The following is a 110,694-nucleotide window of genomic DNA, read 5'->3' on the forward strand; positions in this document are numbered from 1 at the left end:
CCAAGGCACGAAGCCAGTCAGAGCAAGAGTCACGTCCGCTGCCGCCGACCATCAGCCCATCATCTGCGGACCGACCCGGCCAGCCTCACAGTCAGATCAGGCGGAGCTGGCGGTCCTTCGGCCGGCGGGGCTCGGTCTCGCCGAACCGCTCGAACAGGCCCGGGTCGATCACGTCGAGGAACGGCGAGGGGGCGCAGTCACGTTCCGCCCCCTGCCGGGTGCGGCGGGCCGCGTGGCTGACGTAGAGCCGGTCCTGGGCGCGCGTCAGCCCGACGAAGAAGAGCCGTCGCTCCTCCGCGACCGCGTCCTCGTCCGGGGTCGAGCCCGGCCAGCGCAGCGGCAGCAACCCGTCCTCGGCGCCGACCAGGAAGACCACCGGGAACTCCAGCCCCTTGGCGGCGTGCAGGGTGAGCAGCGTGACCGCCTCGGCGCGCGGGTCCAACGCGTCCACCTCGGCGCCGGTGGCCAGTTGGGAGAGGAAGAGCGGCAGGTCGTCGCCGCAGCGCCGGGCCAGCGGGGTGAGCAGGTCGACCGCCGCCCGGACCTCCTCGGGCCGTACCACGCCCGAGCCGTCCAGGGTGGGTGCAGCGAACCGCTCGGCCAGCACCTGGCCGGCGAGCCGGACCCGCGCCGGCAGGCCGCCGCCGAGCCCGTCGGCGTGCCGCAGCTCCCGAGCGATCGCGGTCACCCCGGGGCGGTCGCGCAGCCGGTCGTGTGAGCGCTTCTGCACCGGGATGTTGGCCCGGGCGAGCGCGTCCACGATCGGCGCGGCCTGCGAGTCGGTGCGGTAGAGCACCGCGATGTCGGAGAAGGAGAGCGAGGTGGACCGACCGTCGATCCGGCCGGAGTCCAGCGACCGGTGCGACAGACCGCCGACCAGCTCGTCGATGGTGCGTACCAGGAAATCGGCCTCGTCGGCGACGGAGGCCGCGGGATAGCGGCCGACCAGCGGGGCCTCCGGGTCCAGCCGGGCCGGGTCCAGCCGGCGGCCCCGGACCAGCGACGACGGCGCGATGGCCTGCACCGCGGCGGCCAGGATCGGCGCCGAGGATCGGTAGTTGCGGTTCAGCCGGACCAACCGGGCATCGGTGAAGTCCTGCGAGAAGCGCAGGAAGTAGCCCACGTCCGCGCCGCGGAACGAGTAGATGGCCTGGTCCGGGTCGCCGATCGCGCAGAGGTTGCCGTCCGCGGGGCTGAGCAGCCGCAGCAGCTCGTACTGCACGGCGTCGACGTCCTGGTATTCGTCGACGAAGATCCAACGCCAGCGGCTCCGGTAGCGCTCGACAAGCGTCCGGTCCTCGCGCAGCAGCGCCACCGGCAGGGTGAGCAGCTCGTCCAGGTCGACCAGGTCCTGCTTGCGCAGCAGCGCGGTGTACACCGCCGGGTCGTCGCCGGCCTCGCTCCGGGCGGCCGCCCGGTCGGCGTCGTCGGCGATCCGGAAGTCCGCGGGCAGGCCGGCGGCGTCGGCGTTCTCGCGGAGGATGGCCAACCCGAGCGAGTGGAAGGTGCCGACCGTGACGTCCTCGGCGACCGGGCCGAGCAGGCCGTCGAGGCGGTGCCGCAGCTCCTCCGCCGCCCGCCGGGTGAAGGTGATCGCCAGGCACTGCTCGGGAAAGACGTTCAGCTCGGCGCAGAGGTACGCGATCCGGTGGGTCAGCGTCCGGGTCTTGCCGGTGCCCGGGCCGGCCACGATGAGCAGCGGGCCACCCGGCGCGGAGGCCGCCACCCGCTGCATCGCGTCGAGTCGGTCCAGCAGGCCGGTGCCGACCTCCTCCATGCCGGCGAGCATCGGCTCGAACGGCTCGTGCGGCGAGGGCGGCGGGGCGATCGGAGGCGGCGGCGCCGCCGGCTTCCGCTTCGGTTCGGCCCTGGCCGCCGTCGGGCGCTTGGCCCGCGGCTTCGACGCCGGCTCCGTCGGCTTCCGCTGCGCCGGCACGGGTACGTCGAAGAGCGTCTCCGCCTGCGCGCTGCCCGACTGCCCGCGCAGCTCGGCCGGGTCGAAGAGGGTGATCACGCCGTACTCGCCGTCGTAGCCGGGCACCCGGCGGACCTCGCCCCGGCGCAACCGACCGATCCCCTCGCCGAGCAGCTCGCCACCGACCCGGGCGAGATCGTCGAGCGGGGTGCGGGTCAGGATCTCCAGCTCCGGGCCGAGCGCGGCGAGCAGCTCGTTGAGCTTGCCCTCCACCTTCTTGGACCGGGCCCCGACGCCGTTGATCTCGCCGAGGATCTCGGCCAGCGGAACCAGGTGGGTCACCTCGCGGGCGTGCGCCGGGCGGTGCCCCACCGGCCGGTCGGCCAGCTCCTCGACCCGGCTCAGTACGCCCACGGTCAGCGGCTTCCCGCACTCCGGGCAGCGCCCGCCGGCGGCCCGGGTCCGCTCCGGGGACCAGCTGACTCCGCAGAGCCGGTGGCCGTCCGCGTGGTACTTGCCCTCCTCGGGGAAGAACTCGACGGTGCCGGCGAGCCCGTCGCCGGTGCGCAGCGCGTCCCGGACCGCGAAGTAGTCGCGGGCGGTGGCGAAGACGGTCGCCTCCCGGGCCAGCGCCGGCGGGGAGTGCGCGTCCGAGTTGGACACCAGCCGGTACGCGTCCAGGCTGCCGACCCGCCAGTTCATCTCCGGGTCCGACGACAGGCCCGTCTCCACCGCGAAGATGTGCTCGGCGAGGTCGGCGTAGCAGTCGGCGATCGCGTCGAAGCCGGACTTCGAACCGAGCGCGGAGAACCAGGGCGTCCAGATGTGCGCCGGCACCAGGTAGCCGTCCGGGCTCGCCTCCAGCGTGATCTCCAGCAGGTCGCGGGAGTCCAGGCCGAGGATCGGGCGGCCGTCCGAGCCGAGATTGCCGATCCGGCCGAGCGCGGTGTTGAACCGCTCGACCGCGTCCAGATCGGGCAGGTAGATCAGGTGGTGCACCTTGCGGGTCCGGTCGTCCCGCTTGTAGATCGTGGAGATCTCCACGCTGAGCATGAACCGGACGGGGTCGCTCTCGGCCTCGCTCGCCAACCGGGGCGGCAGCCGCCGGGCGATGTCCCGCTCCGCCTCCGGGCTGAGCCGGTAGAGGCCGGGCTCGGCCGGGTGCAGCGTCTCGCGCAGGTGGTCGTACCAGGCGGGATGGGTGAAGTCACCCGTGCCGAGCAGGCCGATGCCCTTGCGCCGGGCCCACCAGCCGAGGTTCGGCAGGGTGAGGTCGCGGCTGCACGCGCGGGAGTACTTCGAGTGGATGTGCAGGTCCGCGACGAACGGCGGGAGGCCACCGGGGGGTGCGGCGCTGAACGGAGGCACGCCGCATCCTGTCACGCCCGCCCAGGCTGCCGCCCGCCGCCACGCACACACGTGACCCGCGCAATCCTCACTTCTGACCGGCGGGTGCCGCGACCGGTCAGGGGGCGCGGAGCTCGACGAGGGTGATCTGGGGGTTGGCGCCGACCCGCACCGGTGGACCCCAGAAACCGGCGCCGTTGGTGACGTAGACCTTGGTGCCGTCCACCTCACCCAGCCCGGAGACCACCGGCTGCTCCAGCTTGACCGCGAGGTTGAACGGCACCATCTGACCGCCGTGGGTGTGCCCGGAGAGTTGCAGGTCGACGCCGAACTTCGCCGCCTCGACCGCGGCGATCGGCTGGTGGGCGAGGAGCACCACCGGGCGGGCCGGGTCGCGGTCACCGAGCGCCGCGGCGTAGTCCGGCCCGGCGGCGGCGCTCAGCTGCGCCCCGGACACGTCGTTCACGCCGGCCAGGTCCAGCACGCCGCCGCGCGCGGGGATCTCCACCCGCTGGTTCTGGAGCACCCGCAGGCCGAGCCGGTCCACCTCCCGCACCCACTCCTCCACCCCGGAGTAGTACTCGTGGTTGCCGGTGACGAAGAAGTTGCCGTAGCGGGAGCGCAGGTCGCGTAGCGGGGCGGCCGCCTCGCCGAGCTCCGCGACCGTACCGTCGACCAGGTCGCCGACCACCGCGACCAGGTCCGCGTCGAGCCGGTTGATGGCGGCGACGATCCGCTCGGTGTGCCCCCGACCGAGCAGCGGCCCGAGGTGGATGTCGGAGACGGTGGCGATGCGCAGGCCGTCCATGCTCCTGGGCAGCTTGGCCAGCGGGATGCGTACCCGGTCCAGTTCCGGCGGGCCGAAGGCGTTGCGCACGCCGTACCCGGTGACGCCGACGGCGGTGAGGCCGGCGAAGATGGCGGCCCCCCGGGCGAGCAGCAACCGGCGGGACGGGTCGTGGTCGGGCTGCGCGACCGCGTCGGCGGCGGGCGGGTCGGCCGGCCCGGCGGCGCCGACGAGCACCGGCTCGGGCGCGGCGGCGGTCGACTCGGCGGCGGTCACCCGGCGGCGCAGCACCAGCCGGGCCACCAGCATCGGCACCTCCAGCACCACGAGCAGCACCAGCAGGTAGAACATCAGCGCGAGCCAGAGGTAGCCCGGCCAGGCCAGCCAGTGCAGCTTGGCCCGGGTGCCCACCAGCGCGGCGGGTACCAGCAGGGCGAGCACCACAGCCGTGACGCCACCGATCCGGCGCCAGCGGCCCGGCCTGGTGGTGTCGCGAACCAGCCGCTTCCACAGGTAGAGGTGGATCAGGCCGGTGATCAGGGCGATGGTGCCCACGAACGCCAGGACCGACAGCACGTACGCCTCCTTCAGCCGCCCGCGAAGGGGGGCAGGACGTCGATCGTGGCCCCGGCCGGCAACGGCGTCTGACGATCATGACAGGTGACGCCGTCGACGAGAAAACTCGCCACCCGCAGCACGGCGGCGAGCCGGTCACCGTGCCGTTCGGCCAACTCGGTCGTGAGATCGTCGAGCGACCTTCCGCCGGGTACGGCCTCCTCGGTGCGGCCAGCCGCCGCCCGGGCACCGGCGAAGTAGCGGACGGTGAACTGCGCGGCCCCGACCGGCCGCGTCGGGTCGGTCACCGTCACCCTCCGATGGCCGACATCGGTCGGGCCGGTTGCAGGAAGCTCGGATCGTCGATGCCGTGCCCGGCCCGCTTGCCCCACATCGCGCGCCGCCAGCGGTCGGCCAGGCCGTCGTCGTCGGCCCCGCCGCGCAGCGCGCCGCGCAGGTCGGACTCCTCGGTGGCGAAGAGGCATGCGCGGACCTGGCCGTCCGCGGTCACCCGGGTCCGGTCGCAGTCACCGCAGAACGGACGGGTGACGCTGGCGATCACGCCGACCCGGGCCGGGCCGCCGTCGACCAACCACGTCTCGGCCGGCGCCGCCCCCCGCTCCGCGGGATCGGTACGCAGGTCGAACTCCCGGCGCAGCGACGCGAGGATCTCGTCGGCGGTGACCATGGCGGCGCGGTCCCAGCCGTGCTGCGCGTCCAGTGGCATCTGCTCGATGAACCGCAGCTCGTAGCCGTGGTCGAGGGCGAACCGGAGCAGCGCCGGGGCCTCGTCGTCGTTGACGCCGCGCATCAGCACGCTGTTGATTTTGACCGGGTTCAGGCCGGCCGCCACCGCGCCGGTCAGGCCGGCCAGGACGGCGTCGAGCCGGGGCCGGCGGGTGAGGTCGGCGAACCGGGCCGGGTCCAGAGTGTCCAGGGAGACATTCACCCGGTCCAGCCCGGCGGCGCGCAGCGCCGGTGCGAGCCGGTCCAGACCGATGCCGTTGGTGGTCAGCGAGATCGTGGGGCGCGGTTCGAGAGCGGCCACGGCGGTGACGATGTCGACCAGCCCGGGGCGGATCAGCGGCTCACCGCCGGTGAACCGCACCTCGGTCACGCCGAGCTGCTCGACGGCGACCCGGACCAGCCGGACGATCTCGTCGTCGGTCAGCAGCTCCGGGCCGGCCAGCCAGGGCAGCCCCTCGGCCGGCATGCAGTAGGTGCAGCGCAGATTGCACTTGTCGGTCAGCGACACGCGCAGGTCCCGGGCGACGCGGCCGAACCGGTCGACGAGGACGCCGTCGGTCGGTATGGCGACGCTCACGTGTCGACCGTAGCGCGCCCGACCCCGTTCAGGGCGGCTCGGGCGGCGCGGGTGACCGCATCGCGGTATCCGGCGCCGAAGAGCGCGGTGTGCACCAGCAGCAGGTGCAGCTGGTGCAGCGGCACCCGTTCCCGCCATCCCTCGGCCAGCGGCCACGTCTCCTGATAGGCGGCGAGGATCCGGTCCAGGTGCGGCGCGCCGCCGAAGAGCGCCAGCTGGGCCAGGTCGGTCTCCCGGTGCCCGCCGTGTGCGGCCGGGTCGACCAGCCAGGCCCGGTCGTCGGCGCCCCAGAGCACGTTGCCCGGCCACAGGTCACCGTGAATCCGCGCCGGTGGCTCGTCCCCGCCGAACTCGCCGACCCGGTCGATCACCGCCTCGACCAGGGCCGCGTCGGCCACGGTCAGCGCCCCACCGGCCACCGACTGGCGCAGGTACGGCGTCAGCCGCCGCCGGGCGAACCAGGCCGCCCAGGTGCCGCCCTCCGGCGTGTTGTCCTGGGGCAGCGCCCCGATGAACCCGGTCCACTTCGCCCCGAAGGTCGGCGCGCCGGCCCGGTGCAGCGCGGCCAGCTCCCTGCCGAACCGCTCGGCCGCCTCCGGGCTCGGCTCACCGGGCTGCACCCATTGCAGGGCGAGCAGCTCCGGCAGCACCACGATCACCTCGGGCACCGGCACCACGTCCGCAGCTGCTGCGTTGCCGGCCGCGGCCAGCCAGCGCAGCCCGGCCGCTTCCGCGGCGAAGAAGCCCTCCGGCACCGGTCGCCCGGCGCGCTCCGGCCAGGTCTTGGTGAAGACCGAGTGGCCGTCGTCCAGGGTTAGTCGGGACGCGGTGCAGATGTCCCCGCCGGCGACCGGCGTCTCCCGGATCCGTTGGTGGGTCAGGAACGTCGGCAGGTGGGCCGGATGCGCGCGCAGGTACGCGAGGTCCATCAGCGCACCGTAGCCCCTCCCGCCGAGCGCCGTGGCATACGCGGCTGAGCAGGCGAAATACTCTCCGTGTCTGTGGATGGACGGCGTGTCGTCCACAAGGGCTGCGCGGCGTCCGCGTCGGGTCGCAGGCTGCCTCCATGTCCTCGACCGACCGCCCCCGGCTCGCCGTCCGCTCGCCCGCCGACCTCATCGCCGCCGTGCCCTACCTGCTCGGCTTCCACCCCGCCGAGAGCGTGGTCGTGGTGGCGCTGCGCGGTCGGCAGATCGTCTTCGCCGCCCGGGCCGACCTGCCCGAGCCCACCGCCGACCCGGCCGGCCCGGCCCAGCATCTGGCCGGCGTCATCCACCGTCAGCGCGCGGACGCCGCCACCGTCGTCGGCTACGGGCCGGCGGGGCAGGTGACCCCGACCGTCGACGCGGTCCGCGCCGCGCTGACCGAGGCCGGCCTGGTGCTGCTCGACGCGCTGCGGGTCACCGATGGCCGGTGGTGGTCCTACCTGTGCACCGAGGCGGGTTGCTGCCCGCCGGAAGGCCGGCCGTACGACCCGGGCGCCAGTCAGGTCACCGCGTCCGCGGTCTTCGCCGGGCAGGTGGCCCTGCCCGACCGGGCCGCCCTGGCGGCGCAGGTGTCGCCGGTGCAGGGCCCGGCCCGGCTGGCCATGCGGCGGGCCACCGACGACGCCGAGCGGCGGCTGGTGGGCCTGATCGAGCAGGCCCCCGGCAGTGACCTGCTGGGCGGACGTGCACTGCGCGCCGCCGGGGTGGCGGCGATACGCGACGCGCTGCGCCGGCAGCGCCGGGGCGAGCGCCTCGACGACGCCGAGGTGGCCTGGCTGACCCTGCTCCTGACCCACCTGCCGGTACGCGACCACGCCTGGGAACGCACCGACGGGCGGGACCGCGACATCGCCCTCTGGACGGACGTGCTGCGCCGGGCCGAGCCGGAGCTGATCGCCGCCCCGGCGAGCCTGCTGACCTTCGCCGCCTGGCGGGCCGGCCAGGGCGCGCTGGCGGCGGTCGCGCTGGAGCGGGCGCTCGCCGTGCACCCGGACTACTCCCTCGCGCTGCTCCTGGACGACCTGCTCCGCCGGGGCATGCCGCCCTCCGAGCTGGACGGCTGGCCGGCGGTCGGGCTGCCCGGCGTGGTGCGCCGACGCAAGCGGAGCCGCCGCGCCGGGCGCTGACCGGCCGGGACCGCCGTCCATCGAACGATGTACGCCAGGTTCGTTCCCCTGGTCGACTCGGCGCGGCCCGCGCGACCGGAGGATGGTCAGGTGCCCGTACCCCCCTTGGTGACCAGATGAGCGTCGGACTCCTGCTCTCACTCGCCGGGCTGGCGTTGATCGACAGCACCAGCATCGGCACCCTCTTCATCCCGATCTGGCTGTTGCTCGCGCCGGGCCGGGTCAGCGTGCCGCGGATCCTGGCCTACCTCGGCACGATCGCCGCCTTCTACCTCGCGGTCGGGCTGCTGCTGGTCTGGGGTGGCACCCGGCTGGCCGACGCGCTCGGCGGGGCGCTGGACCAGCGACCGGTGCTCTGGGCGCAGTTGGCGCTCGGGATCGCGCTCTTCGCGCTCAGCTTCCGCTACGACGGCAAGCGACGGCGACGCTCCGGCGGGGTGCTGCGCTGGCGCGACCGGGCCACCAGTGGGGACTCCTCGGCCCGCTGGCTGGTCGGGTTGGCGCTGCTCGCCGCGTTGGCCGAGGTGGCCACCATGCTGCCGTACCTCGGCGCGGTGAGCCTGCTGGCGTCCGCCGATCTGGGCGCGCCGACGGTGGCGGCGCTGCTGACCGGCTACTGCCTGGTGATGGTGGTGCCGGCGGTGCTGCTGCTCGCCGCCCGGGTGGCCGTACCGAGGCTGGTCGAGCCGGTGCTGGCCCGGCTGAACGCCTGGATCACCGAGAAGGCCGGCAGCGCGCTCGGCTGGGTCCTCGGCATCGCCGGCTTCCTGGTCGCCCGCGACGCCGCCCTCCGGCTGGACCTGTTCGACCTGCTCAACCGGTGAGGATCCGGCTCGGGCCGGCGTAGACGTTCATCGTCCGGCCGCGCAGGAAGCCGACCAGGGTCATCCCGGCCTCCTCGGCCAGGTCGGCGGCGAGGGTGCTCGGCGCGGAGACCGCCGCGAGCAGCGGCAGCCCCGCCATCCACGCCTTCTGGGTCAGCTCGAAGCTCGCCCGCCCGGACACCAGCAGCAGATGCCCGGCCAGCGGCAGCCGGCGTTCCCGCACCGCCCAGCCGACCACCTTGTCGACGGCGTTGTGCCGCCCCACGTCCTCGCGCAGCACGAGCAGCTGCCCGTCCGCGGTGAACAGGCCCGCGGCGTGCAGGCCGCCGGTCCGGTCGAAGCCGCGTTGCGCCGCGCGCAGCCGGTCGGGCAGCTCGGCGAGGAGGGCGGCCGGCACGGTGAGCGGATCGTCGGCGACGGGGAAGAGTGAGCGGGTCCGGACGGCGTCGATGCTGGCCTTGCCGCACACCCCGCACGAGCTGGTGGTGTAGAAGTTCCGGGCCGGGTCGGTGGCCGGCTCCGGCACGCCGGGGCTGAGCACCACGTCCACCACGTTGTACGTGTTCGGGGTCTCCGCCCCCGCGCAGAGCTGCGCGGTGTGCACGTCGTCGGTCGACCGGATCAGCCCCTCGGTCAGCAGGAAACCGATCGCCAGGTCGAGGTCGTCGCCGGGGGTGCGCATGGTCACCGCGAGTGGTTTACGCCGGCCCGGCCCGGCCGCACCCACCCGGATCTCCAGCGGCTCCTCCACGGCCAGGTTGTCCGGCCGACGGACCGACGGGCCGGCCACGCCGTCGAGGTCGATCCGGAGTACGCCGCGTCGGTCAGTCGCCCGTCCCATCCCGCCATCCTGCACCCCGCGTCCGGGCGTCCGCACGGCTACCGTGACCGGATGGGAACGTACGCGGCGGTGGTGCTCGCGGGCGGCGCGGCCCGGCGGATGGGCGGGGTGGACAAACCCGCGCTCGCGGTCGGCGGCCGGCCGATGCGCGACCGGGTGCTCGCCGCGGTCGCCGACGCCGAGCCCCGGATCCTGGTCGGGTGGGCCGATCCGGTCCCGCCCGACGTACGGGTCACCCGGGAGGAGCCGTCCGGCGGTGGGCCGGTGGCCGCCGCGGCGGCCGGGCTCGCCCTGCTCGATGCGGGCACCACGACGGTCGCCCTGCTCGCGGCTGACCTGCCGTTGCTCACCCGGGACGCGGTCGGCGTGCTGCGGCGCGCGCTGGACGAGCCGGTCGGCAACGACGCCCGCTTCGCCGACGGCGCCCGCTTCGCCGACGGCGCCTGCTTCGTTGACGACGACGGCCGGCGCCAGTCCCTCTGCGGGGTGTGGCGGGTGTCCCCGCTGCGGGCCGCCGTGGACCGGCTCACCGCCGCGCGGGGCGGCACGCTCGCGGGCGCCTCGGTGCGCGCCCTGCTGGACGGGTTGACCGTGCGGGAGGTGGCCTGGGCCGGCGAGGGCCCGCCGCCCTGGTTCGACTGCGACACTGACCAGGACGTACACCGGGCGGAGGAGTGGGCGCGATGACGGTGATGGACGACTGGGTCACGGCGGCCTGCGCCGAGCTGGGGCTCGACCCGGCCGAGGTGCCGGTGTCGGCCGTGCTCGACCTGGCGAAGGACGTCGCCCACCAGGTGATCCGCCCCGGTGCGCCGGTCTCCGCGTACCTGCTGGGGGTGGCGGTGGGGCGCGGCGCCGACCCCGCCGGCGCCGCCGCGCGGCTCAGCGCGCTGGCCGGGAGCTGGCCGGTCGAGCTCGGCGCCGACCGGGCCGACCCCACCGCCTCCTGACCGCCCGGGAGGCCCGACGGGAGGCGTCCGCTTCGCGCCGCCCGGTGTCACACCGGCCTCAGCAGGGCTTTCCTGGCCCGGATCGGCCGATCTGACCGGTCCGCCGGTAGCTGCTGTCCGATCACGGTCGGGGCTGATTCGGCTTCCCGGTCCCGTGGGTAGGGTGACCTTGACGGACGGAGGCGATCATGACGGCAGACCACCCCTCGGTGCCGACCGGTGAGCCGTCCGGCGGCGCGCCGACGCAGCCGGAACAGCACGAGTCGATCCTGCTCGACGAGCCGAGCACGGCCGACCTGCGGGCCAAGGTGACGCAGGCCTGGCAGGAGTTCGCCCGTGCGCTGGCGGCGCTGCTCCCAGCGCTGCCCACCGGCGCGCACGTCGAGCTGACCCTCGATCCGACCGCCTCCGGCACCGGCGACGCCGTCTACTCGATCAGCGTGGACGTGGGCGCCGACGGCCGGCTCGCCGCCCGGGCGGTCGGCAACGCCAGCCTGCCGCAGGGCTACCGGCTGGACCGCAGCGCGGTGGCGGACATGATCGCGCTGGGCTGGTCGCCGCCGGGGGTCGTCGAGGGCTCCGGCGAGTCCTTCGGCCTGGACGGCACGACGGCGGCGTCGACCCGGATCGCCGCCCTGCTCTCCCGGACCCTGCGCGACGTCTACGGTGCGCCGCACCCGGCCTTCCTGGTCTACCTGATCCACGACGCCGAGGGGGAGCCGCTGCCCGGCGAGCCGCTCGGCACCGCGCGTAGTGAGTTCGGCCCGGACCACGACGTCGAGGCCGACCTGGACGAGGCGCTGGCTGAGGCGGCCGCCGCCCAGCCGGAGCAGGCCGGCGTGCTGGCGCTGGAGGAGCGGGTACGCACCGTCGTCTCGACCATGCTCAAGTCCGACTCCGACCGCCTGCAGGTGGATTCCGACGGGGACATCAACATCCGTTCCGGCTCGGCGATGGTCTTCGTCCGGGTCCGCGACAATCCGCCGCTGGTCGACGTCTTCTCCCCGGTGCTCACCGAGGTCGAACCGACCGAGCGGCTCTACGTTCGGCTATCCGAACTCACCAACCGGATGCCGATCGGCCGCCTCTACTGCGCCGACGACACCGTCTGGGCGTCCATCCCGGTCTTCGGCCGCAACTTCCAGGCCACCCACCTCATGCTGGCGGTGCAGGTGATGACCGGGCTCGCCGACGAGCTGGACGACCGGTTGCACGGCGAGTTCGGCGGCAAGCGGTTCTTCGGCGAGAGCGACAAGCCGGTCCGCCGCGACCAGGGCGAGCACCGCACCGGCATGTACCTCTGAAGAGGCGGCGCGCCACTGGTCAGTGGAGGTCGAGCAGGGTCTTGCCCACGGTCGCTCGGGACTCGATCGCGGCGTGCGCGTCGGCCGCCCGCTCCAGCGGGAACCGCTGGCCGATCACCGGCCGCAGCCGTCCGGCCGCCGCCTCCGCCAGGGCCTGTTCGGTGTACGCGCGCAGCCGCGCCGGCGGTACGTCCGGCCGGAGCAGCGCCACCTTCCGGGCGATGGCGTCCTCCGGCGGCACCCCGGCCCACTCGCCGCTGGCCAGGCCGAAACTCACCATCCGGCCGCCCGGGTCGAGCAGCTTGAACGCGGCCCGGCCCAACTCGCCACCGACGCCGTCGAAGACCACGTCGACCCCGTCGGTGGCGGCGCGGACCTGGTCGGTCCAGTCCGGCTCGCGGTAGTCCACCGCGACCGCCGCGCCGAGCTCGGGCAGCAGCGACACCTTGCGCGGCCCACCGGCGAGCGCGACCACCCGGGCGCCGGCGGCTGCGGCGAGCTGCACCAGCAGGCTGCCCACCCCTCCCGCGGCCGCCTCCACCAGCACCCGCTCGCCGGGCCGGAGGTCGACCGCGTCGATCAGCATGGTCGCGGTGCGCCCGTCGGCGAGCAGCGCCACCGCCGCGTCGAGCGCCAGCGGATCGGGCACCTCGATCGGCGCGGTCGCGTCCACCGTGACCCGCTCGGCGTAGCCGCCGGAGCCGCCGGTGGAGCTGACCACCCGGCGTCCGACCAGCGCCGGGTCGACGCCCGTGCCGACGTCGGTGATCGTGCCCCCGACGCCGTTGCCGGGGATCAGCGGTGGGCTGCCGCCGAACGGCCCGGTCCGGCCGGCCCGGAACTGGGTCTCCACGAAGGTGATGTTGGCGTGTGCCACGTCGATGAGCACCTGGCCCGGCCCGGGCACCGGGTCGGGAGCCGGGCCGGGCACCAGCACCTCGGGTCCGCCGAACCCGCGCAACCAGATCGCTCGCATGACTCCCCCTCGGGTCTCCGGTGTCGAGTCGACACCCTCAACCCGCCTTGAGGTCAAGCCCGGTGGTGGCGGGTGAGGCCCGGAAACCCCGAGAACCGGACCTCACCCGCCGGGGGAGGGAGGATCAGGTCGAGGGGAGCCGACCACCGCCGGCGAGCGGGCCGAACGCAGCCGGCGTGCCGACGACGGCGATGAGGGCTACCCGTGTCATGGCCGGTTCGACGGGCTGCGCCCGGCAGCGGTTCCACGGTGGGCCACTGGTTTTCCGTCACGGCCCGGCCGGGTGCGTGCGCCGGCCGGTCAGCCGGCGGAGGGGCCGACGCCCGGTGACTCGACCAGCCGGGAGAGCACGATGGTGCTCCGGGTGGAGGTGACGAACGATTCGGCGCGCAGCCGCTCCAGGGCCGCCTCGAGGTGGGCGATGTCGGCGGCGCGCAGGTGCACGAGCGCGTCGGCCTCGCCGGAGACGGTGTAAGCGCCGACCACCTCGGGGTGCCGGCGGGCCGCCACGCCGATCTGTGCGGGGGTGGTCCGCCCGGCGCAGAAGAGCTCGACGAACGCCTCGGTGGTCCAACCGACGGCGGCCGGGTCGACGACCGCGGTGAATCCCCGGATCACCCCGGTGGCGCGCAGCCGGTCGACCCGTCGCTTGACTGCGGGGGCGGAGAGTGACACCCGGGTGCCGATGTCGGCGTACGACGCCCGGGCGTCGGCGACGAGCAACGCAATGATCCGCTGGTCAACGGCATCTATCTGCAACGTTCCGCCTCTTGGAAGCAATGGTTGTGGCTGTTACCAAAGTTCTACGGTACCTACTCTTGGTCACCGTGAACCAGCAGCGAGTGCCGCGAAAGCGGACATATCTCATGTGCTCCCCTGAGCACTTCGCGGTCGAGTACGCGATCAACCCGTGGATGGACGTGACCACCCCGGTCGACTCGGCGTTGGCCGTGAAGCAGTGGGACCGGCTGCGGGAGACCCTGGTCGGTCTCGGCCACGAGGTGCACCTGCTGACCCCCGAGCGCGGTCTGCCGGACATGGTCTACGCCGCCAACGGCGCCTTCGTGGTGGACGGCACCGCCTACGGGGCCCGGTTCAAGCACGAGCAGCGGGCCGGCGAGGCCGCGGCGCACCGGGCGTTCTACGAGGAACAGGGCTGGCGGTTCATCGCCCCGAGCGAGACCAACGAGGGCGAGGGTGACTTCGCGTACGTGCCGGAGGCGCACGGTGGGCTGATCCTCGCCGGGCACGGCTTCCGCACCGAGCTGCCGGCGCACGCCGAGGCGCAGGAGGCGCTCGCCCGGCCGGTGGTCTCGCTGCACCTGATCGACCCGCGCTTCTACCACCTCGACGTGGCGCTCGCCGCCATCGACGACACCAACGTCGTCTACTTCCCCGGCGCGTTCTCGGCGGCCAGCCAGCGGGTGCTCACCCAGCTCTTCCCGGACGCGGTGATCGCGGACGACGAGGACGCCATGGCCTTCGGGCTCAACCTGGTCAGCGACGGACTGAATGTGGTGCTCAACAGCGAGGCGACCCGGCTCGCCGGCAAGCTCAAGGCCGCCGGCTACCACCCGGTGCTGGTGGACCTGGCCGAGCTGAAGAAGGGCGGCGGCAGCGTGAAGTGCTGCATCGCCGAGCTGCGCCACTGACCGCCCGTACGACCGGCGTACCAGCAGGGGCCGGCCTCCCGTCGTGGAGGCCGGCCCCTGGCGTGCGGGTGGCGGGGCTCAGCCCAGGGTGGCCAGCTCGGTGATGACGACGTTCGAGATCAGCTGACCCTCGCGCTGCGCCTGGCGCAGGTACCACTTCTGCTGCGGCGTACGCGGCTGGTTGAACTGCCAGATGCCGCGCGGGCTGTCGATCTGCCCGAGCTTGCCCAGCGCCAGGTTGACCTGCTGCGGGTTCGGGGCGTCGCCGGCCAGGTCGATCGCCTGGTGGAGCACCTGCGCCGCGTCGTACGACGCCATCGCGTAGGTGGTGGGCGACGAGTTGTGCTTCTTGCGGTAGGCGGAGGCGAAGTCCCGGTTGGCCGCGTTGTTCAGGTCGGCCGAGTAGTTCAACGCGGTCTGGATGTTGAGCCCGTCGTTCTTGAGGGTCTCCAGCGCGGTGCCCTCGGTGAGGAAGCCGGGGGCGTAGACGGGCCCCTTGTAGCCCTCCTTGCGCAGCTGCCGGATGAACTCGACACCGGCGTCGCCGGCGAAGAAGCAGAAGATCCCGGACGGCCTGCGGCCGATCGCCTTGCGGATGTCCTGGACGTACGCGGTGGCGCTGGGCTTCGTGGTGGGGTTGGTCCAGATGACGGAGCCCGAGATGCGCGGGTCGCTGGCGCCGAACTCCTGCCGGAAGCCGCGGACCACGTCCGGGCCGCCGACGTTCTCCGGGATGATCATCGTGATCCGGCTGCTCGCCGGGAGCTTCTCCTTGAGGTAACGGCCGAGCGCCCGTCCCGCCTCGTCCAGCACGTACGAGGTACGCCAGATGTAGACCACGCTCTGGAGGCTGCTGGGGGAGGCGTTGGAGCCGATCAGCGGCACCCGAGCCTGCTCGACCGTGTCCCGGATGCCGAGCATGACGGCGGAGTTGACCACGCCGGTCAGCGCGAGCACGCCCTGCTTGAGCAGATCGTCGACGGCAGCCTTGCCGGACTTGGCGGTCTCCCCCTCGTCCGCGGTGATCAACGTCACCGGGTGCCCGCCGAGTTGCTGCTGATGCAGATCGAGGAAGAGCTGGAACCCGTTGGTGATCTCCTCGCCGATCGCCTTGAAGCCGCCGGCCTGCGGTGCGATGAGACCGATCTTGATCGGGCTCTTCGGCCCGGCCGCCGGAGCGCCGTCGGTGTCGTCGCCGCACGCCGCGACGAGTCCGGTCGTACCGAGCGCGGCCAGCAGTTGGAGCGCCCGCCTGCGGTTCATCTGGGACACCGAGTTCCTTCCGAGGAGCGTTGCAGGGCCTGAACGCCCCTTCGGCGTTCTACCTGGTCGGCGACGCTGCGTCAATCGGCTGCTGATCATCGTGTAGGGACTGCAATACATCGACGATCACCGGCCAGGCCGCAGACTCCGGATCGATAAGCCCGAAATGCTCGCATTCCGGGAGTTCGAGAAGGGTGATATCGGTACCAACCGCGCGGGCCTCGGCGACGAAGCTTCGGCTCATCGCGACCGGCACCTGCCGGTCCAGGGCACCATGGACAACTACTGAGCGTGCCTGCATCGGTACCAACGACCGTGGATCGGCGGTCGCGTACCGCTCGGGAAACTCAGCCGGCCCCCCGCCGAGCAGCGCGGCCACCGCCCCGGAGTCCAGGTCCCGCCGGTACGCCTCGCCCAAATCGGCGACCGGGGCCAGCGCCAGCACCCCACCGACCGTCGCCGGCGCGGTCGCGGCGACGTAGAGCGCCAGGTGCCCGCCGGCCGAATGACCGACGAGGATCGGCGCGGCGGCCGACACCCGGCCCGGCATCGCCGCGGCGGCCAGCCGGGGCAGCTCCGCCACGCCGGTCAGCACGTCGGTGAACGTGTTCGGCCAGCCGCCGTCGGGCTGCCCGGTGCGCCGGTACTCCAGCTGCGCCACCGGATGACCCAGCGCGGCCAGGGCCGCCGCCATCGGGCCGGTGTGTCGCCGGTCGTACTCGGCCCGCCAGAAGCCGCCGTGCACCACCACGACCAGCGGTCGCGCCGGGCCGGACCCGGCCGGCAGCCGCAGATCGGCGATCTGGTCCGGATGGTGGCCGTACGCGACGGTGCGGTCCGGTTCCGGAGCGGGCCGGGTGAGGACGGCGCGCGGGTCGGCGGGCATGGCGCGACGGTAGCGCGCCCCGCCCGGGTGGTTGCCGGGTGGGAGTCGGTCCCGGCGAGCGTGGACGGGCGCCACTGGGTAAAGATGGATCCCATGACCGAAGCGCGCTCCGCTGGACAGAACAACGAGCCGGACCACGAGGACACCGGCCACTCCGGCACGGTGGTGGTGGTCGGCCCGGACGGCCAGCCGGTCGGCACCATGCAGGCCGACGAGGGCCAGGGGGAGGACCCGACCCGCCTGGTCGAACAGCCCGCCAAGGTGATGCGGATCGGCAGCATGATCAAGCAGCTGCTGGAGGAGGTCAAGGCCGCCCCGCTCGACGACGCCAGCCGGCACCGGCTGCGGGAGATCCACGCCCGGTCGATCGTCGAGCTGAAGGAGGGCCTCGCCCCCGAGCTGCGCGAGGAGCTCGAGCGGATCTCGCTGCCCTTCACCGAGGAGAGCGCGCCCAGCGAGGGCGAGCTGCGGATCGCCCACGCCCAGTTGGTCGGCTGGCTGGAGGGGCTGTTCCACGGCATCCAGGCGGCGCTGGTCGCCCAGCAGATGGCCGCCCGGGTGCAGTTGGAGCAGATGCGCTCGGGGCGCCAGGCGCTGCCGAGCGGGCCCGGCGGGATGGCGCCCGGGATGCCCGGGATCGGGCAGCCCGCCGGTGGCGAAGGCCACAGCACCGGGCAGTACCTCTGAGCCGACCGCCGCGCCGCCGGCGCGGCGGGCCCGCTCACCCCACGTCGAAGATCTTCTCCAGGTACGCCGCCACGCCGTCCTCGGAGTTCGCCACGGTCACCTCGTGCGCGACCTTCAGGACGGCGGGGTGCGCGTTCGCCACCGCCACCGCCCGACCGGCCCAGGCCAGCATCGGCACGTCGTTGGGCATGTCGCCGAAGGCCAGCACGTCCCCGGCGTCGACGCCGAGCCGGGCGCAGTACCAGGCCAGCCCCGCCGCCTTGGTCACCCCGGCCGCGGAGATCTCGACCAGGCCGGAGTAGGACGAGTGGGTGGCTTCGGCCAGGCCCTGCAGGGCCGTGGCGACCAACTCGACGAAGGCGTCCGGGTCCTGCTCCCCGGCCCGGGCGAGCAGCTTCACCGCCGGCGCCGCCAGCAGCTCCTCGGGCGTCTCGACGGCCCGGATCGCGTCGGCGTCGGCATCCCAGCGCAGCGGGTAGTGCGCCTCGTGTCGCATCTGCCGGCTGTCGATGATCTCCACCGCGAAGCTGATTCCGGGTACCTCCGCGCGCAGCCGCCGGGCCACCTCGGCGAGCAGCTCCGGGGCGAGCGGATCAGCCCGCAGCACCTCGTCGTTCACCGGGTCGTAGACCACGGCACCGTTCGCGCAGATCGCCGGCAGCGGCCCGTTCAGCTGGTCGTACACCATCTTCAGCCAGCGGATCGGGCGGCCGGTGACCAGCACGACCGGCGTGCCCTGGGCGGCGATCCGGGCCAGCGCCTGCGCGGTACGCGGGCTGAGCGTCCGGTCGTCCCGCAGCAGCGTGCCGTCGATGTCGGTGGCGACCAGGCGTGGCGTCTCTCCCATCACCGGGAGAGTAGTCGGTCCAGGTAGACCGCCACCCCGTCGTCGTCGTTGCGCAGCGTCACCTCGTCGGCTGCGGCGCGCACCGTCGGGTGGGCGTTGGAGACCGCCACCCGGGACCAACCGGCCCAGTCGAACATCGGCAGGTCGTTGGGCATGTCGCCGAAGACCAGCACGTCACCCGGGTCGACGCCGAGGGCCTGCGCCACCACGGCCAGCCCGGTCGCCTTGTCCACCCCGGGCGGGCAGATCTCCACGAAGCCGAGCCCGGCCTGGGTGAGCGTGGCCACCTGGGCCGGAATGATCCGGCGAGCCACCGCGAGCAGCTCGTCCACGTGGTGGTCCGCGGTACGAGCGAACGCCTTGATCACGTCGGTGGCAAGGCACTCGGCGCGGGTGCGCGCCTCGAACCGGTCCTGGTAGGGCCAGCTCGGGTGGTAGTCGCCCCAGAGCGGGGCGTCGTGCTCGTCCGACGCCTCCACCATTACGGTCAGCGGGCCCACCTCGGCCTCCAGGTCGGCCAGCAGCCGGGCGAGCACCTCCCCGGGAAGCCGCTCGTCGCGGAGCACGATCGGGCCGGCCGGGTCGCTCTGGTCGACCACCCGGCCGCCGCCGGCCATCACCAGGAAGTCGGCCGCGCGGATGTCGTTGCGGGTCAGTTCGGTCAGCCGGGGCCCGCGGCCGGTCGCGCCGACCACCGGAATCCCGGCGGCCCGCACCCGGTCGAGCACCCCGTGGGTGTACGCGGAGACGGTGTCGTCGCTACGGACGAGCGTTCCGTCAAGATCGGTGGCGATCAGCTTGGGCAGTCCCGGGCGGGTCATGGTTCCTCCTTCGCCCGCCGCCGTCGCAGCCAGCCGTTTCAGTGGTCGATCATCGACCCGGAGTGACGGCGGGCAGCAACCGTACCTCGGTCAACTCGTCGCAACCATGGCTTCCAGGCGAATCAGACGCCAACCCCGGGCGCACACCGATCTCCGACCGCCCGTCCGGCTGCTTCCTACCCGGCGGCACCCCTTCGGTCGTACGGTGGACGGATGGCGGTGCGCGACTGGCCGGCGGTGGAGCCGATCGAGACCGAGCGGTTGGTGCTGGAACCGCTCCGGGTCGAGCACGCCGCGGAGATGGCCCCGCTGCTGCGCGACGAGCGGCTGCACGAATACATCGGCGGCGAGCCGGCCAGCCTGGAGCAGCTACGCGCCCGGTACGCCCGTCAGGTCACCGGGCAGTCGCCGGACGGCAGCCAGGGCTGGCTTAACTGGATCGTCCGGCACCGGGAGAGCGGGCAGGCGGTCGGCACCGTGCAGGCCACCGTCCGGCTCGACGGTGAACGGACGGTGGCCGAGCTGGCCTGGGTCGTCGTCGCCCCGCAGCAGGGCCGCGGCTACGCCGGAGAGGCCGCCGCGGGCATGGTCGGCTGGCTCGACGGGCACGGCATCCGGGCGTTGATCGCCCACGTGCACCCCGACCACCGGGCCTCGGCCCGGGTCGCCGAACGACTCGGCCTGCGGGCCACCGAGACGGTGGTCGACGGCGAACTGCGTTGGGCCACCACCTGACGGCCGGCCCACCCGGAGCTGCTGCGAGCGCCGCCATTCCGCCGGCCGCCGGGCGGCGGGCGCCGGCCCGGGGCCGGGCGACTCAGTGGGAGGACTCCGGGCGGGCGAACGGGACGGTCGGTTGCACGGTGAGGTCGGCCGGCTCGGCCGGCCCGTCATCCGGTAGGTCGCCGGCCGGCCGGCGACGCCGCCGGAAGACCGGCTGGGCCGAGGCGTCGGCGTCGAACGGGCCGAGGTTCGGGGCCAGCCACAGCGCCCCGCCGAGCAGCACGCAGGCGACGAAGGCCATCACCAGGCCCCGGCCGTACTCGACCTGGAAACCGTCCTCCACCGCGTAGAAGAAGGTGCGCTGCCCCGCCTTGTCCAGCGTGAAGGCCGACGCGGTGAGCAGCGCCAGCAGCGCCCCGGCCAGGGCGAGCCCGGCCAGCCGGGTGTTCGCCCGGACCGCCGGGGTGCCCCACAGTACGACCGCCACCGCGCAGGCCAGCGCGAGCAGCCCGACCAGGTAGGCGACGCCGAAGCCGGCGACGTCGGAGACCCCGGCGGGCACCCGGACCGACTCGCCCCTGGGGCCGGCGTTGGGCAGGGTCATCACCGACCACTCGCCGATCAGCGAGGCGACCGCGGCCACCGCGCCGAGCCCGGCGAGCAGCGGCGGCAGGCGGCGGTCCCGGCCCAGGTCGGCGAGGACGCGCCCGCGCCGCGCAGCCGGTGCCGGCTCGGTGGCGCCCCACTCGACGACGGCCGTGCCGTCGGACCGGTCGTCCTGCCGGGGGATAGGCAGTTCTCGGGACATCGGCCATCCTCTCGCCGGTCACGCGCCTGCCCCGAATCATGGCACAGCGGACGTCGGGTGACGGGGATCGCAGGAGGGGCGTCGACCGAGGCCGTCGCAGGCTGGTCGGCTTTCCGCTAGCGTCGGTGCATGCCTATCCGTACCGCTTCCGCACGTTGGCAGGGCAACCTCACCGAGGGGTCCGGCACGATCCGCACCGGCAAGGGCGGGATCGAGGGGAACTACTCGTTCAAGTCGCGCTTCGAGGAGGGCGAGGGCACCAACCCGGAGGAGCTGATCGGCGCGGCGCACGCCGGCTGCTTCTCGATGGCCTTCTCCAAGGCGCTCGCCGACGCCGGTGCCACGGCGACCTCCGTCGAAACCACCGCCAAGGTGCACCTGGACAAGACCGACGCCGGGATGACCGTGACCCGGATCGAGCTGGAGACCGTCGGCCAGGTCCCGGGCATCGACGAGAGCGAGTTCCAGAAGCTCGCCGAGGCCGCCAAGGCGAACTGCCCGATCTCCCGTCTGCTCTCCCCGGGCGCCGCGATCACCCTCACCGCCCGCCTCGCCTCCTGACCCACCGACCGCCGCACCTCCACGGAGTGCCGATCCTCCGTGGAGGTGCGGCGGATCTTGGCCGGCCCGGCGACCGGGCGGCGTGGGGCAGAATGACAGGGTGCCGATGGAGATGAGCCGCGAGCGCTTCGAGGAGCTGGTCGCCGACGCCCTCGACGAGGTGCCCGAGGAGCTGCTCGGCCTGATGAGCAACGTGGTCATCCTGGTCGAGGACGACCCGCCCCCCGGCGAGGATCTGCTCGGCCTCTACGAGGGGCATGCCCTCACCGACCGCGGCTGGGACTACTCCGGCGTCCTGCCCGACCGCATCTTCATCTACCGCCGCCCCATCCTGGGGATCTGCGACAGCGACGAGGATGTCGTCGACGAGGTGGCGGTCACCGTGGTGCACGAGATCGCCCACCACTTCGGCATCGACGACGAGCGGCTGCACGCCCTGGGCTGGGCCTGACCCGGCTGGTCGTCGCGTCGGGCGCGACGACGGGGGTCGCCGCCACGCCGCTCGACTGATGGCCCGCCATTGCGACGGTCACCTACGGTCGTGAGAGGCATCGCGACCTCAGGAGGCACTTCCATGCGCAGCGCGCTGTTCTCCGCGGAGAACCTGGAGAAGGAGTCCGCCCAGCCCGGCATGCGGCTGCAGAACTCCAAGATGTTGAAGATCGAGCTGAACGGCGAGGCGATGGCCCGGGTCGGGTCGATGGTCGCCTATCAGGGGCAGGTGCAGTTCCAGGCGCTCGGCTCCGGTGGGCTGGGCAAGTTCCTCAAGCAGAAGCTCACCGGCGAGGGCGTACCGCTGATGAGGGTCAGCGGGCAGGGTGACGTCTTCCTGGCCGAGCTGGCCAAGGACGTGCACATCATCGACCTTGAGCAGGGCGACGCGCTCTCCATCAACGGCTCCAGCGTGCTGGCCTTCGACTCCACCCTCCAGTACGATATCAAGATGGTCGGCGGCGCCGGCATGGCCTCGTCCTCCGGCCTGTTCAACTGCGTCTTCACCGGCCACGGCCGGATCGCCATCACCACCAGGGGCACCCCGGTGGTGCTCAACGTCGACCAGCCGACCTACGTCGACCCGCAGGCCGCGGTCTGCTGGTCGGCCAACCTGCAGACCGGCTACCACCGGGCCGAGCAGTTGGGCCTCGGCACGCTGTTGGGCCGGCGCACCGGTGAGTCGTTCACGATGAGCTTCGCCGGCCAGGGCTTCGTGGTCGTGCAGCCGTCCGAGGAGCCGCCGGTGCTCGGCAGCGGCGCTCAGGAGCAGCAGGGCGGCCTGCTCGGCGGCCTGCTCAGTTGACGTCGCGCTCAGGCCGCCCCTGCGCCGGGTGCCTCCCGGTCGGGGCGGCCGGGCTGCCTCCCGGTCGGGGCGGCCGGGCGCTGAGACCGCCGAGCGGGCGGCCCTGCCTGGCCCGTCGGCGGTGCGTCGATCAGCTCAGTTCGCCGGTGCGCAGCCGGGCCAGCCAGGCCGCGGCATCGGCGTAGTCGACGTCGGAAAGGCCCGGCGGCGCCGGAACCGGCCGCTCACCCGCCGCCTCCGCCCAGCGGTGCCGAGGGTACGAGCCGAGGAAGCGCACATCCGCGCAGACCCGACGCAGCCCCTGCAAGGCCTCGCCGAGTCGGACGTCGGCCACGTGGCCCGTGCAGTCGAGAAAGAAGACGTACCGGCCGAGCGCCTCGCCGGTGGGCCGGGACTCGATCCGGGTCAGGTTGACCCCCCGCACGGCCAGCTCCATGAGCACCGAGAGCAGCGCGCCCACCCGATCGTGGGCGATGTAGACGGCCAGCGAGGTGAGGTCGTCCCCGGTCGGCGGCGGAGGCGGGCCGGGGCGGGAGACCAGCGCGAACCGGGTCACCGCGTCCGGGTGGTCGGCGATCTTGTCCGCCAGCACGGCCAGCCGGTGCCGACCGGCCCCGATCGGTGCGCAGATCGCCGCGTCGTACTCGCCGGCGGCGGCGCCCGCCGCGGCAGCGCCGTTGGAGAGCACGTCGACCACCACCGCGTCCGGCAGGTGGGCGCGCAACCAGTTCCGGCACTGGGTGGACGCCTGCGGGTGCGCCGCCACGGTGCGGACCGTGGCCAGCTCGGTGCCGGTCCGGGCGCCGAGCACGAACTCCACCGGCAGGATCACCTCGCGGGTGATCACCAGCGGTTCCCCCTCGGCCAGCTCGTCCAGGGTCACCCCCACCGCGCCGCCGATCGAGTTCTCCAGTGGCACCAGCGCCGCGTCGGCGTCGCCGGCCCGTACGCTCTCCAGCGCCTCCCCGACGCTGCGGGCGGGCGTCCGGTTGCCGCGTTCGGCGGCGGAGACGGTACGCAGCGCCTGCTCGGCGAAGGTGCCCTCGGGCCCGAGGTAGACGAAGCGCGTCGGCGGTGTTCCCGGCATGGCGACCAGCCTACGCACCCGGTACGCCCACCGTGCCGCCGTCGCAGGCCAGCGTCCGGATCCCGAGCGGCCCGGTCGCCCGTACCTCGACGGTGCAGACGTCGGTGCCGGCGGTCACCAACTCCGGCGTGCCGGGCCCGCCGCGGGTGACCACCTGGAGTTCCTCGTGCCCGGTCACCGCGAGCACCGTGTACTGCCAGTCCGCGGCACAGAGCGGCCCGGTGCGCACCTGGACCCGGATGTCGTCGGGGAGCACCCCGGACCGGCCGCGCAGCAACTGGATGACCCGCTGCCCGCTCGGGCCGCTGCGGCACGGGGCGGCCACCAGCCCGGCATCGGTCGTCGGGGTTGCCGGCGCGGTCGGGACGGCGGACGGCAGACCGGTGGCCGGCGGCAGCGCCGGAGTGGGCGCCGTGGTCGGGGCACTCGGCGTGCCGGTTGGCGTACCGGTCGGCACCGGTTGCCGCAGCTCCGGCGGGGCGCCGCAGCCGGCCAGCGCGAGCGTGGCCAGCATCGTGGTCGCCGCGCCCAGCCGCCGGAAGCGGCGGCGGGCCCCGGTCGACCCGGTGCGGTGGTCGAGCGCGCCGGAGCGCGCCGCAGGCGGGGTCGCCGGTCGGCGGGTGCGGGGCATCGTGGTGCGGGGCGGTGGAGTGGGCGGCACGGGCCGATCCTGAGGGGCTGCGGAAGGGGGTGGCCGGGGGTGGCCGAGCCCATCGTAGGAGCAACCGCGGCGGCGGTGAAGGTCAGCCGAGCACGCGATGCCCCGCGCGTTCCAACGCGGCGGTCGCCGCGCCGAGGCGTACCGCGGGGACCAGCAGGTAGTCGGTGTCGAAGGTGGAGAACGCGACCACGTTCACCCGGGCCCCGGCGAGCGGATCGACGAGCGCGGCGAGGGTGCCGGTGACGGCCACGCCCACCGGGCCGGACACCCGCAGGCAGCGCCAGGCGGTCTCCACCACTGCCTGCTCGGGTGCCCGGTCCATCGGGCAGATCACCGAGATCCCGTCAGCGGTCCAGCTCACCGTCACCACGTCGGCGGCGGCCAACCCGCTCGACAGCGCGGGCGGCAGGGCGGAGCCGGCGGCCATCCGGCACACGGCGTACTCCCCCGGCAGCAGGGCGATATCGAGCATGAGGGCACCTTACGGCCTCGGCGTGCACCCGCCCGGATTCGCCGCGTGCGGCGAGCGCCACACTCCGCCGCAGGTCAGACCACGGAAAAGAAGGTGAGCGAGCCGGCGACCGAACCGTCGGTGAGCACCGGGGTGGAGATGGCGTCCACCGTGGCGTCGGAGCTGCCCTCGGGCGCGGCCTGCACCCGGAGCAGGCCACGGGCCAGCCGACCGGAGGAGAGCGCCAGCAGCGGCGGGATCTTGTCGATCTCCTGGTCGGTCAGTTCGCCGCGGTTGGCGGTGAAGTCGACCAGGCGCAGACCGCCGTCGAGCAGGGGCAGACCGATCAGCTCCTCGGGCTTGCCGAGGCAGAGCAGTTCGCAGCCGGCGGCGGAGATCGCCACCACCTTGGTGTCGGCGTCGATCAGCAGGCACGGCTCGTCGGCGTGGGAGACCGTCGAGGACCACTGGCCGAAGTTGTCGGACTCCGGCTCTGTCGAAGCCCGCGCAGTCGGCACGAACACTTCCGAGAGCGAGAGTTCGACGTGGGCCACCGCGCCTCCTATGTACACCGAGGGACTGTCCACGCTAGCCGGTCGCCCGGGCGATCGCCGATCACACCGCGCTCGCCGGGCCGCCGGTGCGCGGGGCAATGCCCGGACCAGGCGGCCGGCGAGGGCGCGGACCTGCGGTGCCGGCGACGGCCGGCGCACGTGACGTCCCGGATGACGTTACCGGCGGTTGGCCGGCTTGTCAGCGGCCATTCGGCCGTCCTCGTACCACCGGTAGTCGGCTGCTGGACGGTAAGTGCCGTTCAGCCAGGTGCTCGGGTGCTGGGCGACCCGGGACAGCTTCTCGGCGGTGGCCGGGCTGATCCGGCTGCCGCCCGCGACGAGTAGGCGGTCCAGCTCGCGGTGGGTCGCCATCAGGCAGTCCTTGGGTAGGCCGTAGACGCTGATGACGCCGGAGCCGACGAAGGTCAGCACCGGCGTGACCGGGATCGGCAGCCCGACCGCGGCGGAGAGCGCCTTGCTCGCCCGCTTGGCGTCGCGGCGGGCCTCGGCCACGTAGGGCGGCCGCTTGCCGTTGATCTGCACCACGTCGCCGGCGACCAGCACCCGGGCGCGGCCGTGGTCGGCGATGGTGACCGCGAACAGGCCGCTCGGCCCGATGGCGAGGAAACCGGCGCGTTCCTCGTGCGGCCGGTCGAGCAGCACGTCGGTCACGTCGGTGCGGGGCCACTCGATGACGTGCCAGGCTGGCCCGAGGTGATCGAGCTGGCCGAGCGCCCGGGCCCCCGCAGCCTCGAGCCGCCGTGCGCCCCGCTCGGCCCGCCGACGGCGGGCCCACTCCAGCGGGGTCGGACGGACGGGCTCGAGAACCCCCGGTGCCTCCACCCGAGGGTGTGGCACCGTGGCGGGCGGCAGTGCCCGAGCGGTGGGTACGGCTCGACGAGCGGGAAAGACAGTCATCGCGACCTCCGGCAAAAGGTCCCTCGAAGTTATGTCTCCACTACCCTACGTTGCCAGTCCGGGGGGTCGGCAAGGTGGAGCGCCGGAGTGACTGTGGATGAATGCCATATTCATCCACACTTCTTTTCCCGGATGCCGCCAAACCCTGCCCTACGCTGCCATGGTGACCCACTATGTGGACAGCGAAGTCGCCCGGCTCGGCACCGTGCTGCTGCACCGTCCGGGCCGGGAACTCGCCCGCCTCACCCCCCGGAACAACGACACCCTTCTCTTCGACGCGATCCCGTGGGTCGGCCGGGCGCAGGAGGAGCACGACGCCTTCGCCGCGGCGCTGCGCGAGCGCGGGGTGGAGGTGCTCTACCTCGCCAACCTGCTCGCCGAGACGCTCGCCGTCGCCGACGCCCGGGCCGAACTCACCGAGCAGGTGCTCCGCTCGCCCCGGCTCGGCGACACGCTGCGGGCCCGGGTCGCGGACCACCTGGCGTACCTGGACCCGGCGGCGCTCGCCGACGTGCTCATCGCCGGCCTCGCCCACGAGGAGCTGCGGATCAGTTCGGAGCGACCGGGTGGCCTGGTCTACACGCTGATGGACCGGCACGACTTCGTCATCGCCCCGCTGCCGAACCTGCTCTTCACCCGGGACTCGTCGGTCTGGATCCGGGACCGGGTCGGGGTGACCAGCCTGGCCATGCTGGCCCGGCGGCGGGAGACCACGCTGACCAACGCCATCTACCGCCACCACCCCCGCTTCGCCGGCACCCAGCTCGTCTACCAACCGGAGCTGGAGCACCTGGAGGGCGGCGACGTGCTGCTGCTCGCGCCCGGCGTGCTCGCCGTCGGGGTGGGCGAGCGGACCACTCCGGCCGGGGCGGAACGACTCGGCCGGCAGGTCTTCGCCGCCGGCCTGGCGCACACCATCCTGGTGGTGCCGATCGCCCAGGAACGGGCCACCATGCACCTGGACACGGTCTGCACGATGGTCGACGTCGACGCGGTGCTGATGTACCCCAACATCGCCGACACGCTCTCCGCGTACACGGTGATCGCCGGCGCGGACGGCGAGGATCCCCGGGTGGACGGCCCGGCGCCCTTCCTGCGGGCCGCCGCCGACGCGATGGACCTGGACCAGCTCCGGGTGATCGACACCGGTCTGGACCCGATCACCGCCGAGCGGGAGCAGTGGGACGACGGGAACAACACCCTCGCCCTCGCGCCTCGGCTCTGCGTCGGCTACGAGCGCAACGTGGAGACCAACGCGCAGCTGGAGCGGGCGGGCATCGAGGTGATCCCGATCGCGGGCTCGGAGCTGGGCTCGGGCCGGGGCGGTCCCCGCTGCATGTCCTGCCCGCTGGTCCGGGAACCGCTGCACGGCTGACGCCGCGCCCCGGTTGCCGCCGCCGCACCACCAGGGCGCGGCGGCGGTCAGCCCGCGGCGGCGGGTCAGCGCAGGGTGAGCTGCCGGCCGAGCAGGCCCTGCCGGGCCCGACGCCCGGCGGCGTCCAGCGGGCCGGTCTCGGTCAGCGCCTCGGCGTAGCGCTTGCCGAACTGCGCCACCGGCTCCTCCCACTCGGCGGCGGGCGTCTGCTCCGGCAGGTCCCAGACCGGCACCAGGCGCCCGTGCGCACGGAACATGCCGGCGAACCGGGTGTCGTCGCCGAGCGGCAGCGCACCGGCCGCGCCGAGGCGGGCCAGCGCGTCGAGCGCGGCGTCCTCGCCCTCCGGCAGGACCCAGCGCACGTGCGACTTCTCCGGCACCTGGCACCAGTACGCGGCCTTCGCCGCGGCCATCCGCACGGTGGGGTAGACGGCGGCGTTCGCCCGCTCCAGCGACGCCTGCACGTTGGGGTCGTCCGCCGCGCCCGGGTCGAGCCAGAAGTCGAACCCGTCGTGCATGCTGATCTCCAGCGGGCCGTCGACCAGCACGTCCTGCAAGCGCGGGCCGGGGCCGGGCAGCGGCGGGACCGACACCGGGCCGCCCGGCTCGGCGCGCAGCGCGCAGAGCAGCGCCTCGGCCAGGTCCCGGGAGACGTCTCCGGACTGAATGTGGCGCTGGAGCCCGATCAGCACCCGGCCGTCCGGCTTGGTCATCGCCGGGGCGGCCATCGGCAGCACGGTGGCCAGCGTGACCGGCCGGTCGCCGAACTCCTCCACCAGGGCGGGTGCGAGCCGCAGCGGCGCGGACGCGGCCGGCACGAGTTCTCGCAACGCGATCCATTCGGGCTCGTCGACCAGCCCCTCGAACGGACGCGGCACGAAGACGTCGCGCACCTTTTCCCGCTTCGGGGTGGTCTCGGCGGACCGCTGGCTCTTTCGACGCTTGCTCACGGCGAGACAGCCTAGAGCCCGGACCGGCCGAGCGTGGGGAGGACCCGCCCCGAGGCGTCGTTCAGCCGGCGGCGACCAGGTCCGGCCGGCTCGACCCGGCCGGCTCGAACTCGGCCCAGACGCTCTGCCCGAGCCCGTCCCGCTCGACGCCCCACCGACTCGCCAGACCCGCGACGATGTGCAGCCCGCGACCGTCGGCAGCGTCGGGAGCGGCGATCCGCATCCGGGGGCCGTCGCCGGCCCCGCCGTCGGTGACCCGGAGCTGGATCCGCGGACCGTCGACCGCCCCGCACAGCCGCCAGGCCACCCGCACCACGCCGCCGGGCAGCGGGCGGGCGTGCCGGACCGCGTTGCCGACCAGCTCGGCCAGGACGGCGACCAGATCCGCCAGGAGCGTCGGGGTGACCAGCTCGGCCAACTCGTCGGCGAGCCGGTGCCGGGCCAGCCGCGCGCCGCTGGCGTGGTGGGGGACCACCACGCACCAGGCCCGCTCGCCTACTCCCGTCGCCACCCTCGCCCCTTCACGCCCGTGCCGTCGCCGGTCATCCGCGCGGCAGCCGCACCTCTGCGACGGTACCGCCACCGGCCCTCGGTCGTAGGGATACCCATCCATTCTGCTGTTCAACGATCCGGCGGACGAGATAGAGGCCGAGACCCGCCCCCGGATAGCCCCGGCGGTCGCCGGACTCGCCCTGCCAGAACCGGTCGAAGGCCCGCTCGACGTGCTCCGGACGGATGCCGATGCCCCGGTCGCTGACCCGGAACGACACCATCTGGCTGTCCGCGCTGGCGCTGATCTCGATCCGGCTGCCCGGTGGGGAGTACTTCCCGGCGTTGGTGCTCAGCTCGGTCAGCACGGTGGCCAGACTCGGCCGGTGCCCGAGCGCCTTGGGCAGGTCGGTCGGCACGTCGAGGACGAGCCGGTGGCGCAGCTCGGCGGGGAGGTCGGTGACCGCGGCGTGCAGGGCGTCGCCAAGGTCGAAGGGAGCGGGTGGCTCGTCGCCGGGCCCCGACTCGGCGGCCGAGGAGAGGAGCCGGTCGACCAGCCGGGCCAGCTCGTTCGCCCGCTGGCCGATCACCCGCGCGGCCTGTCGCCGGTCGGTGTCGGTCAGCGACTCCCAGTGATCGGTCAACGTGTCCGCGTACCCCTTGATGACGGTGACCGGGGTGCGCAGCTCGTGGCTGGTCACCGCGACGAAGAGATCCCGCTCGTGGTCGCGGCGCTGCTGGTCGGTGATGTCGCGGAAGGTGACCACCCGCAGCGCGCCGGGGCCGGGCAGCTCCCCGGAGGTGATCCGCAGCCAGCGTCCGTCCGGCAGCCGGTGGTCGAGCACCTGCCCGGACGGGGGGATCGGAAAGGTCAGGGGCCGGCTGAGCGCCTGGCCGGCGTCCCGGCCGGTCACCTGCGCCGCGGCCGGGTTCCAGAGCCGGACGTGCCCGTCCCGGTCGACCACCGCCAGCCCGTCGGCGAGCGCCGCGACGACCGGCCCGTCGCCGTGCACGGGCAGGCCGGTCTGGTCGCCGTACATGTGCGCGATGCAGGAGGCGAGGTACGCCACCACGCCGTGCTGCTCGTCGTCCGGCTCCTCGTCCTCGGCGTAGAGGGCGTGCAGGCTGCCGACGGTGTGCCCGCCGATCTCGGCCCGGGAGACCACCATCTGCCGCAGGCCCCGCGCGGCCAACTCACCCGGCAGCCGGCCGGTGAGGTGATCCATCCTGACCTGCTGCACCCGGGGGCCGGTGAGCAGGCACACGGTGGCCGGGTCGTCGCCCGCCAGCGGCCGGCCGACGGTCCACTCGGCGGCTCCGGTCGCGGCGATCACCCGGCCGCCGGTCGGGCCGAACTCGACGAACGCCATGGCCGCCGCGCCGAGCGCCGGCTGCGCGACCCGGAGCAGCTGGGTGAGGACGGGCAGGCCGGCGTCGCCGGAATTGATCATCTCGATCACCACGGTGTGGCCGTCGATGAGAGCGGCGAAGTCGATGCGCTCCGGCATGCCCCGAGTGTGCCCCGCCGGCCCGCTTTTGGGCACCCCCGCCCGGGTCGCCGCCGCCCGGCACACGGACGCGCCGGCAAGCCGCCCGGACCCACCCGCCGGTCTCCGCCGTCGACGGTCAGCGGCCGAGCCGGGACAGGGTGTGCGCCGGACGGTCGGTGATGATCCCGTCCACCCCGGCGGTCAGGACGAGGTCCAGGTCGGCGGGTTCGTTGACCGTCCAGACGTAGACCTGGTTGCCGGCGGCCCGCAGGGCCGGCAGCAGGTGCGGCCGGGCCCGGACCAGGCCCACGCCTGGGCCGGCGATCCGGGTGCCGAAGGGCAGCCGACCCAGCCGGAGCCAAGGGGGCAGCACCTCCAGCAGCAGCACGGTGGGAAGTGTCGGGGCGAGTTCGCGGACGCGGCGGACGGCGAGCGGTGAGAAGGACATCACCGTCACCTGGACGGGGTCGTCCGGCTTCGGCTCGGCCAACCCGTAGCGGCGCAGCAGCGCGACCAGCCGACGCTCGACGTCACGGCCGTAGCGCGACGGATGCTTGGTTTCCACCAGCAACCGGACCGGCCGGCCGGCGGCGAGCACCGCGTCGAGCAGCCGCTCCAGGGTGAGCAGCCGGGTGTGCGACTCGTCCGGTGGCTCGTCGGTGTCCCCCGGTACGTAGCCGGGGTGCCAGGAGCCGAAGTCGAGCGCGTCCAACTCGGCGAGGGTGCGGGCGCTGACCAGGCCACGGCCGTTGCTGGTGCGGTCCAGCCGGCGGTCGTGCACGCAGACCAGGTGGCCGTCGCGAGTCAGCCGGACGTCGCACTCCAGCCCGTCGGCACCCTCGGCGATGGCGCGCAGGTACGCCGCGAGGGTGTGCTCGGGGAGGTCGTACGAGGCGCCGCGGTGCGCGAACACCAGGGGTTGCTCGCCCATGACGTGGTCCTAGAGAACCCGGCCCGGCTGCCCGTTCTCGGCGACCACCGGTCGCCCGGCGGCGGCCCAGTCGCCCATTCCGCCCGCCACGTTGCGCACCTGCTCCCAGCCGTTGCGCATGAGGTAGGTGACGACCTGGGCGGAGCGCCCGCCGGAGCGGCAGATGACGGCCACCTCCTGGTCGGTGGGCACCTCGGCCAGCCGGCTCGGCAGCTCCATCATCGGCAGGTGATGGGCGCCGGGCGCGTGACCGGCCGCCCACTCGTCGTCCTCGCGGACGTCGAGCAGGTAGCTGTCATCGGCGAGGTCGTTCACGGTCACGGTGGGAACCTGGGGTCCGAACACGGGTACCAAGCCTAGAGCCTTCCCCGGCGGATCGCCGCCGCCCGGGCCGTCGGCGCGGTCACAGCTTGACCACCCAGCGCGGATTGGCTCCCGCCCAGTCCGGCATCCGGCTGCCGCGGACCGCGTCGAAGAGCCCGTTGCTCCCGTTCTCCAGCACCACGTACGACACCTCGTCGATCACTTGCGGGTACGAGGGCACCTGTACCCCGCGCAGCGCGTCGGCGGGCAGGCCGCGCAGCGCGAAGAGCAGGTCCTCCAGCGCCACGCCGTTGGTGTCCACGGTCAACGCGCCGCCGACCGCGCGGATGACCTGGTCGAGCTTGACCGGGTTGGAGCGAAGGTGGGTCTCACCGGCCCGGTCCAGCAGGGCCCGCAGCAGCTGCTGCTGGTGACGCTGCCGGTCGTAGTCGCCGCCCGGCAGGTCGTAGCGCTGGCGGACGTAGTCCAGTGCCTCCGCGCCGTTCATCTGCCGGCAGCCGGGGGTGAACACCCGCTTGGTGTGGATCGAGCGGACCTCGCTGTCCACGCACATCCGCACGCCGCCGAGCAGGTCGATCACCTGCTTGATGCCGGAGAAGTCGATCAGGGCGGCGCCGTCGAACCGGAGCCCGGTGAGCCGGGCCAGGGTGGCCGACAGCAGTTGGGCGCCGGACTCCCCGCCGCCGCCGTGCTCGTACGCCGCGTTGATCTTGTCTTGACCGCCCGGGTAACTGCCGCCGGCCGGGATGGCGACGAGCAGGTCACGAGGGATGGAGACCAGGTACGCCTGACGTAGCCCGGCCGGCACGTGCACGATCAGGATGGTGTCCGCGCGCTGCTCGGGGTTGGTGTCGCCGGGGCGCCGGTCGGTGCCGATGAGCAGGTAGTTCAGCGGCCCGTCGAGGTTCGTCCGCTCCGTGCGGGTGTCCGGGTCGAGCAGTTGCTCCTTGAGCACCGTGCGGTCGTACCGGTCGGTGAGCGCCTGGAGCCCGACCACGGCGAGGCCGGCCAGCACGACCAGGGTGAGACCGAGGACGAGCAGGATCCGGGGCCAGCGGGCGCGACGCGGCCGGGCGGCCCGAGGGCTCGGCCCGGTCCGCGCTCCGCCGTCTCGGCCCGACCTGGACGTGGCGCCTCCCCGCAGCCAGTACGTGAGTCCTGCTCACGTCAGGCTACGAGGAGAGCGCCGTCGACCGGTCCGTTTTGCCGACTTTCCGGGGCCGCCGGCCTCCCCGGGCGGTCACTTCCGGGAGGAGATGACCTCGGGGTGGTTGAAGACGAACTCGGCGAGCTTGTCCTGCTTGACCGCCTGGAACATCTCCAACGTCTCGGCGCTCAGCACTTCCTTGCCGTTCCCGTCGCCGTTGAAGGTGCCGTTGTTGGTCTTCAGCATGGTGAGCTCGTTCGCGGTGACGCCACGCATGGTGAAGACGAAGTCCTCGATCGGCACGCCGCCGGTGTCCAGGATGAAGGCCTTGCCGGCCGCCTTGATCAACTGCTGGAGCTTGACCGGGTTGGTCAGCATGCCCTTGTCGGTGGCCTTCTTGGCCATCGCCTTGATCAGCTGCTGCTGGTTCTGCTGCCGGTCGTAGTCGCTGTTCGTGAGGCCGTAGCGTTGCCGGGCGTAGTCGAGCGCCGCCCAGCCCTCCATCTGCTGGCAGCCCTTCTTGTGCACCACCGGGGTCATCGTCTTGCCGGTCTTCTTGGCGTCCGCGTTCCACATCGGCTTGCCGTTCACGTACGACATGTGGTGCGACTTGACCTCCTGCTTCACGCAGAGGCGCACCGAGCCGAGGGTGTCGATGACGTTCTTGAAGCCGCCGAAGTTGATGATCGCGGCGCCGTCGAAGCTCACCCCGGTCATCCGCTTGATCGTCTGCGCCATCAGCTGGGCGCCACCCTCCCAGCCGCCGCCGTTGCGGGCCCCGGCCTGGAACGCGGCATTGATCTTGTCGGTGCCGCCCCCGAAGCCGCTCTTCTTGAACGCCGGGATCTGCGCCTCGGTGTCCCGCGGGATGGAGATCAGGTACGCCTGGTCGTGCGTCGCCGGAATGTGCAGGATGATGATGCTGTCCGACCGGACGTCGTCGGCGGCCCACCGCTCGCGGGCGTCCACGCCGAGCAGCAGCATGTCGATCGGGCCATCCAGGCTCGCGCCGCCCTCGGCGTCGGACTTGCCGGCCTCGCCGAGCAGGTTCCGCTGGGCGATGTCACCGGTCGCCTGGCTGATCAGAGCCTTGCTGCCGACGATGGCGACGCCGCTGGTCATCATCAGCACGGCGCCGAAGACCACGGTGAGCCGAGCCCAGAGCGGATCCTTGCGGCGCGGTCGTTTGGCCGGCGAGCTGCCACCACCTCGACCCCCACGGCTCTGGGGCGGGATGGCCGCGGCGCCGCCGACGGGGGGGTGGGTGGCATCCGCCGACGGGCGGCGGCTGGTCTGAACCGGCATGCGTGCTCCAGCTCACGTGATCAGGGGGGCGGGACCACTGTACGGACACTTCCCGGCCGTGGCGAGTTCGCTCGGACGCAATGTTCCGTTGGTCAGAGGGCCACCCAGGCATATTGACCGATCGGCTACTTCGATACGACCGGTCGGCGGTTGGCTTTCAGCAAATGCAAAGTCGGCCGTCGATCACGTTCGCCGATGCCAGCGCCCTCGGTGCGCGCTCAGCCCCCGTCGGTGCCGCCTTTCTGGTTGGCCTTGACCCAGTCGGCCATGGTGTCGGCCGACATCGCCCGGTACATGGCCAGCGCCTTCTCCCGGTCGGAGACGACCACGGACTCTCCGTTGATCGTGTCGCTCCCGGAGTTCGGGCTGGTCACGAAGGTGAGGTTCTCGCCTCGCAGGTTGCGGAACTGCACCGCCATGTCCATCAACGAGAAACCCTGGTCCACGGTTGCCGCGTCGGTCACCGACTGGAGGAACGCGTTCAACTTCTTCGGGTTGCTCAGCGTGCCGGTGCTGGCCGCCTTGTCCATCAGCGCCCGGAGGAACTCCTGCTGGTGGCGCATCCGGGCGAAGTCCCCGTCCGGGAACTGCTTGCGCTGCCGGATCCAGTCCAGCGCCTCGGCTCCGTCCATGTGGTTGGTGCCCTTGGTGAACGTCCGGTACGGCTTGTGGATCGAGGTGATGGTCCGTTCGACCTTCAGGTCGACCCCGCCGAGTGCGTCGGTGACCTGCTTGAAGCCGGCGAAGTCGATGGCCATCACGTGGTCCAGCCGGACGTCGGTGAAGCACTCGACGGTTCGTACCGCCAGCGGCAGGCCGCCGAAGGCGAAGGCCGCGTTGATCTTCGCGCGCCGCCCCGAGTCGCAGTCGGCGCCGGCGCTCTCCGGAACCGGCACGTAGAGGTCGCGCGGGATGGAGACCAGGTAGGCCTGCTGGTGGTTGGCCGGAATGTGCATCACGATGATCGTGTCGGCCCGCCACTTGCCGGCCTGGTCGACCGGTGCGTCCGGATCCCGGGAGTCGGTGCCGACCAGCAGGATGTTGAGCGCGCCCTCGACCGGCTTCGCCGGACGTCCACCGGTGATCTCGGAGAACGGGTCGGTCCGGGCCAGGTCGTTGTCCAGGTTGCGCACGTAGAGCCAGCCGCCGATCCCGCCGAGCAGCGCGAGCACCAGCACGGCCACGCCGGCCACCAGGCCGATCCGGCCCCACCGCGGCCGCGGTCCCCGCCGGCCGGGTCGGCCGTCGCCGGGGCCGCCCGGGCCGATCGGCCCACCAGGCCCGGAGGGTCCGCCGGGGCCACCGCCCCGCGGCTCCTCGTCGTACGACGGGTACCAGCGCGGCTCGGCGGGCCGGGCGCGTCCGGAGGCACCCCGGGCGGGGCCGGGCACCGATGCGCGCCCGGAGCTCCGGTGCAGGTACGGGAGGGGGACGCCGGCAGACGAGGTCGCTGACATGTAACTCAGGGTACGTAGGTTGAGCCAGTGTCGCCCTCAGGTGAGGGTCAGGTTCTCGACCTGCGCCGCCTTCCGGGGTCAGCCCAGCCGGCTGCGGAAGTACTCGATCGTGCGTCGCAGGCCGTCCTCGGGCGAGACCGTCGGCTCGTAGCCGAGCAGCTCGCGGGCGAGGGTGAGGTCGGGCCGGCGCATCTCCGGATCGTCGGCGCTGCGGGTGATGTAGGTCACCTCGGAGCTGCTTCCGCAGAGCGACACGATGGTCTCGGCCAGTTGCCGCATGGTCATCTCGTGCTCGGTGCCGCAGTTGATCGGCCCGGTCTGGGTCGAGTCGAGCAGCAGCAGGATGCCGCGGACCAGGTCCTCGACGTAGCAGATCGAGCGGGTCTGGTTGCCGGTCCCGTGCACCGTGATCGGCTCGCCACGCAGGGCCTGGGAGATGAAGGTGGGGATGGCCCGGCCGTCGTCCGGCCGCATCCGCGGACCGTAGGTGTTGAAGATCCGGACGATCGCGGCGTCCAGCCCTCGGCTGCGGTGGTAGGCCATGGTGGCCGCCTCGGAGAAGCGCTTGCCCTCGTCGTAGACGCTGCGGATGCCGATCGGGTTGACGTTGCCCCAGTACGTCTCCCGCTGCGGGTGCTCCTTCGGGTCCCCGTACGCCTCGGAGGTGGAGGCCATCAGGAACCGGGCGCCGTCGGCGAGCGCGCGGTCGAGCAGGTGCAGGGTGCCCACCGAGCCGACCCGGAGGATCTCCACCGGCAGCTTCTCGAAGTCGGTCGGGCTGGCCGGGGAGGCCATGTGCAGGATCGCGTCGAACCGCTCGGCCAGCGCCGGGTGGTGCGCCGGCAGCCCGTCGGAGATGTCGGCCTCGACCAGGGAGAAGGTCGGCGTGTCCAGCAGGTGCGCGACGTTCTCCTTCGACCCGGTGACGAAGTTGTCCAGCGCGACCACCGTGCAGCCCCGGGTGATCAGGGCGTCCACGAGGTGTGACGGGACGAAACCGGCACCGCCGGTGACGAGGATGCGGTGACCGGGTCCGAAGCGCGCAGCAACCTTCATACCGGTCAGCCTACTCAGCGTCGCCGTCGGCGCGGCGACGGCCGCAGGGCCGACGTGGCGGCCCGTGGCGATGTCGCAACCGGCCCCACCGGTCGCCCGGGAAGCGGGCCGGGACGAGGGTGGGCCCCCTCCCGAAAGCGGGAGGGGGCCCGGGGTGCTGACCGGCGGGGGGTGCCGGGCCAGCGGTTTCTCAGTGGGCGCCGGCGCCGGTGAGGGCCCGCACCTCCAGCTCCGCGTACTTGTCCTCGTCGTGCTCCTTGGAGACGAGCGTGCCGATCCAGCCGCAGAGGAAGCCGAACGGGATCGAGAGCAGGCCCGGGTTGGAGAGCGGGAACCACTGCCAGTCGTGGTCGGGGAACATCGCCGTCGGCGCTCCGGAGACCACCGGCGAGAAGAACACCAGCACCACCGCGGCGAGCAGGCCGCCGTAGATGGCCCACACCGCGCCGGAGGTGTTGAACCGTCGCCAGAACAGGCTGTAGAGGATCGCCGGCAGGTTGCCCGACGCGGCGACCGCGAACGCGAGCGCGACCAGGAACGCCACGTTCAGGTTCTGCGCGAAGATCGACAGTGCGATCGAGACCGCACCGATGACCAGCGCCGAGATCCGGGCGACCCGTACCTCCTGCCGCTCGGACGCCTGCCCTCTCTTGATGACGTTGGCGTAGAAGTCGTGCGCCAGGCTGGACGAGGAGGCCAGGGTCAGCCCGGCGACCACGGCCAGGATGGTCGCGAAGGCGACCGCCGCGATGATCGCGAGCAGGGTGGCCCCGCCCAGGTCGCCGCCGAGGAAGTCGATCCCGAGCGCCTCGGCCAGCTGCGGTGCGGCCGTGTTGCCGGCCCGGTCCTGGGCCGTGATCGCCTCGCTGCCGACCAGCGCCGCCGCGCCGAAGCCGAGGGCGAGGGTGAGCAGGTAGAAGGTGCCGATGATGCCGATCGCCCAGAGCACGCTCTTGCGGGCCGCCTTGGCGGTCGGCACGGTGTAGAAGCGGATCAGGATGTGCGGCAGACCCGCGGTGCCCAGCACCAGGGCGATGCCGAGGGAGAGTAGATCCATCTTGTTGTAGAAGGTCTGTGTCGAGCTGGCCACCTCGACCCCGTAGCGCAGCCCCGGTTCGAGGAACGCGCTGCCCTTGCCGGAGGACGACGCGGCGTCGCCGAGCAGCGAGGAGAGGTTGAACTTGTACTTGGCCAGCACCAGCAGCGTCATGATCAGCGCGCCGCCCATCAGCAGGAACGCCTTGACGATCTGCACGTAGGTGGTGCCCTTCATGCCGCCCACCGTGACGTAGACGATCATCAGCGCGCCGACCATGATGATGGTTGCGATCTTGGCGGCGTCCGCGTCCATGCCGAGGAACGTGGTCCCCGGCCGGATGCCGAGCAGCAGCGCCACCAGAGCGCCCGCGCCCACCATCTGGGCCAGCAGATAGAAGATCGACACGGTGATGGTGGAGACCGCCGCCGCGGTACGCACCGGGCGCTGGCGCATGCGGAACGCCAGCACGTCGGCCATCGTGTACCGGCCGGAGTTGCGCAGCAGCTCGGCGACGAGCAGCAACGCCACCAGCCAGGCGACCAGGAACCCGATCGAGTAGAGGAAGCCGTCGTAGCCGTAGAGGGCGATGATGCCGGCGATGCCGAGGAACGAGGCGGCCGACATGTAGTCGCCACCGATCGCCATGCCGTTCTGGAAGCCGGAGAAGGACCGGCCGCCGGCGTAGAAGTCGGTGGCGGTCTTGGTCTGCCGGCTGGCCCAGATGGTGATGGCCAGCGTGATCGCCACGAAGACCAGGAAGAGAGTGATGGTGAGGTTGCGGGCGGTGGTGTCGCCCGCCTCAGCCGCGAGGAGCATCCTCATGGTTCACCTCCCCGATCTCGGCACGGATCCGGTCGGCCACCGGGTCGATCTTCCGGTCGGCGTACCGGGAGTAGAGCCAGGCGATCAGGAACGTGGAGACGAACTGCAGCAGTCCGAAGATCAACGCAATGTTGATGTTGCTGCCGAAGAGCTTCGTGCCCATGAAGTCCCGCGCGTACGCGGACAGGATCACGTAGAGCGCGTACCACAGGAAGAATGCGACGGTCATCGGGAAGACGAAGCCGCGCAGGGCGCGACGCAACCCGGCGAACTCATCCGACCGTTGTACGGCGAGGTACCGGTCCGGCGCGGGCGTGGCCGGCGCGGGTGTGTCCGTGGACATCTGTGGATCACCACCTTCACAGGCATCGGGGATTTTCGCGCACGGTAGAAAGTGCGCTCCCCGACGCGGAAGGCCGAGATCGGCGTCGGTCGACGGCTGCGCCGAACGGCGTGTTCGCTGCGCCGAGTGACGCAGGTCACTCCGCTTAGCGGTCGTCAGCCCAGCTCGCGGTACCGGCCCCGATGGTGCAGCAGCGGGGCGGCGTCCTCGACCAGCTCCACCGCCTCGATGGTCGCCTCGACCAGCAGCGCCCAGCCGTACTCGCGGGCGGTGTCCAGCCGGCAGCCGGCCCACCCGCCGGCGTCTGCCGGCACCGGCCCGTACGGCGTGTCGGTCCACGACCCGGTGGCGAAGAGGCCACCGGGCGACGGGAAGAGCCCGGCGAACCGGTCGGCGAGCTGCCGGTGCGCCGGGGCCAGCGGGGACACGGCGAACCGGCCGGCGGCGTGGGCCGCCGCCCACAGGTCCGACTCCGCGTCGATCAGCCCGAGCAGCCGGTCCGGCTCGCCCTCCGAGACCAGCGTCGACGACACCGTCAGGCCGGCCGGCCCGGGCGCCGTCCAGAGCGTCACCGGCGCGGCCAGCCGGCCGCGCAGCCGGCGTACCGGGGACCGCTCACCGGCCGGTACGGCGAACGGGTCGGTGTGGTGGATCTCGGCACCCGGGTCATGATTCACGTGAAACATTCTGCCCGGGGGTCGGGCTCACCCGCCGCTGGACGCGAAGCCACGGACCAGCGAGGCGACCTCGTCGGCCCGGGTGTCCATCAGGAAGTGGCCGCCGTCCAACACGTAGACCTCGGCGCCCGAGACGTCCGAGCGGTACGCCTGCGCCTCGCCCGGCTCGAACGAGGTGTCGTAGCGGCCCCAGAGGACGAGCAGCCGCGGACCGGTCCGGCGGAGCCACTCCTGCCAGGTGCGGTACGACGCCACGTTGGTGCGGTAGTCGTAGAAGAGGTCGAGCTGGATCTCGGCCTGCCCCGGTCGACTGAGAAAGGCGTGCTCGTCGGTCCAGAGATCCGGGTCGTACCGCTGGGGGTCGGGGTCGCTCCCGACATGCCGGGTGCGCGCCGCGGGCAGTGACAGGAAGTTCTCGCGTACCGCGGCCTCGTGCCCGGCCCGGTCCCGCCAGAACGCCCGGCGGCTCTCCCAGAGCGGGCCCAGGCCCGCCTCGTGGGCGACCGCGTTCTGCACCACCAGGCCGGTGAGCCGGTCCGGCTCCGCCAACGCCATCCGGAAGCCCACCGGGCCGCCGTAGTCCTGGACGTACAACAGGTACCGCTCGGCGCCGACGGTGGCCGCGAAGCGCGACATGACCTCGGCGATGCGGTCGAAGGTGTACGGGAAACGGCCGGGGTCGGGAGCCTCGCTGTGCCCGAAGCCCGGGTAGTCGGGCGCGATCAGCCGGTACCGGTCGGCGAGCCGCCCGAGCAGCGGCTCGAACATCCGCGAGGAGGACGGGAAGCCGTGCAGGAGCAGCAGCGTCGGCGCGTCCGGCGGGCCGGCCTCCCGGTAGAAGATGGAGAGGCCGTAGACCGTCACGGTGCGGTAGCGGGTGGAGGTGCTCATACCGGCTGCTCCTTGTCACGGCTTCCCGCACCGTAACTGCCGCTCCGGAACGGTCGCCGGGCATTGCCGCGCGCGGCCCGGTTCGGGTGCTTGAGCGGCGGAGCGCGCGCCCGAGCGATCCGGCCAGCCGGCGCGCCGGCGTCAGCGGCGGGGGGTGACCGTGGCCAGCAGCTCCGGCTGCCGCCGGTCCAGCACGTCGCCGGCCAGGTAACTGCCGAGCAGCGCCGCACCCAACCCGTACGCCGCGCCGACCGGCAGGGCCAGCCAGAGCCAGACGTCACCGAGCAGCACGGCGGCCAGCACCATCGGCACCCCGGCGGCGGCCGAGCCGAGCATCGCCAGCAGGCTGAGGAAACTCTTCGCCACCCCGGCGCCGGTGTTCAGCGCGAACGGGTTGCTCGTCTCCGGCAGCGAGTACGCCCCGAGCACCGACACGAGCCCGGTCACCGCGAGCCCGGCCCCGTACGCGGCGAACAGGCCGCCGGCCGTCAGGCCGATCCAGCCCGGCTCGCCGAGCACCAGCGGGATCACCACGGCCACCACGGCCAGCATCGGCAGCACGTACGCGGAGAAGGCGGTGAACCGGGCCCGCAGCTCCAGCCGCCCGGGCACCCCCGCCACCACGTGCGCGGCGTACGCGCTGCCGTCGAAGCCGAACTGGTTGGCCAGGGTGAGCGCCGCGATCACCCCGACGAAGAGCATCGAGAGGCTGACCAGCACCGGCGAGGCCGCGCCACCACCGGCGGTGAAGCCGCGCTCGGTGTCCATGCTGAAACCGGCCCCACCGAGGTTGACCATGACCGGCACGAAGATGCCGACCACGGCGATGGTGATCAGGTTGGCCCGCCGTCGGGCGTCGCGCCACCAGTAGCGGCACTCCCGGGCGACCAGCGCGCCGAACCGGTCCCGCCGGGCCCAGCCGGCCGCGCGCGGAAAGAGCTGAGCCACCGCGCCCCCGGTGGCCCCGCGGGTCGCCGGGGCCGGGCCGGCGCTCGCCGCCCCGACCATCGCCGACTCCAGCGACCGCGACCACCAGAGCAGCAGCGCGCCGAGGGTGACCGCGGTGATCAGCAGCTTGACCGGCGCGGCCCAGACCCGGCCCTGCGCCACGTCGATGCCGACGGTCCACGGTGCGCCGAACGGGGTCCAACCGACCACCTCGGCCGCCCCGCTGAGCGCCGCCCAGTCGGCCTCGCGGATCGCGGCGAGCCCGAAGATCTGCAACGGCCCGAGCAGCGCGGCGGTCACCGCCAGCAGCACGGCGGCCAGGTCGCGGACCCGCCGGGACCGGAGCATGGTGGCGAAGGCGCTGGTCACCGCCCGGCTGGCGGCCACGCAGAGCAGCACGCCGGCGAGCACGCCGACGGCGCCGACCAGGCCGGCCGACCAGCCGCCGAGCACCCACGCGGTGACCACCAGCCCGGCGAGCGCGATCAGCACGGCGAGGACCGGCACGCTGACCAGGGCGGCGGCCAGCAACCCGGTGACCAGCGTCCGACGCGACAGCGGCAGCAACGCGAACCGGGCCGGGTCGAGCGTCTCGTCCACGCCGAAGAAGACCAGCGGCAACAGCAGCCAGCCGAGCACCAGCAGGCCACCGCCGAACGCGGCGATCATCAGCGCGTAGCGGTTGCTGTCGGCCAGCCCGGGTGCGGCGAAGAGGAAGAAGCCGCTCCCGGCGAACCAGAGCCCGACCAGCACGCCCACCACGAAGAGCGCGACCCGCCAGCCCTGGCCCCGGAAGTTGTTGCCCATCACCCGCAGCTTGAGCCGGACGAAGAGCCGGGCCGAGACCGGCCGGACCCGTGGGGCGGGCGCCGTCACTTCGACAGCCACGCCAGCTCCTCGCCGGTCGCGGTCCGCCCGCCGACCACCTCGACGAACACGTCCTCCAGCGAGCGGTCGCCGCGTACCTCGCCGATGGCGCCGACCCGCTTGATGGTGCCCTCGGCCAGGATCGCCACGTGCGAGCAGAGCCGCTCGACCACCTCCATGACGTGGCTGGAGAAGACCACCGTCCCGCCGCCGGTGACGTAGCGCTGGAGGATGTCCCGGATCAGCGCCGCGGAAACCGGGTCGACCGCCTCGAACGGCTCGTCGAGGACGAGCAGGCGGGGGCCGTGCAGCAGCGCGCAGGCCAGCCCGATCTTCTTCTTCATGCCGGCCGAGTAGTCCACCACCAGGGTGCGGCCGGCGTCGCCGAGTGCCAGCACGTCCAGCAGCTCCGCGGCCCGCTGGTCGACCACCGCCGGGTCCATGCCGCGCAGCAGACCGTGGTACGCCAGCAGCTCCGCCCCGCTGAGCCGGTCGAAGAGGCGCACCCCGTCGGGCATGACGCCGAGCAGTTGCTTCGCGCGGACCGGGTCGGCCCAGACGTCGTGCCCGAGCACCTGGGCCTGGCCGTGGTCCGGCCGGAGCAGCCCGACCGCCATCGACAGGGTGGTGGTCTTGCCGGCGCCGTTCGGGCCGAGCAGGCCGTAGAAGGAGCCGGCCGGAACGTCCAGGTCGACGCCGGCCACCGCCACCTTGCTGTCGAACCGCTTGGCCAGGCCACGCAGCACGAGCGCCGGATGCTCACCAGTCATGCGTCAGACCGTATCCGGCTCGCACCGCGACGTCCGCCCCCGCGCGGATGACCCGCGGTCATCCTCGCGACGTACTCGCGTCACCTGCAACCGGTCCACTCGCTGGCGGGTGACAGGGGCAGGAACGCGACGGGGAGGGACATTGGAGAGCGACGAGGGGTTCGAGGAGTTCTATCGGACCACCAGACATCGGGTCGTCACCGTGCTCTACGCGCTCGGCGGTGACCTGGCCGAGGCGCAGGACGCCGCGCAGGAGGCGTACGTGCGGGCCTGGCAGCGGTGGGAGCGGATCAGCGGGTACGGCGATCCGGAGGCGTGGGTACGGACGGTCGGCCATCGGTTGCTGATCAACCGCTGGCGCAAGATCCGGAACGGGTTCGCCGCCTACCGGCGGCACGGTCCGGACCCCGCCGTGGGGCCACCCTCGGAGAACACCGTCGCCCTGGTGACGGCGCTGCGCCGGCTGCCCGACGAACAACGGGAAGCCATCGTGCTGCACCACCTGGCCGATCTGTCGGTCGCCGAGATCGCGGCCCAGACGGGCGCCCCGACCGGCACCGTCAAGGCCCGCCTCGCCCGCGGCCGGAAATCCCTGGCCACCATGCTCGACACCGCCCTCCCTGAGGAGGTCACCCATGCCTGACCAGCTCTTCACCGATCTCTACCGGGACACCGAGAACCTGACCTGGGCGCCGACCGACCAGGTGCGTCGGCGCGGCCGGCAGCGCACCCGGCGTACCCGGATGGCGGCCGGCCTCGCCAGCATCGTGGCGGTGGCCGTGGTCGCCACCGGTGCCGTGGCACTGGCCGGTGGCCCGGACGCCACCCCGCCCTTTCCGCCCGCCACCGGCTCGCCGACGCCCACGCCGTCCAGCACGCCGAGCCGCGCCGCCGACCCCACGCCGAGCAGCAGCGGGAGCCCCACCGGCCGGGCGCCGTCGAGCCCGTCAGCGGGCACCGACGGGCCGTCCGCGTCGAGCGTGACGATTCCGGCCGCGGCGATGTTGCAGCTGGCCGACCTGCCGAAGGGGTTCACCTCGGCGGACACGACCCCGGACGGTGACTGGACCTTCGCGTCGGTCACCATCTTCTGCCGCAACCAGTCAGCGTCGTTGGCCGTGCGCCAGGTCGCCGACCGGGACCGGGTCTTCGAATCGCCCACCGACTCGATGATCCAGCGCGTCACCCGGCACGCCGGAAGTGGCGCCGCGAGCTCCATGGACCGGGTACGGGAGCAGGTCGCCGACTGCGATCCCCACCGGCCGGACGACTCGCTGTCGATCCTGGCGGAGGGCCTCGGTGGCGACGAGTCGCTGCTCGTCGGCTCGCTGATCGAGGGAAAGCCCAGCCGGTGGCTCCTGGTCCGGCAGGGTGATCTCGTGGCGCAGCTGCGGATGGACAGCGCCACCACCCCGGCGGAGGCCCGCGGGTACGCCCGGAAGGTGGCCGACCGGCTCTGCCGCGGCACCGACGCCTGCTGACCCGACCGGTGACCCGGATGCCGCCACCGGCGCCCGGGTCCCCGTGGCCGTGGCTAGAGGCGCAGGGCCTCGGGGGTGTGCAGGCGCAGCATGGTCGCCCCGATGTCGGCCGGAACGCGCCGGCGGGAGGCCATCGACACCACCACCATCACGGTGAAGGCGAGCGGAACGGTCCAGGCCGCCGGCTGGGTGGTGAGTGTGGCCGGCCAGCCGGAGAGCGGTGGGCCGAGCACGGTGACGAGCACCGCCCCGATCGCCGCGCCGCCACCGACCAGCACTCCGGCGGCGGCCCCGAGGTCGGTCAACCCCCGCCACCAGATGCCGAGCACCAGCAGCGGGCAGAAGCTCGACGCGGCGACGGCGAAGGCCAGCCCGACCACCTGCGACACGTCCAGCCCGGAGACGTTCAGGGCGAGCACGGTGGGCACCGCCCCGGCGATCACCGTGGCCAGCCGGAAGCCGCGCACCGAGCCGCGGCCGAGCACGTCGGTCGAGATCACTCCGGCCACGCTGGTGAGCAGGCCGGAGGAGGTGGAGAGGAAGGCCGCGAACGCGCCGGCCGCGACCAGCGCGGCGAGCAGCCGGCCGGTCAGCCCGTCGCCGAGCGCGGCACCGGGCAGCAGCACCACCACCGCGTCGGTCTGGCCGCTGACCAGCAGCTGCGGGGTGTAGATCCGGCCGAGCACGCCGTACAGGGTGGGCAGCAGATAGAACGCGCCGACCAGCGCGAGCACGACCAGGGTGGTACGCCGGGCCGCCGCGCCGTCGGGGTTGGTGTAGAAGCGCACCAGCACGTGCGGCAGCCCCATGGTGCCCAGGAAGGTGGCCAGGATCAGCGAGTAGGTGGCGAAGAGGCCGCGGTCGTCGTCGCCGGCGGTGCTGGGCAGCAGCCAGTCGGCCGCACCGGTGGCCGCCCCGGACACCTCGGGCACGGGGTCGCCGGCGGCGAAGGAGAGCTGGTCGCCGGGGCGTACCTCCCGGGTCTCGCCGTCGGGCAGGGTGAGGGTGGCGCGGTGCTCGACCACGACGGTGGTCGCGGTCCGGAAGGTCGGCCCGTCGGGCGGGGTCACCGCCGGACGGGCGTCGGCCTGCCACTGGAGAGCCAGGAAGATCGCGGGTACGGCGAGCGCGGTCAGTTTGAGCCAGTACTGGAACGCCTGGACGAAGGTGATCGCCCGCATGCCGCCCAGCGCCACGTTGGCGGTTACCACCACGGCCACCAGCACCGCCCCCACCGGGTACGCCGAGCCGGCCACGGTGGCCAGGGTGAGCCCGGCGCCCTGCAGCTGCGGCACCAGGTAGAGCCAGCCGATGAAGATGACGAAGACGGTGGCCAGGATGCGCAGCCGGCGGGAGCCGAGCCGCAGCTCGCAGAAGTCGGGCAGGGTGAACGCGCCGGAGCGGCGCAGCGGGGCGGCCACGAAGAGCAGCAGGGCCAGGTAGCCGGCGGCGAACCCGACCGGGTACCAGAGCACGTCGACGCCGTACTTGAGGATCAGGCCGGCGACGCCGAGGAAGGACGCCGCGGAGAGGTACTCGCCACCGATGGCGGCGGCGTTCCACGTCGGACTGACCGCTCGGGAGGCGACCAGGAAGTCGGAGGTGGTGCGGGCCAGCCGCAGCCCGTAGAAGCCGATGCCGACGGTGACCAGGGTGACCGCGACGATCGCCGGGACGACCAGTCCGTTGCCCATCTCAGCGCTCCGGCCGCTGGACCAGGTCGGTGAAGTCCTGTTCGTTGCGCTCGGCCAGCCGCACGTACGCCCAACCGACCCCGATCAGGAACGGGAAGCTGACCACGCCGAGCAGCAGCCACGGCAGGTTGACCCCGAGCACGGTGACCCGGCCGACCGAGGGCGCGATCGCGAAGAGCCAGGGCAGCCCGCCCAGCCCGATCGCCACCACCAGCGAGAGCCGCAGCGCCAGGGCGAGCTGGGCCCGGACCAGGCCGCGAACCAGCGTCTCGCCGACCAGGGTCTGCTGGGCCAGTTCGGCGCGGGTACGCAGCACCCGGTCGTCCCGCCGGGACACCTCGGCGAGCACGATCCGCGTCCGCAGCGGCGGCTCCGGCGCCCGCTGGGCCGGCACGGCATCGTCGGCAGCGGTCACCTGGGCAGTCTCGCCTGATCAGGCCGAATGTCAAGGGACGGCCGTCGGCTGTGGACAACCTGTGGAGAAACGCTCACCCCTGTGGACAACCAGCCGCTCGGACATTTAAGTAACCATTAAGTCCGGATTGGTCCGCCCTCAGTACCCTTCTTTGTTTCCCGGCGTATCGGCCTTGCCGGCATTGACCCCGGCACCTACGCTGATGCGGCAATTTCCTGTTCCTCTCTACCCACGGGGTTTCTATGCGTAGATTCCGCACGCTGCTCGGCGTCACTCTCGCCGGAGCATGTGCACTGGCCGTGGTGCCGGGTACGGCATCCGCGGCTCCGGTCCCCTCGCAGAAGGCTGCGATGGCCCTCGATGACGTCACCGGGGCGTACTACCCGCTGGCGCCGGCCCGCCTGCTCGACACCCGCTCCGGCCTGGGCGCGCCGACGGGCGCCCTCGGCGCGGGCAAGAAGATCGACCTGCAGGTCACCGGCCGCGGCGGGGTCCCCGCCAGCGGTGTCGGCTCGGTCGTGCTCAACGTGACCGTGACCGGCCCGACGATGAACAGCTACCTCACCGCCTACCCGGCGGGCGAGGCGCGGCCCTCGGCCTCGTCGATCAACTTCCCCAAGGGCTGGCTGGGCTCGAACAACGTCACGGTGAAGCTCGGCACCGGCGGCAAGGCGTCGATCTACAACCACCTGGGCTCGACCCACGTGGTGGTGGACGTGGTCGGCTGGTACGCCGCCGACAACACCCCCACCAACCGCAACGGCAGCGAGTTCTGGCCCGTCACTCCGGACCGGCTCTTCGACACCCGGTCGGACGGCACCGGCAAGATGCCGGCCGGCTCCTGGATCGACTACTCGGTCGACTTCGGAGCCGACAACCCGGGCATCCGCAGCCTGGTGATCAACCTGACCGCGGTGGCGCCGGCGAACGCGGGCTTCCTGACCGCCTGGTCTGGTGCGGGCACCCGGCCGACCTCCTCCACGGTCAACTACGGCGCCGGCAAGGTGGTGCCGAACCTGGCCTACGTGCAGACCCGGCCGTGCTACGAGGACTGGTGCACCCCCGGTGCGCCGATGTTCCGCGTCTACACCTCGCAGACCTCGCACTTCGTGACCGACCTGGTCGGCCTGATCGACGACGGCAGCTGGGGCGGCGGCCTGCGGTTCAAGTCGCTGAGCCCGACCCGGATCGCCGACAGCCGTTACGGCCAGGGCATTCCGGCCGCGATTCCCCCGGGTGGCGTCCGCACGGTGACCACGCCGGCTGAGCTGCTCGACGAGACGACCGTGGCGCTGGCGATGAACGCGACCGCCGTTGCGCCGACCAACAGCACCGTGATCACGGTCTGGCCGGCCGGCTGGGGCGACCCGAAGCCGATGGCGAGCAACCTCAACCCGGCCGCCGGTCAGACGGTGTCCGGCGCGGTGCTGAGCCTGATCGGCCCGGAGGCCGGCTTCAACGTGCACAACCTCTCCGGCACCACGCACATGATCTTCGACGTGGTGGGCACGTTCTACTTCCTTGACCCGGCCGCTGCGGCCGCCGCCAAGGGCGCCAAGGCCGGCACCACCGCTCCCGCGGTCGTCGGCACCACCAGCCGGGCTTCCACCGGCAGCTGAGTACCACCCACGCGGGGCGCCCTGGCCATCGGCCGGGGCGCCCCGTCGCTGCCCGCCCTTCCGATCGTCACGGGCGGGTCGCCGGCTCGACGTCGCGGCTCCGCCGCCGTCGATCACGACCCGGCAATCCCCACTCCTCTTTCCTTTCGGGGTCTTCATGCGCAAATTCCGCACACTGCTCGGCGCCGGAATCGCCGGGATATGTGCGTTGGCGGTAATGCCGGATGCGGTGCTCGCCGAGCCCGCTCAGACGTACACGGTGCTCACCGTTGACGTCGGGACGCACAGTCCTTCGCCGGTCCAGAAGTCTGGTGTCTACGACCAGAACAACTCCGCCCTCACCGGCACACCCGCGCCGGACGGAGTCCTCACCCTGCGCGCCGAGACCGGCGGCTCCTACGTCGAGGTGACGCTCGCACCACCGACCGGGCAGAACTGGGTCGAGGGCGACCGGTACGCGGCCAACCAGACCGGCGATGCCACGAACGCTCGGCTCGATGTCACCTCCGATGGCCGGAGCTGCCAGCCCGGCGCAGGTTCACTCCAGGTGGACCAGGTCGACCACACGTCCGACGGCTCGGTGACCCGGTTCGCCGCCTACTACCAGTTCAGCTGTGCCGGCGACTTCGGGCTGATGGGCGGCGAGATCCGCTGGCAGTCCACCCTGGGGTACGAGGTCGCGCTCCCCGAGCCCGCAGCGGTGGACTTCGGCCGCCAGGAGGCCGGGGCCGACAGCTCCGCCCGTACCGTGACCTTCCGTTCCCTGGGCAGCGAGCCGATCTCGTTCGGCCGCGCCACGATCGGGGAGCCGCTGCGGGCGGCCTTCTCGGTGACCTCCTCCACCTGCGACGGGCAGACAATCGCCCCCGGCGGGACCTGCACCGTCTCGGTCGTCGCCCACCCCACCAAGGCGGAACGGCAGATGGCGCCGCTGATGCTGGGGACGAATCGGGGCCTGCAGTACGTCCGGCTCTCGGTCGACGGCTTCGTCGGCGGGGTGAGTGGCACCTACTACCCGGTCGCTCCGGCCCGCCTCATGGACACCCGAGAGGGCCTGGGCGCGCCGAAGGCGAAGCTGGGACCGGGCCAGAAGGTCGACCTCCAGGTCACCGGCCGTGGCGGCGTGCCCGCCAGCGGGGTCGGCTCGGCGGTGCTGAACGTGACGGTGACCGGTCCGACGGCGGCCGGTTTCCTGACCGTCTACCCGGCGGGCGAGGCACGTCCGAATGCCTCGTCGATCAACTTCACCGCCGGCTGGCTCGGTTCGAACAACGTCACCGTGAAGCTTGGCGCCGGCGGCAAGGTCTCGGTCTTCAACCTGGCCGGAAACGTCGATGTGGTGGTCGACCTGGTCGGCTTCTACGCCAGCGACAACACCCTGGCCAGCTGGGGCAAGGGTGGGCAGTACCAGTGGTACGAGCCGTTCCGGCTCTTCGACAGCCGTAAGGATCCACGCGGCGCGCTGCCCGCCGGGTACGCCCTCAACGGCTGGGTGGACTTCAAGGGGTACAACCCACACGTCAAGGCGTTGGTCCTGAACATCACTGCGGTGAGCCCGGTAAAGGCCGGCTTCCTCACCGCCTGGTCGGGGCAGGGCACGAAGCCGGTCGCCTCGACGGTGAACTACGGGGCCGGCAAGGTGGTGCCCAACCTGGCGTACGTCCAGACTGTGCCCTGTCCATCGGGTTCCTGCGGCGGCGCGACCGGCGCACCGACGTACAAGATCTATACCTCGGCCACCACCCACGTGGTGGTGGACCTGGTGGGCGTGATCGACGACGGTACGGTGGCCGACGGCCTCCGGTTCAAGCCGAGCAGCCCCACCCGACTCGTGGACAGCCGCATCGGCATGGGCCTGCCCACGGCGCTCGGGCCGAACCAGACCGGCCGGGTGACCGCCTGGTCGTCCATGGTGACCACGGCGACCCAGGTGTTGGCGATGAACGTGACCGCGGTGACGCCGAGCAGCAACACCGTGATCACCGTCTGGCCGGCTGACGCCGGAACGGCCAAGCCGACGGCGAGCAACCTGAACCCGGCCGCCGGGCAGCTCGTCTCGAACGGGGTGCTCGGAGTGATCGGCCCGCAGGACTCGTTCCACCTGCACAACCTCTCCGGCACCACCCACCTCGTGGCCGACGTGGTGGGCACCTTCTACCTCTACCCGGGCACCGCGAGCACGACTGGCGCGGGCGCCCTCGCGACCGGCTCGTCGAGGCCGAAGCCCGCCGGTTCCGGCGCGTCGGACTACGTCCGCGGCTGACCTCGCACATACGAGGGCGCCCCGGTGATCCGGGGCGTCCTCGTCGTCCACGCGACGGTGGTCACCAGCGGCGCGGCCCCTCGCAGCCGGTGGTGCCAGTCGCCACGGGATCCGGCTCGAGCAGCGCCCGGGCCCGGACCCGGCCCAGGTTGGCGGCGAACAGCCCGTCCTCGGGCAACTGCGCGGCGATGTCCCGCAGCGCGCAGGAGCGCAGCGGCTCCGGCAGCCGGTCCAGGGCCGGTACGGCGTCCGCGGAGAGGCCGGCGAGGTAGCCGACGTCCAACCGGCCGGTCGCCTGGTACCGCTCGACGTTACGGTCCGCGATGAAGCGGTCCGGGTTCACCACCGCGAGGCCGAGCAGCGCCAACACGGCGGTGGCGAGCACCAGCCGGGGCAGCCAGCCGCCGCGCAGCCGGAGCACGGCCACCCCGACCAGGACGAAGAGCACCCCGAGCCACACCTCGACGGTCGTCACGAAGATCCGGAGCCGGGTCGCCCCGTACGCCTCGGTGTAGACCTGCATCCGGTAGAGCGCGGATGTCACGACGACCAGGCTGAGCAGGGTGAGCGTGCCGAGCAGGGCGCGGACCAGCATCCGGTCGGCCCGACTCGTGCGCGGCGCCCAACGGACCGCGCCGCCGATCACCAGCAGGGTGAGCGCGGAGACCGCCAGCAGCTGCCAGAAGCCGCTCCGCGCGTACTCGGCGTAGCTCAGCCCGGCCGTGCGCAGCACGTGACCCGACCCGCCGAAGAGCACGGTCAGCTGCACCAGCACGAAGGCGGCGAAGAGCGCGTCCAGCGCGGCCAGCGGCAGCACCCACTCCATCCGGTGCACCGTCCGGGCCGGTCCGGACCGCAGGTCGCCCAGATCGGGTGGGCGGACCAGCAGGTACGCCCCGCCGAGCAGACCGGCGCCGATCAGGCCGAACCGCAGCGTCCAGCTGGTGACGCCGGAGAGCGAGACGTCCGGCAGCAGGTCGGTCAGCAGGTCGGCGAAGATGGCGTCTGCCGAGGAGAAGAGCAGACCGAAGAGGGCCAGCAGGCCGAGCGAGACCGCCACGCTGGCCAGCACGCGTCCGAACCTGTGCCCGTCCGGACGGGTGCTGGCGAACCCGCGCGCCGCCCAGGGCAGGGCCCGGGCGGCTGCCGCGGGCGGCAGCACCATCGACACCAGCATCCCCCGCGGGGTACGGCCACCGGCCAGTGCGAGGCTCGCGGTCACCGCCGCGGTGAGCAGGCAGAGGACGAAGAGCCAACCGGCGGCGCGTACCGAGCCGACCGCGACCAGCGCGATGGTGGCGCCGGCCCAGGCGAGTCGGGACGCCCGCCCCGGTGCCCCCGTGGCACCGGGACGGACGTCCGGCTTCGCCGCCGGCTGCGCTGCCTCAGCCGGCGATGCTGACGTGGCCGACGACGCTGACGTGGCCGGCGGCGCTGCGTCGGCCGGCGGCGCTGCTTGGGCCGACGACGCTGCCCCGGCCGGCGGCACTGCGTCGGTGGGCGGTGCCTGGGCCGGTGTCCCGGTGGCCGGCGCCGGGGCGCCAGCGGTCGGCCGGGCGTCGGGCGCGGCCGGTGCCTTCCCCGGTGCGGCGTCCTGGCGGTCCCCCGCGGCGACAGCGGGCGCGACGGGAGGAGCTGTGGACGGCTGCGGCGGCGTGCCGGCTGCGGTGGGTGCCGGCGGTACCGGCGCACGTGGCGTGCCGGCGGATGGGCCGGGGCGGATCGCGGCGGCTGTGACCAGCGCCCCGGTGCCGGCGAAGGCGGCCAGCAGCCATCCGGCGCCGGGGCGGTCGAGCGGTACGACCGACGCGGCCACGGCGGCTGCCGCGGTCGCCGTGCCGAGGACCGCCGGATGGGCGGCGCCGGTCGGGCCGGGCCACCGTCGGCGGAGTGCCGACGGTGCGGGTGGTGTGGCGGGCGGCCGGGGCTGCCCGCCGGTGGGTGGCATCGGGCCCCAGTTGCCGCCCCAGTTGCCCCCGTGTCCCGCCCAGTTGGCGCCGCCGGGCACGCCCACGGGCGGCCCTGGACGGGCGACCCCCGGTGGCGGCGCCGGGTGCCCGGCTCCCGGTCCCGGTGGGGGCCCCGGACGGCCGGCTCCCGGCCCGGACGGTCGCGGGACCGAATGTCCCGGCGCGGAATTACTGGGGGGCGGTACGGCCGGACCGGTCGCCGGTCCGCCGCCGGCCGGCGGAGCTTCCGGCTGGTGCGGGGCAGGCGTCGGCTGGGAGTTGGCCGGGGCGGGCGTCGGCCTCGCCGTGGGGTCGGTCATACCACTTCCTCTCGGATCGGTCCGGCACCCGGGATGGCCACCTGGATCCGGCAGCCGGGTCCACCACCGGGCGTGGGGGTCGCGGGGTCGATCACCTGGATGCGTCCACCGTGCAGCTCCACGACCCACCGGGCGATGGCGAGGCCGAGGCCCGTCCCGCCGCCGGCGGCGCGGTCGCCGCGGCTGAACCGTTCGAAGACCCGGGAACGCTCGGCCGGCGGGATGCCCTGGCCCTCGTCGCTGACTTCGAGGTGCAGCTCGCCGGCGTGCTCCTCGGCGCTCACCCGCACCGTGCCGCCGGCCGGGCTGTGCCGGGCGGCGTTGTCCAGCAGGTTGGCGAGCACCTGGTGCAGCCGCCACGGGTCGGCGTGCACGGTCAGCGGGGCGGGCAGTTCCCGCGACCGGAAGTGGACGTCCAGCCCTGCGCCGGCGGCGCTCGCGCTGGCGTGCTCGACCGCCTCGTCCAGGAAGTCGGCGACGTCGATGTGGACCCGGCGCAGCGTCGCCACCCCCGCGTCGAGTCGGGAGAGGTCGAGCAGGTCGGCGACCAGGTGACCGAGCCGCTCGGTCTGCGCCAGCGCGGCCCGCAGGCTGGCCGGCTCGGCGGCGGCCACCCCGTCGACCATGTTCTCCAGCACTCCCTGCAACGCGGTGATCGGCGTCCGCAGCTCGTGGGAGACGTTCGCGATCAGCTCGCGCCGGCGCTGGTCCGCGGCGCCCAGGTCCTCGGCCATCTTGGTGAACGCCCGGGCCAGTTCGCCCACCTCGTCACGGGAGGTGGCACGTACCCGCCGGGTGTAGTCGCCGCGGGCCATCGCGCCGGCCGCGGCGGTCATCTCGCGCAGCGGCGAGGTCATCCCGTGCGCGAGGACCTGCGAGGTGAGCAGCGCGACGCAGATGGCGGTGGCCGCCGTCCGGACCGGCAGCCAGCCGATGGCGTACCAGAAGTAGGAGATCCCGGCCGCGCCGGAGGCGACCAGCAGGATCCCCAGCTTCAACTTGATCGACCGGACCGGATCGAGCGGGCGGGGAAGCAGTTCGAGTACCCGGTCCAGCCGGGCGACCAGGGCGGGGCTCACGCCGGCACCTCCAGCGCGTAGCCGACCCCGTGCACCGTGCGGATCAGATCCGCGCCGAGCTTGCGCCGCAACGCCTTGACGTGGCTGTCGACGGTACGGGTGCCGGCGCTGTCGGCCCAGCCCCAGACATCGGCGAGCAGGGCCTCCCGGGGAAGCACCGCGCGGGGCCGAGCGGCGAGATGCACCAGCAGGTCGAACTCGGTCGGGGTGAGGTGCACGTCGACGCCGGCCTTGCGGACCCGTCGCTCGGCCTCGTTGATCTCGATGTCGCCGAGTCGTAGGGCGGGCACCGGCGCCGCGGCGGCCCGCTCGACCCGGCGCAGCAGGACGTGCACCCGGGCGGCCAGTTCGCGCATGGAGAACGGCTTGGTGAGGTAGTCGTCCGCGCCCACCGCGAGCCCGACCAGCAGGTCCGTCTCGTCGTCCCGAGCGGTCAACATCAGCACCGGCACGGCCCGGTCGGCCTGGATCCGCCGGCACACCTCCAGGCCGTCGAAGCCCGGCAGCATGACGTCGAGGACGACCAGGTCGTGCTGCCCGACCCGGAATCGTTCGACGGCACTCGGGCCGTCGCCGGCGATGTCCACCGTGAAGCCTTCGGCACGTAGCCGTGCGGCGACCGACTCGGCGATGGTCCGCTCGTCCTCGACCACCAGTACGCGGCGCTCTTTCATGAGGCCTGACTGTAGGGAGCCGCCGTGGAGATCAGTGGCTGGTGATGTGAACGATCTGTGGAGAACGGCTGGTCCGGGCCCGGCGCCGATCCGCGTGCTGCCGTTCAGCCGATCGACGGACACCGGTCGCCGGATGTCCCTCCACGGTGGATACGAAGGGATTTATTCGCTGGTCACGGGGTTGCCGGCATAGATGGCCACCCCTAGTCTGAGCAGGCTGTTTCCTGTCCCCTCGTCTCCCCCGGGGCCCCTCATGCGCGCACTCCGCACCCTGCTCTCCGTAGCCGCCGTCGGAGCCTGTGCGCTGGCCGGGCTGCCGGCTTCGGCACCCGCGGCCTCGGCCGCCTCGGCACCCGCGGCCTCGGCCGCCTCGGCACCCGCGGCGTCCGCCGCCGAATCGGTCGTCGGGATGTACTACCCGCTGGCACCGGAGCGGTTGATGGACACTCGCAGCGGCCTCGGCGGTCGGACCGGCCCGCTGCGGGCCCGTGAGGTGGTCGATCTCCGGGTCGCCGGCCGCGGCGGGGTACCGGCCAGCGGCGTCGGCTCGGTGGTGCTGAACGTGACGGTGACCGGCCCGACCGCGAACAGCTACCTGACCCTCTACCCGGGCGGCCAGGCCCGGCCGACCGCATCGTCGATCAACTTCGCGCCCGGCTGGCTGGGGTCCAACAACGTCACGGTCAAGCTCGCGGCGGACGGCCGGGTCGCCATCTACCACCACGACGGCAGCACGCAGGTGGTGGTCGATGTGGTCGGCTTCTACGCCGGCAGTGACACGGTGCAGGGCAGCCACGGCCGGGGCGGCCAGTACCAGCGGGTGACCCCGACCCGGCTGGTCGACACCCGGCAGGAGCGCGGCGCGATCGAGGAGAACACCCGGATCAACCGGTGGGTCGACCTCGGCCCGTCCAGCCCGCGGGTGCGGGCGCTGGTCCTCAACATCACCGCCGTCGCGCCGGCCGAGTCGGGCTTCCTCAGCGCCTGGGCCGGTGACAGCCCGGTGCCCACCTCGTCGACGGTGAACTACGGCGCCGGCAAGGTGGTGCCGAACCTGGCCTACGTGCGGACCGCGACCTGCCACGACTGCGGTCCCTGGTACGGCGTGCCGATCTTCTCGGTCTACACGCTCCGGTCCACCAACATCGTGGTCGACCTGGTCGGGGTGATCGACGACGGATCGCTGGCCGGTGGGCTGCGGTTCACCCCGCTGAGCCCCACCCGGATCGTCGACAGCCGCAGCAACCTGGGCACCTCGGGGGCGCTCGGTACGAACGTGACCCGCCGGGTCGTCACCCCGCCCGCGTTGGTCACCGCCGCCACCCAGGTGCTGGCGCTGAACGTGACGGCGGTCGCGCCGAGCCTCAACACCGTGGTCACCGTCTGGCCCGCCGACGCGGGGTTGGCGAAGCCGACGGCGAGCAACCTGAACCCGGCGGCCGGGCAGATCGTCTCCAACGCCGTGTTGAGCGGCATCGGCCCGCAGGACGCGTTCCAGGTGCACAACCTCGCCGGCAGCACCCATCTGGTGGCGGACGTGGTGGGCACCTTCCAACTGCCGGCCGGCGCCTCGCCGGCCGAGCCGATGCGGGTCATCGCCACCGGCGGCTACTGACCACGTTTCGCCCACCCCACCCCGGCCGAACGGGTCGATGTGTCTCCCTGGCCGGGGCCGGCCTTGCCGCGCATGATCACCGCCTCCTAGGGTGTGTCGACGCATTTCCGTCCATCGTTCTCCGGGGGATCCACATGCGAACATTTCGCGGCCTGCTCGGCGTGGGCGCGGCCCTGGTCGCCACCTGCGCGCTGACTGCGGCGCCGGCCGCCGCCGTGCCGTCGCGTACGTCGCAGGCGGCTGTCGACGTCACCGGCACCTACTACCCGGTCGCCCCCACCCGCCTGATGGACACCCGTGACGGTCTGGGCGCGCCGATGGCCAAGGTCGGTCCGTCGGGCACGGTGGACCTGCAGGTGGCCGGGCGCGGTGGCGTGCCGGTCAGCGGCGTCGGGGCGGTCGTCGTCAACGTGACGATCACCGGCCCGACGGCGGACAGCTTCGTCACCCTCTATCCGGCCGGCCAGCCCCTGCCGAACGCCTCGTCGGTCAACTTCGCGGCGGGTTGGTTGGGCTCGAACAACGTCACCGTCAAGCTCGGCACCGGCGGCAAGGTGAGGGTGTTCAACCGCAACGGCCACACGGATGTCGTGGTCGACGTGGTGGGGTTCTACGCGGCCGACAACACCCTCGCGAGCCGGGGCATGGGTTCCCGCTACCACCCGTATCGCGCGAGCCGGATCTTCGACAGCCGGACCGACCCGAGCAGCGGCGGGCTGAAGCGGTCCGCGGGCAGCTACCTGAACCTGACGAGGTTGCTCGGCGGGGACAACCCTCATGCCCGAGCGCTCGTCCTCAACATCACCGTGGTCGATCCGGAGTCCGACGGCTTCGTCACGGCCTGGTCGGGTGACGGTTCGGTGCCCACCGCCTCGACCGTCAACTTCCGCGCCGGCACCGTCACGCCCAACCTGGCGTACGTGCAGACCCGGCCGTGCGACGGGTCGCTCTGCTCCCCGGAGGGCGCGCCGGCCTTCACGATCTACACCTCGGCCCGTGCCCACATCATCGTCGACGGCTTCGGGATGATGGACGACGGGACGCTGCTGTTCGGCCGCCGATTCCAGGCACTGAACCCGACCCGGATCGTCGACACCCGCACCGGCCTGGGGACGGCGGGCGCGCTCGGTGCCGGGGACACCCGCAAGGTGGCGTCGCCGCCGGCGATGGGGACCAACGAGGAGATCGTCCTGGTGACGAACGTGACCGCCGTGACGCCGACGCGGAGCACGGTCGTCACCGTCTGGCCGGCCGACTGGCCCGACTTCGGTGATCCGTCGGCGAGCAACCTCAACCCGGCGGCCGGGCAGACCGTTTCCGGGGCGGTGCTGAACGAGCTCGGGCCGTACGGCAAGTTCCACGTGCGCAACCACGCGGGCAGCGTTCACCTGGTCATGGATGTGACGGGCCGGTTCTACTGGCCGTGACGGGCGGAAGGTGAAGAAGGGCGCCCGGTCGAGGACCCGGGCGCCCTTTCCGTCACTCCAGACCGGCGCGCTCCGGCTTGGCCGAAGCCGAGCCGAGCCAGGTGTGCGGGTTGCCGTACCAGCACCAGCCGAGCTTCGGCGCGCCCTGACTGATCCAGATCGCCGGCACCCGCTTGTCGCCGCAGCGCGAGCCGACCAGCGAGAAGCACTTGTTCTTGGCGAGCGCGGCCGGGTACAGCGTGACGAAGGCGAGCCCCTCGTCGATGGTGAGCGGCAGCCGGCCCTGGCCGGTGATCACCTCCATCGCCGACGAGGGGGCCAGGTTGAGCGTGTCCTCGTCACCCCGGTCCACGTCGAAGAGCAGGTACGCGGGACCGGCGGGCACCTCCAGCTCCTTGATCGGGTCGAACCGGGCCAGGTCACCCTCGGCGTAGTGCCGGTCCAGGAAGCCGGGCTTGCGCTTGCCGGCGAGCGTGGTCAGCGCCAGCCGGTCCTCGACCGGCACCAGCTCGCGGGTGATCACCAGCAGGAACGGCACCCGCCCCTCGGTCGGCGCGGGCAGGTCGGCCGCGCCGGCGACGGCCGCCGCGCGCAGCGGGTCGACCAGCTCGCGGAAGTCGTCCACGGTCAGCTTGGCGAGGGCGGGGTAGCCCAGCTCGACCAGTCGGTCGAGCTGGCGGTCGAACTCGGTCACGGCGTCGAACGGGGCGTCTGTCACGGCGGCCTCCCTCAAGTCGTACGGCCTACCGTACAGCGTACGGCGAGGGAGGTCCTATTCCCGGTCTACCGGTTCCAATCCTGTTTCGCCGCACGGACCAGCTTGTCCTTGAGTTCCCGGGTGTGCCGCCGGCTGACCGGCAGCTCGGTGCCGTCGATCACCACCACATAGCCGGAGTTGACCAGCCGCAGCTCGGCGATGAGCTTCAACTGCACGAGGTACGAGCGGTGGATGCGGACGAACCCGGCGTCCGCCCACCGCTCGGCGAGGGTCGCCAGGGAGACCCGGACCAGGTGTGAGCCGTCCGCGGTGTGCAGCCGGGCGTAGTCGCCCTGCGCCTCCACCCAGCGCACCGCCGATCGGGGCAGCATCCGGGTGGTGCCGGCCAGCTCGATCGGGATCGTCGGATCCTCCTCCGCCCGGGCCAGCGCCGCCGGGTGCGACGGCACCACCCGGGAGCCCATCACCCGGCGCAGCGACTCGGCCAACCGCTCGGCGCGCACCGGCTTGCGCACGTAGTCGGTCGCACCAAGGTCGAACGCGTCGACCGCGCCGTCGTCGTAGGCGGTGACGAAGACGATCGCCGGTGGCCGGGCGAACCGGCGCAGCACCCGGGCCAGCTCCATCCCGTCCAGGCCGGGCATCCGGATGTCCAGGAAGACCACATCCATGTCGCCGTCGCGCAGCAGCCGCAGCGCCTCCGTCGCGTCCCCGGCGGTGTGCAGCCGGGCCACCCGGGGATCGGCCCGCAGGTGGTAGGCCAGCTCGTCCAGTGCCGGCGGCTCGTCGTCGACCGCCAGCACCCGCAGAAAACCCGGTGCGCTCATGACCCGGCCCGTACGCCGGGATGGAACTTCGGCACCCGCATGCTGACCTTCGTGCCCGAGCCCAGGCCGGTCTCGACGACCAGGCCGAACCCGTCCCCGAAGACCGACCGGAGCCGCTCGTCGACGTTGGAGAGCCCGACGTGCTGGCCGGAATCGTCCCCCGGGTCGCCGGAGCTGCGGGCCAACTCGGCGATGCCGGCGGTCAGGCTGGTCGGATCCATCCCCACCCCGTCGTCCTCCACCGTGATGTGGCATTCGGCGCCGGCGTCCCGGGCCTCGATGCTCACCATGCCCGTGCCGGGCTTGCGGGACAACCCGTGCCGGACGGCGTTCTCGACCAACGGTTGCAGGCAGAGGAACGGCAGGGTCACCGGCAGCACCTCCGGCGCGATCTGCAACCGCACCTGGAGCCGGTCGCCGAACCGGGCCCGCTCGATGGTCAGGTAGCGATCGATCGAGCGCAGCTCCTCGGCCAGCGTGGTGAACTCACCGTGCGCCCGGAACGAGTAGCGGGTGAACTCGGCGAACTCCAGGATCAGTTCGCGGGCCCGCTCCGGGTCGGTCCGGACGAACGAGCCGATCGCGGTCAGCGCGTTGTAGATGAAGTGCGGGCTGATCTGGGCGCGCAGCGCGCGGATCTCGGCCCGGGCCAGCCGCTCCCGGGACGAGTCCAGCTCGGCCAGGGCGAGCTGGTTGCCGGCCCAGTGCGCGGTCTCCAGGGTCGCCTGCACCAGACCGGGCGCCGGCGGGCCGTCGGCGATCGCGACCAGCGCCCCGACCACCCGCCCGTCCGCGCCGGTCAGTGGCGCGACGACCGCCCCGCGTACCGGGCAGTCGACCCGGTCGCAGTGCAGCTCCGACTCGCCCAGCACGGTGGAGCGCTCGGTCGCCACCGCCCGCTGGGCCGCGCCCAGCAGCTGCTCGCCGTGGTGCCCGCCGCGCCCGTCGAGCGCGAGCAGCTCCGACCGGTCGGCCAGCGCCAGGCCGACCGCGCCCACCAGGGCCCGCAGATGGCGTACGGCCTTCGCCGCGCCGGCCGGGCTCAGGCCGGTACGCAGCGGCTCGGCGGCCAGCCCGGCGGTGTGCAGCACCTCGTAGGTGGCCCGTTGGGTGGCGGTGGCGATGCCCCGGCGGGCACGTAGCCGGCCGACCGCGAACAGCGCCGCGGCCAGCGCGCTGACCAACGACACGACACCGAGCACGGCCGAGAGGTTGCCACCCACGCCCAGATCCTGGCCGTTCGGCGGCGGCTACGCCATCCCTCAGTACGCGCCCTTGCGGGCGAGCACCACGCCGACGGTGCGCCAGAGGATGCTCAGGTCGTACGCGAGCGACCAGTTGTCGACGTAGTAGAGGTCGAGCCGCACCGCCTCGTCCCAGGAGAGGTCGGAGCGTCCGGAGACCTGCCAGAGGCCGGTCATGCCGGGCCGGACGAGGAGCCGCCGGCGTACGTCGCCGAGGAAGTCGCCGTCGTCGGCCGGCAGCGGACGCGGGCCGACCAGCGACATCTCCCCCCAGAGCACGTTGATCAGCTGGGGCAGCTCGTCGAGCGAGGAGGCGCGCAGGAAGCGGCCCACCGGGAAGACCCGTGGATCCTGCTTCATCTTGAAGAGCATGCCGTCGGTCTCGTTCTGGTCGACCAGGCTGGCCAGCCGGTCCTCGGCGTCGACGTACATGGTCCGGAACTTCCACACCCGGAACGTTCGTCCCTCGTGCCCCACGCGGGGCTGGCGGAAGAAGACCGGTCCACGGTCGGACACCTTGATCGCCACCGCGACGGCCACGAAGAGCGGGACCAGCAGCAGCAAGCCGAGCCCGGCCGCCACCCGGTCCATCAGGTTCTTGGCCAGCAGCGCCGGGCCGGAGAGGGTCGGCTCCTCGACGTGCAGCAGCGGCAGGCCCTCGATCGGCCGGATGTGCACCCGAGGGCCGGCGATGTCGGTGAGCTGCGGGGCGACGACCAGGTCGACGCCGGAGCCTTCCAGCTGCCAGGCCAGCCGGCGCAGCTCGCCCGGCTCGGCGCTGGCCGAACCGCAGACCGCGATGGTGTCCCCGCCCACCTCGCGTACCAGGGCGAGCACGTCCCGCCCGGCGTACACCGGGACCGGGGTCTGCATTCCCCGGGCGGCGGCGTAGCCGTCGGTGATGTGGATCGCGACGGGCACCAGGCCGGCGGCCGGGTTGCGGGTGACCGCGGTGTAGACCTCCAGGCACTCCGGCAGCGTCCCGACCAGCACCATCCGGTGCCCGCCCTGACCGATGTTGCGCCGGATGACGTGCAGCACGAAGCGGGCCAGGATGCGACCGAGCAGGATCAGCAGCAGCGCGCCGAGCAGCGCGGTGCCGACCGTGTAGCGGGAGAGCGACGTCTTGGTGGCGAAGGCGAGGAAGGAAACGGTGGCCGCGACGGCGACACCGGCCCGGATGACCCGTTTGTACTCGTCCGGGCCGAGCCCCAGATAGCGCCGGTCGTAGGCCCGGTTGCCCCAGAGGATCACCACCCAGCCGAGTGGCAGCAGCACGAAGGCGACGGTGAAGAACCAGGTCGGGTCCTGCTGGGCGTTGTAGAAGCCGGACCGGGCCTGGTCGAAGGTGTGGATGGCGGTGAAGCTGGCGAAGGCCGCCGCCGCGAAGTCGAGCAGCAGCAGGACCGCGGTGTAGGGACGATGCCAGCGGGAGACGCGACGCCGGGCCCGGGCCCAGGCGGACCGGGGTACGCCGTTGTGCGACGGCGGTGACGGCGGCTGGATCTCGAAGCTGTCGACGTGCCGCACGAGTTTGCTCCGGCCTTCGTTGGTTACCGGGCGCTGGAGGCTTGTCGTCACCTCACCCATGTCCTCCCGCATGACCCGCGCCGCTCACTCGCCGTGAGGGCTCGAGTCGCCCACCGTTCCAGTCTCCCACGCGGGCCCCGGCCGGACGCCGACCCGAAGGACTTTGCGACCGATGGTGCCGGCGGGCGATCTGGCCGGCTCCACGCCATATCAGAAGCCGGGGACCGAGTCACTATACCGATGGATGGCGGGGTCGGAAGAACTCCCGACCGGGACCTTCGGCACGCTCCAGTCGATTCCGCTCCGTAACCGGCGAGTGGCCTTACTCACCGTACAAGCCGGGACAACCGTCGGTCAGCCAGCGGCTTGCCGGCGGTCTGGCAGGTCGGGCAGTACTGCAGGCTCGAGTCGGCGAAGGAGACCTCCCGGACGGTGTCACCGCAGACCGGACAGGGCAGCCCGGTCCGGGCGTGGACCTTGAGCCCGGAGCGCTTCTCACCCTTCAGCTCCGCCGCCCGCTGGCCCATCGACCGGTCGACCGCGTCGCCGAGCACCTGCCGGGTGGCCGCGTGCAGGGTGGCCAGTTGGCCGTCGGTCAGCTTGTTGGTGAGCGCGAACGGCGACAGCTTCGCCGCGTGCAGGATCTCGTCGGAGTAGGCGTTACCCACCCCGGCCAGCACCGCCTGGTCGGTCAGCACCCCCTTCACCTGGCCGCGCCGGCTGCGGAGCTGCTCGGTGAAGGTGGGCAGGTCGGCGGCGAGCGCGTCCGGGCCGAGCTTGGCCACCCCCGGCACCGCCGCCGGATCGGTCACCAGGTAGGCGGCGAGCTTCTTCTGGGTGCCGGCCTCGGTGAGGTCGAAGCCGGAACCGTCGTCGAGGCGGACCCGTAGGGCGATCGGGCCCTTGCCGGGGCGGAGCGGTGCCGCGGACGGGAAGGCCTCCCGGTAGTGCAGCCAGCCGGCCCGGGCGAGGTGGACCACCAGGTGCAGGTCGCCGTCGAAGAGCACGTCGAGGAACTTGCCGTGCCGCCGGGCGTCGATCACCGCCCGGCCGGCGACCGCGGTCGGCGCCGGGTCGTACGTCTTCAGGGCGCTGATCGCGGCGACCTCGAGCCGGTCGACCCGCCGCCCCACCGCGCGCTGCCGCAGGTAACCCGCGAGCGCCTCAACCTCCGGTAGTTCGGGCACGACATAACGGTAGCCTTCTTTCCGGTGAGCGCGAGGAATGAGCTTGCGAGTCCCGCAATCGCGAACGAAAGGCGAGCTCTGTGAGAATCGTGGTGGCGCACAACCGGTACCGGGAAGCCCAGCCCTCCGGCGAGAACACCATCGTCGACTCGGAGATCGGCCAGCTCACCGCCGCCGGCGTCGAGGTGCTGCCGTTCATCCGCAGCTCGGACGAGATCCCGTCGATGTCGAAGGCGGCGAAGGCGCTGCTGCCGATCTCGCCGATCTGGGCGCCGCGGGCCCAGCACGACCTGAGCCGGCTGCTCACCGAGCACCGGCCGGACGTGCTGCACCTGCACAACCCGTACCCCCTGCTCTCGCCCTGGGTGGTGCGGACCGCGCACCGGCACGGCGTGCCGGTGGTGCAGACGGTGCACAACTACCGGCAGGTCTGCTCCTCGGGGATCTACTTCCGCGACGGCGTGATCTGTCAGGACTGCAAGGGCCGGGCGCTGGGCGTACCGGCGATCAAGCACCGCTGCTACCGCGACTCGGCGGCGCAGAGCGCGCTGATGGCGACCACCCTGGCCGTGCACCGGGGCACCTGGCGGTCGGTGGACCGGTACATCGCGCTCACCTCGGCAATCGCCGACCACCTGCGCGACTACGGCATTCCGGACGAACGCATCGTGGTGAAGCCGAACGCCGTGCCGGACCCGGGTCGACCCGCGCCGCTCGGCGACGGGTTCCTCTACATGGCCCGGCTCTCCCCGGAGAAGGGCGTCGACCTGCTGCTGGACGCCTGGCGTCGGCACCCGGTGGGCGCGCTGGGCACGCTGCGGGTGGCCGGCGACGGCGAGTTGCGCCCGCTGGTGGAGGCCGCCGCCGCCGAGCGCCCCGACGTGGTCTACCTGGGCCAGCTCGACCGGGCCGGGGTGCGCGCGGCGGTCGAGGCGAGCGCGGTGGTGATCGCCGCGTCGATGTGGCACGACGTGCTGCCGACCGTGATCATCGAGGCGCTGGCCAGCGGCCGGCCGGTGCTCGGCACCGCGCTCGGTGGCATTCCGTACCTGCTGGGGGCGGACGCTCCGCGCGAGCCGGCCGGCACCGGGCCGGCCGAGGTCGCCTCCGCCGTCGCCGGGGGCGGCGGGTCGCCGATGCCGGCCGGCATCGAGGCGGGAGAGGCCGGCTGGGTGGTGGCCCCGGAGCCGGCCGCGCTGGCCGCCGCCCTGCCGATCGCCCAGGCGGGTGCCGCCGCGCTCGCCCCGGCTGCCCGGGCCCGCTACGAGCGGACCTTCCATCCCGACGTGGTCACCAAGCAGCTCATCGACATCTACGCCGGCCTGTCCCGGACCCCGAGCCGCGCCTGACCCGCCCGGCGCGCCCGCAGGATCGCGCTCGATCCTGGGAAGAGGGGCTTCGGCGCAGGCCGGACGCCACTGATTCCCGGATCGAGCACGATCAAGCAGGGGGTGGGGGTCAGCGGAGCGAGGCGCGGGCGGAGAAGGCGATGCTGGCGAGCAGGAAGCCGCCGTTGACGACGGTGAAGGCGATCATCACCCAGAGTGCCAGCGCCGGGGCGAGCAGGAGCACCAGCGCGGCCACGAAGATCACCGCGCCGTAGTCGCGGACCAGCTTCACCAGCCGGACCGGCAGCGAGGTCGAGGTGACCATGCTCGCCGCGTTCGGGCCGGCCTGCATCACCGAGGTGACCAGGTTGACCATCCAGGTGCCGGCGAAGGCGGCAACCAGCCAGGTCGGGGTGGACGGCTGCTGGGCCACCGCGGTCGCGGCGAGCGCCGCGACCAGGGCGATCTGGGCGGCCACGTCGCAGAGCACGTCGATCCGGGCGCCGGCCGCGCTGCGCTGGTCGGTCACCCGGGCGAGCTGACCGTCCGCGCAGTCCAGGGCGTACGCCACCTGCCAGCCGACCAGCGCGATCACGCCGACCACCCAGGCCGGCACGTCGCCCGTGGCCACCGGGCCGGCGAGCGCGACCGCGGTGACCGAGGTGGCCAGGCCGAGCACCAGGTTGGTGAGGGTCAGCGCGGTCGGCGGAAGCCCCATCCGGTGCGCGCCGACCGCGAAGGCGGCGCCCAGCCACTGGCTGATCGACTCGCTGAACAGCCCACCGCCCCGGTTCGTCCGGTGGAAGTCGGCCGCGGTCGGCCGGGACGGCTCAGCCAAGGTGGTCACGAAGGGCGTCAACATAGTCTCCAAGCCGGGTCCGCAGGCCGTCGGCGGACAGCGCGAGGTGTTCGAGGATGGTGTATCGGTCCGGTCGGGTGCCGGGCGCGTAGTGCACCGCTTCGACGAACTGGTCGTCGGTCAGCCCCAGCTCGGCCGGGGTGACGGCGAGGCCGTGGCGGTGCAGGCAGCGGGCGAGCTGGCTGAACCGCTCGGGGTCGCCGCGGAGGAACGTGCAGAACAGGGCGCCGATCCCGACCTGCTCGCCGTGCGAGGCGGTGCCGGGAAAGAGGTGGTCGATGGCGTGCGAGATCTCGTGGTCGCCGCCGCTGGCCGGGCGGGTCGACCCGGCCACCGAACTCGCGATCCCGCCGAGGATCAGCGCCTCGGCCAGCGTGGTGAGGAAGCCGTCGTCGGTGATCTTGCCCGGGTGGTTGATCAACGCCTCGGCGCCGGTCCGGGCCAGGGTCACCGCGAGGCCGTCGATCGGCTCGCCCCGGACCTGGTGGGCCAGTTCCCAGTCCGCGCAGGCGTTCACGTTGCTGACCGCGTCGCCGATGCCGGCCTGGGTCTGCCGGTCCGGGCCGTTCTCCACGAAGTCCAGATCGACGATCACCGCGATCGGGATGTGCACCCCGTAGGAGCCCTTGCCGCCCTCGTGGTCCAGCGAGGCCGTCGGCGAGGCGATGCCGTCGTTGGCGAGGCTCGTCGCCACGGTCACCATCGGGATGCCGTACCGGGTGGCCGCGTACTTCGCGGTGTCGATGGTCCTGCCGCCGCCGATGCCGACCACGGCGTCGTAGGACCGGGACCGGAGCCGGTCACCGAGCTCGTTCGCGGCGTCGATGGTGCCGCCGGCGACGGTGAACACGTCGGCCGAGCCCAGACTGGGCCGGCACAGCTCGACGATCTTCTCACCCTGACCGGGGCCGACCACCACCGCGACGTCGCCGCCGGCCGAGATCCGCCGGTCGGCGAGGAGCGGACCCAGGTCCGCCACCGCACCCCGCCGGACCTCGATCAACAACGGGGTGTTGACCGTACGGGCTAGTAGTGGCACGCGATCTCCCGGGCCCGGGCCAGGTCGGCGTGGTTGTCGACCTCGACCCAGGACACGTCGCCGATCGGGGCCGCCCGCACCTCGCCGCCGCGGTCGGCGAACTCCTGGTAGCCGTCTTCGTAGTAGAGGTTCGGATCCCGCCGCCAGGTCGCCTCAAGCGCGTCGGCGAGCGCGTCGGCCACCTGCGGCTCGATCAGGGTCGCGCCGATGTACTCCCCGTACGCCTCGCCCGGGTCCATCACCTTGGTGATCCGGGTGAGCTGACCGGCCGCGTCGAAGGTGGTCTTCATCTCCTCCTCGGCGAGCGGCTTGAGCGTGTCGACGGCGAGCAGGATGCCCGGCCCGCGCTCGGCGAGCAGGGTCTTCTCCACGCTGACCGGGTGCACGGTGTCCCCGTTGACCAGCAGCACGCCCCGGCTGAAGTGCTCCCGGGCCAGCCAGAGCGAGTAGGCGTTGTTCCACTCCTCGGCCTTGTCGTTGTGCACCAGCGTCAGCGTGACGCCGTACCGCTTCTCCAGGTCGGCCTGCCGCTCCCGGACCGCGTCGGCCGCGTAGCCCACCACGATCACGACCTCGGTCAGCCCCACCTCGGCGAGGTTGCCCAGGGCGATGTCCAGGATCGTGACGTCACCGTCCACCGGGATGAGCGCCTTGGGCAGGGTGTCGGTGTACGGGCGCAGCCGGCGCCCCGCCCCGGCCGCCAGCACCATCCCGATCATGCGACATCTCCCGTCGTACATCTCCCGTTCACCGGTGGAGGATAGCGCCGGGCGCGGGTGCGGCTCCGGCCAACCGGGTCAGCCGGGCAGCGCCGCCAGATCGGCGAGCATGATCAGGCGCTCCTCGGCGGTCAACACGGTGTAGGGGCCGGCCGCCCGGCGGTCGGTCTCCAACTCGATCGCCTGCCGCTCGGGACCGGGCGGCAGGGCGGCCACGCTGGGCGCGGTGTGCCCGGCGGCGGTCCACGAGGCGGCGTACGCGTCCGCCCGCTGGTGACGCAGCGTGTCGAGCCGGTTGAGCAGCAGCACACCGGGCGGGGTGCCGTCCGGCTCGTGCGGTGGCGCCAGCGCGGCGAACGCCGTGCCCTCCGTCGTGCCGGTCTCCTCGGCGAGCACCAGCGCGTACGCCAGCAGCCGGCCGAGCGCCGCGACTAGCCGGAGCACCCGCTCCTCGTGGCCGGCCCACAACTCGGCGGTGACCTCGCCGTGCAGATGGTGCAACTCGGCCAGGAAGGTGGCGCCGCGCTCGGTGGCGGAGAGCCCACCGTCCAGCCGGCGGTGGATCATGCCGTGCGCCACCTGCTTGTCCAGCGCCCGCTGGCAGGTCGCCGGATCGCGGTGCCGGGTGAGCGCGGCGAACCCCGGCCCGTCGACCGCGCCACCGGGCGCGGCGAGCCGGGTGCGGAACTCCACCAGGAAGCCGGTCGCCGCCGGCCCCCCGTACCGCTGGCACAGCTCCGCGCCACCGCCGTCGCGGGCGGCGCGCATGCCCGCGGCGACGGCCCGGTCCACCGCCGGGGCGGCCAGCCCGGCGAACCGGTGCGGCCCCAGCTCGACGGCCTCGTTCACCGACTGGTCGAGCGCAGGGCGGCGAACGCCTCCTCCGCGATCCGGCGGATCAGCCCGTCGTTGACGTGCCGATGCTCGTCGAGGAGGTCGAGGTCCTGCTCGCCGAGCCAGCGGAACTCGGTGTGCTTGCCCGCCTCCAACCGGGGCCGGTCGAGATCCCCGTCGACCCGGACCAGCCAGTCGCTCTCCACGCGTGGCAGGCCGTCGTCGCCGACGTAGCGGTAGTCGCCGACCGGGCCGAGCAGCTCCGCGACGGTCCAGCCGGTCTCCTCGGTCACCTCCCGGCGCAGCGCCGCCTCGACGTCCTCGCCGGGCTCCAGGTGGCCACCGACCACGTCCCAGCAATCGGGAAAGAGCCGTCGCTCCGGGGATCGGCGCTGAAAGAAGATGCGGCCGTCGTCGCGGACGATCAGGGCGCCGGCGCAGCGCAGAGGCTCGGTGGACACGCTCCGACATTAGCGAGCCCACCGGCGTGGCGACGACGCCCGGTCTTGTCCCGGCAACATCGACGGCCCACCATGTCCGTACCGGATGCCACCGTCCCAAAGGGGTGATGCGTGATGCAGGTACGGGAAGCGATGTCCAGCCAGGTTCTCGTGGTCGGCCCGGAGCACACGCTCCGTCAGGCGGCGACGATGATGTCGACCCGCGGGATCGGGTCGGCGGTCGTGATCGACCCGGACTCCGAGGGGGTCGGGATCATGACCGAACGTGACGTGCTCAACGCCATCGGTGCCGGGTTGGACTGCGACGTCGAGCGCACCGGCGCGCACCTGACCTGGGACGTGGTCTACGCCGGGCCGGACTGGACGCTGGAGGAGGCGGCCGCGGCGATGGCCCGGGGCGGCTTCCGGCACCTGGTGGTGCTCGACGGCCGTGAGGTGGCCGGGGTGATCTCGGTCCGCGACATCATGCGCGTCTGGGCGGCCAACCGGATGATCGCGACGAGCTGAGCCGGCCTTCGGCCCGGCGCCGGCCAGCGGCCGCGGGGCCGACGGCCGGCGTCGGGTCGCCCGGTGCCCGTAGGTGTGCCGGGCCGGATCGACGGGTAAGGATTTCCCTGCGGGAGTGGAGACGCCGCGACCGCGGGGGAGGGCGGAATGCGCAGCGCCGAGCGGCTCGTCGAGCAGCAGTACGCCATGCTCCTGCGGCGGGACGTCGCCCGGCTGCCGGACCTCTACGCCCGGGACGCCTTCTACTCGATGCCCGGCGTCACGGTGCGTCCGATCGAGCTGCCCGCCCTGCTGCGTACCTGGACCGGTGCCTTCCCCGACCTGCGGGTGGACCCGGCCGGTCGGGTGCAGACAGCCGGTGGGGCGGCCGTGGAGCAGCGGCTCACCGGCACCCACACGGGCGTGCTGCACTCACCGTTCGGCACGGTCGCGCCGACCGGACGGACGGTCAGCTGGGACGTGGTGGACGTGGTCCGGGTCCGGCGAGGACGGATCGCCGCCTGGCGGTCCTACTTCGACTGGGGCCAGCTCCTGGCGGCGCTCGGGCTGCATCTTGAAGGGCTTTCCCGTGAGCCGCAGCACGACCCGCTCGCCCTTCCGGTCTGACTTGCCAGCCACCGGGTCCGCCCAGGTCACCCGACCCGGTGGCTCAGGATGCGGACATCGCCGTGCCGTCCGCGTGCCCCCTGTCGCCGCCCGTACGCTCAACAGCCATGACCGCCGAGCAGCTGATCTCCTTCGCCCGTGGGGCTCCGTCGCTGGACATCGTCGATGTCGAGGGGCTCAAGGCCGCCGCCGTCCGCGCGTTCGACGCCGACCCCGCAGGGGTCACCGCGTACGGGACCTCCGTCGGCTACCCGCCCCTGCGCAAGTGGATCGCGGAGAAGCACGGGGTGACACCCGAGCAGGTGCTGGTCACCAACGGCTCGTTGCAGGCCGACGCCTTCCTCTTCGACCACCTGATCCGTTCGGGTGACGCGGTGGTGGTCGAACGCCCGACGTACGACCGGACGCTGCTCAACCTGCAGCGGATGGGCAGTGAGCTGCACGGCGTCTCGATCCAGCCGGACGGCCTGGACACCGCCGAGCTGCGCAAGCTGCTGGAGTCCGGGGTCCGCCCCCGGCTGGCGCACATCATCCCGAACTACCAGAACCCGGCCGGCGTGACGCTCTCCCTGGAGAAGCGGCGCGAGCTGCTCGACCTGGCCGCCGAGTACGAGTTCACCATCTTCGAGGACGACCCGTACGCCGACATCCGGTTCCGGGGCGAGGCGCTGCCGTCGATGCTCTCGCTGGACACCCGCAACGTGGTGGTGCACGCGTCCAGCTTCACCAAGACGGTCTGCCCCGGGGTCCGGGTGGGCTACCTGGTCGGCCCGACGGACCTGATCGCGGACATCGCCAAGAACGCGACCAGCCTCTACATCTCTCCGGGCATGGTCGCCCAGGCGATCGTGCACCAGTTCTGCGTCTCCGGTGAGATCGACCGCTCGATCGAGACCGTCCGGGCCGCGCTGGGCGAGCGGGCCCGGGTGCTCGCCGAGTCGCTGCGCCGGCACATCCCGCAGGCCCGGTTCGTCGAGCCGGACGGTGGCTACTTCCTCTGGGTGGAGTTCCCGGACGACGTGCTGGTCGACCGGCTCGCCCCGGCGGCCGCCGAGCGCGGGGTGGCCGTGGTCAAGGGCAGCGACTTCGTGGTCGACGGCGGACAACACGCCCTGCGGCTCGCCTTCTCGGCGGTCACCGCCGACAAGATCGACGAGGGCGTCCGCCGGTTGGCCGAGGCGGTGACGGCGGTTCGCGGCTGAAATCTGTCGGGTTTCCGACAGAACGACCGTGCCGGCCGTCCCGGGACTCCCGCCCGGGCGACCGGCGGCCCACAATGCTGCGAGCGTCATTCACCACGTGTAGCGGACGTCACCCCCCGCCTCCGGCACCCGGCGTGCCGGCCGGCGGGCCGGGTCGACGGCCGCAACCGACACGACGAATGGCGTGACCAGCACAACCCCCCGCCCCCACAGGGCGCCGGGTGGGCCGCGTCGTCCCCTCACCCCCCGAAGCGACCCGGCCCGCCCGGCCCCGCCCGCTCACCCAGTCGTCACGGGCGGTGACCGCGCCGTGCGGCGTAACCTGCAAGCCGCAGCGGAGCGTGGAGAGGGGGGCGCGATGACGGATCGGGCAGAGCAGGGCCGGACAACCCCACAGCAGAGCGGGCGAGGGCTCCGACCGAGAGCCTGGGCGGCCCCGGTCCGGGCGATGAGCCGGATCCTCAACGCCGACGGCTCCCCGCCCACCCCGGCCCCCGACGGCCCGGGGCGCAGCGGGGTCGTCGACTGCGCCCTCTACATCGACGGCAAGCGACAGCCCGGCGACTGGCACTACGCCGACGCGCTGGCCGCGGCCCGCCGGGCGGAGCACGGCTTCGTCTGGCTCGGGCTGCACCAGCCCGAGCTGGCGGAGATGACCGCCATCGCGGACACCTACGGCCTGCACGAGCTCGCCGTCGAGGACGCGGTGAAGGCCGAGCAGCGCCCCAAGCTGGAGCAGTTCGGCGAGGTGAGCTTCCTGGTGCTGCGCACCGCCCGCTACTGCGAGCACGCGGAGCTGACCGAGAACTCAGAGGTGGTGGAGACCGGGCAGGTGATGCTCTTCATCGGCCCGAACTTCCTGATCAGCGTCCGGCACGGGGACGCCTGCCGGCTCTCCCCGGTCCGCGCCGACCTGGAGACCAAGCAGGACCTGCTGCTCCAGGGGCCGTGGGCCGTCGCCTACGCGGTCACCGACCGGGTGGTCGACCTCTACCTGGAGGTGGCCGACCAGCTCGAGGACGACCTGGACGTGCTGGAGGCCGAGGTCTTCGACCGCAACAGCCACGGGCGGATCCAGCGCATCTACCAGATGAAGCGCGAGCTAGTGGAGTTCAAGCGGGCCGTGGTGCCGCTGCAACGGCCGCTGCTGACGCTGACCTCGCAGGTCAACCGGGAGGTGCCGAAGGAGATCCGGCGCTACTTCCGGGACGTGCAGGACCACCTCAGCCGCACCGTCGAGCAGGTGAACTCCTACGACGACCTGCTGAACTCCATCCTCCAGGCGCGGCTCGCCCAGGTCACCGTCGACCAGAACAACGACATGCGCAAGATCGCCGCCTGGGCGGCCATCGCCGCGGTGTGGACCGCCATCGCCGGCATCTACGGGATGAACTTCGACGACATGCCGGAGCTGAAGATGACGTACGGCTATCCGGTCGTACTCGCCCTGATGCTCGCCATCTCGCTCGGCCTCTACCGGTGGTTCCGCCGCAACGGCTGGCTCTGACCCGGGTCGGCCCGCCCGGGCGGGAAAACTGGACCGAACGCGGAAGCGCCGGCGTTGCGGGGTGTGACCCCCGCCTCGCCGGCGCTTTCCGCTGTTGCCGCGGTCAGCGGCGCCCGTTGGTCCGGGCGGTGTCCTTGCCGGTTGCCTTGGTGAGGTCGTCGGCCGGGCGGCCGGAGGTGTCCTTGGCGCCCTCGGCCACCGAGGGGACCTTCTCCGTCGGCTGGATCTTCGCGCCGGTGCTGGTCGCTCCGGCCACGGCCGAGCTGCCGGCGCCGACCGGTCCGCCACCCAGGCCGGCGGACTTGTCGGCCATCTTGGCGCCGCCCGCCGTCGAGCGGGTCTGCACCTCGATGGTGTCGACCTCGTCACGCATCGGCTCGAGCGTGCGGTTGGGGTCGTACTCCGCCCACTCCTGCTGCTCCCGACGGCGCCGCATGGCCATCGCGCCGGCCAGGCCGGCGATCGCGCCGGCGGCGAGCAGGCCGGTCATCATCGAGCCGCGACGCCGCGGCTGCTTCTTCTTCCCGCTGATCCGCATGTTCCTCGACTTCGCCTTCCTGTTCATCGAGCCCGCCTGCACGGCGCCGTCGCGTGCGGCGGCGGCGAGCGGTGCGAGCGAGGTGAGCGTCGTCCCCCAGCCGGTCGCGGCGCGGTCACGCACCATCGCCGCCGTCGGTCCGACGTAGTCCCGCGCCGACTTGACCCGCGGGCCGACCGTATTACCGGCACCCCTCGCGGCGTACGTCGCTGCCTGCATCAGGTGACTGACGCTCTGGTTCAGCTCGGCCTTCGCGAGCTGCCCCTGGGACTTGCGTCGACCCATTCCAAACACGGTCCCACCTCCTGGGAGTTGTTCCTTCGTCATCCTCCACCTTCGGATGCCTCCGCGATGCCAGATCGGGCACATGGGAGGATCCGCATGGAACTGACCAACGAGTGAGGAGTACCCGTGGCCGAGGCTGTCTACGCCACCTTGCACACCAACGCTGGCCCGATCCGGCTGGAGCTCTTCCCCAACCACGCGCCGAAGACCGTTCGCAACTTCGTCGACCTGGCCGAGGGCAACATCGAGTACACCGACCCGCGCACCGGCCAGCCGGGCAACGGGCCGTACTACGACGGCACCATCTCGCACCGGGTGATCAGCGGCTTCATGATCCAGATGGGCGACCCGACCGGCACCGGTCGCGGTGGCCCGGGCTACAAGTTCGCCGACGAGTTCCACCCGGAGCTGCGCTTCGACCGGCCGTACCTGCTCGCCATGGCGAACGCCGGGCCGGGCACCAACGGCTCGCAGTTCTTCATCACCGTCGGCCCGACGCCGCACCTGAACAACCGGCACACCATCTTCGGGCAGGTCGCCGACGAGCAGTCGGCGAAGGTCGTCGACTCGATCGCCAACACCCCGACCGGCCCGAGCGACCGTCCGCTGCAGGACGTGGTCATCGAGCGGGTCGAGATCGAGCGCAGCGCCTCCTGAAGCGTCCGCGAGGTACCTTTGCTCGCATGACTGAGCGCTCCGGCGGGTGGGCACGGTGAGCGAGTCGCCGCCGACCACCCCGGTCTGCTACCGACACCCCGGCCGGGAGACGTACGTCCGCTGCACCCGCTGCGAACGGCCGATCTGCCCGGACTGCATGCGCGAGGCGTCGGTCGGACACCAGTGCCCGGAGTGCGTCAACGAGGGACGCCGTAGCGTCCGGCCGGCGCGTACCGCCTTCGGTGGCGGTGCCGCCGGCCGGCACGGCTACGTGACGAAGACCCTGATCGCGCTGAACGTGCTGCTGATGCTCCTCTCCATCGCCTCCGACCGGGGCGGGGACGCGGCCGTCGGCGGCTCCGGCTTCGGCGGCCTGCTGGGTGGTGGCACTCCGCTCACCAACTGGGGCGCCGTCTACGGCATGTCGCCGCCGGGCTTCCTGCCGCAGGGCATCGCCGACGGCGAGTGGTACCGCCTGATCACCGCGATGTTCCTGCACTACGGCGTGATCCACCTGCTGCTGAACATGTGGGCGCTCTGGGTCCTCGGCCGTTCGCTCGAGGCCAACCTCGGCCCGCTGCGCTTCCTGGGGCTCTACCTGATCGCCGGGTTCGGCGGGAACGTCGCCGCCTACCTGTTCAGCGACCCGAACGCCGCCACCGCCGGCGCCTCGACGGCCATCTTCGGGCTCTTCGCCGCGTTGATCGTCATCGAACGGAAGATGGGCCGGGACATCTCCCAGGTCATCCCGATCCTGGTGATCAACCTGGTCTTCACGCTGACCGTGCCGGGCATCTCGATCCCCGGTCACCTGGGCGGCCTGGTGATCGGCACGCTGATGGCCCTGGTGCTGGCGTACGCCCCGCGGGGGCGTCGCTCGCTGGTGCAGCTCGCCGGTGGGGCGATCATCGTGTTCGCCCTGATCGGCCTGTCGCTGATCCGCACCGCCCAACTCCTGGCCGGCTGACCCCGCCCGCGCCCGCGCCGTGCTCCGCAAGGTCGTGCCATATCGCCGTTGCAGTGGCATCGAAGGTGCTCTGACAGCACTACTGCCCGGATCGAGCGTGATCTCGGACTGAGCGGATCAGGCGGCGGTGCCCGGGCGGGCGGCGCGCAGGGTCGCGGCGACCTCCTCGGGAGAGGTGCCCAGGTCGTAGCGGCCGAAGAGATGCAGGGACTCGCCCGCGTCGATCTCCAGCACCTCGGTGGTCAGGCCCAGTCGCGGCCGCCGGTCCACGGTGATCGCCTCGACCGCCGGCCAGGGCAGCTGCCGATGCCCGGCGAAGCCGTGCGCGACGGTGAGCCCGCTGCCGTCCATGGCCAGCCGGATCGGCGCGACCAGATCGCGTACCGCCCAGCCGGCCAACCCCGCGGCGACCAGCGCCGCCAGCGCCAGCCGTACCGGGTCACCGTCGGCGAAGAGCAGCCCGAGCGCGACCAGCAGCACCGCGCCGGCCAACTTCGCCGCCGGCAGGCTCGCCGGCACCCGCCACTGCCGCACCGGGGTCGCGTCATCCACCCGTCCAGCATGCCAGCGTTCCCCCGCTCCACGCGGCACCGGCCCAGCGCCCGACCCACCGGCCCGAGCCGGGGGCGGACGGCCGGTCCGGAAGGACGTAGGATCGAGGGCAGCCCAGGTTACCGGGGAGTAGATATGACTGACGCGGTTATCGTCGGCGCCGTACGCACCCCCGTGGGGCGGCGCAAGGGCAGCCTGGCCGGTGTGCATCCGGTCGACCTGTCGGCGCACGTGCTGCGCGCGCTGGCCGAGCGCACCGGCCTCGATCCGGTCGGAGTCGACGACGTGTTCTGGGGCTGCGTGTCGCAGGTGGGTGAGCAGTCGTGGAACATCGCCCGCAACGCTGTGCTCGCCGCCGGGTGGCCCGAGTCGGTGCCCGGCACCACGCTGGACCGGCAGTGCGGCTCCAGCCAGCAGGCGCTGCACTTCGCGGCCGCGACCGTCCTCTCCGGCCAGGCCGACCTGGTGATCGCGGGCGGGGTCGAGTCGATGACCCGGGTGCCGATGGGCTCCAGCGTGGGCGGCGGAATGCCGTTCAGCGACCAGCTCCGCGACCGCTACCGCGGCGTCGAGGGCTTCGCCGACGACGCCCCGCTCCCGTTCAACCAGGGCGTCGGCGCCGAGCTGATCGCCGAGCGCTGGCGGTTCTCCCGCACCCAGCTCGACGAGTTCGCGCTGGCCAGCCACGAGAAGGCGGCCGCCGCGCAGGACGCCGGCGCGTTCGACCCGGAGCTGGCCCCGGTGGCGCTCGCGGACGGTGGCAAGTTCGCCGCCGACGAGGGCATCCGGCGGGAGACCTCGCTGGAGAAGCTGGGCGAGTTGGCCACCCCGTTCCGGCCCGACGGCGTGGTCACCGCCGGCTCGGCCTCGCAGATCTCGGACGGGGCCGCGGCCCTCGCCGTGACCACCTCCGACTGGGCCAGCCGGCACGGGCTGCGCCCGCTGGCCCGGGTACACACCGCGGTCGTGGCCGCCGACGACCCGGTCACCATGCTCACCGCCCCCATCCCGGCCACCGCGAAGGCGCTGCGCCGCGCTGGGCTGGGCATCGAGGAGATCGGCGTCTACGAGGTGAACGAGGCGTTCGCCCCGGTGCCGCTGGCCTGGCTCGCCGAGACCGAGGCGGACCCGGACCGGCTCAACCCGCGGGGTGGCGCGATCGCCCTCGGGCACCCGCTCGGCGGCTCCGGCGCCCGGATCATGACCACCATGCTCCAGCACATGCGGGACAACGGGATCCGCTACGGGTTGCAGACCATGTGCGAGGGCGGCGGCATGGCCAACGCCACCATCGTCGAGCTGCTCTGAGCACCGGGGGCGCACCCTCCAGCAGGGACGACGCGCCCGGCGGGTAGAAAGGCCGACGGTTCGATCTGGACAGAGGCCGACGTGGCGGGCAGGATCAACCCGCTGGTGGAGATCGTGTGACGTGGCGTGAGCGTCCGACCCACCGCCTCAGCCCTCCTCCAGATCGGGAGCCCCCGTGACGATGAGTTCTGCCCGACCCGGCCTGCGTCGAACCGTCCGTCAGGCCCTCGCCGTGGCTGCGGTCGCCCTGCTCGCCGCCGGCGCCGCGGTCACCGGCGCCGAAACGCCCGCGCGCGCCGCCGCCTACACCGGTCCGCATCCGGGAACCTTCACCGGATACGGCTTCGACACCTGCACCGCCCCCTCCGACGCGGCGATGACCGCCTGGCTCCAGTCGCCCTACCGCGCGATCGGCGTCTACATCGGCGGGGTCAACCGGGGCTGTGCCCAGCCCAACCTGACCGCTGCCTGGGTGAGCAACCAGCAGGCCGCCGGCTGGCGGCTCTTCCCGCTCTACGTGGGCCTCCAGGCGCCCTGCTCCGGCTACTCCCGGCACATCGATCCGGCGCAGGCGGCGGCCCAGGGCATCGCGGCGGCGGACGACGCGGTGGCGAACGCCCGCGCCCTCGGCCTTGCCGACGGCAGCACGCTCATCCTCGACATCGAGCACTACGACGCCGGGGACGCCGTCTGCAGCGCCGCGGTCCAGACCTTCGTCAGCGCCTGGACCACCCGCCTGCACGACCAGGCCTTCTACTCCGGCCTCTACACCAGCGTCGGCTCGGCCGGCCTCCGGGACCAGGTGGCGGTCTACGACCAGCCCGGCTACGCCCGGCCCGACATCATCGACTTCGCTCGCTGGGACGGCGTGCCGACGGTGTCCGACCCGGCCATCCCGGCGACCTACTGGTCCCCCGGGGCCCGGATGAAGCAGTACCAGGGCGATCACTACGAGACCTGGGGCGGGGTGCGGATGAACATCGACAGCAACTACCTCGAGCTTCAGGACCCGCGCCGGTACCGCTCGGTCACCGTGGAGCGGCCCCGCCCGCGCTGGTAGTCCGCGGCTGCCGCACTCGCCGCTCCGGCGGCCCCGGTACCCGAGGCCGCCGGAGCGGCCTCCGGACGTCGCACAACCGGTGCGATCCGGCGCGTGGAACTTCCAAAATTCCGGCGTGACCCACGTCACCCCTGCGCAGAGATCGTTGGGCAGGGCATGGACGTCTTCTCCCGAACGTTCCTCCCGGCCGCCGCCGAGGCCGGACTGGCGGTCCAGGCCGTCAGCCGGCACATGCCCATCTTCCGCCGCTGTGTCGGCTCGGGTGACGCCACCATCCTGGTCACCCGGTGCGGCCGTCCCGACCGTCCGGTCGCCGGCGAGTACCTGCTCCTGCTCACCCACCGGCGCCTCGTGGTCACCCAGCAGACCCGGGTGCTGCACCGGCTCCGCCTGCACCTCAACACCGAGCTGCGCGAGCTGAGCAACGTCACCTGGAGTCCCGACCCTCGGCTGCACTCGGTCGAGCTGGCCGCCACCGCGATCGACGGAATCCGTGAGCGGTTCGTCATCCGGACCACCCACCCGAAGCAGGTGTGGCAGCTCGACGCGCTGCTCAACCACGCCTTCCGCACCCGACTCCGGACCGCCCGGGAGCGGCTGGTCGCCATCATCGGTGACGCGCCGGCCGGCGTACGCCCGGCGACGTTCCGGCCGGCCGCCGTCCGCTGACCGCCGGAGCCTTTACCGAACTCGAACACCCCGCGTCCGCGCCGCCCCCACCCGGTCGGCAATCATGGGCCGGTGACCGTCGATGCGCCGCACCGCGGGCTCGTCCTCGTGGTCGAGGACGAGCCGGCCATCGCCGACCTGGTCCGGCTCTACCTGACCCGGGACGGCTTCGGCGTACACCTGGAGCGGGACGGCATGGCCGGCCTGGCCGCCGCCCGCCGGCTGCGCCCGGTGGCCTGCGTCCTGGACATCGCGCTGCCGGGTCTCGCCGGCACCGAGATCTGCCGGCAGCTACGCGAGGCGGGTGACTGGACTCCGGTCATCTTCCTCACCGCGCGGGACGACGAGGTGGACCGGATCATCGGCCTGGAGTTGGGCGCGGACGACTACGTGACCAAGCCGTTCAGCCCGCGTGAGCTGGTGGCCCGGGTCCGGGCGGTGCTGCGGCGCACGGCAGGCCCACCCGACGGGATGGACCGGCCCCGCGTCGTCGGCGCGGTGGCCCTCGACCCGGCCCGCCGGACGGTGACCGCCGCCGGTGCCCCGATCCAGCTCACCTCGACCGAGTTCGACCTGCTCGCTCACCTGATGGCACGTCCCGGTCGGGTCTTCACCCGGGAGGAGCTGCTGGCCGGCGTCTGGGGGTACGCGGCACACGCCGGCACCCGCACGGTCGACGTGCACGTGGCGCAGGTCCGGGCGAAGCTCGGCCCGGCCAGCGTGATCCGGACCCACCGGGGTGTCGGGTACGCCGCCGATGCCTGAGCACCCCACCGACCCCCGGCGTCCCGCCCCCGGTGCCCCGCCCCCGCCTGCCGGGCCGGTGCGGGCGGAGTCGCCGACCATCGCGCTTCCGGTGCTGGGCGGGCCGCCACCCGGGCCGCCCCGGGCCCGGTTCGGCCGGACGCTGACCGCTCGGGCGGTACTGGTCACCTGCGCGGTGGCGCTGGTGTCCGTGCTGGTCACCGCGATCGTCGCGGTGCCCCTGGCGGTACGCGGCGTCGAGCGGCGCGACCAGGAGGCGCTGGCCGCCCAGGCCCGGCTCGCCGCCGAGGTGCTGCGGACCCGGCTGGACCGGGGCCGCACCGCCGACGAGGAGCGGCTGATCCGTCAGCTGCGCGCCCAGCAGATCGACGCGTACCTGATCCGCGGTGGCACGGTGGACCGGGCCGGCCTGCCACCCAGGGTGGTGCAGCGGGTCGCCGAGGGGCGCAACGTCTCGGCCCGCCGTTCGGTGAACGGGCGGCGCGCGCTGGTCGAGGGACGTGCCCTGCCGGGCGGGAACGGGGTGGTGCTGTCCCGGCCGGTGGCCACCGGGCTCTGGCGGCAGGTGCTGCTCAGCCTCTGGCTGCCGCTGCTGGCCGGGCTTGCCGCCGGTGTCGTCGCCGGGCTGCTGCTCGCCCGCCGGCTGGCCCGGCCGATCCGGGTGGCGGCGGGTGCCGCCGCACGGCTACGCGCCGGCGATCGCGCGGTCCGGGTGCCCGTCGAACCGCCCGACGAGGTGGCCGACCTGGCCCACGCGTTGAACGGGCTGGCCGCCGCGCTGGCCACCAGTGAGGGGCGGCAGCGGGAGTTCCTGCTCTCCGTCTCGCATGAGCTGCGGACCCCGCTGACCGCGATCCGGGGCTACGCCGAGGCGCTGGCCGACGGGGTGATCGAGCCGGACGACGTGGCCGGCACCGGGCGCACCGTGCTCGCCGAGGCCGAGCACCTGGATCGGCTGGTCCGCGACCTGCTGGCGCTGGCCCGGCTGGAGGCGGCGGACTTCCCGCTGGAGCCGGTCCCGGTCGACCTGGCCCGGTTGGCCGCCGACGCGGAACGGACCTGGGCCGACCGCTGTGCCGCCCTCGGCGTCCCGTTCTCGGTGGAGAGTCCCGGCGGTCCGGTGCCGGCGTACACCGATCCGGGGCGGATCCGGCAGGTGATCGACGGGCTGCTGGAGAACGCGCTGCGGGTCGTACCGCCGGGGGCGCCGGTGGTGCTCGCGGTCCGGCCGGCCGGACCGGATCCGGCGGCCGGCGGCGTGGTCGAGGTCCGCGACGGCGGACCCGGCTTCACCGACGACGACCTGGCGGTGGCGTTCGAGCGCGGTGCGCTGCACCAGCGGTACCGGGGAGTGCGCAAGGTGGGCAGCGGGCTCGGACTGGCGCTCGCCGCCGGGCTGGTCCGCCGGCTCGGCGGCGAGATCGCGGCGGGGCACGCCCCGGAGGGCGGCGCCGCGTTCACCGTGCGGCTGCCGGCGGATCCTTACCCGATCCGAACATCGTCCTGACGGTCCGCTCGTCCGGGCGCGGGAGGCTGGGCGCACCGACGGACGAGAGGGAGAGTCATGGCACGTTGGGGTTTTGTTGCCGGCACCGCGCTGCTCGGGGCGGTCGCGCTCGGCGTCAGCGGGTGCGGCGCGGCCGAGGTTGCCAGCCAGCCGGCCCGGGAGGCGGCCGTCGAGGTGGCCGCGGCGATGGGCGCCGAGGGCCAGGCGCTGACCGCGATGGGCTTCGACGCGGACGACCTGGACGTGACGGAGGTCGCCGCGCCGGCGTCGCCGTCGGCCGCGCCCACCGCGACCGGCGACAAGCCGCGCCGCGAGCGGGCCGAGGAGCTGCGCAAGCGCCGCCAGGCCCGGGTGTTGCTGCGGCGGAACACCCTGCACGGCGAGGCCGTGGTGCAGACCAAGGACGGTACGAAGACGGTCGCCGTGCAGCGGGGTGAGGTGACCGCGATCGACGGGAACTCGATGACCGTGAAGTCCACCGACGGGTTCACCATGACCTGGCGGTTCGGCGACGACCTGCGGGTGGTCGAGCGGCGGGCCACGATCCAGTCGACCGACGTGAAGGTCGGCACCACCGTCGGCGTCGCCGGCGCCAAGGACGGCGACGCCGGGGTCGCCCGGCTCGTGGTCATCCCCAGGGCGAAGTGACCCGCGGGGCCCGCGAGGGGGGGGGGGGGGCGGGGGGGGGGGGGGGGGGGGGGGGGGCCCCCCCCCCCCCCCCCCGCGTCGATCAGTAGACCCGGGAGCCGATGAAGTCGTCGTGGCCGTAGCCGACCGGGTTGGCGAAGTTGCGGGACTCGAAGGACCACTGCTGGCGGGTGCTGCTGGAGCAGTTGGCCAGCCGCAGCCGTGGGGTGCCCAGCCAGGGGCTGTCGAAGGCCAGGCAGAGCGCGGTGTTGCCGGCCGCCTTGAGCTGGTTGCCGGCCAGCACGAACTTCTGGTTGGCGCCGCCGTGGCAGTCGTAGACGTTGACCGCGGTGCCGGCGGTCAACGAACCGTTGGCGACGTCCAGGCAGCGGTCGTGGGAGAGCTCGGAGTGCAGCGACTGGCGGGTCGGGTCGTACCAGAAGCCCTGGTTACGGCCGCCGTGACAGCCGTACGACTGCTGCGCGGTGCCGTTGCGTGAGTCGTATCCCTTGCCGTCGACGCAGGTGCCGGTGGCGAGGTTGCGCAGCTGCTTGAACTCGAACAGCCCGTTGTACAGCACCCCGGTGCCGGTGCTGGCCGGGTCGACGCAGGTGGCCCGCTGCTGCCCGGAGTTCCAGAACTGGGTGATGCACTGGGCGAACATGCCGTGCCCGCGGGCGTTGGGGTGGAACGACTGCCGGGCCGCGTTCTCGTCCCAGATGCCGATCTCGATGTAGAGGCCGCGGACCGACGTGTTGTCGGTGCAGACCTCGTGGCCGTGGAAGAGCCGGCTGGCGTCCAGGTAGCGGGTGCCGGTGTTGGTCGCGGCGGTGCGCAGCGCGGACTCGAAGAGCGGCACCGCCTTGTTCCGGGCGAACGCCGCGTCGGCCAGGTAGAGCAGGCAGCCGCCGGAGTACCAGCCGGGGAAGTTCGGGTTGTCCTCCACGTCCGGACTGCCCGGGCTCGGGTACGACATCAGCACCAGTTCGTAGTCGGTGTTCAGGTAACCGGCCCTGGTCATGGTGTTCCGGATGTCGTTGAGCGCGTCCTCGACCGCCTGCCGGCTGCCGTCGGTACGGATCGTCCACTCGTCGGTGTAGGTCGGGTAGCAGGGGCCCTGGAAGAAGACCCGGCTGATGGCGCAGTCGGTGGCGACCGGGCCGAACTGGATCGTGCCGTCGCCGTTGGCGCCGACCACCACCCAGATCAGCCGGATGTGCGTGTTGCGCGCCTTGATCGCCAGGTGGTCGCCCTGGTTCAGCTCGTTGTGCTGGGTCGGGCCGCCGGCGATCAGGTTCCACGGGGTCGCCCCGGAGCAGGCGATGTTGTACTTCTCGTCGGCGGTGATGCCGGTGCGGAACACCGCCTGGTCGTACGAGCGGTCGCACCAGTTGCCGGGTTCGTGGGTGCCGGGCACGTAGTTGCCGACCCCCTCTCCGGAGATCTCGCTGTCTCCCATGGTGATCAGTGAGGTGCGGCGCTGTTCGATCGGGCGGATCTGCGGCGCGCCGTAGAGGGCGGTCGCCTCGGCGGCGCGGATCGCCTCGAGGTTCGTCGGGAGTGGCTGGACGGCGGGTCGGTCGGCCGCGGTGGCGGGGGTGGCCGTTCCGGCGAGCATCGGCAGGACGAGAGCGGCGGCGAAGGCGGCGGTCAGCGACCGTCGTCGGGTCGCACGTTCGCGCCTGGCAGCGGAACCAAGCATCGACGCACTCCTTTCGGCTCGATCGCGGGACGTCGATCGAGTTACCGGACGGTAACGCGCGTCATGCAGGTATGTGAATGTCTCTCGGAAGAGTTTCCGTCATCTGCGCCGCGGGGCCGGGCGGGCGCCAGCCGACCCGGGCCTGCCGCCGTCCCGGCCCGGCCGGGACGGCGGCGGTGGGCACGTCAGCGGCCAGGCGGCAGCGCGTAGCCGACGTAGCCCCGGTACTCGACCCGCCAGCCGGGCGGCACCAGCTTGGCGCAGGCCGCCTGCGGGCCGGTGCAGACGATCGCGTCCATCGAGGACGGGTCGGCCGGTGGCCGCTTGGGCAACTCCGACCTGAGCGCCAGCAACTCCGGTGGCCGGCCGGCGGCGTCCCGCAGCAACAGCCACCACGGGTACTCCCAGTTGTCGTTCTGCTCGACCAGGCCGATCCGGCGGGCACCGCTGGCACGTACCGCCTCGGCCGCCCAGCGGAACTCGTCGGTCCACTGCGGGCGGCGCAGGAACCGGGTGTCCCACTCCGAGGTGGTGAAGACCGAGCCCGCTCCGACCAGCCGGCGCGGGAAGCCGTACGACAGCGCGAGCACGCCGGCGAGCGCGGAGGTGGCCAGCACGGTCACCGCCACGCCGACCGCCACCGACCTCCGTCGGCCGTCCGCCCGGGCCGGCGTCGACGCCGGGGTGGCCGGGGCGGCGGAGCCACCGGCGCGATGGCGGAACAGCGCGTCCAGCCAGAGGCCGGCCAGCGGAACGGCCACCACCAGCGCGTAGAGCAGTAGGCGGTTCCCCCACGGCTGCCACTTGATCATCGCGGTGTGCAGCACCACCGCGACCACCACGACCACGGCGTACGCCCGCAGTGACCCGGCCCGGGTCGGGCTGATCCGGCCCGGACGGGTCAGCGCGAAGATCGCCCCGAGCAGCGCCAGCGAGCCGGCCAGCGGGAACGCCACCCGGTCCTCGTCCGGGTACCACGCGCGCACCGGGAAGACCTGCCGGACGAAGGTGGTGTCCGGGTCCTGCGGGTCGACGCCGATCGCCTCCGCGCCGCGGATGATCGCCTCAGCGCCCACCCACCGCAGCGGCGTCAGCGGGGTGTCGAACGCGGTGTGTCCGATCCGCAGCGCGTTGACCAGGATCGACGGCGGGTCGTGCCGCTCCATCGGGATCGACTCGCGCAGCCCGGGCGGCCCGAGCGGATGCCCGAAGTCGGCGGTCATCCGGGCCAGGTAGGGGCCGACCAGGATCGCCCCGACCAGCAGGATCAGTACCGATCCGCCGACCGTGCGGGCGACCCCGACGGCCGGTGACGGACCGGAACCCGGCCGGCCCTCCGGCGTACCCCCGGCGGCGCCAGTGTCGCCGGCCGCGCCCGTTGCGCCGGCCTCGGCCGCGCGGCGGGCCCGGGACAGCCGGAGCTGGGCCAGGCCCCAGAGCACCAGCAGCGGGCCGACCGCGATCAGCCCACTGGTCTTGGTCACCGCGGTCAGTCCGGTCGCCATCCCCAACCCGAGCATGGTGCCCAGCCCGGCACGCCGGCGCAGCCCGTCCAGCACCAGGGTCGCCGCGCAGGCGACCCAGGCCGCGACCGTCAGGTCGGTCTGCGTGCTGGTCGCCTGAAGCGCCACCATCGGCGTGGTGGCCAGCAGGAACGCGGTGAGCAACTGGGCCCGCCGGCCGCCGCCGAGCTGGGCGGTGATCCGGGCGGCCAGCAGCAGGCAGAGCACCCCGGCGGCCCACTGCACCAGGTTGTGCAGAGCGTCGCCACCGGTGAGCAGGCGCAGATGCAGCAGCAGGTACTCGGCGCCCGGTGGAATGGTCACCTGCCGGTGGATCGCGGTCGGCCAGAAGTCGAGGTCGCCCTGCGCGACCCAGCGCTCGACCCGGGGCAGGTGGTAGGTCTGCGAGTCGAAGTTGTTGGGTTCGGCGAGCAACGCGATGACCAGCTCCACCAGGACCAGCCCGCCGACCGTGCCGGCCAGCAGCCGCTCGCCGCGACTCAGCGCACGCCAGCGCTCGGCCAGCCGTCCCGACCAGCCGGCACGGGTCGATTCGGGAGCGGTCGCGGGCCGCGGCGCGGTAACGGCCGGCGGGGAGTCGTCCGCCGGGCCGAGGGTGGGGCCGTCGCTCGCCGCGCCGGCGGTCGCGCCGACCAGCGCCCGTCCCGGGGTGGCAGCGAGCGCCGCCTGGCCGCGCGCCGTGTCCCGCCGGTGCCGCCACCCGGCAGCCACCGCCGTGACGACCAGGAAGAGCAGCCAGGCGACGGCGAACGCGGTCCGGGTCAGCGCGTGCAGCGCGCCGAGCACCTCGACCAGAAGTACTGCGAAGGCTCCGGTGAGCAGCGCGGCCCGGGCCGCGGCGAGCCGCAGCGGCGCCACCACGCCGTTCCCACCGGGGCGCATCACGAACAGGAGCAGTAGCATCGCGGCGACTGGCGCCACCGTTGACATCGAGCCGGCTGCCGACATGGCGGGAAGTAAACACCATCCGCGTTAACCCGCGTTGTCGGATGCCCGAGGTGGCGGCCACCGCTGCGCTGACCAGCCAGGCTAGGCTAGGCCCGACATGCTGTCGCCACCGTGGAGATCCCCGTGAAGCTCTCGATCCTCATGCCGGTCTATAACGAGGAAGAACGCATCGCGGATGCCCTCAAGCAGGCATTGGCGGTCGACTACCCGTGCGAGATCGAACTGGTGGTGGTCGACGACGGCAGCCGCGACAACACCGGCGAGATTCTCGGTCGGGCGGACGACCAGCGGCTGCGGGTGATCACCCACCAGCGCAACGCCGGTAAGGGCGCGGCCATCAAGACGGCGGTGGACAACGCCGAGGGCGAATACATGGTCATCCTCGACGCCGATCTGGAGTACGACCCGCAGGACATCCCCAAGCTGCTCGACCCGGTGCTCGACGGTCGCGCCACGGTGGTCTACGGCAATCGCACCTTCGGCAGCCACAGCGCCTACAGCTTCTGGTACGTGATGGGCAACAAGGGCGTCACGATGGCGGCGAACGTGCTGTTCAACTCCTACATCGGTGACCTGGAGACCTGCTTCAAGCTGATGCCGGTCGCGCTCTACCGCTCGCTCGAGGTCCGCTCGCGCGGCTTCGGCATGGAGGCCGAGGTGACCGGCAAGCTGCTGCGCCGGCGCATCCGCCCCTACGAGGTGCCGATCAGCTACCGGGCCCGGGGCCGCGAGGAGGGCAAGAAGATCACCTGGAAGGACGGCGTCGAGGCGATCTGGATCCTCGGCCGCGAGCGCGCCCGCCGGCGTCCGGCCACGCCGGCCCGCTGAGACCCACCCCCGCTCCCGCCCACCCCGCCGGCCCCGGTTCACCGGCTGACGAACGCCGGTTCCAGGAACCCGTCGACCGCACGGCGTAGTCCGGCGGCGTCCAGCCCGTGCCACCGGGTGTGGTCATCCGCTGCGCCGTAACGGCGCAAGTCCTCCCGTCCCACCCCGAGGGCCAGCAGTCGGTGCGGCCGGTCGACCAACGCCGCCGACACCACCCGGCTCGACGTGCCGGCCAGACAGGGCTCGACCAGGATCACCTCGCTGCCGGCCAGCGCCCGCAGCCCGGCGGTGTCGAACGGCCGCGGCCGGTGGGTGTACGCCACGGTCACCGGCAGGTCGGCCACCGCCGCCATCGCCGCGTCGAGCACCGGTCCCACCGCCACCAGCAGCGGCGCCCCCGGCCCGGCGTCCCGGAGCACCCGCAACGCGCCGTCGCCGCGGTGCGCCCGCCCGTTCTGCTGGGTGGAGAGACGCAGGTACGCCGGTCCGTCGGCGGCCACCGTGGCGCGCAGCAGGTCCGCCACCTCGCCGGGATGCCCGGGCACGTGCACGGTCCAGCCGTGCAGCGTGTCGATCAACGACACGTCGGCCGGGGCCAGGTGCGTCCGTCCAGCCGCCGCCCGGTCGTACGACGCGCCCACGCTGACCAGCACGGCGCTCACGTCCTGGTGGTCCAGGTCCAGCTTGATCTGCTCGTACGCCCGCTCCACCAGGAACGGCGCGTAGCTGTGCACGATCGGCCGCAGGCCGGTGAGCGCCAGCCCGCCGGCGACCCCGACCATCAACTGCTCCCGGATGCCCACGTTCACGACCCGGTCCGGATGTCGCCGGGCCGCCGGCTCGAAGGCGGCGGCGGAGATGTCGGCGAGCACCACGGCGGTGCGCGGGTCCTCGGTCAACAGGTCGGTGGCGGTCTCGACGAAGGTCTCCCGCACGGTCACTCCTGCGTGTCGACGACCGCCACGACGACGTGCGGTCGGTGGTTGTCGTGTCCGGTGAGAGCGCGGTGCAGGGCTTCGTGGTCGCGACCGTCGACGGTGGCGGCGGTCCAGCCGTTCACCGTGAACCGGGCCGCCGCGCCGTCGCCCGGCCAGCCGTGCGTGGCCGAGCGGTTGTCGACCACCACCGCGGACAGGCTGGCCAGGCCGGTCGCGCCGGCGTACGCGATCGCCTCGTGGTTGGAGCCCTCGTCCAGCTCCGCGTCGCCGAGCAGCACGTACGTCCGGGGGGTGAGCAGGCCCTGGGCCCGCAGCCCGAGCGCGGTGCCGACGCCGAGGCCCAGCCCGTGGCCGAGCGACCCGGAGCCGATCTCCACCCCCGGTACCATCGTCCGGTCCGGGTGGTCGCCGAGCCGGCTGGCCGGCCCACCCTGGTCGTCCAGCCAGTCGCCGGGCACGAAGCCCTTCGCGGCGAGCACCGCGTAGTAGCCGGCGACGGCGTGCCCCTTGGAGAGCAGGAACCGGTCCCGGTCGGGGTCGTCGACGGTGTCGGGGGTGATCCGGAGAATTCGGTCGTAGAGCACCCAGAGCACGTCGACCGTCGAGTACACGTTCGCGCCGAACTCCCGACCGGCGCCCAGCCGGCGCAGCGGGGCCGCGACCGGCTCGGGCACCGGCGGCGGTGCCGGGGCGCTGCCCGGCGGCGGGGCCGGGACGTCCGGCCGGGGCACGGTGGCAGTCGTTGTCGTCATGCGACTAGCCTGCAAGTTGAAGTCCACTTCAACTCAAGGTGAATGATGCACGAGTCCCTCACCATCGGCCAGCTCTCCGACCGCAGCGGGGTGGCGCCGTCCGCGCTGCGCTACTACGAGCGGCTCGGTCTGATCCGCGCCGAGCGCACCGGCGGCAACCAGCGTCGGTACGCCCGGATCGAGCTGCGCCGGGTGGCCTTCATCCGGATCTCCCAACAGGTCGGCATCTCGCTGGAGGAGATCCGGGCCGCGCTCGACTCGCTGCCCGCCTCGCGTACCCCGACCGCCGCCGACTGGGCCCGGCTCTCCAGCGCCTGGCGCCAGCGGCTGGACGAGCGGATCCGGCTGATGACCAAACTCCGCGACGACCTGGACGGCTGCATCGGCTGCGGCTGCCTGTCACTGGATCGCTGCACCCTCTACAACCCGGGCGACACCCTGGCCGGCGAGGGCCCGGGCGCCCGGCTCGTGCTGCCCCGGTCGGCGGCCGGCCCCGCACCGGAGGTGGGCGTCAGCCCGTCGTGAGCAGCACCTTGCCGAGGTGATGGCTCCGCTCGACCAGCTCGTGCGCCGCAGCGGCCTCCGCCATCGGCATCCGGCGGTCCACGATCGGCCGCACCTTCCCCGCCTCGACCAGGGGCCACACCTCGTCGCGGACGCCCCGCACGATCGCCGCCTTCTCGTCCAGCGGCCGGGACCGCAACGAGGTGGCCGTGACGGTGGCCCGCTTGGTCAGCAGGGCGCCGAGGTCCAGCTCGCCCTTGCGCCCGCCCTGCAGGCCGATCACCGCCAGCCGGCCGCCGGTGGCCAGCGCCGCCACATTCCGGCCCAGGTAGGACGCGCCCATGATGTCGAGGATGACGTCCGCGCCCCGGCCGTCGGTGGCCCCGCGGACCTCGGCGACGAAGTCCTGCTCCCGGTAGTCGATCACCCGGATGGCGCCCAGCTCGCGCAACCGGTCGTGCTTCGTGCTCCGGGCGGTCGTCAGCACCGTGGCGCCGAGCGCCGCCCCGAGTTGGATCGCGAAGGTGCCGATCCCGCTGCCGCCGCCGTGCACCAGCAGCGTCTCGCCGGCACGCAGACCGGCCAACCGGACCACGTTCGACCAGACCGTGCAGGCCACCTCCGGCAGCGCGGCCGCGTCGACCGGATCGACGCCGGCGGGCACCGGCAGGAGCTGCCCGGCGGGCACCGCCACCCGCTCGGCGTACCCGCCGCCGGCCAGCAGCGCGCAGACCTCCTGGCCGACCTCCCAGCCGGTGACGTCCGGCCCGATCGCGCTGATCACCCCGGAGCACTCCAATCCGGGGTACGCCGGTGCGCCCGGCGGGGGCGGGTAGTGCCCCTGCCGTTGCAGCAGGTCCGCCCGGTTCACCGCGCTGGCCCGCACGTCGACCAGCACCTCGCCGCCGCCCGGCTCGGGGTCGGGCACCTCGGTCCAGACCAGCGCGTCGGGTCCACCGGGCTCCGGGACAGTGATCGCTCGCATGGCCCAGTCTTACCCGACTTGCCCCGCTGTCCACGCCCGGGTGGGATCTGACCGGGATTCGTCAGGCGGTGCCGGCCCGCAACGGTGCCCTCAGGCGGTCGCCTCCGCGCCCCCACTGTGGACCCACCGGCGCCACGTTCCCGGTGGTCAACCCGATCGAGCCGGCCCGTCGGCCGTCCTCGGCCGTCCTCGCCGCCGTGCCGCCCCCGCTCGCCCGGCCGGCCGGCATGGCAGACTAGGCACGGCCGCGTACCTGCGGGTCGCGGCCCGGGAGGGTTCGCCTAGTGGCCGATGGCGCTGGTCTTGAAAACCGGTAAGGCAGCGATGTCTTCGTGGGTTCGAATCCCACACCCTCCGCTCACCTGAACAGCATAAACGCCCCCTGACCAGCGCGAACGCTGGCCAGGGGGCGCGTCTGTAGATGGCGAGCAAGTCTCACTTCGTCCCGTTCGGGGCCGCCGCGTCTCACTCGTCGCGGCAAATGGGCGGCAAAGTTTCGTCGGCCGGCCGGGTGCTCTCGTGCTGGTCAGGAGTGGCTAGTGCCGCCTCGATCCGCTTCCGTGCGGCCTCGTCCTGACCATCGATGCATGAGGCGTAAACCTTGAGCAGCACGTGCACACTGTGCCCGGCCCACTCGGCGACCTGGGTAGCTGGCACGCCAGCGTTGAGCCATAGCGACACAGCAGCATGCCGCAGGTGGTACGGCACCCGCGCCAGAACGGAGCGTTGCTGAGCAGGGCTAAGGGCCTTCTCTCGTGCCTGCCGCCACGCTCTCAGGTAGGTGCTCTTAGTGACAGGGCCGGGTCGAGAACCTGGCGCGTTGAACATCCGCCCGGCCGGGTTGCCGTAGTGCTGCCGGTGGTGCCTCAGAATGCGGACAAGTTCCGGGCAGGCCGGCACGTCACGCGTTGCCTTCTTCGCTCGGTGCTTGAGTTCCCGGTCCTCGCGCATTTCGCCGCTGTCCGTCCATTCCTCCCCAGCGTGTTGGGTTGACCCACTGAGGTGCAGCCATCCCCAGCCCTCTTCGGGCAACTCGCATTCATCGTCTCTCAGGTGCATCACCTCGGACGGCCGGAGCGCCGCAAAGTACATACACGCGAAGAATCCCGCTAGGGCCGGATCGTTTTCGCTCACAGCGGCCAGCAGTAAGCGCGCTTGCTGAGGATTCGCAACAACCTTTCGATCAACCTTCTCTTCGTTCTTCGGTGCCCGCCACTGAACGAAATCCATCGGATGAGCGTCGAGGTATCGCAACTCAACTGCGTATTTGAGTGCGCTATAGAGGACAGCTCGTTTGCGGGCAACGGTGTTAGCGGCGGCCGGTCCGCCGTCAAGCCGGGTTGCCAGCGTGTCGAGCGCTTTCCGGATCGTCGCTGCGTTTGCTAGCTCGGTCAGCGGCAGCGTATTGGCCTTGAGCCACCTGATAACCGTGGCCAGTTCGGCCGGCGGATCGGCCTCCCGCTGCGATTTGTTGAACGTCCACGAATACAGCGTACGCCGAATTTCAGCCTCCGGCGGCGCTCCCCGCGTGTTGCTCAGGAATGCCGGCGTCGCGGTCGTCAGGGCGTCGGCAATGCTTTTTCGCTGCGTAGCGGCGGCTCGCGGCCATTTCATGTCAACGAACGCAACCGCGAGTTCGTACCACGTTCGGCTGTTCAGCTCTCGCGCCATAGGCTCCGGCAGTCCGCTCGGCTTATCAAACGCGACGCCCTCGCGCTGCGCCACGATGAGCCGGGACCGGAAGCTCTCGGCCATTGCTCGCGTCTGAAACGTCTTGCCGAACTCGCGTCCGGCTACCTCCCACCGGACGCGGTAGCTCTTGCGATCCTTGCCGGTCTTCCGGTCGCGACCCTGGTACTCGCGGGTTGCCCAGATGCGTACCTCGTAGGTGCTCATGCTGCCTCTTCGTGGTCGTTGAGCCAGTTGTCCAGGTCGCTACGGCGGACGTACAGGCTGCCGTTCGGGTACTTGATGGTTCGGGGTGCGCGGCCGGTGGCCTTCCAGCGGAAAAAGGTCGACCGGGGTACGCGCAGTTCGTCGAGAACTTCGGCGAGGGTGAGCAGTTGCCCGGTGGGGGTGCGGCGGGTGGTCATGGGCGGGTGTCCTCCCTCGGGGTGGCGTCGAGGTAGATGCGCTGGAACATCGGGGATCGGCGGTCGGGGTGGGGCCGGGAGACGGAGCGGATGTGCAGCACTCGGGTGAGGGCGGCGAGTGCTGCGGCTGTTTCAGCGGGGGTGCCGTGCAGCCTGATTCGCACGGTGAGCGCCTTTCGGTCGGTGCGGGTCGCGTGTGGAGGGTGGGGTAGGCGTCGCGGCAGAACGGCCTACGGCGGCCCGCTGAGAGCGCCGCAGAGCCGAGATCAGAGGCACCCCGGGGTAAGGCATAGGGCCGAACCGTCTCCGTGGCTCTCAGCGGGCCGTTTCCCGGTGCCCGCGGTTGCTGTCGACGGCTGGGCGAGCCGGAGAGGGGACGGGAAGCGTTGACACGTTGACAATCGGCCGACAGTGCCGCGTCTCCGCAGGTGAGGGCCGGTGCTGGGGTGTCAACGCCCCCCGTTGACAGGCGTTGACACCCGTTGACACCGGGCGGGCCGGCGGCGGGACTGTCAACGCCTGTCAACGGCTGTCAACGCGGCCCGTTGACACCTTCTCGGGCGTCGTGAGCTGCGGAAACGTCGCCGTCGGGGGCGGGTGTCAACGTGTCAACGCTTCCGGTCACCTCCGCCACGGCGCGGGGGTGCAGCTCATACCGGCCGTCCGGCCCGTTGCGCACCCACCCGAGGGCGGCCAGCTCGGCGAGCACCGCCGACACCTCATCGGACTTCGGCAGCCGCCGCGACACCCGGCGGTGTAGCTCCCGGCGGGTGAAGGTGGCCATGCCCTTGCTGGTGAGGACGCCGAGCACGTAGCGGGCGTTCTCCATCGCGCTATCCGCGCCGATTGTGGTGAGCGCGGCCCGGTAGTGCGCGGCGAAGAACTCCGCGAGCCTCACGGCGTCGGCCATCCGGTCGGCGTCGATCGGCCGGCGCCACGCGTCGCCGGGGTGGTGGGCGACGTGCAGCAGACCGGCGAGCCGCAGCGTTGCGCCGGACAGCTTGTTGCCCCATTCCCGCATGTCGTAGAGACCACCGCCGGGCCGTAGCTCCACCTCGACCGCCTCGGCGGCGGCTCGCCGCACCTTGCCGGCTTCCTCGGTGAGCACGACGACGGCGGGGTCTTCCCACTCGGCGAGGGTGGCGGCCAGGTCGTGCACGCGGTGCCGGTAGCCGGCCATCACCGCCTCAGGCACCGGCTCACTGTCGACCGCCCGATACCCGGCCAGCGATCGGGGCAGGGCGAACAGGAACCGGGCCGGTAGCCCTCGGCCGGCTAGATCGGCGTTGCCGCCGAACTTGCGCAGCACGGTCGGTTGCGCCATCACGCACACCGTCAGGGCCGGCTTGTCGACCGAGGCACCTTCGCGGGTCTGCCGTTCGTTGCTCATCGGCTGCCCCGCGTGACCCTTTAAGTAGGGGTCAAGGTTCGGCGCACCCGAGTAGCGGCCGGCGAGGGTGTCAAAGATGCCGCCCTCATCCGAGATGATCGCCATACGGCCACCGTTGGCGGCCATCAACCCGATCAACGCCTCGGGGGTGGCGTCGTCCACGATGAGTTTCGGCAGGCCGGGAACGGTGATCGCCTCGGCTGCGATCGCGGCGGCTACCGCCTCGGCTGCCGCCTCATCACGTTTGCCCGGATCGCTGGCTTTGGCCGCTGCCGTCTTGGCCTGTTCGGCGTGCCGGTCGGCGATATCGCGCAGTGCTGCGGCCTCGGCGATCCTCGGTCGCATCGCTTCGGCCAGCGTCGACTGAGCGGCGAACAGCGGCGCGGTCATGGCCCGATGTACTGGGCTTTTGCGTTCGCCGGGGCCGGCGATGACTGCGGCGAACACGTTCACCGGCTCCCGCCACCCCGCGACCGGCTCCACCTCCAGGCGGCCACCCGCGCACGCCGAGAGCACGGCAACGGCGAGGGTGCCGGCCATCGCCGGATCGGTCTGCGTGAACCGGGCAACGCCGGTCACCATGTCGCCGAGCCAGCGCGGGAACACGTCGACCGGGAACGGCGGCGGCGCGGCGTTCGGCCCGGTCAAGGGCACTGGAACATCCCACAGCGGGCCGCCCGCGGATTCCTGTTCGGCGGGTTGCGGGTGGTCGGTGACCAGGTGCAGACGGGCGGGCGTCATGCGGCACGTCCTTCCGTGAACGGTGCGGCGGATCGGGGTCGGGTGACAACCGGGGTTGTCGGCGTGCGCGCCAGCTCGGCCAGCAGCGCCATCTGTTCGGGCATGCCGCGCGTGCCGTCGAGAGGCCGGCGGGCGTGCGGCCACACCGCCGATACCGGGTCGGCGTAGTCCCGGCCGGCAAGCACGGTCACGGTGCCGGCCACGTCGATGCCGAGCCGGCGGGCCTGTGCGCGCAGCGTCGGCACGGTGACCGCGCCGGGTTGGCCCATGCGCAGCTCGTATGGCTCGATCACGGTGTCCGGGGTGAGCAGCCCGTATCGGGCGGACAGGATGACCAGCCGACCGCCGAGCCGGTTCGCCGCGCGGCGGCACGCCCGGTGGTAGCTGCCGGTGTACATGCGGTCAGCGGGCGCAGGGTGGTCGAGCTTTCCGCTGCCACAGGGCACGATCACCACCGCGTCGTCTCGGCCGGTGATGGTGCGCCGCATGCGGCTGTTCACCGCCTCGGCGTATGCCTTGCTGGCTGCCTGCCGAGTGGTGCCCAGCGTCCGGCCCACCTCGGCATACGACCATCCGTCGATGAGCACCAGGTCGACCGCGATCCACTCCCGCGCTTGCCGGCAGGCGGCTTCAAGCGCGGACAGCGCGGCGAGGGCATCCGAGGGCGTCCGGGCCGCAGCGAGAGCGGCGGCGTGACCGGCAACGTGACCGGTTGCCGCGTCGAGCTGGGGCGCGCGGTGACAACTACGGTTGTCGCCGGGCCGGCTCACGCGGCCACCGTCCGAGGCCGCTTACTGCCGGCTGCGAGGCCAGATCGGACGGTGCGGTACGCCTCGGCGGTGGCCAGCCCGGCGCTGACGCCGGCCTGTTCCAGCACGCTTTGGGCGTCGTCTTCGGCGAGCGCCCCACCGGCCACCAATTGCCCGAGGGCTACGGCGGCGATGTAGAGCACCCGGTTGCGCTCACCCTTGCCGGCGGTCGCCACCCGCTGCACCTCGCGGTTGACGGCGGCCCGCACGTACGCGCCGCTGCGGTCGGTGGGCAGGTCGACCACCACCGGCCGTTGCGGCGGCAGCGGTGCCGGCGTCAACCGGTCAGCCAGCCACCCGGGCAGCGGTGCGGGGTCGGTGTCCAGGTCGACCACGTAGGGCCGGCCGGCGACCGTCGAGCCGGCGGCGACGACGTAGCCGCCGTGAGCGCGGGTGTCGACCATCGGGCCGAGGCTGCCGGCGGTGTTGCGCAGCTGCGGCCCGCCGCTCGGGTGGCGGTAGTAGAGGTGCGTGCCGCCTCGGCCGGTGGTCACGGTGTACGTCGTGTCGATGCCGGCCCCGTGCCCGGCGGCGAGGTCGGCGAGGGTGTCCAGCCCGGTCGGGCCGGTGGTGTCGTCCTTGGGCACGTCCAGGTCGACCACCACCAAGCAGGACGGGCCGCAGGCGAGGCCGATGCCGTAGGGGCGGGCCGACCATGCGCGGTGGATGCGGTCGGGGTTGGTGGTGGCGCGGGGCTCCCACCCGACGTGCTGGCCGGCGGTGCGGCAGCGGGGGTCGCGGCCGGTGCACTGGTCGGTGGGGTGGTCGGGGAACGCGGGTCGCTTGTCGTCGGGGCGGAGGGGGAAGACGCGCCAGCCGCGTTCGGCGTGTGCGAGCGCGGCGGTGAGCAGGTTGGCGGTCGGCACGAGGTGCCTCCCTTCCTTGCTGGTGAACGGGTGCAGTGGTGTCGATGGGGGTTCGGGCTGCCCGGCCACGGCGGCGGGTGTGTGGGCGGGGCAGCGCAGCCCTTGCAGGTAGGGGCGCAGGTTGTCGGGGTGGTGGCAGTAGCGGGCGGCGGTGCCGATCCAGTGGCCGCACCGCCCGCCGGTCACCGGCCGGCCCGCCTCGGTCGGGGCCGGGCGGCGATCGCGGCGGCGGTGACGGCTTGGCGCATGTCGCCGAGTAGCCCGACCAACTGCCGGCGGGCGGCCAGCTCGGTCGGGGCGAGCGCGACCCTGACGCGCACCTCGGCGTGTTCGCGGCCGGCTGCGGTGCGGACCCTGACGAGGACGGCGCGGGCGCGGCCGGCGTCGACCACGATTTCGTCGGAGCGGTGCTCGCCGAGGTTGCAGCGGTGATCCCTGCCGCACCAGTCGGTGTGCCCGGTGCGGCGGTTCACCGGTTCGCCTCGGTGCGCAGCCGGTGGAAGTAGTTGAAGACGCGCCGGCCGGTGCGCAGCCGGTAGCCCCGGTCGCATCGCCGGCAGGCACGCGGCCGGCGGAGCACGCGGGTGGTGATCCGGCCGGTGCCGGCGCACCGCTTGCAGATGGTGAAGGGGCTCACCCAGCACAGTCCGGCGTAACCGAGGGTGACGGCGGCGGGGATCGCGGTGAGGACGATAGCGGCGGTCAGGTGGGGGTTCACGGCAGCCTCCCGGGCCGGTTTTCGGGTGCACGGGGCCGTGAGCTGCTAGCTACTAGCGCGCAGCTCATGATTCGGATCGGGTGCTAGCGGGGGTGCTAGCGCTAGCAGATCGGGCCGCTAGCGCTAGCACCCTCGCGGCGGGTTAGCCGGCGGACCGCTTCCGGTCACGCTCCGCGATCGCGGCGAGTAGGTCGGTGTGCTTGATGCCGCGTCGGGTGGTGGCCTTGCCGTCGATGCGCCGGCCCACGTCGCCGACCTTCACCGCGGGGTGGGGCTTGAGGGCGGTGGTGAGCTGCGCGGCTTCCCACCCGCCGTAGACGTCGGGCCGCAGCTCGGCCAGCAGCGTGCACAGCGTCTCGTTCCAGGCGGCCTTGTCGTCGCCGGGCCACACGCGGGCCAGGTCGCCGAGCACGTCCGCCACTGGGGCAACGTCGCGGGTCTGCTCGTCCAGCTTTGGCAGCGTTCCCGCCGTGGTCCGCAGCGCCACCGCACGGGTCACGATGCGGGCGGCGGCGGTGGTGTCGACGTAGAACGACCGCACCGCCGACGCCTTCGGACCGAAGCCCCGCAGGATGCCCCACCCGGCTTCGATGACCGGCTGGAAGACCGTCGCCCGGTAGCCGTTCTTGTACGCCGAGGTGCCGAGGATCATGTCGTTCGCGGTCTGGTCGGCCACCGACAGGCAGAACCGGGAGTTGACATTGCGGGTGATACCGGTCGGCAGGCTGTCCTTGTCGGGGATCTGCGTGCCGATCAGGATGATCACGCCGAGCGCGCGGCCGAGCTTGATGACCTTCTCCAAGATTTCGCCGGCTTCCTTGCCGTACTTGCTGGTCATCAGCTCTTGCAGCTCATCGAACCACGCCACCAGCGGGTGAAGGCCGGACCCCTTGAGCGACGCCAGTTCCGGCGTCACCTTGTTCTCCGGGGCCTTGCCCAACCTCGCATAGTGCTCGATCCGCTTCGAGCGGCGGCGGCACTCCTCATACAGCCACTCGATGAAGGCGAAGCAGCGGGCGAGGGTGTCGTCATCGAAGCCGTTGCCGTACTCGGCCATCACCGGCTCCAACACGGCGAAGTCGCCGACACCCTTCAACTCGTAGCCGCGGATCTCGGTACGCGCGTCCAGGGCGGCGGCCAGGATCAGATCCCGCAGCGCGAACGTCTTCCCTGATCCGGGCTGCCCGCCGAACAGGTAGTTGCGGAACATCAGGTCCACCGCGACCGTGTCCAGGCGCGGGGTGGTGGCGAACGGGAACGCCTTGAACACGTCCACCTTCGCCGACTCCGACAGCAGCGGCCACGGCGGCTGCTTCATCTGCGACGCCGGCTCATACCCAACCCACAACGCCAGACGCCCCGTGTGACCGGTCGCCGGCTCGGGCCACACCTGGTCGAGGGGCAGCCGCATCGCTGAGGCCAGCTTGCCCCGCCGGGCGACCACCTCGGCGGCCTCCACCCCATAGGGCAGGTCCACGACGGCCAGGTGGCCGGGGCCGTCGCGGTGAATGTCCACCGGGAACGAGATCGCCTTCGGATCCTTGGCGACCGCGCTGTTGATCGCGGCCATCTGCAACGAGGTCAGCGCCCGCCGGACGAGGTCGGCGGTCAGCTTGCGGTATCGGGTGCCCTCGGTAACCCGGTCGGTGAGCGGCTTGTCCGCCGGCCGGCCGAGCGTGGCCAGCAGCGGCACCACCACCGCGAGAGCGACCCACCGCCACCACGACGGGCCGAGTGCCAGCACGATTGCCCCGGTGACGGTCGCGCCGGCACCGGCGGCGAGCACCCACCACCGCCACACCGACTGACGCTGCCGGCGGGCGTCCAACTTGAGCCACACGTCCGCCTCACCACGCGACGCGGCGGCCTGCCGCAGGTGCCAGTTGCCCTCTTCCGCGCTGGCCCAGTGCAGCGCCCGGCCGAGCCCGCGGAACAGGCCGACCGGTGCCCACACAGCCGTCTTGGCCGCGTACTTGGGCAGGCGCACCGCGTGGTAGGCGGCCACGTAGCCGGCATCCTTCGACTGGTGCCGCACGGCCGCGCGCAGGCCGCGCCACGAACGCGCCCACTCGGCCAGGATCGGCCGGCGCTCCCGCTGCCGAGCCAGCACCTCCGGCGGGATGTCCTCGGCCGCGTCGACCAGCCCGCCGACGCGCTCGGGGCCGTCCTCGATCGTCTCGGCGTCCTCGCCGCTGTCGTCCTCGCCGGTGTCCTCGGCCGGCGGGCGGGGCTGCGGCACCCGGCGGGCGCGGGCGTGGTCCAGGTCGACCACCTCGGCGTCCGGGCCGGTGATGTCGGCCTCGGCGGCCTGCCAGTCGAAACGGTCGCCGGGTTCGTTGTTCGGGGCGGTCATCGGTTCTCCTTCCCGGTGCGGATGGCAGCGATGGGGGCGCAGAGGCGGGCGTACTGGTCGATCTGCCAGGCCGTGGTGCGCATCAGGCCGCGCTCGGCGAGCGCGGCGGCCACGGCGGTGAACTCCCGCTCGTCGGGCCGGTCGTACTCCTGCATGCGGATCGGCAGGTCGACCCACTCGGTGCCCTGGCTGTACTGGATGAGCAGGGTGTAGCCGCCGCACGCGGCGGCGGCGATCGTGGCTCGCAGCGGAATGCCGAGCCAGATGGGGCGGCGGTGCCGCCACCGGGTCGCCGCTTTCCGCAGCGCTTCCAGGGGTGACAACATCAGGGGTCTCTCCAAACGGTGTGAATGCCGGACGGGAGGGCCGGCGGCACGGCGCAGGTTGGGAAGCCAGGGGCCGTGCCGCCGGGCGGCGCTAGTCGTGCGAGCGAACGAGGTGCGCGAGGGCGGCGCCCATGCCGAGCACCGCCACCGGCAGGCAGGCAACGGCGGTGGTGATCCACCACGGGGCCGAGGTGACGCCGGCCGCTTCCAACAGGTGGTAGGCGACCTGACCGAGCGCGCCAACCAGCAGTGAGGCAATCGCGGACCACTTGGCGAAGCGGCGTGCCCGCTCGGGCACCCGGCCAGACAGCCACACGTAAAGGGCGTAAGCGCCGTAGGTCTCCACGCCGATCGGCAGGGTGATCGCCGAGTTGATGGAGAAGCTGTCCCAGATGCCCGGCAGCGGGTGCACCACGCCGAATCCGGTGAGTCCGCCGAGTCCGACCCAGCCGGACCAGATGGCGACGAACGCCGGCAGCGCCAGCAGCACCACTGGCCACACCGCCGCCGGCCGGGCCGGCTTGGGCGGGGTGGGCGTGTCCGGGTGACCGACCGTGCTGGCCTCGGCGGGCGGGTCGGCCGGCGTGATCTCCGGCGCGGGGATCGGGTCCGGCGCGGCAGGGGGCACGGGCTCGGGTGCGACCGGCACCGGGGCCGGGTCGGTGGCGGGCTCGGCGGTGTCGACGGGGAACAGCTCCACCCGGTCGACCACGCTGCCGCGCTTGACCATCGCCGTGTGCAGCGCGTCGACGCGGGCCTGCCGGTCGTGCTCGTCGCGCAGCCGCGACAGCAGCTCGTCGGCCTTCGGCGCGCCAATGCGGTACTCCCGCATCAGCCGGTTGCGCGAGGGCAGGTCGCCCAACTCCCGGGCGAGCGTGCGGGCGGCGGGCAGCAGCGCTTCGACGGGCTGCGGGTACTTGGTGCCGTTGATCGTGGGGGCGGTCATGCTGCGTCCTCCTGGGGGAAGGCGCACGCGAGGCATTCGCCCAGCGAGCGCGGGATGTAATAGGGCCGGACCGTGCCGCAGGTCGGGCAGGTTCGGCGGGCCGTGAGTGCCTTGCCGATGGCGGCGCGTTGCGCGGGGGTGGCGGTGCGCTTCGGCGCGGCCAGGTCGAGCCGGTAGAGGTAGGCGGCGCGGGTGCCGCCGACGCCGCGCCAGAGCACCTGAGCGGCGATCGGCTGACCACCGGGCCGCAGGCCAGCCGCGTTCAGTTGGCGGCGGGTGGCGTAGCCGGGCGGGGCACCCTTCCACCAGTAAGTGGGGATGCCGTACCGCGCTCCGTCCGGATCGAAGTAGGCGGCGCGGATGCGCGACATCAGGCCGCGCGGCGCGGGTTGGTGCGGGTGGCGGTGTCGGTGGCGGCGCGGGTCACGCGGGCCTCAGCCCGGCGCAGCCGCCGCCAGTCCAGCGGGGTCGGGCCGCCGTGGTCCTCGGCGTAGATCAGGGTGATCTCGGCGTCCAACACGTCCAGCTCTGCCGCGATCAGCGGCCACTCCGCGTCGATCGCGGCCAGGTCGGCGGCGGTCGGTTCGGCGGTGACGGGTGCAAGGTGCGTACGCACGGGGGAACCTCCGGTGAGTCGATGAAGTGGGGGTACGCCCGGGGTGCGACCAGACCGGCCGCACCCCGGGGGCGAACAGGAATCAGGGGCAGAAGCAACCGCGCGCCAGACCCGGCCCGCTCGCCCCGCTCGCCCGGGATCTACCGGGGTCGACCACCGTGTGGCTCAAGGCGGGGATGCCGCAGACGGATCTACGCGGCGCTTCTGCTGTGAAGTTCTCAATGAACGACCACACGACCGGCCCGTAAGCGCGCAGCGCAATGCGCCGCCTTCCCCGGCTTCCGCTCGGCTTGTCGTACCTGGCTAGCCAGGTGCAACGAGATGAACGTAGGTCGGCTTGGCTAGTCAGGTCAAGAGGGCGCGGCGAACTTTCCTAACTTGGCTAGTCAGCGCTACCGTGAGCGGGTGAGCGAGAACCTTGACTTCCTCGGCGAGCTGGATCCCGACGACCCCAAACAGGCCTCGCAGCAGATCGCTAACAAGCTGCGGGCGGCCATCCTCACGCGTCGACTCGCGCCCGGCGACAAGCTGCCGTCGCAGCCCGAACTAGCCACCCGCTACGGCGTCGCACGAGAGACGGTCAAGCGGGCATTGGACCTGCTCCGGGCAGAGCGGCTGATCGTGTCCCGGCAGGGCAGCGGCGCGTTCGTTCGCGCGCAGACACAGCGAGCGGTTGAGCTGCGTCCGCACATCGAAGCCTCGTTTGACCGACCTCACGTCACCATCGACTTCGCTGGCTTCTCGGGTGAGACGCTGCGCGACGCGCTAGCCGAAGCACTCGACAAGGTGCGCGTCGGCCGGCTGGTGCCGGAGACGATTGCCGTGCGGGTCCTGATCTCCGACATGGCCGTACCCATGGCGCTGCCGGCGCGGGCCGAGACGCAGGCAGACGATCCAGCAGTACGCGAACGGGCGGAACGGATCACCCGCCGGGCCGCGGACGGAATCATCGATCAGGTCGGCGAGCTGGGCGACCTCGGCCTCATCCGGTCAGCCACCGTTAGTGTGCGGCTGCATCGGGCGTCTCCGCTGTTCAAGCTCTACATCCTGAACGGCGAAGAGGTGTTCTACGGCTTCTACCCAGTCGTTGAGCGCACCGTCTCGATCAAGGGTGAGCCCATGGCGATCTACGACCTCATGGGCAAAGACGTGCCGCTGTTCCACTACGCGGTGACCGACGACGACGCCTCGCACGGAACGCAGTTTGTGGAGGCTTCTCGTCAGTGGTTCGACTCGGTGTGGTCGACCATCGCCTACCGGTATGACGGATGAGCGCCGACCTGGGCCGGCTGCTCGCCGGGGTCGGCGCGGTGCTGCTCGACTTCGACGGGCCGGTGTGCAGCGTCTTCGCCGGCTACCCGGCCCCGCAGGTTGCCGCCGAATTAGTCGACGTGCTGAGGCGGCATGGTGTTGACGTGCCGCCGGACTTCGCCAGCGAGCCCGACCCGCTTGAGGTGTTGCGCCGTACCGGCGCGGCCGGCGACCATCGCACAACGCGGGCGGTGGAGGATGCGCTCTGTGCAGCCGAGCGTCGGGCCGTCGAAAGTGCCGAGCCAACGCCGTACGGCCGTGAGGTCATCGTGGCTGCCAGGCAAGCCGGGATGCCGGTGGCTGTAGTCAGCAACAACTCGGCCGGCGCGGTGACCGCCTACCTGGCAGCGCACCGGCTAGCCGGATACGTCTCGCCGGTGGTCGGCCGGGCCTACGCCGACCCGGAACGCATGAAGCCCAACCCGGAACCGATCCTGCAAGCCGCCCGTGCCCTCGGTGAGTTGCCGTCGGCGTGCGTGCTGGTCGGCGATTCACTGTCAGATATCGAAGGCGCACGGACCGCCGGGGTCGCGGTGATCGGCTACGCGAATCGTGCAGGAAAGGCCGACGCCTTCCGGACTGCTGGCGCAGACATGGTGATCACGAGCATGGCAGACATAGCGCGCGGCCTAGTTGATCGGCTGGCTAGCTAGCCGCGCCGGTGAGCAGGTCAGTCCGCCGCAAACTCGTTGGGGCCTGGTTGAATACGCACGGTCACAGCCGTCCAGGGCCTTAGAACAAGCGTTCGACAAGTTTCGACATCTGGTCTATGATCACCGTCTGATGTTCAAGGATCACTGATCGCTTACATGCTGATACTGGTGGTCACGCGGGAAGGATGAGGGTCGTGGGAGACCGGAGCCGGATCGAGTGGACCGAGGCGACATGGAATCCATCGACGGGTTGCGACCGCGTATCACGCGGCTGCGATAACTGCTATGCACTTACCTTGGCCAAGCGGCTCAAGGCAATGGGGCAGCCCAGGTATCAGAATGACGGGGATCCACGAACCTCTGGACCGGGTTTCGGCGTGACCTTGCATTACGACAGCTTGACGTTGCCGGAGAAGTGGCGGCGACCACGGGTGGTATTCGTCAATTCCATGAGCGACCTCTTTCATGCTCGCGTTCCTGTTGACTTCATCAAAAGGGTTTTCGACACAATGTCCCGCACTCCTCAGCACACCTATCAGGTGTTGACGAAGCGGGCGCTGCGCCTTCGACGGATTGCGGACGTACTTGACTGGCCTCCAAACGTTTGGATGGGGGTATCAGTAGAGGACTCCGCAGTTATTGACAGGGTCGACCACCTACGGGAGGTGCCGGCCGCTGTTCGATTCCTCTCCTGTGAGCCGCTTCTGGGGCGGCTCGACTCGTTGAATCTTGATGGAATTCACTGGGTTATTGCTGGGGGTGAAAGCGGTCCCCAGTTCCGACCAGTCGACCCCGACGCAGTTCGCGCGTTGCGGGATCTTTCCGTCACTGCTGACGTTCCATTCTTTTTCAAGCAGTGGGGAGGTGCGACGCCAAAGGCTGGCGGCCGTACCTTGGATGGCGAGGTTTGGGACCAAATGCCACGGCCAGTCGTCCCAGTCGATGCGAGCTTTCTTCCGACTCTCGTCTAGGTAGAGCGGAAGGTTATCCGGGTCCGCCCTGCTGGAAAGCCGGAACGTCCAGGGCGGTCGACGGAAATCGCGCCAGCCTTCTCCAGGGGGCTAAGAACGTACTTTCTCAAGTGAGCCGGGCGGTATGGAGTGTGCACGAGGACGTACCCCTCCAGCTCGTCCACGAGTACCGTCCGGCCCGCGAACTTGTCGAGGAGGGCAGCACGGAGGGGCTCCGATACTAGGTCTCCCTCTGTGAACAGGATGTCTTGACCCGCGAGCCGGTCCGAGAACGTGTACCCGCCGCCAGCATCCACCCTCCACATTGCGTCCTTCATCAGTTGAAGGCCCTTAGTGTTCCGGGTGCCATAGAACAGGTAATAGATAATGTTGCCTGTGTTGTTCATCATTCCGAATGACTGAACATAGTCGAAGCCGCAGCGTTCCTTGAGTTGCCGTTCGTACAAGTCGTGCAGGAACTGAAGCCGTGCCTGCCCCTGCAAGCCTTCAGCTCTAAGGAAATCCTCTGTCCCGTAGAGTTCCCGGAATCGGTCGTCGATCTGTCCCGAGGTGGCGAACCGAACGGCGGTGTTAACGATGTAATTTACGAACAGCTCGCATCGGTTGAAAGACAGAAGGTCGGCAAGCAAATCCATTGGCAGGCCGGTAACGCCGAATGGGTCAACAAAAGCGAATGTCGGAGCTAGTTGGGCCTTCTGGGTCTTCAGTGTCTCTAGGATATCCTGCGCTGTCTGCTCAAATTCGTTGTTCTTGATGGAGACCTTTACGTTGCTCGGCCAGTCTCCTCCGCGCTCGTCAGCGAACCTTTGAATTTCTTCCTTGAGGTTGTCTGCCCGATCGCGTCCCTGCTCACAAAAAATGAAGAGGAACTCGCAGTCCTTCATGCGCGGGAAGTAGCTGTGATCCAGCAAGGTCGAGAGGGCGATCAGCGGAGAGCCGGGCTCGCCATTCTTGTACCTACCAGGACCGGCAAAACCGTCAAGGAAAACGACCCGGCCATGGTAGGTGGACAGTACGGGGAACCATCCCGCGAGGTACTGGCGGAGGATGTCGTGTTTTGCCTTGGTGTGAGGGTCGAGTTCCCAGAGCGTTGTGCGCGGTGTCCCTGAAGCCACTGAGCCCCCTCATGATCGCTGGTGACTCATATGTTAGGAGACGTTGACGGTCAGTGATACCCCTCCGCGATCCGTAATGTCCCATAAGAGCGAATCTGGCTGCAGAACTTCATTTTTGATCCACTCGGCGGAGTTGCCATCGGCCGTCCCGGTCGCAGGCTTGTCGCTCCGGGCGGATCGCGTGCGGAGCGCCGGTCGCAGCAATGCAGCCATCAAGACTCTCGGGCGCTCGTACGCCTGTACGATCCACTGCTGTGAGGGAGCAGGTGGGGCGCTGGTGGAACGGGATGTGGGGCCGACTCGCGCGTCGTGACATCTGGCTCGCTCGGGAGGTGCGATGGCATGTCGTCGCCAGGGCCGGCGACTCGGAGGCTGGCAAGGTGCTCCGGTGGGAGTTCGACACGGAGGATGAGGCGCGCCAGATGGTGCAGCGTCTGCTCCGGGCTGATGGCGGTCAGTGGCGCGAGCAACCAAGCAAGGCAGCGGAACCCCCGACGTGACGCCGCACCGGTCACGTTCGGCGACGTGCGGCAAATCAGCGGCAACAGGCGGGCGTGGCGAACCGTTCACACTGGTCAGCGGCGTAGGGGTGATGGTCTTGAAAACCGGTAAGGCAGCGATGTCTTCGTGGGTTCGAATCCCACACCCTCCGCCTCCTTGACCAGCAAAACACCCCTGACCAGCGCGAACGCCGGCCAGGGGTGTTTTTCCTACGGTGTCCCGAGCGTTACCGCTGCGGCTGGCTGCGTTGTCTGTCGACGGCGCGTCCGAGGTCGACCATCGTGCGGACGTGTTCACGGCGTTGGACCGCGAGCACACCGATCGCGAGCGTGACGAGCGGCACGCCGACCAGTGCGATCCACTGGACGGGCCGGAGATGGATCGCGTGGTCCAGGTGGCCGTTGGAGGTCATCCAACCGGCAAGGGTGGCGTTGATGAGCACCATCAACGAGATCACCGGTGCGAACAGGGCTCCGATGCGCAAGCGCAGGGGTGCGGCGAGGCTGGCGACGGAGATCAGACCGATCAGGCCGGCGGTCGTGATGCCGGCCAGATACAGCCACATCACCGCGTCGGACGTGGCCTCCAGGTCGTAGAAGACGTACACGGCCTGACCCTGCCCGGTGGAGAGCGTCGGGGGACGGTTGAGCCGATTGGACAGGAAGACCGCTCCCACGATGGCTGCCGCGAGCAGGAGCGCCGACATGCGTCGTGCACCGAGCAGGGCGAATGCGCGGCGGCGCGACGCGGGGATGGTGAGCGTGGCCGCAGCGATCAGGGTCAGCGTGAACTGCCACAGCGTGTTCACCACCGATACCGGGTCGTCTTCGTAGCGCAACGTCAGTGACGTGGCCTCGGCGATGACGGCGATCCAGGCGAGTCCGGCAGCTGGCCACCGCCAACCCGCCGCTATCGCGGCACACACCGTCCCCCAACCGGCGAGCCGCGCCCAGTCGACGGCTTCCCGCTGCCATCCCGGACCCGACACGGTCGGGAAATGGGGGTACTCCGTCAGGGCGTGCAACGACAGCGTGAAGAGTGCGAACGCGGTCAGCAGCCCGGTCACTGCTGCCGCGTCGGCCCAGCCGGCTCGCGTCGGCCCTCGGCCGGTGTTGTGGAGCCGGACGCGTAGTGCGCCGGCCAGAAGGTTCCACGCTTCTGCGAGGCCGGGGCGCCGTTGGTGGGGCGGAGCGCCGGCGAGCAGTACCGCCAGCATCTCCTCCTCGTACACCCGGCGGTGCTCCCAGGGATATGCGGCGAGCAGCAGCCGGTAGCGGCGTTCGAGGTCGGTGGCGCTCACGCGATGCCCCCGTCGGCAAGCAAGCCGCTACGGCCAAGCCGAGCGCTGGCCGCTTCGGCGTTGTGCCGAAGGCGCGCGACCTCGGCGGCAAGACGCCGCGCCCCCAATGCCGTCAGCCGGTAGTAGCGACGCAGCCGAGACTGCACCACCTCCTCCCGGTCCACCTCGATCCATCCATCGGCCCGCAGTCGGTCCAACACGGCGTAGAGGGTGCCTGCGCGCAGGCGGACCCGGCCGTCGGAGATCCGCTGAACGTCCTCGATGACCCCGTAGCCATGCTGCGGCTTCTCTGCCAGTGCGGTGAGGATCAAGAACGTGGGCTCTCGCAGCGGCTGATCGCTCATGCTTCGCAGCATATACCGGTAGTCGGTATATACAAGCTCCCGGCGCACCGGACGATCGTCCGACCTCACCGGTCCGGCGGGCAGTCGAATTCGATGCGAAGTTTGTCGAGCTCATCCGCGATTTGTTTGCCGGTCGGGCTCTGCGGGGGAGTGTCCTGGTAGGTGTCGTCGAGGGTCGTCACGATGCCGCACCACCTGTGCTCGGACTCCCGAGCGACGGCGTTGGCGTAAATCATGGACGAGGCGGCAGCGAGGGCCGCGAAGACAAACGAGGCGACGAGGATTCGCCAGGCACGGTGAGTCATTGTCGGTCACCCGCCCCTGATGGTGATGATGACGGCGGCGGCGGCGAGTCCGGCAGCCGAGGCGATGAGAGCGAGCTGGTTGTACCGCCGCCACCATTGTTGCGCAGCGAGATCAACCCCACGCCCGCCGGGATTCCAAGGATCGCGAGGAAAGTCCCCAGGAGCACCGGACTTGCCTGCCCCGGGGGCGCGACCGCCGTCTGGTGCACGATTCCACCGAGCCCGACGAGAATGCAGCCGCCGTCTAGGCATACGCGGATCATTCGTTCTGTCTTCACTGCTCACAGTCCCTAACCTTTCGCCACCACCAGATGGCTGCCCTGCTGCTGTCGAGTCAACAGCGAGGTGTCCGTTGGTCACACCACGAAAATGATGTGGCTGACGTGAGTCCGGATGGGCTGAGAAAGGTCAGCGAGCCGGCGCCAGTCCAGGTGACGCACCGCGCCGGGCGCTGATTCCACAGTATCGAGCGGAAACGGTAAACGGCCAGGTCAGAGGCCTGCTCGCCGCCCGTCCTAGCGTTGGCGGTCAGCAACTTGACAGAACTTCGACCCGGAAAAGGAGTGTCGGAGCCGTTACCGAGCGCCATGGATGGAACGGGCGCGCCGCGGCTTTTCCGTTACTCCGGCGGGTCCGCCGAGCGCCGCTCCTGGCGGATCTTCTCCTCGGCCAGGCGCTCGACCGCGCGGCGGCGCTCCTCGGCGATAGCCCGCTCGTCCGGGCGTCGTCGGACCGCGGTCACGACCGCGACCACGAAGTCACGCCAGATGCGGGTCACGAGGCTTCTCCCAGCGCTGTTGCTATAGGACAACGGTAGTGAGCCGAACGGTCCATCGACACCTGGCGCTTCCGGTCGATTGCTGGGCCGCGGCGGGGTAAGAAGGGCGCAGGACTTTGCGCGCAACATCGGAAGGACGCGTCTCGATGACCTTGGAACGATCGATCGCCCCGGACCCCTACGAGCTGCTGCCGACCGTGCCGTCGTTCACCCTGAGCAGTGACGACGTGCAGAATGGCGAGCCGATGGACGTGCGGCACGCGCACGGCAGCACCGGCGGCGAGAACATCTCCCCTCAGCTGAGCTGGTCGGACTTCCCCGCCGACACCCGCAGCTTCGCGGTGACCTGCTACGACCCCGACGCCCCGACCGGCAGCGGCTTCTGGCACTGGGTGCTGGTCAACGTGCCGGCCACCGTCACCCAGCTGCCACGGGGTGCGGGCGGCGGCGGAGGCACCGACCTGGGCGGGGCGTTCGCCGTCCGCAACGACTACGGCGAGCAGGGTTACGGCGGCGCCGCGCCGCCGGCCGGGGACCGGCCGCACCGCTACGTCTTCGCGGTGCACGCCCTGGACGTCGACCGTCTCGACCTCACCCCGGACGCCAGCCCCGCCTACGTGGGCTTCAACCTGACGTTCCACACCCTGGCCCGCGCGGTCATCCGGCCCACGTACCAGATCAAGGAATGACCTGACCGGCGACCCGGCGGTTGGCGGGCTGACCGCCAACCGCGGGGTCGACCAGGAGAGCGGGTTCAGGCCGGGACCCGGGCCACGGCGAAGACCGACTGCCCGAAGGGCGGGCGGACCAGCTGCTCGGCGGCCTTGGTGGCGGGCAGCACGACGGTGTCGTAGACCTTCACCATCGGGCCCTCCTTCGGCATCAGCCGGAACACCTTGGTCGCCATGAAGTACCCGAGCAGACCGAGCGCGTTGGCATAGTGGATCTTCTCCACGGTGAGCCCGGCGTCGGTCATCGCCGCGGAGAGGGTCTTCTTGGTGTAGCGGCGCACGTGCCCGGTGGCGATGTCCGCCGGGCTCATCGCGAACTCGAAGGCCGGCACGATGATGATCACCGCTCCGCCGGGCCGGACCAGCTCGCGCATGCTGCTCAGCGCGCCCACGTGGTCGTCGATGTGCTCCAGCACGTTGTACGACACCGCGGCGCTGTAGTCACCCCGCTCCGAGTGCGGCAGCAGCATCTCCCGCACGTCGATGCCCGGGTGGTCGGCCAGCCGCTCCTTGAGCTGGACCAGCCGATCCGGGTCCGCCTCGGTGGCGGTGAACCGGGGCAGGCGCTCCGCCCACTCCAGCGCGTAGTCGCCGAGCCCACTGCCGATCTCGATGGGGTTGTCGCCCAGATAGGGCACGGCCAGCTCGACGAACCAGCGGCGGTGGTTGACCGCTGTCGCGAGGCCCTCCAGCACCTCGGACTGGACACGCTGGTCCCCAGTGATTTCTGCCATGCGTCGATTCCTCACGGTATGAACTCGACCCGCGCCTGACCGACAGAGTGAATCATCCGCGCGGGGGGCAGAAGAATCGGGGCAACGTGGTGGCCGAATTGCGGTCGGGGGGTGGCACGTGATCGGCGGTCAGCGAACCCGGCACATAGTACGGCAGTACCGCGAAACATGTCACGGTGCTGCCATACGCTGACTACGCTATGAATTGTTATGACTACACCTGATTCGGACCTCCCCGCCGGCGCTTCCGGGGCCGGGGCGGAGGGCGGGCCCGACCGGGGCGACGACGCTGGGCGGGGGCGGCGGATCGACGTCCTCGCCGTGCTGAGCTTCGTCGCGCTCGGCTTTTGGGTCACCGCGCGGCTCTGGCTCGACCCGCGCAACGGGGTCCGGGACAACCGCTCCGATCAGGCACAGTTCGAATGGATGATGGCGCACGGTGCGCGGGTGGTAACGCATTTCGCCTATCCGTTCACCTCGGACCGGATGAACGTCCCGGACGGCGTCAATCTCATGGCCAATACGTCCGTATTATCCGTGTCATTGCCAATGACGCCGATAACGATCCTGTTCGGGCCGCGTACCTCGTTCCTGCTCTTTCTCACTCTCGGGATGATCGCCACCGGCGTGGCCTGGTACTTCCTGCTTTCCCGGGTGCTGGTCGGCACGCGCGCGCCCGCCTGGCTGGGGGCGGCGTTCTGCGCGTTCGGGCCGGCCATGGTGTCGCACGCCAACGCCCACCCGAACATCGTGTCGCAGTTCGTGGTGCCCCTGATCATCTGGCGGACCCTGCGCCTCGCGGAGCCCGGCCGCTGGCTGCGCAACGGCGTACTGCTCGCGCTGGTGATCGTCTGGCAGGCGTTCCTCAATCTCGAGGTGCTGCTGATGGCCGCGATCGGGCTGGGCGCGGTGGTGGCCGCGCTCGCCATCGGCCGGCCGGAACTGCGTCGGCAGGCGCGTCCCTTCCTCGCCGGCCTGGGTGTCGCCGCCGCCGTCGCCCTGGTGCTGCTCGCGTACCCGCTCTACGTCCAGTTCTTCGGACCGGGGGCGTACACCGGGCTGCCCCGGCTGATCCGTGGCTACTCCAGCGACCTGGCGTCGTTCGTGGCGTACTCGCGCGAGTCGCTGGCCGGCAGCCCCCGGACCGCCGCCGGGTTGGCCAAGAACCCGACCGAGGAGAACAGCTTCTTCGGCTGGCCGCTGGTGGTGCTGGTGATCGCGCTGGTCTGGTGGCTACGGCGCAACGTGGTGGTGCTCGGCCTGGCCGTGCTCGGACTGCTCTTCGCGGTGCTCTCGCTCGGCCGTGAGGTGATCTTCGACGGGCGGGAGACCGGTGTGCCGAGCCTCTGGGCGCCGCTGGAGAACCTGCCGATCCTGCACTCGGTGGTGCCGACCCGGTGGGCGCTGGCGATCACCCCGATCGTCGGGCTGCTGCTCGCCTACGGCGCCGAGCGAGCGCGGGCGCTGGCCGCCCGACACCCGGTCGCCCGGCCGCAGATCCGCTTCGCGACGCTGACCACGCTCACCATGGCCCTGCTGCCCCTGTTGCCCACCCCGCTGCCGGCGACCCACTTCGATCCGGTCCCCGAGTTCGTCACCTCCGGGGCGTGGCGGCCGTACGTGACCGGCGGGCGCAGCGTGGTGACCCTGCCGCTGCCGGACACCAACTACGCCGAGCCGCTGCGCTGGTCGGCCGCGACCCGGCTGGACATGCCGCTGGCCCGCGGCTACTTCCTCGGCCCGGACACCCGGCCGGGCACGGACGAGGGCCGGGTCGCCCTCTTCACCGCTCCGCCCCGCCCCACCAGCAGCTTCTTCACCGTCATCCGGCAAACCGGCGC

The 110,694-nt window shown here is 72.2% G+C and carries 112 protein-coding genes, 1 tRNA gene and 1 pseudogene (1 of these 114 only partly in view); 40 read left to right on the forward strand and 74 right to left on the reverse strand.

What is annotated here, in order from left to right; genetic code table 11:
- Positions 1-91 precede the first annotated feature (91 nt).
- The 5 genes from ACIP9D_RS30555 to ACIP9D_RS30575 all read right to left on the reverse strand — a co-directional run bounded on the left by ACIP9D_RS30555 (position 92) and on the right by ACIP9D_RS30575 (position 6,857).
- Complete coding sequence (locus ACIP9D_RS30555; protein ID WP_350876730.1) at positions 92-3,283, reverse strand: UvrD-helicase domain-containing protein; 3,192 nt, start codon at positions 3,281-3,283, stop codon at positions 92-94.
- A gap of 97 nt (positions 3,284-3,380) precedes the next feature.
- On the reverse strand, positions 3,381-4,625 hold the full coding sequence (locus ACIP9D_RS30560) for a metallophosphoesterase (RefSeq protein ID WP_350876732.1): 1,245 nt from the start codon (positions 4,623-4,625) through the stop codon (positions 3,381-3,383).
- A gap of 11 nt (positions 4,626-4,636) precedes the next feature.
- A complete protein-coding gene (locus ACIP9D_RS30565) occupies positions 4,637-4,912 on the reverse strand; it encodes a MoaD/ThiS family protein (RefSeq protein ID WP_350876734.1) in 276 nt (91 codons plus the stop codon).
- A 2-nt stretch (positions 4,913-4,914) separates the two neighbouring features.
- The gene (moaA, locus tag ACIP9D_RS30570) at positions 4,915-5,928 is read right to left on the reverse strand and encodes a GTP 3',8-cyclase MoaA (RefSeq protein WP_350876736.1); all 1,014 of its coding nucleotides are present in this window, start codon (positions 5,926-5,928) and stop codon (positions 4,915-4,917) included.
- Positions 5,925-6,857, reverse strand: coding sequence for a fructosamine kinase family protein (locus ACIP9D_RS30575; RefSeq protein WP_350876738.1), 933 nt, complete (start codon positions 6,855-6,857; stop codon positions 5,925-5,927). The genes moaA and ACIP9D_RS30575 overlap by 4 nt, the downstream gene beginning before the upstream one ends.
- Positions 6,858-6,994: 137 nt before the next feature.
- On the opposite strand from ACIP9D_RS30575, the gene ACIP9D_RS30580 reads away from it, so the two are divergent.
- Positions 6,995-8,041 (forward strand): DUF4192 domain-containing protein, encoded by a 1,047-nt coding sequence (locus ACIP9D_RS30580; RefSeq protein ID WP_350876740.1) that lies wholly within the window; start codon positions 6,995-6,997, stop codon positions 8,039-8,041.
- A 116-nt stretch (positions 8,042-8,157) separates the two neighbouring features.
- On the forward strand, positions 8,158-8,865 hold the full coding sequence (locus tag ACIP9D_RS30585; RefSeq protein ID WP_350876742.1) for a GAP family protein: 708 nt from the start codon (positions 8,158-8,160) through the stop codon (positions 8,863-8,865).
- Here the strand turns inward: ACIP9D_RS30585 and fdhD are convergent.
- The gene (fdhD, locus tag ACIP9D_RS30590) at positions 8,855-9,706 is read right to left on the reverse strand and encodes a formate dehydrogenase accessory sulfurtransferase FdhD (protein ID WP_350876744.1); all 852 of its coding nucleotides are present in this window, start codon (positions 9,704-9,706) and stop codon (positions 8,855-8,857) included. The two genes, ACIP9D_RS30585 and fdhD, sit on opposite strands and share 11 nt — an antisense overlap.
- A gap of 51 nt (positions 9,707-9,757) precedes the next feature.
- On the opposite strand from fdhD, the gene ACIP9D_RS30595 reads away from it, so the two are divergent.
- The 3 genes from ACIP9D_RS30595 to ACIP9D_RS30605 all read left to right on the forward strand — a co-directional run bounded on the left by ACIP9D_RS30595 (position 9,758) and on the right by ACIP9D_RS30605 (position 11,960).
- Positions 9,758-10,393, forward strand: coding sequence for an NTP transferase domain-containing protein (locus ACIP9D_RS30595; RefSeq protein ID WP_350876746.1), 636 nt, complete (start codon positions 9,758-9,760; stop codon positions 10,391-10,393).
- Positions 10,390-10,656 carry a DUF6457 domain-containing protein gene (locus tag ACIP9D_RS30600; RefSeq protein WP_350876748.1) on the forward strand — a complete coding sequence of 89 codons (267 nt, stop codon included), beginning with the start codon at positions 10,390-10,392 and terminating at the stop codon, positions 10,654-10,656. Before ACIP9D_RS30595 ends, ACIP9D_RS30600 begins: the two co-directional genes overlap by 4 nt.
- A gap of 188 nt (positions 10,657-10,844) precedes the next feature.
- Positions 10,845-11,960 (forward strand): T3SS (YopN, CesT) and YbjN peptide-binding chaperone 1, encoded by a 1,116-nt coding sequence (locus ACIP9D_RS30605; RefSeq protein ID WP_350876750.1) that lies wholly within the window; start codon positions 10,845-10,847, stop codon positions 11,958-11,960.
- A 19-nt stretch (positions 11,961-11,979) separates the two neighbouring features.
- Here the strand turns inward: ACIP9D_RS30605 and ACIP9D_RS30610 are convergent, their stop codons facing one another.
- Together ACIP9D_RS30610 and ACIP9D_RS30615 are read right to left on the reverse strand one after the other, a co-directional pair.
- Positions 11,980-12,936 (reverse strand): zinc-binding dehydrogenase, encoded by a 957-nt coding sequence (locus ACIP9D_RS30610; protein ID WP_350876752.1) that lies wholly within the window; start codon positions 12,934-12,936, stop codon positions 11,980-11,982.
- A 300-nt stretch (positions 12,937-13,236) separates the two neighbouring features.
- Entirely contained in the window at positions 13,237-13,695 is a 459-nt protein-coding gene (locus tag ACIP9D_RS30615; protein WP_091593913.1) for an Lrp/AsnC family transcriptional regulator, read from the reverse strand.
- A 59-nt stretch (positions 13,696-13,754) separates the two neighbouring features.
- On the opposite strand from ACIP9D_RS30615, the gene ddaH reads away from it, so the two are divergent.
- Positions 13,755-14,588: a dimethylargininase gene (ddaH, locus tag ACIP9D_RS30620; RefSeq protein WP_350876755.1), complete on the forward strand. Its 834-nt coding sequence runs from the start codon at positions 13,755-13,757 to the stop codon at positions 14,586-14,588.
- Positions 14,589-14,666: 78 nt separating this feature from the next.
- Here ddaH and ACIP9D_RS30625 read toward each other — a convergent pair whose 3' ends face one another.
- Both ACIP9D_RS30625 and ACIP9D_RS30630 read right to left on the reverse strand, forming a co-directional pair.
- A complete protein-coding gene (locus ACIP9D_RS30625) occupies positions 14,667-15,860 on the reverse strand; it encodes an ABC transporter substrate-binding protein (protein WP_350876757.1) in 1,194 nt (397 codons plus the stop codon).
- A gap of 49 nt (positions 15,861-15,909) precedes the next feature.
- The gene (locus ACIP9D_RS30630) at positions 15,910-16,737 is read right to left on the reverse strand and encodes an alpha/beta hydrolase (protein WP_350876759.1); all 828 of its coding nucleotides are present in this window, start codon (positions 16,735-16,737) and stop codon (positions 15,910-15,912) included.
- Between the two features lie 84 nt (positions 16,738-16,821).
- Between ACIP9D_RS30630 and ACIP9D_RS30635 the strand changes: the two genes are divergently transcribed.
- Complete coding sequence (locus ACIP9D_RS30635) at positions 16,822-17,424, forward strand: bacterial proteasome activator family protein (RefSeq protein ID WP_350876762.1); 603 nt, start codon at positions 16,822-16,824, stop codon at positions 17,422-17,424.
- Between the two features lie 34 nt (positions 17,425-17,458).
- Here the strand turns inward: ACIP9D_RS30635 and ACIP9D_RS30640 are convergent, their stop codons facing one another.
- Together ACIP9D_RS30640 and ACIP9D_RS30645 are read right to left on the reverse strand one after the other, a co-directional pair.
- Positions 17,459-18,271: an HAD family hydrolase gene (locus ACIP9D_RS30640; protein WP_350876764.1), complete on the reverse strand. Its 813-nt coding sequence runs from the start codon at positions 18,269-18,271 to the stop codon at positions 17,459-17,461.
- Positions 18,271-19,092 carry an HAD family hydrolase gene (locus tag ACIP9D_RS30645; protein WP_350876765.1) on the reverse strand — a complete coding sequence of 274 codons (822 nt, stop codon included), beginning with the start codon at positions 19,090-19,092 and terminating at the stop codon, positions 18,271-18,273. Before ACIP9D_RS30645 ends, ACIP9D_RS30640 begins: the two co-directional genes overlap by 1 nt.
- 213 nt (positions 19,093-19,305) lie before the next feature.
- Here ACIP9D_RS30645 and ACIP9D_RS30650 point away from each other — a divergent pair, with 213 nt between their 5' ends.
- On the forward strand, positions 19,306-19,827 hold the full coding sequence (locus ACIP9D_RS30650) for a GNAT family N-acetyltransferase (RefSeq protein ID WP_350876767.1): 522 nt from the start codon (positions 19,306-19,308) through the stop codon (positions 19,825-19,827).
- Between the two features lie 82 nt (positions 19,828-19,909).
- On the opposite strand, the gene ACIP9D_RS30655 is transcribed toward ACIP9D_RS30650, so the two are convergent.
- On the reverse strand, positions 19,910-20,623 hold the full coding sequence (locus ACIP9D_RS30655) for a hypothetical protein (RefSeq protein ID WP_350876769.1): 714 nt from the start codon (positions 20,621-20,623) through the stop codon (positions 19,910-19,912).
- A 129-nt stretch (positions 20,624-20,752) separates the two neighbouring features.
- Between ACIP9D_RS30655 and ACIP9D_RS30660 the strand changes: the two genes are divergently transcribed.
- The 3 genes from ACIP9D_RS30660 to ACIP9D_RS30670 all read left to right on the forward strand — a co-directional run bounded on the left by ACIP9D_RS30660 (position 20,753) and on the right by ACIP9D_RS30670 (position 22,481).
- On the forward strand, positions 20,753-21,184 hold the full coding sequence (locus ACIP9D_RS30660; protein WP_350876771.1) for an OsmC family protein: 432 nt from the start codon (positions 20,753-20,755) through the stop codon (positions 21,182-21,184).
- Between the two features lie 106 nt (positions 21,185-21,290).
- Positions 21,291-21,635 carry a metallopeptidase family protein gene (locus ACIP9D_RS30665; RefSeq protein WP_350876877.1) on the forward strand — a complete coding sequence of 115 codons (345 nt, stop codon included), beginning with the start codon at positions 21,291-21,293 and terminating at the stop codon, positions 21,633-21,635.
- Between the two features lie 123 nt (positions 21,636-21,758).
- Positions 21,759-22,481: an AIM24 family protein gene (locus tag ACIP9D_RS30670; RefSeq protein WP_350876773.1), complete on the forward strand. Its 723-nt coding sequence runs from the start codon at positions 21,759-21,761 to the stop codon at positions 22,479-22,481.
- A gap of 130 nt (positions 22,482-22,611) precedes the next feature.
- Here the strand turns inward: ACIP9D_RS30670 and pheA are convergent, their stop codons facing one another.
- From pheA to ACIP9D_RS30695, 5 genes are all read right to left on the reverse strand, one after another.
- Positions 22,612-23,568 carry a prephenate dehydratase gene (gene pheA, locus ACIP9D_RS30675; RefSeq protein ID WP_350876775.1) on the reverse strand — a complete coding sequence of 319 codons (957 nt, stop codon included), beginning with the start codon at positions 23,566-23,568 and terminating at the stop codon, positions 22,612-22,614.
- A gap of 10 nt (positions 23,569-23,578) precedes the next feature.
- Positions 23,579-24,100: a hypothetical protein gene (locus tag ACIP9D_RS30680; protein WP_400451365.1), complete on the reverse strand. Its 522-nt coding sequence runs from the start codon at positions 24,098-24,100 to the stop codon at positions 23,579-23,581.
- A gap of 211 nt (positions 24,101-24,311) precedes the next feature.
- Positions 24,312-24,701, reverse strand: a complete 390-nt coding sequence (locus ACIP9D_RS30685; RefSeq protein WP_350876777.1) for an ACT domain-containing protein — start codon at positions 24,699-24,701, stop codon at positions 24,312-24,314.
- Positions 24,702-24,775: 74 nt separating this feature from the next.
- On the reverse strand, positions 24,776-25,234 hold the full coding sequence (locus ACIP9D_RS30690) for a PAS domain-containing protein (protein WP_350876779.1): 459 nt from the start codon (positions 25,232-25,234) through the stop codon (positions 24,776-24,778).
- A gap of 177 nt (positions 25,235-25,411) precedes the next feature.
- Positions 25,412-26,152 carry a hypothetical protein gene (locus ACIP9D_RS30695; RefSeq protein ID WP_350876781.1) on the reverse strand — a complete coding sequence of 247 codons (741 nt, stop codon included), beginning with the start codon at positions 26,150-26,152 and terminating at the stop codon, positions 25,412-25,414.
- Positions 26,153-26,312: 160 nt separating this feature from the next.
- Between ACIP9D_RS30695 and ACIP9D_RS30700 the strand changes: the two genes are divergently transcribed.
- Positions 26,313-27,527: an arginine deiminase gene (locus tag ACIP9D_RS30700; RefSeq protein WP_350876783.1), complete on the forward strand. Its 1,215-nt coding sequence runs from the start codon at positions 26,313-26,315 to the stop codon at positions 27,525-27,527.
- Positions 27,528-27,592: 65 nt separating this feature from the next.
- Here the strand turns inward: ACIP9D_RS30700 and ACIP9D_RS30705 are convergent, their stop codons facing one another.
- From ACIP9D_RS30705 to ACIP9D_RS30775, 15 genes and pseudogenes are all read right to left on the reverse strand, one after another.
- A complete protein-coding gene (locus ACIP9D_RS30705; RefSeq protein WP_350876785.1) occupies positions 27,593-28,477 on the reverse strand; it encodes a DUF5926 family protein in 885 nt (294 codons plus the stop codon).
- 61 nt (positions 28,478-28,538) lie between these two features.
- Positions 28,539-28,988 carry an ATP-binding protein gene (locus tag ACIP9D_RS30710; protein ID WP_400451354.1) on the reverse strand — a complete coding sequence of 150 codons (450 nt, stop codon included), beginning with the start codon at positions 28,986-28,988 and terminating at the stop codon, positions 28,539-28,541.
- 31 nt (positions 28,989-29,019) lie between these two features.
- Positions 29,020-30,474 carry an ATP-binding protein gene (locus tag ACIP9D_RS30715; protein ID WP_350876787.1) on the reverse strand — a complete coding sequence of 485 codons (1,455 nt, stop codon included), beginning with the start codon at positions 30,472-30,474 and terminating at the stop codon, positions 29,020-29,022.
- Positions 30,475-30,592: 118 nt separating this feature from the next.
- The gene (locus tag ACIP9D_RS30720) at positions 30,593-31,387 is read right to left on the reverse strand and encodes a glycerophosphodiester phosphodiesterase family protein (protein ID WP_350876789.1); all 795 of its coding nucleotides are present in this window, start codon (positions 31,385-31,387) and stop codon (positions 30,593-30,595) included.
- 9 nt (positions 31,388-31,396) lie between these two features.
- Positions 31,397-31,732, reverse strand: a complete 336-nt coding sequence (locus ACIP9D_RS30725; RefSeq protein ID WP_350876790.1) for a rhodanese-like domain-containing protein — start codon at positions 31,730-31,732, stop codon at positions 31,397-31,399.
- A 58-nt stretch (positions 31,733-31,790) separates the two neighbouring features.
- Positions 31,791-32,732 (reverse strand): LCP family protein, encoded by a 942-nt coding sequence (locus tag ACIP9D_RS30730; protein WP_350876883.1) that lies wholly within the window; start codon positions 32,730-32,732, stop codon positions 31,791-31,793.
- A 219-nt stretch (positions 32,733-32,951) separates the two neighbouring features.
- Positions 32,952-34,163: an LCP family protein gene (locus tag ACIP9D_RS30735; protein ID WP_350876792.1), complete on the reverse strand. Its 1,212-nt coding sequence runs from the start codon at positions 34,161-34,163 to the stop codon at positions 32,952-32,954.
- 218 nt (positions 34,164-34,381) lie between these two features.
- Positions 34,382-35,620, reverse strand: coding sequence for an LCP family protein (locus ACIP9D_RS30740; protein WP_350876794.1), 1,239 nt, complete (start codon positions 35,618-35,620; stop codon positions 34,382-34,384).
- 78 nt (positions 35,621-35,698) lie between these two features.
- The gene (locus ACIP9D_RS30745; protein ID WP_350876796.1) at positions 35,699-36,676 is read right to left on the reverse strand and encodes a UDP-glucuronic acid decarboxylase family protein; all 978 of its coding nucleotides are present in this window, start codon (positions 36,674-36,676) and stop codon (positions 35,699-35,701) included.
- Between the two features lie 190 nt (positions 36,677-36,866).
- Positions 36,867-38,537, reverse strand: coding sequence for a cation acetate symporter (locus ACIP9D_RS30750; protein ID WP_350876798.1), 1,671 nt, complete (start codon positions 38,535-38,537; stop codon positions 36,867-36,869).
- On the reverse strand, positions 38,515-38,880 hold the full coding sequence (locus tag ACIP9D_RS30755; RefSeq protein WP_350876800.1) for a DUF485 domain-containing protein: 366 nt from the start codon (positions 38,878-38,880) through the stop codon (positions 38,515-38,517). The genes ACIP9D_RS30750 and ACIP9D_RS30755 overlap by 23 nt, the downstream gene beginning before the upstream one ends.
- Before the next feature lie 155 nt (positions 38,881-39,035).
- A pseudogene (locus ACIP9D_RS30760) lies at positions 39,036-39,572 on the reverse strand (flavin reductase family protein); the annotation flags it as partial.
- A gap of 12 nt (positions 39,573-39,584) precedes the next feature.
- Positions 39,585-40,448 (reverse strand): alpha/beta hydrolase, encoded by an 864-nt coding sequence (locus ACIP9D_RS30765; RefSeq protein ID WP_350876802.1) that lies wholly within the window; start codon positions 40,446-40,448, stop codon positions 39,585-39,587.
- Between the two features lie 141 nt (positions 40,449-40,589).
- Entirely contained in the window at positions 40,590-42,284 is a 1,695-nt protein-coding gene (locus tag ACIP9D_RS30770) for an ABC transporter permease (RefSeq protein WP_350876804.1), read from the reverse strand.
- Positions 42,269-43,033, reverse strand: coding sequence for an ABC transporter ATP-binding protein (locus tag ACIP9D_RS30775; RefSeq protein WP_350876806.1), 765 nt, complete (start codon positions 43,031-43,033; stop codon positions 42,269-42,271). Before ACIP9D_RS30775 ends, ACIP9D_RS30770 begins: the two co-directional genes overlap by 16 nt.
- A gap of 142 nt (positions 43,034-43,175) precedes the next feature.
- On the opposite strand from ACIP9D_RS30775, the gene ACIP9D_RS30780 reads away from it, so the two are divergent.
- On the forward strand, positions 43,176-43,676 hold the full coding sequence (locus ACIP9D_RS30780; protein WP_350876807.1) for a SigE family RNA polymerase sigma factor: 501 nt from the start codon (positions 43,176-43,178) through the stop codon (positions 43,674-43,676).
- Positions 43,669-44,514, forward strand: a complete 846-nt coding sequence (locus tag ACIP9D_RS30785; protein WP_350876809.1) for a hypothetical protein — start codon at positions 43,669-43,671, stop codon at positions 44,512-44,514. The genes ACIP9D_RS30780 and ACIP9D_RS30785 overlap by 8 nt, the downstream gene beginning before the upstream one ends.
- A 53-nt stretch (positions 44,515-44,567) precedes the next feature.
- Here ACIP9D_RS30785 and ACIP9D_RS30790 read toward each other — a convergent pair whose 3' ends face one another.
- Both ACIP9D_RS30790 and ACIP9D_RS30795 read right to left on the reverse strand, forming a co-directional pair.
- The gene (locus ACIP9D_RS30790) at positions 44,568-46,208 is read right to left on the reverse strand and encodes a sodium:solute symporter family transporter (RefSeq protein ID WP_350876811.1); all 1,641 of its coding nucleotides are present in this window, start codon (positions 46,206-46,208) and stop codon (positions 44,568-44,570) included.
- A 1-nt stretch (position 46,209) separates the two neighbouring features.
- On the reverse strand, positions 46,210-46,623 hold the full coding sequence (locus ACIP9D_RS30795) for a hypothetical protein (RefSeq protein WP_350876813.1): 414 nt from the start codon (positions 46,621-46,623) through the stop codon (positions 46,210-46,212).
- 350 nt (positions 46,624-46,973) lie between these two features.
- On the opposite strand from ACIP9D_RS30795, the gene ACIP9D_RS30800 reads away from it, so the two are divergent.
- Both ACIP9D_RS30800 and ACIP9D_RS30805 read left to right on the forward strand, forming a co-directional pair.
- Positions 46,974-48,242: a hypothetical protein gene (locus tag ACIP9D_RS30800; RefSeq protein WP_350876816.1), complete on the forward strand. Its 1,269-nt coding sequence runs from the start codon at positions 46,974-46,976 to the stop codon at positions 48,240-48,242.
- Positions 48,243-48,399: 157 nt separating this feature from the next.
- The gene (locus tag ACIP9D_RS30805; RefSeq protein ID WP_350876818.1) at positions 48,400-50,505 is read left to right on the forward strand and encodes a hypothetical protein; all 2,106 of its coding nucleotides are present in this window, start codon (positions 48,400-48,402) and stop codon (positions 50,503-50,505) included.
- 61 nt (positions 50,506-50,566) lie between these two features.
- On the opposite strand, the gene ACIP9D_RS30810 is transcribed toward ACIP9D_RS30805, so the two are convergent.
- The 3 genes from ACIP9D_RS30810 to ACIP9D_RS30820 all read right to left on the reverse strand — a co-directional run bounded on the left by ACIP9D_RS30810 (position 50,567) and on the right by ACIP9D_RS30820 (position 54,527).
- Positions 50,567-52,519, reverse strand: a complete 1,953-nt coding sequence (locus ACIP9D_RS30810) for a DUF4173 domain-containing protein (protein WP_350876819.1) — start codon at positions 52,517-52,519, stop codon at positions 50,567-50,569.
- 251 nt (positions 52,520-52,770) lie between these two features.
- On the reverse strand, positions 52,771-53,853 hold the full coding sequence (locus ACIP9D_RS30815) for an ATP-binding protein (RefSeq protein WP_350876821.1): 1,083 nt from the start codon (positions 53,851-53,853) through the stop codon (positions 52,771-52,773).
- On the reverse strand, positions 53,850-54,527 hold the full coding sequence (locus tag ACIP9D_RS30820; protein WP_350876823.1) for a response regulator transcription factor: 678 nt from the start codon (positions 54,525-54,527) through the stop codon (positions 53,850-53,852). The genes ACIP9D_RS30815 and ACIP9D_RS30820 overlap by 4 nt, the downstream gene beginning before the upstream one ends.
- A 253-nt stretch (positions 54,528-54,780) precedes the next feature.
- On the opposite strand from ACIP9D_RS30820, the gene ACIP9D_RS30825 reads away from it, so the two are divergent.
- Positions 54,781-56,142: a hypothetical protein gene (locus tag ACIP9D_RS30825; RefSeq protein ID WP_350876825.1), complete on the forward strand. Its 1,362-nt coding sequence runs from the start codon at positions 54,781-54,783 to the stop codon at positions 56,140-56,142.
- 134 nt (positions 56,143-56,276) lie between these two features.
- Positions 56,277-57,569: a hypothetical protein gene (locus ACIP9D_RS30830; protein WP_350876826.1), complete on the forward strand. Its 1,293-nt coding sequence runs from the start codon at positions 56,277-56,279 to the stop codon at positions 57,567-57,569.
- A 52-nt stretch (positions 57,570-57,621) separates the two neighbouring features.
- Here the strand turns inward: ACIP9D_RS30830 and ACIP9D_RS30835 are convergent, their stop codons facing one another.
- The 5 genes from ACIP9D_RS30835 to ACIP9D_RS30855 all read right to left on the reverse strand — a co-directional run bounded on the left by ACIP9D_RS30835 (position 57,622) and on the right by ACIP9D_RS30855 (position 63,075).
- On the reverse strand, positions 57,622-58,287 hold the full coding sequence (locus ACIP9D_RS30835) for a DUF5701 family protein (protein ID WP_350876828.1): 666 nt from the start codon (positions 58,285-58,287) through the stop codon (positions 57,622-57,624).
- Positions 58,288-58,352: 65 nt separating this feature from the next.
- Positions 58,353-59,114, reverse strand: a complete 762-nt coding sequence (locus ACIP9D_RS30840; protein WP_350876830.1) for a LytTR family DNA-binding domain-containing protein — start codon at positions 59,112-59,114, stop codon at positions 58,353-58,355.
- Positions 59,111-60,337 (reverse strand): histidine kinase, encoded by a 1,227-nt coding sequence (locus tag ACIP9D_RS30845; RefSeq protein WP_350876832.1) that lies wholly within the window; start codon positions 60,335-60,337, stop codon positions 59,111-59,113. Before ACIP9D_RS30845 ends, ACIP9D_RS30840 begins: the two co-directional genes overlap by 4 nt.
- Positions 60,338-60,376: 39 nt before the next feature.
- The gene (locus tag ACIP9D_RS30850) at positions 60,377-61,948 is read right to left on the reverse strand and encodes a sugar transferase (protein ID WP_350876885.1); all 1,572 of its coding nucleotides are present in this window, start codon (positions 61,946-61,948) and stop codon (positions 60,377-60,379) included.
- 266 nt (positions 61,949-62,214) lie between these two features.
- Positions 62,215-63,075, reverse strand: a complete 861-nt coding sequence (locus tag ACIP9D_RS30855) for a DNA-formamidopyrimidine glycosylase family protein (protein WP_350876834.1) — start codon at positions 63,073-63,075, stop codon at positions 62,215-62,217.
- Positions 63,076-63,155: 80 nt separating this feature from the next.
- Between ACIP9D_RS30855 and ACIP9D_RS30860 the strand changes: the two genes are divergently transcribed.
- Positions 63,156-64,424 (forward strand): glycosyltransferase, encoded by a 1,269-nt coding sequence (locus tag ACIP9D_RS30860; RefSeq protein ID WP_350876836.1) that lies wholly within the window; start codon positions 63,156-63,158, stop codon positions 64,422-64,424.
- A gap of 109 nt (positions 64,425-64,533) precedes the next feature.
- On the opposite strand, the gene ACIP9D_RS30865 is transcribed toward ACIP9D_RS30860, so the two are convergent.
- The 5 genes from ACIP9D_RS30865 to ACIP9D_RS30885 form a co-directional block, all read right to left on the reverse strand.
- Positions 64,534-65,250, reverse strand: coding sequence for a CDP-alcohol phosphatidyltransferase family protein (locus tag ACIP9D_RS30865; RefSeq protein WP_350876838.1), 717 nt, complete (start codon positions 65,248-65,250; stop codon positions 64,534-64,536).
- Positions 65,234-66,301: an iron-containing alcohol dehydrogenase family protein gene (locus ACIP9D_RS30870; RefSeq protein ID WP_350876840.1), complete on the reverse strand. Its 1,068-nt coding sequence runs from the start codon at positions 66,299-66,301 to the stop codon at positions 65,234-65,236. Before ACIP9D_RS30870 ends, ACIP9D_RS30865 begins: the two co-directional genes overlap by 17 nt.
- Positions 66,289-67,020 (reverse strand): phosphocholine cytidylyltransferase family protein, encoded by a 732-nt coding sequence (locus tag ACIP9D_RS30875; protein WP_350876842.1) that lies wholly within the window; start codon positions 67,018-67,020, stop codon positions 66,289-66,291. The genes ACIP9D_RS30870 and ACIP9D_RS30875 overlap by 13 nt, the downstream gene beginning before the upstream one ends.
- A gap of 78 nt (positions 67,021-67,098) precedes the next feature.
- Positions 67,099-67,869, reverse strand: coding sequence for a hypothetical protein (locus ACIP9D_RS30880; RefSeq protein WP_350876844.1), 771 nt, complete (start codon positions 67,867-67,869; stop codon positions 67,099-67,101).
- Positions 67,866-68,315, reverse strand: a complete 450-nt coding sequence (locus ACIP9D_RS30885; RefSeq protein ID WP_350876846.1) for an NUDIX domain-containing protein — start codon at positions 68,313-68,315, stop codon at positions 67,866-67,868. The genes ACIP9D_RS30880 and ACIP9D_RS30885 overlap by 4 nt, the downstream gene beginning before the upstream one ends.
- A gap of 114 nt (positions 68,316-68,429) precedes the next feature.
- On the opposite strand from ACIP9D_RS30885, the gene ACIP9D_RS30890 reads away from it, so the two are divergent.
- From ACIP9D_RS30890 to corA, 4 genes are all read left to right on the forward strand, one after another.
- Positions 68,430-68,822 (forward strand): CBS domain-containing protein, encoded by a 393-nt coding sequence (locus ACIP9D_RS30890; RefSeq protein ID WP_350876848.1) that lies wholly within the window; start codon positions 68,430-68,432, stop codon positions 68,820-68,822.
- A 147-nt stretch (positions 68,823-68,969) separates the two neighbouring features.
- On the forward strand, positions 68,970-69,428 hold the full coding sequence (locus ACIP9D_RS30895) for an ester cyclase (protein ID WP_350876850.1): 459 nt from the start codon (positions 68,970-68,972) through the stop codon (positions 69,426-69,428).
- A gap of 107 nt (positions 69,429-69,535) precedes the next feature.
- The gene (locus tag ACIP9D_RS30900) at positions 69,536-70,630 is read left to right on the forward strand and encodes a PLP-dependent aminotransferase family protein (RefSeq protein ID WP_350876852.1); all 1,095 of its coding nucleotides are present in this window, start codon (positions 69,536-69,538) and stop codon (positions 70,628-70,630) included.
- A gap of 358 nt (positions 70,631-70,988) precedes the next feature.
- The gene (gene corA / locus ACIP9D_RS30905; RefSeq protein ID WP_350876854.1) at positions 70,989-72,137 is read left to right on the forward strand and encodes a magnesium/cobalt transporter CorA; all 1,149 of its coding nucleotides are present in this window, start codon (positions 70,989-70,991) and stop codon (positions 72,135-72,137) included.
- 103 nt (positions 72,138-72,240) lie between these two features.
- Here corA and ACIP9D_RS30910 read toward each other — a convergent pair whose 3' ends face one another.
- Positions 72,241-73,002 (reverse strand): hypothetical protein, encoded by a 762-nt coding sequence (locus ACIP9D_RS30910; protein WP_350876856.1) that lies wholly within the window; start codon positions 73,000-73,002, stop codon positions 72,241-72,243.
- Positions 73,003-73,086: 84 nt separating this feature from the next.
- Here ACIP9D_RS30910 and ACIP9D_RS30915 point away from each other — a divergent pair, with 84 nt between their 5' ends.
- Both ACIP9D_RS30915 and ACIP9D_RS30920 read left to right on the forward strand, forming a co-directional pair.
- Positions 73,087-73,617 carry a peptidylprolyl isomerase gene (locus tag ACIP9D_RS30915; protein ID WP_350876858.1) on the forward strand — a complete coding sequence of 177 codons (531 nt, stop codon included), beginning with the start codon at positions 73,087-73,089 and terminating at the stop codon, positions 73,615-73,617.
- Between the two features lie 55 nt (positions 73,618-73,672).
- Positions 73,673-74,584 (forward strand): rhomboid family intramembrane serine protease, encoded by a 912-nt coding sequence (locus ACIP9D_RS30920; protein ID WP_350876860.1) that lies wholly within the window; start codon positions 73,673-73,675, stop codon positions 74,582-74,584.
- Positions 74,585-74,701: 117 nt separating this feature from the next.
- On the opposite strand, the gene ACIP9D_RS30925 is transcribed toward ACIP9D_RS30920, so the two are convergent.
- Entirely contained in the window at positions 74,702-75,136 is a 435-nt protein-coding gene (locus ACIP9D_RS30925; RefSeq protein ID WP_350876862.1) for a PH domain-containing protein, read from the reverse strand.
- A gap of 135 nt (positions 75,137-75,271) precedes the next feature.
- Here ACIP9D_RS30925 and ACIP9D_RS30930 point away from each other — a divergent pair, with 135 nt between their 5' ends.
- From ACIP9D_RS30930 to ACIP9D_RS30955, 6 genes are all read left to right on the forward strand, one after another.
- Complete coding sequence (locus ACIP9D_RS30930) at positions 75,272-76,444, forward strand: acetyl-CoA C-acyltransferase (protein WP_350876864.1); 1,173 nt, start codon at positions 75,272-75,274, stop codon at positions 76,442-76,444.
- A 181-nt stretch (positions 76,445-76,625) separates the two neighbouring features.
- Entirely contained in the window at positions 76,626-77,504 is an 879-nt protein-coding gene (locus ACIP9D_RS30935; RefSeq protein ID WP_350876866.1) for a DUF1906 domain-containing protein, read from the forward strand.
- A 156-nt stretch (positions 77,505-77,660) separates the two neighbouring features.
- Complete coding sequence (locus ACIP9D_RS30940) at positions 77,661-78,173, forward strand: hypothetical protein (RefSeq protein WP_350876868.1); 513 nt, start codon at positions 77,661-77,663, stop codon at positions 78,171-78,173.
- A 72-nt stretch (positions 78,174-78,245) separates the two neighbouring features.
- On the forward strand, positions 78,246-78,938 hold the full coding sequence (locus ACIP9D_RS30945) for a response regulator transcription factor (RefSeq protein WP_350876870.1): 693 nt from the start codon (positions 78,246-78,248) through the stop codon (positions 78,936-78,938).
- Positions 78,931-80,445: a HAMP domain-containing sensor histidine kinase gene (locus tag ACIP9D_RS30950; RefSeq protein ID WP_350876872.1), complete on the forward strand. Its 1,515-nt coding sequence runs from the start codon at positions 78,931-78,933 to the stop codon at positions 80,443-80,445. Before ACIP9D_RS30945 ends, ACIP9D_RS30950 begins: the two co-directional genes overlap by 8 nt.
- A 57-nt stretch (positions 80,446-80,502) precedes the next feature.
- Positions 80,503-81,093, forward strand: coding sequence for a hypothetical protein (locus tag ACIP9D_RS30955; protein ID WP_350876874.1), 591 nt, complete (start codon positions 80,503-80,505; stop codon positions 81,091-81,093).
- 82 nt (positions 81,094-81,175) lie between these two features.
- Here ACIP9D_RS30955 and ACIP9D_RS30960 read toward each other — a convergent pair whose 3' ends face one another.
- Positions 81,176-82,774, reverse strand: coding sequence for a ricin-type beta-trefoil lectin domain protein (locus tag ACIP9D_RS30960; protein ID WP_350877190.1), 1,599 nt, complete (start codon positions 82,772-82,774; stop codon positions 81,176-81,178).
- Between the two features lie 185 nt (positions 82,775-82,959).
- Entirely contained in the window at positions 82,960-85,200 is a 2,241-nt protein-coding gene (locus tag ACIP9D_RS30965; protein ID WP_350877188.1) for a phospholipid carrier-dependent glycosyltransferase, read from the reverse strand.
- 168 nt (positions 85,201-85,368) lie between these two features.
- On the opposite strand from ACIP9D_RS30965, the gene ACIP9D_RS30970 reads away from it, so the two are divergent.
- Positions 85,369-86,073 carry a glycosyltransferase family 2 protein gene (locus ACIP9D_RS30970; protein WP_350877199.1) on the forward strand — a complete coding sequence of 235 codons (705 nt, stop codon included), beginning with the start codon at positions 85,369-85,371 and terminating at the stop codon, positions 86,071-86,073.
- 38 nt (positions 86,074-86,111) lie between these two features.
- Here ACIP9D_RS30970 and ACIP9D_RS30975 read toward each other — a convergent pair whose 3' ends face one another.
- Both ACIP9D_RS30975 and ACIP9D_RS30980 read right to left on the reverse strand, forming a co-directional pair.
- Positions 86,112-87,008, reverse strand: coding sequence for a transketolase (locus ACIP9D_RS30975; protein ID WP_350877186.1), 897 nt, complete (start codon positions 87,006-87,008; stop codon positions 86,112-86,114).
- 2 nt (positions 87,009-87,010) lie between these two features.
- Positions 87,011-87,763, reverse strand: coding sequence for a transketolase (locus ACIP9D_RS30980; protein WP_400451363.1), 753 nt, complete (start codon positions 87,761-87,763; stop codon positions 87,011-87,013).
- A 45-nt stretch (positions 87,764-87,808) separates the two neighbouring features.
- Between ACIP9D_RS30980 and soxR the strand changes: the two genes are divergently transcribed.
- Positions 87,809-88,288, forward strand: coding sequence for a redox-sensitive transcriptional activator SoxR (soxR, locus tag ACIP9D_RS30985; protein ID WP_350877182.1), 480 nt, complete (start codon positions 87,809-87,811; stop codon positions 88,286-88,288).
- On the opposite strand, the gene ACIP9D_RS30990 is transcribed toward soxR, so the two are convergent.
- Positions 88,275-89,252 (reverse strand): NAD(P)H-quinone oxidoreductase, encoded by a 978-nt coding sequence (locus tag ACIP9D_RS30990; protein WP_350877180.1) that lies wholly within the window; start codon positions 89,250-89,252, stop codon positions 88,275-88,277. The two genes, soxR and ACIP9D_RS30990, sit on opposite strands and share 14 nt — an antisense overlap.
- A 270-nt stretch (positions 89,253-89,522) precedes the next feature.
- Here ACIP9D_RS30990 and ACIP9D_RS30995 point away from each other — a divergent pair.
- Positions 89,523-89,609 (forward strand) — tRNA-Ser (locus ACIP9D_RS30995).
- Between the two features lie 108 nt (positions 89,610-89,717).
- Here the strand turns inward: ACIP9D_RS30995 and ACIP9D_RS31000 are convergent.
- The 13 genes from ACIP9D_RS31000 to ACIP9D_RS31060 form a co-directional block, all read right to left on the reverse strand.
- Positions 89,718-91,148, reverse strand: coding sequence for an integrase (locus ACIP9D_RS31000; protein WP_350877178.1), 1,431 nt, complete (start codon positions 91,146-91,148; stop codon positions 89,718-89,720).
- The gene (locus ACIP9D_RS31005) at positions 91,145-91,345 is read right to left on the reverse strand and encodes a helix-turn-helix domain-containing protein (protein WP_350877176.1); all 201 of its coding nucleotides are present in this window, start codon (positions 91,343-91,345) and stop codon (positions 91,145-91,147) included. Before ACIP9D_RS31005 ends, ACIP9D_RS31000 begins: the two co-directional genes overlap by 4 nt.
- Positions 91,342-91,509, reverse strand: a complete 168-nt coding sequence (locus ACIP9D_RS31010) for a hypothetical protein (RefSeq protein ID WP_350877174.1) — start codon at positions 91,507-91,509, stop codon at positions 91,342-91,344. Before ACIP9D_RS31010 ends, ACIP9D_RS31005 begins: the two co-directional genes overlap by 4 nt.
- 368 nt (positions 91,510-91,877) lie before the next feature.
- Entirely contained in the window at positions 91,878-93,476 is a 1,599-nt protein-coding gene (locus tag ACIP9D_RS31015) for a YfjI family protein (protein WP_350877197.1), read from the reverse strand.
- Complete coding sequence (locus tag ACIP9D_RS31020; protein WP_350877172.1) at positions 93,473-94,246, reverse strand: DUF6884 domain-containing protein; 774 nt, start codon at positions 94,244-94,246, stop codon at positions 93,473-93,475. Before ACIP9D_RS31020 ends, ACIP9D_RS31015 begins: the two co-directional genes overlap by 4 nt.
- Positions 94,243-95,337: a bifunctional DNA primase/polymerase gene (locus ACIP9D_RS31025; protein WP_400451364.1), complete on the reverse strand. Its 1,095-nt coding sequence runs from the start codon at positions 95,335-95,337 to the stop codon at positions 94,243-94,245. The genes ACIP9D_RS31020 and ACIP9D_RS31025 overlap by 4 nt, the downstream gene beginning before the upstream one ends.
- Positions 95,334-95,624 (reverse strand): hypothetical protein, encoded by a 291-nt coding sequence (locus ACIP9D_RS31030; RefSeq protein ID WP_350877170.1) that lies wholly within the window; start codon positions 95,622-95,624, stop codon positions 95,334-95,336. The genes ACIP9D_RS31025 and ACIP9D_RS31030 overlap by 4 nt, the downstream gene beginning before the upstream one ends.
- Positions 95,621-95,869 carry a hypothetical protein gene (locus ACIP9D_RS31035; protein ID WP_350877168.1) on the reverse strand — a complete coding sequence of 83 codons (249 nt, stop codon included), beginning with the start codon at positions 95,867-95,869 and terminating at the stop codon, positions 95,621-95,623. Before ACIP9D_RS31035 ends, ACIP9D_RS31030 begins: the two co-directional genes overlap by 4 nt.
- Before the next feature lie 142 nt (positions 95,870-96,011).
- On the reverse strand, positions 96,012-98,222 hold the full coding sequence (locus tag ACIP9D_RS31040; RefSeq protein ID WP_350877166.1) for a cell division protein FtsK: 2,211 nt from the start codon (positions 98,220-98,222) through the stop codon (positions 96,012-96,014).
- Complete coding sequence (locus ACIP9D_RS31045) at positions 98,219-98,548, reverse strand: hypothetical protein (RefSeq protein ID WP_350877164.1); 330 nt, start codon at positions 98,546-98,548, stop codon at positions 98,219-98,221. Before ACIP9D_RS31045 ends, ACIP9D_RS31040 begins: the two co-directional genes overlap by 4 nt.
- Positions 98,549-98,639: 91 nt before the next feature.
- Positions 98,640-99,494: an ABC transporter permease gene (locus ACIP9D_RS31050; RefSeq protein WP_350877163.1), complete on the reverse strand. Its 855-nt coding sequence runs from the start codon at positions 99,492-99,494 to the stop codon at positions 98,640-98,642.
- The gene (locus tag ACIP9D_RS31055; RefSeq protein ID WP_350877161.1) at positions 99,491-99,865 is read right to left on the reverse strand and encodes an RRQRL motif-containing zinc-binding protein; all 375 of its coding nucleotides are present in this window, start codon (positions 99,863-99,865) and stop codon (positions 99,491-99,493) included. The genes ACIP9D_RS31050 and ACIP9D_RS31055 overlap by 4 nt, the downstream gene beginning before the upstream one ends.
- The gene (locus tag ACIP9D_RS31060; RefSeq protein ID WP_350877159.1) at positions 99,865-100,110 is read right to left on the reverse strand and encodes a DUF6284 family protein; all 246 of its coding nucleotides are present in this window, start codon (positions 100,108-100,110) and stop codon (positions 99,865-99,867) included. Before ACIP9D_RS31060 ends, ACIP9D_RS31055 begins: the two co-directional genes overlap by 1 nt.
- A gap of 405 nt (positions 100,111-100,515) precedes the next feature.
- Here ACIP9D_RS31060 and ACIP9D_RS31065 point away from each other — a divergent pair, with 405 nt between their 5' ends.
- From ACIP9D_RS31065 to ACIP9D_RS31075, 3 genes are all read left to right on the forward strand, one after another.
- Positions 100,516-101,382 (forward strand): GntR family transcriptional regulator, encoded by an 867-nt coding sequence (locus tag ACIP9D_RS31065; protein WP_350877157.1) that lies wholly within the window; start codon positions 100,516-100,518, stop codon positions 101,380-101,382.
- Positions 101,379-102,074 carry an HAD family phosphatase gene (locus ACIP9D_RS31070; protein WP_350877154.1) on the forward strand — a complete coding sequence of 232 codons (696 nt, stop codon included), beginning with the start codon at positions 101,379-101,381 and terminating at the stop codon, positions 102,072-102,074. The genes ACIP9D_RS31065 and ACIP9D_RS31070 overlap by 4 nt, the downstream gene beginning before the upstream one ends.
- Positions 102,075-102,259: 185 nt before the next feature.
- Positions 102,260-103,045, forward strand: coding sequence for a phage Gp37/Gp68 family protein (locus ACIP9D_RS31075; RefSeq protein WP_350877152.1), 786 nt, complete (start codon positions 102,260-102,262; stop codon positions 103,043-103,045).
- Here ACIP9D_RS31075 and ACIP9D_RS31080 read toward each other — a convergent pair.
- Positions 103,042-104,160: a three-Cys-motif partner protein TcmP gene (locus ACIP9D_RS31080; RefSeq protein ID WP_350877150.1), complete on the reverse strand. Its 1,119-nt coding sequence runs from the start codon at positions 104,158-104,160 to the stop codon at positions 103,042-103,044. The genes ACIP9D_RS31075 and ACIP9D_RS31080 overlap by 4 nt on opposite strands.
- A 287-nt stretch (positions 104,161-104,447) precedes the next feature.
- Here ACIP9D_RS31080 and ACIP9D_RS31085 point away from each other — a divergent pair, with 287 nt between their 5' ends.
- Complete coding sequence (locus ACIP9D_RS31085) at positions 104,448-104,660, forward strand: hypothetical protein (RefSeq protein WP_400451366.1); 213 nt, start codon at positions 104,448-104,450, stop codon at positions 104,658-104,660.
- A gap of 227 nt (positions 104,661-104,887) precedes the next feature.
- On the opposite strand, the gene ACIP9D_RS31090 is transcribed toward ACIP9D_RS31085, so the two are convergent.
- The 4 genes from ACIP9D_RS31090 to ACIP9D_RS31105 all read right to left on the reverse strand — a co-directional run bounded on the left by ACIP9D_RS31090 (position 104,888) and on the right by ACIP9D_RS31105 (position 107,388).
- Positions 104,888-105,961, reverse strand: coding sequence for a hypothetical protein (locus ACIP9D_RS31090; protein ID WP_350877148.1), 1,074 nt, complete (start codon positions 105,959-105,961; stop codon positions 104,888-104,890).
- Entirely contained in the window at positions 105,958-106,305 is a 348-nt protein-coding gene (locus ACIP9D_RS31095; protein ID WP_350877146.1) for a helix-turn-helix transcriptional regulator, read from the reverse strand. The genes ACIP9D_RS31090 and ACIP9D_RS31095 overlap by 4 nt, the downstream gene beginning before the upstream one ends.
- 65 nt (positions 106,306-106,370) lie before the next feature.
- Positions 106,371-106,610 carry a hypothetical protein gene (locus ACIP9D_RS31100; protein WP_350877145.1) on the reverse strand — a complete coding sequence of 80 codons (240 nt, stop codon included), beginning with the start codon at positions 106,608-106,610 and terminating at the stop codon, positions 106,371-106,373.
- 619 nt (positions 106,611-107,229) lie between these two features.
- On the reverse strand, positions 107,230-107,388 hold the full coding sequence (locus ACIP9D_RS31105; protein ID WP_350877143.1) for a hypothetical protein: 159 nt from the start codon (positions 107,386-107,388) through the stop codon (positions 107,230-107,232).
- A gap of 146 nt (positions 107,389-107,534) precedes the next feature.
- Between ACIP9D_RS31105 and ACIP9D_RS31110 the strand changes: the two genes are divergently transcribed.
- Positions 107,535-108,077: a YbhB/YbcL family Raf kinase inhibitor-like protein gene (locus ACIP9D_RS31110; RefSeq protein ID WP_350877141.1), complete on the forward strand. Its 543-nt coding sequence runs from the start codon at positions 107,535-107,537 to the stop codon at positions 108,075-108,077.
- A 65-nt stretch (positions 108,078-108,142) separates the two neighbouring features.
- On the opposite strand, the gene ACIP9D_RS31115 is transcribed toward ACIP9D_RS31110, so the two are convergent.
- Entirely contained in the window at positions 108,143-108,853 is a 711-nt protein-coding gene (locus tag ACIP9D_RS31115; RefSeq protein ID WP_350877139.1) for a class I SAM-dependent methyltransferase, read from the reverse strand.
- Between the two features lie 210 nt (positions 108,854-109,063).
- On the opposite strand from ACIP9D_RS31115, the gene ACIP9D_RS31120 reads away from it, so the two are divergent.
- Positions 109,064-110,694: the 5' portion of a hypothetical protein gene (locus ACIP9D_RS31120; RefSeq protein WP_350877137.1), read on the forward strand. 193 nt of this gene lie beyond the right edge of the window; 1,631 of the gene's 1,824 nt are visible here — the first part of the coding sequence; its start codon is at positions 109,064-109,066; its stop codon lies off the right edge, out of view.

Source organism: Micromonospora sp. NPDC093243, assembly GCF_044753725.1.
Classification (GTDB): Bacteria; Actinomycetota; Actinomycetes; order Mycobacteriales; family Micromonosporaceae; genus Micromonospora.

What these genes read in the sequence shown, in the direction of transcription:
- ACIP9D_RS30740 (WP_350876794.1), bottom strand. Translation starts at nt 35,620, where the DNA reads ATGTCAGCGACCTCGTCTGCCGGCGTCCCCCTCCCGTACCTGCACCGG.
- ACIP9D_RS30965 (WP_350877188.1), bottom strand. Translation starts at nt 85,200, where the DNA reads ATGCTACTGCTCCTGTTCGTGATGCGCCCCGGTGGGAACGGCGTGGTG.
- ACIP9D_RS30825 (WP_350876825.1), top strand. Translation starts at nt 54,781, where the DNA reads ATGCGCGCACTCCGCACCCTGCTCTCCGTAGCCGCCGTCGGAGCCTGT.
- ACIP9D_RS30720 (WP_350876789.1), bottom strand. Translation starts at nt 31,387, where the DNA reads ATGGGCGAGCAACCCCTGGTGTTCGCGCACCGCGGCGCCTCGTACGAC.
- ACIP9D_RS30655 (WP_350876769.1), bottom strand. Translation starts at nt 20,623, where the DNA reads ATGTCCCGAGAACTGCCTATCCCCCGGCAGGACGACCGGTCCGACGGC.
- ACIP9D_RS31050 (WP_350877163.1), bottom strand. Translation starts at nt 99,494, where the DNA reads ATGACCGCCCCCACGATCAACGGCACCAAGTACCCGCAGCCCGTCGAA.
- ACIP9D_RS30875 (WP_350876842.1), bottom strand. Translation starts at nt 67,020, where the DNA reads ATGATCGGGATGGTGCTGGCGGCCGGGGCGGGGCGCCGGCTGCGCCCG.
- ACIP9D_RS30735 (WP_350876792.1), bottom strand. Translation starts at nt 34,163, where the DNA reads ATGCCGGTTCAGACCAGCCGCCGCCCGTCGGCGGATGCCACCCACCCC.
- ACIP9D_RS30950 (WP_350876872.1), top strand. Translation starts at nt 78,931, where the DNA reads ATGCCTGAGCACCCCACCGACCCCCGGCGTCCCGCCCCCGGTGCCCCG.
- ACIP9D_RS30980 (WP_400451363.1), bottom strand. Translation starts at nt 87,763, where the DNA reads ATGACGACAACGACTGCCACCGTGCCCCGGCCGGACGTCCCGGCCCCG.
- ACIP9D_RS31095 (WP_350877146.1), bottom strand. Translation starts at nt 106,305, where the DNA reads ATGAGCGATCAGCCGCTGCGAGAGCCCACGTTCTTGATCCTCACCGCA.
- ACIP9D_RS30900 (WP_350876852.1), top strand. Translation starts at nt 69,536, where the DNA reads ATGACCGCCGAGCAGCTGATCTCCTTCGCCCGTGGGGCTCCGTCGCTG.
- ACIP9D_RS31040 (WP_350877166.1), bottom strand. Translation starts at nt 98,222, where the DNA reads ATGACCGCCCCGAACAACGAACCCGGCGACCGTTTCGACTGGCAGGCC.
- ACIP9D_RS30790 (WP_350876811.1), bottom strand. Translation starts at nt 46,208, where the DNA reads ATGGGCAACGGACTGGTCGTCCCGGCGATCGTCGCGGTCACCCTGGTC.
- ACIP9D_RS30955 (WP_350876874.1), top strand. Translation starts at nt 80,503, where the DNA reads ATGGCACGTTGGGGTTTTGTTGCCGGCACCGCGCTGCTCGGGGCGGTC.
- ACIP9D_RS30745 (WP_350876796.1), bottom strand. Translation starts at nt 36,676, where the DNA reads ATGAAGGTTGCTGCGCGCTTCGGACCCGGTCACCGCATCCTCGTCACC.
- ACIP9D_RS30800 (WP_350876816.1), top strand. Translation starts at nt 46,974, where the DNA reads ATGGCCCTCGATGACGTCACCGGGGCGTACTACCCGCTGGCGCCGGCC.
- ACIP9D_RS30665 (WP_350876877.1), top strand. Translation starts at nt 21,291, where the DNA reads ATGGAGATGAGCCGCGAGCGCTTCGAGGAGCTGGTCGCCGACGCCCTC.
- ACIP9D_RS30630 (WP_350876759.1), bottom strand. Translation starts at nt 16,737, where the DNA reads ATGCCCGCCGACCCGCGCGCCGTCCTCACCCGGCCCGCTCCGGAACCG.
- ACIP9D_RS30930 (WP_350876864.1), top strand. Translation starts at nt 75,272, where the DNA reads ATGACTGACGCGGTTATCGTCGGCGCCGTACGCACCCCCGTGGGGCGG.
- ACIP9D_RS30830 (WP_350876826.1), top strand. Translation starts at nt 56,277, where the DNA reads ATGCGAACATTTCGCGGCCTGCTCGGCGTGGGCGCGGCCCTGGTCGCC.
- ACIP9D_RS30595 (WP_350876746.1), top strand. Translation starts at nt 9,758, where the DNA reads ATGGGAACGTACGCGGCGGTGGTGCTCGCGGGCGGCGCGGCCCGGCGG.
- ACIP9D_RS30670 (WP_350876773.1), top strand. Translation starts at nt 21,759, where the DNA reads ATGCGCAGCGCGCTGTTCTCCGCGGAGAACCTGGAGAAGGAGTCCGCC.
- ACIP9D_RS31045 (WP_350877164.1), bottom strand. Translation starts at nt 98,548, where the DNA reads ATGTTGTCACCCCTGGAAGCGCTGCGGAAAGCGGCGACCCGGTGGCGG.
- ACIP9D_RS30895 (WP_350876850.1), top strand. Translation starts at nt 68,970, where the DNA reads ATGCGCAGCGCCGAGCGGCTCGTCGAGCAGCAGTACGCCATGCTCCTG.
- ACIP9D_RS31085 (WP_400451366.1), top strand. Translation starts at nt 104,448, where the DNA reads ATGTGGGGCCGACTCGCGCGTCGTGACATCTGGCTCGCTCGGGAGGTG.
- fdhD (WP_350876744.1), bottom strand. Translation starts at nt 9,706, where the DNA reads ATGGGACGGGCGACTGACCGACGCGGCGTACTCCGGATCGACCTCGAC.
- ACIP9D_RS30605 (WP_350876750.1), top strand. Translation starts at nt 10,845, where the DNA reads ATGACGGCAGACCACCCCTCGGTGCCGACCGGTGAGCCGTCCGGCGGC.
- ACIP9D_RS30775 (WP_350876806.1), bottom strand. Translation starts at nt 43,033, where the DNA reads ATGACTGGTGAGCATCCGGCGCTCGTGCTGCGTGGCCTGGCCAAGCGG.
- ACIP9D_RS31075 (WP_350877152.1), top strand. Translation starts at nt 102,260, where the DNA reads ATGAGGGTCGTGGGAGACCGGAGCCGGATCGAGTGGACCGAGGCGACA.
- ACIP9D_RS30755 (WP_350876800.1), bottom strand. Translation starts at nt 38,880, where the DNA reads ATGTCCACGGACACACCCGCGCCGGCCACGCCCGCGCCGGACCGGTAC.
- ACIP9D_RS30650 (WP_350876767.1), top strand. Translation starts at nt 19,306, where the DNA reads ATGGCGGTGCGCGACTGGCCGGCGGTGGAGCCGATCGAGACCGAGCGG.
- corA (WP_350876854.1), top strand. Translation starts at nt 70,989, where the DNA reads ATGACGGATCGGGCAGAGCAGGGCCGGACAACCCCACAGCAGAGCGGG.
- ACIP9D_RS31100 (WP_350877145.1), bottom strand. Translation starts at nt 106,610, where the DNA reads ATGACTCACCGTGCCTGGCGAATCCTCGTCGCCTCGTTTGTCTTCGCG.
- ACIP9D_RS30910 (WP_350876856.1), bottom strand. Translation starts at nt 73,002, where the DNA reads ATGACGAAGGAACAACTCCCAGGAGGTGGGACCGTGTTTGGAATGGGT.
- ACIP9D_RS30840 (WP_350876830.1), bottom strand. Translation starts at nt 59,114, where the DNA reads ATGAGCGCACCGGGTTTTCTGCGGGTGCTGGCGGTCGACGACGAGCCG.
- ACIP9D_RS30805 (WP_350876818.1), top strand. Translation starts at nt 48,400, where the DNA reads ATGCGCAAATTCCGCACACTGCTCGGCGCCGGAATCGCCGGGATATGT.
- ACIP9D_RS30990 (WP_350877180.1), bottom strand. Translation starts at nt 89,252, where the DNA reads ATGCGAGCGATCACTGTCCCGGAGCCCGGTGGACCCGACGCGCTGGTC.
- ACIP9D_RS30580 (WP_350876740.1), top strand. Translation starts at nt 6,995, where the DNA reads ATGTCCTCGACCGACCGCCCCCGGCTCGCCGTCCGCTCGCCCGCCGAC.
- ACIP9D_RS30750 (WP_350876798.1), bottom strand. Translation starts at nt 38,537, where the DNA reads ATGAGGATGCTCCTCGCGGCTGAGGCGGGCGACACCACCGCCCGCAAC.
- ACIP9D_RS30940 (WP_350876868.1), top strand. Translation starts at nt 77,661, where the DNA reads ATGGACGTCTTCTCCCGAACGTTCCTCCCGGCCGCCGCCGAGGCCGGA.
- ACIP9D_RS30635 (WP_350876762.1), top strand. Translation starts at nt 16,822, where the DNA reads ATGGATCCCATGACCGAAGCGCGCTCCGCTGGACAGAACAACGAGCCG.
- ACIP9D_RS30685 (WP_350876777.1), bottom strand. Translation starts at nt 24,701, where the DNA reads ATGCTCGATATCGCCCTGCTGCCGGGGGAGTACGCCGTGTGCCGGATG.
- ACIP9D_RS30600 (WP_350876748.1), top strand. Translation starts at nt 10,390, where the DNA reads ATGACGGTGATGGACGACTGGGTCACGGCGGCCTGCGCCGAGCTGGGG.
- ACIP9D_RS30695 (WP_350876781.1), bottom strand. Translation starts at nt 26,152, where the DNA reads ATGACTGTCTTTCCCGCTCGTCGAGCCGTACCCACCGCTCGGGCACTG.
- ACIP9D_RS30660 (WP_350876771.1), top strand. Translation starts at nt 20,753, where the DNA reads ATGCCTATCCGTACCGCTTCCGCACGTTGGCAGGGCAACCTCACCGAG.
- ACIP9D_RS31055 (WP_350877161.1), bottom strand. Translation starts at nt 99,865, where the DNA reads ATGTCGCGCATCCGCGCCGCCTACTTCGATCCGGACGGAGCGCGGTAC.
- ACIP9D_RS30850 (WP_350876885.1), bottom strand. Translation starts at nt 61,948, where the DNA reads ATGGGTGAGGTGACGACAAGCCTCCAGCGCCCGGTAACCAACGAAGGC.
- ACIP9D_RS30585 (WP_350876742.1), top strand. Translation starts at nt 8,158, where the DNA reads ATGAGCGTCGGACTCCTGCTCTCACTCGCCGGGCTGGCGTTGATCGAC.
- ACIP9D_RS31000 (WP_350877178.1), bottom strand. Translation starts at nt 91,148, where the DNA reads ATGAGCACCTACGAGGTACGCATCTGGGCAACCCGCGAGTACCAGGGT.
- ACIP9D_RS30700 (WP_350876783.1), top strand. Translation starts at nt 26,313, where the DNA reads ATGGTGACCCACTATGTGGACAGCGAAGTCGCCCGGCTCGGCACCGTG.
- ACIP9D_RS31005 (WP_350877176.1), bottom strand. Translation starts at nt 91,345, where the DNA reads ATGACCACCCGCCGCACCCCCACCGGGCAACTGCTCACCCTCGCCGAA.
- ACIP9D_RS30610 (WP_350876752.1), bottom strand. Translation starts at nt 12,936, where the DNA reads ATGCGAGCGATCTGGTTGCGCGGGTTCGGCGGACCCGAGGTGCTGGTG.
- pheA (WP_350876775.1), bottom strand. Translation starts at nt 23,568, where the DNA reads ATGCCGGGAACACCGCCGACGCGCTTCGTCTACCTCGGGCCCGAGGGC.
- ACIP9D_RS30645 (WP_350876765.1), bottom strand. Translation starts at nt 19,092, where the DNA reads ATGACCCGCCCGGGACTGCCCAAGCTGATCGCCACCGATCTTGACGGA.
- ACIP9D_RS30890 (WP_350876848.1), top strand. Translation starts at nt 68,430, where the DNA reads ATGCAGGTACGGGAAGCGATGTCCAGCCAGGTTCTCGTGGTCGGCCCG.
- ACIP9D_RS30765 (WP_350876802.1), bottom strand. Translation starts at nt 40,448, where the DNA reads ATGAGCACCTCCACCCGCTACCGCACCGTGACGGTCTACGGCCTCTCC.
- ACIP9D_RS31110 (WP_350877141.1), top strand. Translation starts at nt 107,535, where the DNA reads ATGACCTTGGAACGATCGATCGCCCCGGACCCCTACGAGCTGCTGCCG.
- ACIP9D_RS30960 (WP_350877190.1), bottom strand. Translation starts at nt 82,774, where the DNA reads ATGCTTGGTTCCGCTGCCAGGCGCGAACGTGCGACCCGACGACGGTCG.
- soxR (WP_350877182.1), top strand. Translation starts at nt 87,809, where the DNA reads ATGCACGAGTCCCTCACCATCGGCCAGCTCTCCGACCGCAGCGGGGTG.
- ACIP9D_RS30640 (WP_350876764.1), bottom strand. Translation starts at nt 18,271, where the DNA reads ATGGGAGAGACGCCACGCCTGGTCGCCACCGACATCGACGGCACGCTG.
- ACIP9D_RS31070 (WP_350877154.1), top strand. Translation starts at nt 101,379, where the DNA reads ATGAGCGCCGACCTGGGCCGGCTGCTCGCCGGGGTCGGCGCGGTGCTG.
- ACIP9D_RS30935 (WP_350876866.1), top strand. Translation starts at nt 76,626, where the DNA reads ATGAGTTCTGCCCGACCCGGCCTGCGTCGAACCGTCCGTCAGGCCCTC.
- ACIP9D_RS31015 (WP_350877197.1), bottom strand. Translation starts at nt 93,476, where the DNA reads ATGACGCCCGCCCGTCTGCACCTGGTCACCGACCACCCGCAACCCGCC.
- ACIP9D_RS30575 (WP_350876738.1), bottom strand. Translation starts at nt 6,857, where the DNA reads ATGGACCTCGCGTACCTGCGCGCGCATCCGGCCCACCTGCCGACGTTC.
- ACIP9D_RS31115 (WP_350877139.1), bottom strand. Translation starts at nt 108,853, where the DNA reads ATGGCAGAAATCACTGGGGACCAGCGTGTCCAGTCCGAGGTGCTGGAG.
- ACIP9D_RS30820 (WP_350876823.1), bottom strand. Translation starts at nt 54,527, where the DNA reads ATGAAAGAGCGCCGCGTACTGGTGGTCGAGGACGAGCGGACCATCGCC.
- ACIP9D_RS30785 (WP_350876809.1), top strand. Translation starts at nt 43,669, where the DNA reads ATGCCTGACCAGCTCTTCACCGATCTCTACCGGGACACCGAGAACCTG.
- ACIP9D_RS30715 (WP_350876787.1), bottom strand. Translation starts at nt 30,474, where the DNA reads ATGCCGGAGCGCATCGACTTCGCCGCTCTCATCGACGGCCACACCGTG.